At 45.1% G+C, this 115343-nt stretch carries 109 protein-coding genes, 1 tRNA gene and 2 pseudogenes (1 of these 112 running past the window's edge); 87 read left to right on the forward strand and 25 right to left on the reverse strand.

Annotated elements, in window-relative coordinates:
* The first annotated feature begins 285 nt into the window (after nucleotides 1-285).
* Nucleotides 286-687: a hypothetical protein gene (locus MUG84_RS00005; RefSeq protein WP_244717210.1), complete on the forward strand. Its 402-nt coding sequence runs from the start codon at nucleotides 286-288 to the stop codon at nucleotides 685-687.
* Between the two features lie 179 nt (nucleotides 688-866).
* On the opposite strand, the gene MUG84_RS00010 is transcribed toward MUG84_RS00005, so the two are convergent.
* From MUG84_RS00010 to MUG84_RS00020, 3 genes are all read right to left on the reverse strand, one after another.
* On the reverse strand, nucleotides 867-1472 hold the full coding sequence (locus tag MUG84_RS00010; RefSeq protein WP_244717231.1) for a hypothetical protein: 606 nt from the start codon (nucleotides 1470-1472) through the stop codon (nucleotides 867-869).
* Nucleotides 1473-1656: 184 nt separating this feature from the next.
* Nucleotides 1657-2115, reverse strand: a complete 459-nt coding sequence (locus tag MUG84_RS00015) for a hypothetical protein (RefSeq protein WP_244717234.1) — start codon at nucleotides 2113-2115, stop codon at nucleotides 1657-1659.
* Between the two features lie 140 nt (nucleotides 2116-2255).
* Nucleotides 2256-2735 (reverse strand): hypothetical protein, encoded by a 480-nt coding sequence (locus tag MUG84_RS00020; protein ID WP_244717237.1) that lies wholly within the window; start codon nucleotides 2733-2735, stop codon nucleotides 2256-2258.
* A gap of 587 nt (nucleotides 2736-3322) precedes the next feature.
* Here MUG84_RS00020 and MUG84_RS00025 point away from each other — a divergent pair.
* The 26 genes and pseudogenes from MUG84_RS00025 to MUG84_RS00145 all read left to right on the forward strand — a co-directional run.
* Nucleotides 3323-3448 (forward strand): annotated as a pseudogene (locus MUG84_RS00025) (class I SAM-dependent methyltransferase); the annotation flags it as partial.
* Nucleotides 3449-3704: 256 nt separating this feature from the next.
* A complete protein-coding gene (locus tag MUG84_RS00030) occupies nucleotides 3705-4163 on the forward strand; it encodes a YoqH family protein (RefSeq protein WP_244717240.1) in 459 nt (152 codons plus the stop codon).
* A 563-nt stretch (nucleotides 4164-4726) separates the two neighbouring features.
* Nucleotides 4727-5557: a copper amine oxidase N-terminal domain-containing protein gene (locus MUG84_RS00035; protein WP_244717258.1), complete on the forward strand. Its 831-nt coding sequence runs from the start codon at nucleotides 4727-4729 to the stop codon at nucleotides 5555-5557.
* Between the two features lie 753 nt (nucleotides 5558-6310).
* The gene (locus tag MUG84_RS00040) at nucleotides 6311-6877 is read left to right on the forward strand and encodes a hypothetical protein (RefSeq protein ID WP_244717261.1); all 567 of its coding nucleotides are present in this window, start codon (nucleotides 6311-6313) and stop codon (nucleotides 6875-6877) included.
* A 370-nt stretch (nucleotides 6878-7247) separates the two neighbouring features.
* Nucleotides 7248-7436 carry a hypothetical protein gene (locus MUG84_RS00045; RefSeq protein ID WP_244717264.1) on the forward strand — a complete coding sequence of 63 codons (189 nt, stop codon included), beginning with the start codon at nucleotides 7248-7250 and terminating at the stop codon, nucleotides 7434-7436.
* 287 nt (nucleotides 7437-7723) lie between these two features.
* Nucleotides 7724-7972, forward strand: coding sequence for a UDP-N-acetylglucosamine 2-epimerase (locus MUG84_RS27575; protein ID WP_425313133.1), 249 nt, complete (start codon nucleotides 7724-7726; stop codon nucleotides 7970-7972).
* Between the two features lie 160 nt (nucleotides 7973-8132).
* Nucleotides 8133-8495, forward strand: coding sequence for a DinB family protein (locus MUG84_RS00050; RefSeq protein ID WP_244717267.1), 363 nt, complete (start codon nucleotides 8133-8135; stop codon nucleotides 8493-8495).
* 241 nt (nucleotides 8496-8736) lie between these two features.
* Nucleotides 8737-9540 carry a ParM/StbA family protein gene (locus tag MUG84_RS00055; protein ID WP_244717270.1) on the forward strand — a complete coding sequence of 268 codons (804 nt, stop codon included), beginning with the start codon at nucleotides 8737-8739 and terminating at the stop codon, nucleotides 9538-9540.
* 4 nt (nucleotides 9541-9544) lie between these two features.
* Nucleotides 9545-9751: a hypothetical protein gene (locus MUG84_RS00060; protein ID WP_244717274.1), complete on the forward strand. Its 207-nt coding sequence runs from the start codon at nucleotides 9545-9547 to the stop codon at nucleotides 9749-9751.
* A 130-nt stretch (nucleotides 9752-9881) separates the two neighbouring features.
* Nucleotides 9882-10280 carry a hypothetical protein gene (locus tag MUG84_RS00065; RefSeq protein ID WP_244717277.1) on the forward strand — a complete coding sequence of 133 codons (399 nt, stop codon included), beginning with the start codon at nucleotides 9882-9884 and terminating at the stop codon, nucleotides 10278-10280.
* Nucleotides 10281-10285: 5 nt separating this feature from the next.
* Nucleotides 10286-10525 (forward strand): hypothetical protein, encoded by a 240-nt coding sequence (locus MUG84_RS00070; RefSeq protein WP_244717280.1) that lies wholly within the window; start codon nucleotides 10286-10288, stop codon nucleotides 10523-10525.
* A gap of 15 nt (nucleotides 10526-10540) precedes the next feature.
* Complete coding sequence (locus tag MUG84_RS00075; RefSeq protein WP_244717283.1) at nucleotides 10541-12880, forward strand: type IV secretory system conjugative DNA transfer family protein; 2340 nt, start codon at nucleotides 10541-10543, stop codon at nucleotides 12878-12880.
* Between the two features lie 170 nt (nucleotides 12881-13050).
* Nucleotides 13051-14070, forward strand: a complete 1020-nt coding sequence (locus MUG84_RS00080) for a ParM/StbA family protein (RefSeq protein WP_244717286.1) — start codon at nucleotides 13051-13053, stop codon at nucleotides 14068-14070.
* Between the two features lie 6 nt (nucleotides 14071-14076).
* Nucleotides 14077-14334: a hypothetical protein gene (locus tag MUG84_RS00085; protein WP_244717289.1), complete on the forward strand. Its 258-nt coding sequence runs from the start codon at nucleotides 14077-14079 to the stop codon at nucleotides 14332-14334.
* Between the two features lie 69 nt (nucleotides 14335-14403).
* Nucleotides 14404-14643 (forward strand): hypothetical protein, encoded by a 240-nt coding sequence (locus tag MUG84_RS00090; RefSeq protein WP_244717292.1) that lies wholly within the window; start codon nucleotides 14404-14406, stop codon nucleotides 14641-14643.
* 200 nt (nucleotides 14644-14843) lie between these two features.
* Nucleotides 14844-15170, forward strand: a complete 327-nt coding sequence (locus MUG84_RS00095) for a plasmid mobilization protein (RefSeq protein ID WP_244717295.1) — start codon at nucleotides 14844-14846, stop codon at nucleotides 15168-15170.
* Between the two features lie 4 nt (nucleotides 15171-15174).
* The gene (locus tag MUG84_RS00100) at nucleotides 15175-16632 is read left to right on the forward strand and encodes a relaxase/mobilization nuclease domain-containing protein (protein ID WP_244717300.1); all 1458 of its coding nucleotides are present in this window, start codon (nucleotides 15175-15177) and stop codon (nucleotides 16630-16632) included.
* Nucleotides 16633-16696: 64 nt separating this feature from the next.
* On the forward strand, nucleotides 16697-17560 hold the full coding sequence (locus MUG84_RS00105; RefSeq protein WP_244717303.1) for a PcfB family protein: 864 nt from the start codon (nucleotides 16697-16699) through the stop codon (nucleotides 17558-17560).
* Between the two features lie 8 nt (nucleotides 17561-17568).
* Nucleotides 17569-19419 (forward strand): VirD4-like conjugal transfer protein, CD1115 family, encoded by a 1851-nt coding sequence (locus tag MUG84_RS00110; RefSeq protein ID WP_244720837.1) that lies wholly within the window; start codon nucleotides 17569-17571, stop codon nucleotides 19417-19419.
* 29 nt (nucleotides 19420-19448) lie between these two features.
* The gene (locus MUG84_RS00115; RefSeq protein WP_244717306.1) at nucleotides 19449-19763 is read left to right on the forward strand and encodes a hypothetical protein; all 315 of its coding nucleotides are present in this window, start codon (nucleotides 19449-19451) and stop codon (nucleotides 19761-19763) included.
* 66 nt (nucleotides 19764-19829) lie between these two features.
* Nucleotides 19830-20636: a VirB6/TrbL-like conjugal transfer protein, CD1112 family gene (locus MUG84_RS00120; RefSeq protein WP_244717309.1), complete on the forward strand. Its 807-nt coding sequence runs from the start codon at nucleotides 19830-19832 to the stop codon at nucleotides 20634-20636.
* A gap of 15 nt (nucleotides 20637-20651) precedes the next feature.
* On the forward strand, nucleotides 20652-21053 hold the full coding sequence (locus MUG84_RS00125) for a PrgI family protein (protein WP_244717312.1): 402 nt from the start codon (nucleotides 20652-20654) through the stop codon (nucleotides 21051-21053).
* Nucleotides 20998-23358, forward strand: a complete 2361-nt coding sequence (locus MUG84_RS00130) for a VirB4-like conjugal transfer ATPase, CD1110 family (protein WP_244717315.1) — start codon at nucleotides 20998-21000, stop codon at nucleotides 23356-23358. Before MUG84_RS00125 ends, MUG84_RS00130 begins: the two co-directional genes overlap by 56 nt.
* Nucleotides 23355-25031, forward strand: a complete 1677-nt coding sequence (locus MUG84_RS00135; protein WP_244717318.1) for a C40 family peptidase — start codon at nucleotides 23355-23357, stop codon at nucleotides 25029-25031. Before MUG84_RS00130 ends, MUG84_RS00135 begins: the two co-directional genes overlap by 4 nt.
* A 16-nt stretch (nucleotides 25032-25047) precedes the next feature.
* Nucleotides 25048-25710 carry a hypothetical protein gene (locus MUG84_RS00140; RefSeq protein ID WP_244717321.1) on the forward strand — a complete coding sequence of 221 codons (663 nt, stop codon included), beginning with the start codon at nucleotides 25048-25050 and terminating at the stop codon, nucleotides 25708-25710.
* Nucleotides 25711-25730: 20 nt separating this feature from the next.
* Complete coding sequence (locus tag MUG84_RS00145) at nucleotides 25731-26021, forward strand: hypothetical protein (RefSeq protein WP_244717341.1); 291 nt, start codon at nucleotides 25731-25733, stop codon at nucleotides 26019-26021.
* Between the two features lie 1174 nt (nucleotides 26022-27195).
* Here the strand turns inward: MUG84_RS00145 and MUG84_RS27740 are convergent.
* On the reverse strand, nucleotides 27196-27414 hold the full coding sequence (locus MUG84_RS27740) for a YhjD family protein (protein WP_483310664.1): 219 nt from the start codon (nucleotides 27412-27414) through the stop codon (nucleotides 27196-27198).
* Between the two features lie 913 nt (nucleotides 27415-28327).
* On the opposite strand from MUG84_RS27740, the gene MUG84_RS00150 reads away from it, so the two are divergent.
* The 7 genes from MUG84_RS00150 to MUG84_RS00180 all read left to right on the forward strand — a co-directional run bounded on the left by MUG84_RS00150 (nucleotide 28328) and on the right by MUG84_RS00180 (nucleotide 32851).
* Nucleotides 28328-28726 carry a hypothetical protein gene (locus tag MUG84_RS00150; RefSeq protein WP_244717344.1) on the forward strand — a complete coding sequence of 133 codons (399 nt, stop codon included), beginning with the start codon at nucleotides 28328-28330 and terminating at the stop codon, nucleotides 28724-28726.
* Between the two features lie 134 nt (nucleotides 28727-28860).
* The gene (locus MUG84_RS00155; RefSeq protein ID WP_244717347.1) at nucleotides 28861-29772 is read left to right on the forward strand and encodes a DUF2971 domain-containing protein; all 912 of its coding nucleotides are present in this window, start codon (nucleotides 28861-28863) and stop codon (nucleotides 29770-29772) included.
* Nucleotides 29773-30032: 260 nt separating this feature from the next.
* Complete coding sequence (locus tag MUG84_RS00160) at nucleotides 30033-30314, forward strand: hypothetical protein (RefSeq protein WP_244717350.1); 282 nt, start codon at nucleotides 30033-30035, stop codon at nucleotides 30312-30314.
* A 264-nt stretch (nucleotides 30315-30578) separates the two neighbouring features.
* On the forward strand, nucleotides 30579-30824 hold the full coding sequence (locus MUG84_RS00165) for a hypothetical protein (RefSeq protein WP_244717353.1): 246 nt from the start codon (nucleotides 30579-30581) through the stop codon (nucleotides 30822-30824).
* 263 nt (nucleotides 30825-31087) lie between these two features.
* Complete coding sequence (locus MUG84_RS00170; RefSeq protein WP_244717356.1) at nucleotides 31088-31345, forward strand: hypothetical protein; 258 nt, start codon at nucleotides 31088-31090, stop codon at nucleotides 31343-31345.
* A gap of 408 nt (nucleotides 31346-31753) precedes the next feature.
* The gene (locus MUG84_RS00175) at nucleotides 31754-32110 is read left to right on the forward strand and encodes a hypothetical protein (RefSeq protein WP_244717359.1); all 357 of its coding nucleotides are present in this window, start codon (nucleotides 31754-31756) and stop codon (nucleotides 32108-32110) included.
* A 204-nt stretch (nucleotides 32111-32314) separates the two neighbouring features.
* The gene (locus tag MUG84_RS00180; protein WP_244717362.1) at nucleotides 32315-32851 is read left to right on the forward strand and encodes a GNAT family N-acetyltransferase; all 537 of its coding nucleotides are present in this window, start codon (nucleotides 32315-32317) and stop codon (nucleotides 32849-32851) included.
* 247 nt (nucleotides 32852-33098) lie between these two features.
* On the opposite strand, the gene MUG84_RS00185 is transcribed toward MUG84_RS00180, so the two are convergent.
* The gene (locus tag MUG84_RS00185; protein WP_244717367.1) at nucleotides 33099-34130 is read right to left on the reverse strand and encodes a hypothetical protein; all 1032 of its coding nucleotides are present in this window, start codon (nucleotides 34128-34130) and stop codon (nucleotides 33099-33101) included.
* A gap of 281 nt (nucleotides 34131-34411) precedes the next feature.
* On the opposite strand from MUG84_RS00185, the gene MUG84_RS00190 reads away from it, so the two are divergent.
* Entirely contained in the window at nucleotides 34412-34903 is a 492-nt protein-coding gene (locus MUG84_RS00190; RefSeq protein ID WP_244717370.1) for a hypothetical protein, read from the forward strand.
* Between the two features lie 359 nt (nucleotides 34904-35262).
* Nucleotides 35263-35634, forward strand: coding sequence for an NIPSNAP family protein (locus tag MUG84_RS00195; protein ID WP_244717373.1), 372 nt, complete (start codon nucleotides 35263-35265; stop codon nucleotides 35632-35634).
* Nucleotides 35635-35757: 123 nt separating this feature from the next.
* On the opposite strand, the gene MUG84_RS00200 is transcribed toward MUG84_RS00195, so the two are convergent.
* Nucleotides 35758-35952 (reverse strand): hypothetical protein, encoded by a 195-nt coding sequence (locus MUG84_RS00200; RefSeq protein WP_244717376.1) that lies wholly within the window; start codon nucleotides 35950-35952, stop codon nucleotides 35758-35760.
* A 431-nt stretch (nucleotides 35953-36383) separates the two neighbouring features.
* On the opposite strand from MUG84_RS00200, the gene MUG84_RS00205 reads away from it, so the two are divergent.
* Both MUG84_RS00205 and MUG84_RS00210 read left to right on the forward strand, forming a co-directional pair.
* Entirely contained in the window at nucleotides 36384-36560 is a 177-nt protein-coding gene (locus tag MUG84_RS00205; protein WP_244717379.1) for a hypothetical protein, read from the forward strand.
* A 759-nt stretch (nucleotides 36561-37319) separates the two neighbouring features.
* Nucleotides 37320-38150, forward strand: a complete 831-nt coding sequence (locus tag MUG84_RS00210; protein ID WP_244717383.1) for an ArdC family protein — start codon at nucleotides 37320-37322, stop codon at nucleotides 38148-38150.
* Between the two features lie 177 nt (nucleotides 38151-38327).
* On the opposite strand, the gene MUG84_RS00215 is transcribed toward MUG84_RS00210, so the two are convergent.
* A complete protein-coding gene (locus MUG84_RS00215) occupies nucleotides 38328-39848 on the reverse strand; it encodes a recombinase family protein (RefSeq protein WP_425313092.1) in 1521 nt (506 codons plus the stop codon).
* A 51-nt stretch (nucleotides 39849-39899) separates the two neighbouring features.
* Here MUG84_RS00215 and MUG84_RS00220 point away from each other — a divergent pair.
* Together MUG84_RS00220 and MUG84_RS00225 are read left to right on the forward strand one after the other, a co-directional pair.
* Nucleotides 39900-40250 (forward strand): annotated as a pseudogene (locus MUG84_RS00220) (manganese catalase family protein); the annotation flags it as partial.
* A 153-nt stretch (nucleotides 40251-40403) separates the two neighbouring features.
* On the forward strand, nucleotides 40404-41099 hold the full coding sequence (locus tag MUG84_RS00225) for an HAD family hydrolase (protein WP_244717389.1): 696 nt from the start codon (nucleotides 40404-40406) through the stop codon (nucleotides 41097-41099).
* Nucleotides 41100-41139: 40 nt separating this feature from the next.
* On the opposite strand, the gene MUG84_RS00230 is transcribed toward MUG84_RS00225, so the two are convergent.
* The 5 genes from MUG84_RS00230 to MUG84_RS00250 all read right to left on the reverse strand — a co-directional run bounded on the left by MUG84_RS00230 (nucleotide 41140) and on the right by MUG84_RS00250 (nucleotide 47365).
* On the reverse strand, nucleotides 41140-42261 hold the full coding sequence (locus MUG84_RS00230) for a YheC/YheD family endospore coat-associated protein (RefSeq protein ID WP_244717392.1): 1122 nt from the start codon (nucleotides 42259-42261) through the stop codon (nucleotides 41140-41142).
* 112 nt (nucleotides 42262-42373) lie between these two features.
* Nucleotides 42374-43435 carry a YheC/YheD family endospore coat-associated protein gene (locus tag MUG84_RS00235; RefSeq protein ID WP_280521138.1) on the reverse strand — a complete coding sequence of 354 codons (1062 nt, stop codon included), beginning with the start codon at nucleotides 43433-43435 and terminating at the stop codon, nucleotides 42374-42376.
* Between the two features lie 47 nt (nucleotides 43436-43482).
* Nucleotides 43483-44862 (reverse strand): YheC/YheD family endospore coat-associated protein, encoded by a 1380-nt coding sequence (locus MUG84_RS00240; protein ID WP_244717398.1) that lies wholly within the window; start codon nucleotides 44860-44862, stop codon nucleotides 43483-43485.
* The gene (locus MUG84_RS00245; protein ID WP_244717401.1) at nucleotides 44862-45986 is read right to left on the reverse strand and encodes a YheC/YheD family endospore coat-associated protein; all 1125 of its coding nucleotides are present in this window, start codon (nucleotides 45984-45986) and stop codon (nucleotides 44862-44864) included. The genes MUG84_RS00240 and MUG84_RS00245 overlap by 1 nt, the downstream gene beginning before the upstream one ends.
* 11 nt (nucleotides 45987-45997) lie before the next feature.
* Nucleotides 45998-47365: a YheC/YheD family endospore coat-associated protein gene (locus tag MUG84_RS00250; RefSeq protein WP_244717405.1), complete on the reverse strand. Its 1368-nt coding sequence runs from the start codon at nucleotides 47363-47365 to the stop codon at nucleotides 45998-46000.
* A gap of 164 nt (nucleotides 47366-47529) precedes the next feature.
* Between MUG84_RS00250 and MUG84_RS00255 the strand changes: the two genes are divergently transcribed.
* From MUG84_RS00255 to MUG84_RS00265, 3 genes are all read left to right on the forward strand, one after another.
* Entirely contained in the window at nucleotides 47530-47877 is a 348-nt protein-coding gene (locus MUG84_RS00255; RefSeq protein WP_244717408.1) for a YlbF/YmcA family competence regulator, read from the forward strand.
* A 90-nt stretch (nucleotides 47878-47967) separates the two neighbouring features.
* A complete protein-coding gene (locus MUG84_RS00260; protein ID WP_244717411.1) occupies nucleotides 47968-48255 on the forward strand; it encodes a hypothetical protein in 288 nt (95 codons plus the stop codon).
* Between the two features lie 159 nt (nucleotides 48256-48414).
* Nucleotides 48415-49749, forward strand: a complete 1335-nt coding sequence (locus MUG84_RS00265; protein ID WP_244717415.1) for a DRTGG domain-containing protein — start codon at nucleotides 48415-48417, stop codon at nucleotides 49747-49749.
* Between the two features lie 165 nt (nucleotides 49750-49914).
* On the opposite strand, the gene MUG84_RS00270 is transcribed toward MUG84_RS00265, so the two are convergent.
* The 3 genes from MUG84_RS00270 to MUG84_RS00280 form a co-directional block, all read right to left on the reverse strand.
* Nucleotides 49915-50220 carry a YtpI family protein gene (locus MUG84_RS00270; RefSeq protein ID WP_244717419.1) on the reverse strand — a complete coding sequence of 102 codons (306 nt, stop codon included), beginning with the start codon at nucleotides 50218-50220 and terminating at the stop codon, nucleotides 49915-49917.
* An 80-nt stretch (nucleotides 50221-50300) separates the two neighbouring features.
* The gene (locus tag MUG84_RS00275; RefSeq protein WP_244717422.1) at nucleotides 50301-50795 is read right to left on the reverse strand and encodes a sporulation membrane protein YtrI; all 495 of its coding nucleotides are present in this window, start codon (nucleotides 50793-50795) and stop codon (nucleotides 50301-50303) included.
* A 2-nt stretch (nucleotides 50796-50797) separates the two neighbouring features.
* Nucleotides 50798-51124, reverse strand: coding sequence for a YtrH family sporulation protein (locus MUG84_RS00280; RefSeq protein WP_244717425.1), 327 nt, complete (start codon nucleotides 51122-51124; stop codon nucleotides 50798-50800).
* A gap of 154 nt (nucleotides 51125-51278) precedes the next feature.
* On the opposite strand from MUG84_RS00280, the gene MUG84_RS00285 reads away from it, so the two are divergent.
* The 23 genes from MUG84_RS00285 (at nucleotide 51279) to MUG84_RS00395 (ending at nucleotide 77627) form a co-directional block, all read left to right on the forward strand.
* Nucleotides 51279-54935, forward strand: coding sequence for a DNA polymerase III subunit alpha (locus MUG84_RS00285; protein WP_244717428.1), 3657 nt, complete (start codon nucleotides 51279-51281; stop codon nucleotides 54933-54935).
* 201 nt (nucleotides 54936-55136) lie between these two features.
* Nucleotides 55137-55628 carry a phosphatidylglycerophosphatase A family protein gene (locus MUG84_RS00290; protein ID WP_244717431.1) on the forward strand — a complete coding sequence of 164 codons (492 nt, stop codon included), beginning with the start codon at nucleotides 55137-55139 and terminating at the stop codon, nucleotides 55626-55628.
* A 154-nt stretch (nucleotides 55629-55782) separates the two neighbouring features.
* Nucleotides 55783-55971, forward strand: a complete 189-nt coding sequence (locus MUG84_RS00295; protein WP_244720840.1) for a glutamate decarboxylase — start codon at nucleotides 55783-55785, stop codon at nucleotides 55969-55971.
* Between the two features lie 85 nt (nucleotides 55972-56056).
* Nucleotides 56057-56950, forward strand: coding sequence for an acetyl-CoA carboxylase, carboxyltransferase subunit beta (accD, locus tag MUG84_RS00300; RefSeq protein WP_244717434.1), 894 nt, complete (start codon nucleotides 56057-56059; stop codon nucleotides 56948-56950).
* On the forward strand, nucleotides 56951-57934 hold the full coding sequence (locus MUG84_RS00305) for an acetyl-CoA carboxylase carboxyltransferase subunit alpha (RefSeq protein WP_244717452.1): 984 nt from the start codon (nucleotides 56951-56953) through the stop codon (nucleotides 57932-57934).
* 123 nt (nucleotides 57935-58057) lie between these two features.
* On the forward strand, nucleotides 58058-59482 hold the full coding sequence (gene pyk, locus MUG84_RS00310; RefSeq protein WP_244717456.1) for a pyruvate kinase: 1425 nt from the start codon (nucleotides 58058-58060) through the stop codon (nucleotides 59480-59482).
* A 256-nt stretch (nucleotides 59483-59738) separates the two neighbouring features.
* Nucleotides 59739-60251, forward strand: coding sequence for an acyl-CoA thioesterase (locus tag MUG84_RS00315; RefSeq protein ID WP_244717475.1), 513 nt, complete (start codon nucleotides 59739-59741; stop codon nucleotides 60249-60251).
* Entirely contained in the window at nucleotides 60251-60643 is a 393-nt protein-coding gene (locus MUG84_RS00320; RefSeq protein ID WP_244717478.1) for an FxsA family protein, read from the forward strand. The genes MUG84_RS00315 and MUG84_RS00320 overlap by 1 nt, the downstream gene beginning before the upstream one ends.
* A gap of 248 nt (nucleotides 60644-60891) precedes the next feature.
* Complete coding sequence (gene citZ / locus MUG84_RS00325) at nucleotides 60892-62007, forward strand: citrate synthase (protein ID WP_244717481.1); 1116 nt, start codon at nucleotides 60892-60894, stop codon at nucleotides 62005-62007.
* Nucleotides 62008-62129: 122 nt separating this feature from the next.
* The gene (gene icd / locus MUG84_RS00330) at nucleotides 62130-63422 is read left to right on the forward strand and encodes an NADP-dependent isocitrate dehydrogenase (RefSeq protein ID WP_244717500.1); all 1293 of its coding nucleotides are present in this window, start codon (nucleotides 62130-62132) and stop codon (nucleotides 63420-63422) included.
* 15 nt (nucleotides 63423-63437) lie between these two features.
* The gene (mdh, locus tag MUG84_RS00335; RefSeq protein WP_244717503.1) at nucleotides 63438-64379 is read left to right on the forward strand and encodes a malate dehydrogenase; all 942 of its coding nucleotides are present in this window, start codon (nucleotides 63438-63440) and stop codon (nucleotides 64377-64379) included.
* A gap of 148 nt (nucleotides 64380-64527) precedes the next feature.
* Complete coding sequence (locus tag MUG84_RS00340) at nucleotides 64528-64953, forward strand: hypothetical protein (RefSeq protein WP_244717506.1); 426 nt, start codon at nucleotides 64528-64530, stop codon at nucleotides 64951-64953.
* Nucleotides 64954-65113: 160 nt separating this feature from the next.
* Nucleotides 65114-65983, forward strand: coding sequence for an SDR family oxidoreductase (locus MUG84_RS00345; protein WP_244717509.1), 870 nt, complete (start codon nucleotides 65114-65116; stop codon nucleotides 65981-65983).
* Nucleotides 65984-66199: 216 nt separating this feature from the next.
* Complete coding sequence (gene pnpS / locus MUG84_RS00350; protein ID WP_244717513.1) at nucleotides 66200-67987, forward strand: two-component system histidine kinase PnpS; 1788 nt, start codon at nucleotides 66200-66202, stop codon at nucleotides 67985-67987.
* A 159-nt stretch (nucleotides 67988-68146) separates the two neighbouring features.
* Nucleotides 68147-68878 carry a response regulator transcription factor gene (locus MUG84_RS00355; RefSeq protein ID WP_244717516.1) on the forward strand — a complete coding sequence of 244 codons (732 nt, stop codon included), beginning with the start codon at nucleotides 68147-68149 and terminating at the stop codon, nucleotides 68876-68878.
* A 162-nt stretch (nucleotides 68879-69040) separates the two neighbouring features.
* A complete protein-coding gene (locus MUG84_RS00360; protein WP_244717519.1) occupies nucleotides 69041-70228 on the forward strand; it encodes a methyl-accepting chemotaxis protein in 1188 nt (395 codons plus the stop codon).
* 164 nt (nucleotides 70229-70392) lie between these two features.
* Nucleotides 70393-71148, forward strand: coding sequence for a phosphate ABC transporter ATP-binding protein PstB (gene pstB / locus MUG84_RS00365; protein ID WP_244717522.1), 756 nt, complete (start codon nucleotides 70393-70395; stop codon nucleotides 71146-71148).
* A gap of 40 nt (nucleotides 71149-71188) precedes the next feature.
* Nucleotides 71189-71848 (forward strand): phosphate signaling complex protein PhoU, encoded by a 660-nt coding sequence (gene phoU / locus MUG84_RS00370; protein WP_244717525.1) that lies wholly within the window; start codon nucleotides 71189-71191, stop codon nucleotides 71846-71848.
* Between the two features lie 186 nt (nucleotides 71849-72034).
* A complete protein-coding gene (polA, locus tag MUG84_RS00375; protein WP_244717528.1) occupies nucleotides 72035-74701 on the forward strand; it encodes a DNA polymerase I in 2667 nt (888 codons plus the stop codon).
* A gap of 51 nt (nucleotides 74702-74752) precedes the next feature.
* Nucleotides 74753-75583, forward strand: coding sequence for a DNA-formamidopyrimidine glycosylase (gene mutM / locus MUG84_RS00380; RefSeq protein WP_244717531.1), 831 nt, complete (start codon nucleotides 74753-74755; stop codon nucleotides 75581-75583).
* A 147-nt stretch (nucleotides 75584-75730) separates the two neighbouring features.
* Nucleotides 75731-76447: a manganese efflux pump gene (locus MUG84_RS00385; RefSeq protein WP_244717534.1), complete on the forward strand. Its 717-nt coding sequence runs from the start codon at nucleotides 75731-75733 to the stop codon at nucleotides 76445-76447.
* A gap of 14 nt (nucleotides 76448-76461) precedes the next feature.
* Nucleotides 76462-77058 carry a dephospho-CoA kinase gene (gene coaE / locus MUG84_RS00390; protein WP_244717537.1) on the forward strand — a complete coding sequence of 199 codons (597 nt, stop codon included), beginning with the start codon at nucleotides 76462-76464 and terminating at the stop codon, nucleotides 77056-77058.
* A gap of 2 nt (nucleotides 77059-77060) precedes the next feature.
* Nucleotides 77061-77627, forward strand: a complete 567-nt coding sequence (locus MUG84_RS00395; RefSeq protein ID WP_425313093.1) for a lytic transglycosylase domain-containing protein — start codon at nucleotides 77061-77063, stop codon at nucleotides 77625-77627.
* 74 nt (nucleotides 77628-77701) lie between these two features.
* Here the strand turns inward: MUG84_RS00395 and MUG84_RS00400 are convergent, their stop codons facing one another.
* Nucleotides 77702-77917, reverse strand: a complete 216-nt coding sequence (locus MUG84_RS00400; RefSeq protein ID WP_244717543.1) for an alpha/beta-type small acid-soluble spore protein — start codon at nucleotides 77915-77917, stop codon at nucleotides 77702-77704.
* A 195-nt stretch (nucleotides 77918-78112) separates the two neighbouring features.
* Between MUG84_RS00400 and nrdR the strand changes: the two genes are divergently transcribed.
* Both nrdR and MUG84_RS00410 read left to right on the forward strand, forming a co-directional pair.
* Complete coding sequence (gene nrdR, locus MUG84_RS00405; RefSeq protein WP_244717546.1) at nucleotides 78113-78589, forward strand: transcriptional regulator NrdR; 477 nt, start codon at nucleotides 78113-78115, stop codon at nucleotides 78587-78589.
* 279 nt (nucleotides 78590-78868) lie between these two features.
* Nucleotides 78869-78941, forward strand: a tRNA-Ala gene (locus tag MUG84_RS00410).
* A gap of 511 nt (nucleotides 78942-79452) precedes the next feature.
* Here the strand turns inward: MUG84_RS00410 and MUG84_RS00415 are convergent.
* From MUG84_RS00415 to MUG84_RS00435, 5 genes are all read right to left on the reverse strand, one after another.
* Nucleotides 79453-80304 carry a DUF4097 family beta strand repeat-containing protein gene (locus tag MUG84_RS00415; RefSeq protein WP_244717549.1) on the reverse strand — a complete coding sequence of 284 codons (852 nt, stop codon included), beginning with the start codon at nucleotides 80302-80304 and terminating at the stop codon, nucleotides 79453-79455.
* Nucleotides 80305-80341: 37 nt separating this feature from the next.
* Nucleotides 80342-82762, reverse strand: a complete 2421-nt coding sequence (locus MUG84_RS00420) for an ABC transporter permease (protein WP_244717552.1) — start codon at nucleotides 82760-82762, stop codon at nucleotides 80342-80344.
* A 4-nt stretch (nucleotides 82763-82766) separates the two neighbouring features.
* A complete protein-coding gene (locus tag MUG84_RS00425; RefSeq protein WP_244717556.1) occupies nucleotides 82767-83525 on the reverse strand; it encodes an ABC transporter ATP-binding protein in 759 nt (252 codons plus the stop codon).
* Between the two features lie 90 nt (nucleotides 83526-83615).
* Nucleotides 83616-85040, reverse strand: coding sequence for a HAMP domain-containing sensor histidine kinase (locus tag MUG84_RS00430; RefSeq protein WP_244717559.1), 1425 nt, complete (start codon nucleotides 85038-85040; stop codon nucleotides 83616-83618).
* A 20-nt stretch (nucleotides 85041-85060) separates the two neighbouring features.
* Entirely contained in the window at nucleotides 85061-85759 is a 699-nt protein-coding gene (locus MUG84_RS00435) for a response regulator transcription factor (protein ID WP_244717562.1), read from the reverse strand.
* Between the two features lie 539 nt (nucleotides 85760-86298).
* Here MUG84_RS00435 and MUG84_RS00440 point away from each other — a divergent pair.
* The 9 genes from MUG84_RS00440 (at nucleotide 86299) to MUG84_RS00480 (ending at nucleotide 96745) form a co-directional block, all read left to right on the forward strand.
* Complete coding sequence (locus MUG84_RS00440; RefSeq protein ID WP_244717565.1) at nucleotides 86299-87279, forward strand: acetylxylan esterase; 981 nt, start codon at nucleotides 86299-86301, stop codon at nucleotides 87277-87279.
* 300 nt (nucleotides 87280-87579) lie between these two features.
* The gene (locus MUG84_RS00445; protein WP_244717568.1) at nucleotides 87580-87867 is read left to right on the forward strand and encodes a hypothetical protein; all 288 of its coding nucleotides are present in this window, start codon (nucleotides 87580-87582) and stop codon (nucleotides 87865-87867) included.
* Nucleotides 87868-87944: 77 nt separating this feature from the next.
* Nucleotides 87945-88139 carry a hypothetical protein gene (locus MUG84_RS00450; RefSeq protein ID WP_244717571.1) on the forward strand — a complete coding sequence of 65 codons (195 nt, stop codon included), beginning with the start codon at nucleotides 87945-87947 and terminating at the stop codon, nucleotides 88137-88139.
* Nucleotides 88140-88448: 309 nt separating this feature from the next.
* Nucleotides 88449-90239: a sensor histidine kinase gene (locus tag MUG84_RS00455; protein WP_244717574.1), complete on the forward strand. Its 1791-nt coding sequence runs from the start codon at nucleotides 88449-88451 to the stop codon at nucleotides 90237-90239.
* A 25-nt stretch (nucleotides 90240-90264) separates the two neighbouring features.
* Nucleotides 90265-91017, forward strand: coding sequence for a response regulator (locus tag MUG84_RS00460; RefSeq protein ID WP_244717579.1), 753 nt, complete (start codon nucleotides 90265-90267; stop codon nucleotides 91015-91017).
* A gap of 149 nt (nucleotides 91018-91166) precedes the next feature.
* On the forward strand, nucleotides 91167-92495 hold the full coding sequence (locus MUG84_RS00465) for an ABC transporter substrate-binding protein (RefSeq protein WP_244717582.1): 1329 nt from the start codon (nucleotides 91167-91169) through the stop codon (nucleotides 92493-92495).
* Between the two features lie 247 nt (nucleotides 92496-92742).
* Nucleotides 92743-93624 (forward strand): carbohydrate ABC transporter permease, encoded by an 882-nt coding sequence (locus MUG84_RS00470; RefSeq protein WP_244717586.1) that lies wholly within the window; start codon nucleotides 92743-92745, stop codon nucleotides 93622-93624.
* Between the two features lie 24 nt (nucleotides 93625-93648).
* Nucleotides 93649-94494, forward strand: a complete 846-nt coding sequence (locus tag MUG84_RS00475; RefSeq protein ID WP_244717589.1) for a carbohydrate ABC transporter permease — start codon at nucleotides 93649-93651, stop codon at nucleotides 94492-94494.
* 4 nt (nucleotides 94495-94498) lie between these two features.
* A complete protein-coding gene (locus tag MUG84_RS00480) occupies nucleotides 94499-96745 on the forward strand; it encodes an FAD-dependent oxidoreductase (RefSeq protein ID WP_244717593.1) in 2247 nt (748 codons plus the stop codon).
* Nucleotides 96746-97002: 257 nt separating this feature from the next.
* Here MUG84_RS00480 and MUG84_RS00485 read toward each other — a convergent pair whose 3' ends face one another.
* Together MUG84_RS00485 and MUG84_RS00490 are read right to left on the reverse strand one after the other, a co-directional pair.
* Entirely contained in the window at nucleotides 97003-98319 is a 1317-nt protein-coding gene (locus tag MUG84_RS00485; protein WP_244720843.1) for a catalase, read from the reverse strand.
* Nucleotides 98320-98626: 307 nt separating this feature from the next.
* Complete coding sequence (locus MUG84_RS00490; protein ID WP_244717596.1) at nucleotides 98627-99022, reverse strand: DUF2871 domain-containing protein; 396 nt, start codon at nucleotides 99020-99022, stop codon at nucleotides 98627-98629.
* A 423-nt stretch (nucleotides 99023-99445) separates the two neighbouring features.
* Here MUG84_RS00490 and MUG84_RS00495 point away from each other — a divergent pair, with 423 nt between their 5' ends.
* From MUG84_RS00495 to MUG84_RS00530, 8 genes are all read left to right on the forward strand, one after another.
* Complete coding sequence (locus tag MUG84_RS00495) at nucleotides 99446-100252, forward strand: tyrosine-protein phosphatase (RefSeq protein WP_244717599.1); 807 nt, start codon at nucleotides 99446-99448, stop codon at nucleotides 100250-100252.
* A 39-nt stretch (nucleotides 100253-100291) separates the two neighbouring features.
* Nucleotides 100292-101989, forward strand: a complete 1698-nt coding sequence (locus tag MUG84_RS00500; RefSeq protein WP_244717602.1) for a glycoside hydrolase family 3 protein — start codon at nucleotides 100292-100294, stop codon at nucleotides 101987-101989.
* Nucleotides 101990-102142: 153 nt separating this feature from the next.
* The gene (locus tag MUG84_RS00505) at nucleotides 102143-102781 is read left to right on the forward strand and encodes a TetR/AcrR family transcriptional regulator (RefSeq protein WP_244717606.1); all 639 of its coding nucleotides are present in this window, start codon (nucleotides 102143-102145) and stop codon (nucleotides 102779-102781) included.
* Between the two features lie 278 nt (nucleotides 102782-103059).
* Complete coding sequence (locus MUG84_RS00510; protein ID WP_244717609.1) at nucleotides 103060-103992, forward strand: ABC transporter permease; 933 nt, start codon at nucleotides 103060-103062, stop codon at nucleotides 103990-103992.
* Nucleotides 103993-104010: 18 nt separating this feature from the next.
* Nucleotides 104011-104898 (forward strand): carbohydrate ABC transporter permease, encoded by an 888-nt coding sequence (locus MUG84_RS00515; protein WP_244717612.1) that lies wholly within the window; start codon nucleotides 104011-104013, stop codon nucleotides 104896-104898.
* A gap of 60 nt (nucleotides 104899-104958) precedes the next feature.
* Nucleotides 104959-106476 (forward strand): ABC transporter substrate-binding protein, encoded by a 1518-nt coding sequence (locus MUG84_RS00520; protein WP_244717615.1) that lies wholly within the window; start codon nucleotides 104959-104961, stop codon nucleotides 106474-106476.
* Between the two features lie 28 nt (nucleotides 106477-106504).
* A complete protein-coding gene (galA, locus tag MUG84_RS00525) occupies nucleotides 106505-108985 on the forward strand; it encodes a beta-galactosidase GalA (RefSeq protein WP_244717618.1) in 2481 nt (826 codons plus the stop codon).
* Nucleotides 108986-109481: 496 nt separating this feature from the next.
* Nucleotides 109482-111839 carry a glycoside hydrolase family 38 N-terminal domain-containing protein gene (locus MUG84_RS00530; protein WP_244717621.1) on the forward strand — a complete coding sequence of 786 codons (2358 nt, stop codon included), beginning with the start codon at nucleotides 109482-109484 and terminating at the stop codon, nucleotides 111837-111839.
* A gap of 147 nt (nucleotides 111840-111986) precedes the next feature.
* Here MUG84_RS00530 and MUG84_RS00535 read toward each other — a convergent pair whose 3' ends face one another.
* A complete protein-coding gene (locus tag MUG84_RS00535; protein ID WP_244717624.1) occupies nucleotides 111987-112415 on the reverse strand; it encodes an exosporium protein C in 429 nt (142 codons plus the stop codon).
* Between the two features lie 251 nt (nucleotides 112416-112666).
* Here MUG84_RS00535 and MUG84_RS00540 point away from each other — a divergent pair, with 251 nt between their 5' ends.
* The gene (locus tag MUG84_RS00540; RefSeq protein ID WP_244717627.1) at nucleotides 112667-113812 is read left to right on the forward strand and encodes a DUF2264 domain-containing protein; all 1146 of its coding nucleotides are present in this window, start codon (nucleotides 112667-112669) and stop codon (nucleotides 113810-113812) included.
* A gap of 114 nt (nucleotides 113813-113926) precedes the next feature.
* Here MUG84_RS00540 and MUG84_RS00545 read toward each other — a convergent pair whose 3' ends face one another.
* Entirely contained in the window at nucleotides 113927-114814 is an 888-nt protein-coding gene (locus MUG84_RS00545) for a fructose bisphosphate aldolase (RefSeq protein ID WP_244717631.1), read from the reverse strand.
* Nucleotides 114815-115071: 257 nt separating this feature from the next.
* On the opposite strand from MUG84_RS00545, the gene MUG84_RS00550 reads away from it, so the two are divergent.
* On the forward strand, nucleotides 115072-115343 hold the 5' end (the start) of the coding sequence (locus tag MUG84_RS00550; RefSeq protein ID WP_244717634.1) for an NAD(P)-dependent alcohol dehydrogenase. It continues 646 nt past the right edge of the window; only the first 272 of its 918 coding nucleotides appear in the window; it begins with the start codon at nucleotides 115072-115074; its stop codon lies beyond the right edge, outside the window.

Below are 115343 nucleotides of genomic sequence, written 5' to 3' on the forward strand. Positions count from 1 at the left end.
TTACATCAACGGTAATAGTGAGCAATTAGGTAGTAATAAATTAGCTCAATCCGATCTAATAGACTTAATTAATCAGGTTCAACAGTAAAGTTGGTTACCCACAATTAAGCTAACGGGACACGATAGTTGAATCATGATATAGAGGCAGCTGGTCAAACGATCAGCTGCCTTTTCATTGAAGTAAAGGGCAGGTTAGTTTTAAAAGTAGGTCAGGTACCAACTGAGGATGGAGTTGTAAAATGCTGAGCACAATAAACGAAAAGCCCAGAGGTGATACATCTGAAAATGAAACAAAGCTTATGCATTTTAGTCTTAATCGGTATAGTGTTAACAAACTCAACTTTAACTTTAGCATCAAATACAGGGGTTAGAGAAAAACAGCTTGAGGAAGCCTTATTACAACAGCTGCACGCTTCTATAGTGTCAGCACTCAAGAGTATTTACAAAACAGAATATGTTATGATTGGATGCAAACAAATTTCTTCCATCAATACACTTGTCACACTTAAAAATAAGGATAAAGAAAGCATACGTGCAGATGCAACGCACGGAGGAACATACTTTGAACTAACCATAAGCTTATGTAATGTGGGACCAAAAGGGGACTATGTTGAACTGTACTTCAAGAATGATACTGCAGGTGCTAGTTACTATTTGGTCGACTATAAAATCACACCTAAAGATTAAGATCAACTTAACCGAAGCAGAAAAGACCACACAGGAATAACTGAACTGCACCCCAATAGTTAGACACCATCTAACTATTGGAGGTGCAGTTCAGAGTGGTTTGTTTCTTTGGGGAAGACTTCTCTTTTATTGCACATCGAACTCGTTAGTTGAATTATGAACATATTCTAAGCTGGAATTTATTCCAACCTGAAGACTATTTTAGTTCCTGTCTCATTCTTCTTGAATGGTTTGCTATATTCCTTGAACGTTAATATTATTCCTGAAGGATTGTCAGGTAACGGTGGGAATATTACGTAGTTGTAAGATGCATGTCCAGATGTACTCCCACCATTAGTCATTCGACAATCATATTGTTCTCCAATGTGCAATTCAAAGTGGCTGTGTTTGTGAGGGGATTTTGACGTTACATCCGTAGTTACGTCCCAATCAATACTGAAAGTTACTACACTAGCATTACTGTATTGTCTTATCGAGTTTAGAGTGTAAAAAACCTCGTCATTTTCAAATGATTTCAACACTGCAATATGTTTCCTAAACCCTGATGGTTCAACCGTTGGTTTGAAATGTTCTTCACTTATAAAAGTTCCAAAAACGGCTTTCAGAAAATCCTCGTAGAGTTCAAATGTCTTTGCCCATTTAGAGATATACTCTAATGGTGGAAAACCAGGATTATTTTCTGAAAGTTCCTTGCGGTGTTTCAACAACGCACAAATCTGCTCATCAATTGTAATAATTCGTTCATCATAATACTCAGTTGGACGTTCAAATGGCATCCGTTTCACTCTATCCCTCCTCATAAACGAATTATACAGTAATTACAATAAATTGAAAAATTCATTTCTTTACCCCAATTTGCATTTGTCGTAACGCTTCAAAAAATTTGCTCATAGTCGGGCGACGGATGTGCATCCCTGTTCCCAACCCTGTGAATGGGCAAGAGCGATGTAAACTACCCCACACCTTACCTCAACCGACCGACTGCCTAGAATCCATTCTGACGCCCCCTAGCCTTGCATCAGACCTTATAGAATAATTTACACGGTGAACCGTACCATAAGTAAGCACAAACTCATCGTTAAGGGAAGCGTCAAAGAACAATACAATGTCCTTGACGCTTCTTTTTGCTGAATGGTTGCCAGTATTCACAGTTATTTTACTGATGATCGAATGTAGTAAGTCTTTCTGTTTCTCTGGTTCAATCTTCGTTATGATCTTAGAGAAGCCATTCAGAACATAATATACTCGCTCGAAAGACACCTCTTTTATTGTCGGTATGTTTAGTTCTTGCTCAATCTCTGATCTACGAGTGAGTAACTGTTTTTTTTCTGCTTCTAGCGACGAAATTCTTTCCATCATTGATGCAGGAGGGGATTCAGACTTCTCAATCATTGAAATGAACTTAGCAATGTTTATTTGTTTCTCCACAATATCTTAACACCCCCTCAAACTGCCTAGAATCCAATTTGACGCATCCTAGCCTTACAAATGTTAGTGGTTATGAATCTGTCAATGAAGAAGGAGCCATTGTCGAAAAACAATGGCTCCTTCTTTATGAAGTGAAATTACTATTTTGATGAACTTGATGGAACATCAGTATCAGTCGCGGTTTCATCATTTAAGGTTTTATTTAAGAGCAACGAATTGGGATAATTTTTAGAAAATTCTGCTTCATCTACTTTTAAAAAAAACTCGCCTTCAAAAATTAGTTGATTCGTATTAGGCCCGATTTCATCTATTTTTCTTGCTATCTCCGATTCCTTAAATATACTTTGTTCATCTGCTCGCACGAACATGCCATGAGGTGTATAGAATTGACTATAATACCCTTTTGCGATTTTTGATTCTACGGATTCTACGTTTTTTACTGATTCTTCGGATTTTACGGATTTTACGTTATTTGTTGAAAAATTAGTGTTAACAGGATTTTTAACTGTCTTATTTACGGTTTCCATTTCTGGATAGGAGTCTTCTTTTGAATTGGATATTAATGCCACTCCTGAAATAATAGTCACTGCAAAGGCTATTAAGTATATTTTTTTAAACATATTATCCCCACCCTTCCTATACCAAGAATTATTTCCTACTTTAAAACATTATATTCACTAAAATGTTGAACGAATCGATAAGGTCCGTAAAGGAAAAAATCCCACTATAAAATGTATTATTTTCCTATTTTATCATACTACCTTTTAAAGTGCATGTGAACATCAGTTTATAATATTAATTTCCTTACGTATTAAATCTCCAATTCTCCTCTATGTAATATTATGTTCCAATAGCCCTTTAATATGTAGTCTTCATGAACACGGATTAATTAACTTACGAAGAGTAGCCGAAGTATGGTGAACAGTAATGATGGTTTTATTCCCAAAAAACCGTCACCAGACCGCCCAGAATCCGTTCTAACGGCTTGTTGCCTTGTACTCCATTACCCGATACATTCCCGCTCCCACCGCCTTGCAATGTCAAAAACTATACCTTTTGAATAGTGGGGGGGTTACATCGCTCATGCAATTCATGGGGGCAGGAAGAGGGTATGCACATCCATCGCCCGACGCTGAGCAAAATTTGAAGCGATACGACAACTGCAAAGTCATGGTACGATATGGGTGTTAATGGGCAGATTTGCTAGGGATTTGTCATTAAGCAATTGATTGAGGAATCTGATGATGAAATTATGCATTTTAGTAACGGCGATTTTGCAAAAAAAGCAAAGATGCTTCCTGTAACCTTTATTATCAAGGCACGAAAACTGTAGAATACGATATTGAAAAAAGAGAAGTTCTATCAAAGAGAAGCCACTCCATTTTCCGAGTGGCTTCTTCTCTATATGTTGATGTATATATTATGGTCAAACTGTACTTTGTGCTTAGATACTTTACGGTGAACCGTATCATAGGTAGAAGTACGGATCATAGGTAGAAGTACGGATCATTAAGCCAACGGGAACCGATAGCTTAATAAAATTAATCAGAAAAGGGAAGGATAACCAGAATGAAATTGTGGAGGATAAAATGAAGAAAATAATTCCTTTTTTAATTATTCTGGCAATTATCTTTGTATCTCCTGCGGACGCAAAAGGTAATGTAGAACCTGTCATGCCATGCAGTTTAGTCTTGGAACCAGTAAATAATAGTGAACTAAATGAAAAAGGTGTAGCTCTGGTATATAAAGTGAAGCTAACATCGAGTTTTCCACGTACCAGTATAAGCATTCACGCTATTCATCTTCCAAGACCCTCTAATTATGGAGATTATGATGGTTATGAGGGTTATTCATTTATAGAAAACGAGATTAGCTGGAGATTCAAACTATATCCTACAACCGAAGAAGATGGTCCAACTTGGGCAGGTAGGATTGACGATATTACTGCGAATTTAGAGAATAGCAAAATAGAAGTTCGTCTTTCAAACTCAAAGTCAGGAAAATTGGGTCCTGTTGTTATAAGCAATAGTATCAATTTGTGTCATTGAGCTAACGGGACACGATAGTTTAATAAAATAACTCTAAAACGAGGCTGCCGGCATGGATCGGCAGCCTCGTTGCGCTAACGGGCAGGATAGTTTAAACAAGGAAATTTTAGTAAATCGGAGGTGATCACGTAACAAAATCTAGTTATAGAACGTTAAACATTTAGAAAAGAATATCTTTTGAAGGGATTCACAGTTTCAGGATCTCAAATGCAGGTAAAACGAATTACTTCAATCGCTCAAAAAGAAAATTATGAAGACCTGACAACGGGAAGTTATCTATACAATGCACAATGGAGCAATGTTCAAGTAGGAACAACCTCCGGAAGTGAAGTACTTATGAGTGTGCTTCGACAGTTGATAGTAGTTGCGAATATAAAACATCAAATATCCTAGTTGATTGGGTATCTTGGGCGCAAGAAACTGTTAAGGTAAAGACGGGTACGTTACCGTAAGTTCCAAGAAAAATGTTGCACCTAGGTATCTTCAGGGTGAACATTTTTCCTCAAAAACCGTTTAAAGGATAGCCCGAAATTGAGGGTTGAATTTTAAGGGAGGAGTAAATTATGAAAAAAATATTGTGCTCTTTGCTCGTTATAAGCTCAGTTCTTTTGTCGGTAACATCTGCTACAGCTGGATCTTTAAATGAAGATCATATTAAACTCAAAGTTAACGGAGCGTATCTTATTTATTCGAAGGGTGAAATGCCTTTTGTAGATAAGAACAGTAGAATATTGCTCCCTTTACGCGTGATCGCCGATTTAATAAACGGAAAAATTACATGGGATTCAAAAGCGAAGTCTGTTCAAATTGAAGCGAAAGATTTCGAGCTTACAGCAGTTCTCAACGAAAAGGGAGCGACTATAAACGGAAAGAAGATCGCTTCAGACACCTCGCTAACACTTAAAAATGGGACGACATTAGTACCCGCAAAATGGATTGCCGATGGGCTCGGTGTTTCCCTCAAATGGGATGCAAAAAACAAGATTATATCCTTGGATGACAACCGTTTTTTCCAAGCAGGCCCATTAGAGAGAATGAACAATGAATGGAACAAAGAGTCATCCATTGACCCGCAAATCGCTCCTCAGTCAATTGGCTATCAAACGGTTGAGGGAGTAGAACAGCTGAAGATTACAATGAAGAACCTTTCCACCAGCACATATACTTCCCAGCAAATTCAAGATCATCTCTTGGTTTACATTGATCCAAATCATTTTATCGAAGAGGGTATTAATGGAATGACGAATAGCGACCGCTCAGGCCTAAGATTAATTGATGAAATTAAACCTAATAAAACTTACACCTACACGCTTCCTGTGGGGAGACTGGATCAGAAACAACTGAAAACGGATGTTCCTCAATACGCTTTTGTTCGTTATTTTATTTATAAGTAACGTTAAAACTCATTATAGGAAACTCCTTTAAGGAGGATCGCCTTAGGGTAAATGCTTGTCGAACGTAAATCTGATGGTCCCGATATGATTTTGCGAGAATCTAAAATGCCTTTTCAGGATTCAGGTTCTAGTGGTGTAACAGTCGTGGAGGTTCGAGTCCTCTCGTCCGCACGCGACACAAACCCAAGAGACCTTGATATTCAAGGCTTATTGGGCTTGTGTCGCGTGCCCAGATAAGCACGCATCTTCTAGCCGGTGAAAGTCCAGTCGCGAGAGGGCCAAGCTACGATGCGTACTCACGCTATGGGGGGCTCAACGCGAATCAAGTATTCATGCAAGGGTAACGGCTAACGCTGATTCCGCTATCGATTCATCAGCGTTAGCCTTTTCTGAATCGAGTAGGAGGAATTGCCGGCATTAAGATTACTGTTATAATTTTTTCTACATCGGTTAAAGAGTCTATATTCTGGATGGCTTCAAAGAAAAGCAAATAATGAGATAAGATTGTTTCGCTTAACTAGCATGGTAACACAACTTCACGACGAATTTCACATGAAGGGAACATTAGTCTAACAGAGACAAGGAGGCAGCTGGTCAGAAACGATCAGTTGCCTTTGTTCAACTAACGGGCAGTTTTATGGAAAGCATTCTTGGGAAGGTGGAGAGCTTTTTGATAATTATATATAAAAAGGATTTAGACATGAAAGTAGAAGGTAATGCGTACTAAATTTCATAAAGAGGAGCATGGCATATATGTCAAATGAAAAAGAAAAAATGGTCGAACTAGATGTTGAAAAAATCAATATTGTTGACAAAGAAGGAAATTTGAGAATGTCTTTATTCAACAGCGATCGTATCCCGGATCCTATAATAGATGGTAAAACGGTAAAAAGATCGGGTATTATACCAGCATCCGGAATGTTATTTTATAACAATGACGGTGACGAGTGCGGCGGGTTAACATTTGGCAGTAGAACATATACATCTGAAGATTTTGATGGGAAATATGCGGGGAAAACAGAGTCTTTTGCCACATTTACTTTCGATGCCTATAAGGGCGATCAAGTAACACAGATGTATTTCCACGAAAATATGGTTGAAGAACGTATGTATGGCTACACTCTTTATGATCGTCCAAGTGGAGTGGAAAGAGCTCGGATGGATCGGTCTCAAGACGGTTCTGTAGGAGTTAAATTATCTGATAGCAAAGGACAAGAACGTATTCGCATAGTTATAGATGCCAACGATGTTCCAATACTAGAATTTCTCAATGAAACGGGAGAAGTGGTTTACAGTCTTCCGCCTAAACAACAAGATTAAATCTACTCACCCTAGTGGGGTTAGGTTACTTTTATTAAGGTCTAAATGTTGGGGCAGTTAAAAATTTGATAGTTCTTACTTGTTGAAGTAACGGGCAGATTACTTAAAGACACTTGATGATAAAATAGGAAATAAATCAGCAAATTGAGGTTGAAAGATGATTAATTCTGCTGAAGAATTTGTTAGGCTAAGAATTAATGAGAAACTAGGTGAGTACCTGAAAGCGGCATGGGATGAACCTCTTGAGGTTTGGTTAGAAGAATTAAAAAGTACCCTGATATGCGTGAATGGGTAGCACAGAACCAAACTAATTCCTGGATGTAACGTTTTATATAAGTATTAGTTCGCAAGAGAAAGGGGGGACCGATTTATGAATGGAGGTCATACCGTGGTTGGAATTGATGGACTTATTCAGTTTATAGTTTTTCTTGTTGTTAATTACTATATAATATATCTTATCGTTAGTCATAGTGTGAAAAAAGGCTTGCAAAAGGAAATAAATGATCTAAAGAGTGAACTTAATGAATTGATGGAACATTTGGAGAAAAACAAACAATAAAGGATCGCGTAACAAAATTGGAGTAGAGTATACGTAAAAGGGCGACATTAATGTCGCCCATATTAGCATATTGGATTCTTGATGGATGCCTTTTCTTAACTAACGGGCAGGATAGTGTAACAATGCATTATATTTATGATACAGCTCACCGTAATGTATCCAAGTACAAAGTACAGTTTGACCACAAAATATACATCATTAAATAAGACAAAGCCACTCCAAACAATGGAGTGGCTTCTTTAGCGTTGGCATGTTACTTAACTATGATCTTGTAGCTTCATAAACGAATTGTTGATTTCCATCGACCTGAGGCCATTGCTGTAAACGCAGTCTATCTTGCTGGAACCGAGGAGTCTTCGATTTACGAAATTACAACAAGATTACTTATAGATACAGAATTTCACAAAAAGATGACAACTGCCAGTTGCCCTTTTGGCGACGGACAAGCTTCCAGACGTATTGTGAGCATCCTATCTCACTTCTTCGGGTTTGTTTCCGTCCTTCCAGTGAAATTCAAGGGGAGTCTACAGGAATAATACTGTTCTTATTCATAAGCTATCGGATAGCTTAATAAATAACTAAAACGCGGCTGCCGGCATAGATCGGCAGCCGCGTTGCGCTAACTGGCAGTTCAACGCAACTTCCTAACCGTTGGGTATATGTGCGTTACAATGAAGAAAATGAGGAGGGGTGAACATGGATTCATTGCGTTATCCGATAGGACAATTCGCTGCGGTGGAGAACCCTACCGAAGAACAGCGCGAACAATTTATTGAATCAATAGCTAAAATTCCCGATAAACTTCAGCAAGCTGTTGACGGTTTAGGTGCTGAACAATTAAACACTTCTTACCACGTTTACGAGGCTTGCGGTCTTTGCTCTTTTCAGAGAACAAGACTCTTGCGTTTCTGCGTTACCAAAAATCCCCTACCCTTACATCAAACCCATGTTTCCTTAAAGCACCCACGATCTTTGTTTGTGTTGCCTCCCAAGGCTGTACATTCTTTTCTCCATTACATAATTCAGATATTTCATTTCGGGCTACATTGGCATTGCTAGCTAACCACTTTTGAGACAATCTATGATGATCTAAAAACTTCCCTAATGCTGTTCTTTTCTTTCCCAACCCCATTTAAAACCCCATCCTTTCTATTAGAAGGATGGACAAACTATGAAAATATTATTCAAAAGGTGTGCATTTTAACCAAGCCATGCTCCATAGGTATATAACGAGATACGGAACATCAGAGCATAATAGCCGCTAAGTTCCATAACTGGTTATGGAGGAGTGATTTGCAAAATGATATCGGCGATTGATGCAGGTAATTATGAAACGAAGTTTTTTGCAGGGCGTGAGCTGAAGAAGTTTCCGTCAGTACTTGGATTTGATTATCGGGATCGAAACATTCGTGATCATTATGGCGAGTATGATTTCGAATGGGAATACAGAGGACAGCGAGGATTCGCTGGGACACTTGCATTGTATGAAAGTGAATGTGCAGAGAGCCAGAAGGGTGAGACTAAAGCACACCCGGATGCAAGGTTGCGGATCCTAATTGCATTACATCAATTCGCTGATGGCATTGAGCATAACATTGTCGTTGGCCAACCAATCAGCAAGCACAACGAGATCGAGAAGAAAGCAATCAAGGATATGCTCTTGGGTCGACACGATCTAACCGTGAATGGGAAAGGTAAAACAATTGTGGTGAGGAGATGCGAGGTAGCAGCGGAGGGAGTAACGGCGGGATTGCTCGTTACATCATCGGGAGTTGTCCGGGTCATTGATGTAGGCAGCGGGACGGTAAATCTAGGGACATTGATTAATCGTCGATTGAATGACTTGAGTAGCTATACACTTCCATCAGGGATGGAGACAATGCGTAACATGCAAGCAGATGCTTTCGCACGGCAAATAGCTCTGAAGGCAATCGGTTTGAAATGGGGTAAAGATGATGCGGTTTATATTTGTGGGGGGGGCTCTACTCAGTTATTTGAACCATTACGGGCTTACTTTCCACTTATCGGGCTATTAGATACCGATTCGCAGTTTTGCAACGTGAGGGCATTTTACATGATTGCGAGGAAGATTTATGAAGGGTAAAAATATGAAGATCGAACAAGTAGTCTTTAATCTGGATGATCCAGATCAAATACGATTACACAAGCATTTGTCGGAGCGAAGGAATAAATCAGGGTACCTCAAGCGTCTGATCCAGCGTGATATTGATGGAGCATTTGGGATTCCAACAGATTTTATCTCTAGAAGTTCACCGTCAACAGAATTGGATTTTGTGGCTGAGGCTTTTATTTAACGCGAAGTTTCGAGGCACAGAGTGGGGCCAATGCGTTGAGAATGTTCTTTCTCAACTTATGCGAAGAATATTGAGATTATGTCTGTACACCTCGGTTTTAATCAAATTCTCCATTGGAGGGGTTCGTTCGATGAGCAGAGTGCAAAGTTTAACTATTCGTGAGTTTATGAGCGGAGATTATCCCAAATTAGATCCTTTGATGAAAAGGATTGTTGAACATTTAGAACGGAATAAGGTCAGATATAAGATTGTCGGCATGACGATTATCGTATTTCTTACAGCAACAGATATTGCACTGGCGTCAGGTACGGGAATTGACGTTGGAGCACGGAAGATTTATACCAAGTTACTTGTTGTAGCCAAATGGGTCATTATCATTAAAGGCGGTTGGGATACGATCAATAATACCGTTAAGGGGGATTTAGAAACGGCTAAAAAATCATTTCTTTCATATTTACTTGTTTATGTAATTTTATTGGCATTGCCTTGGGCACTTAGTGAAGTTGATTCTGTTTTTGCAGGGATGTGATTCGCATGATGATGATCAGAATCCCAACGGCATTTATGGAAGAATGGGCAAAAGAGCATGTTAAAGCGCTGGTTGTAGGTGCGTTAGAGGCTGCACGTGAATTGCTCGTGGAATTTACTTATTCAATTGCATTAGTTGGCGGTGGTGCTTGTATTTTGTTATGGCTTGGTGGATGGGATAAAGGGAAAAAGTGGGCGGGGATCTTGCTCATGGTCAATGTTTTGATCAAATTCCTTTTGGGGTGAGAAGGTATGCATTCGATGAAGTTAAATGATTATGTGCAGGTTGTTAGACCACAATATGTTTATCTGCGACTTAAACCAAGCAACTCCATTCGTAATAACAATACTCATAAAATCGTTCGTGCTATTGGATCTTTGTATAAAAATATGTTGGAGAGTATCAAGCGGGAGCGGGAAAAAGTTATTAGAGCATTTGGCAAACAATTTGTTATACCGACGAAGATAAGTCTGCAGCTGGCTGCTAAGGTTGGATATTATATCTACATTGAAAATAAGAAAGTGGAGTTTTATTTCGTGATTCCGAAACAACATCTGACTTTCATGCGCGAAAAACTTGGCAGCACATGGAATGATGTAACGATTGAGGAAGTAGAGAACATCCCGGCTTTTCATGAACAGGCAACGAAGTATCAGCTTGTGTATAAAAAAGAAGATGGATTAAGTTTAGCTGTAGATCGACGCAGTAATGATTTGCTATGTAGCAATTTGAATATTGTTGAGGTTTTGGAAGGGATCGATAAGGTCGGTATTTTTTATAATTTTATTCCTACTTCACAATATGGTTGGAAATTTAAGCATCAAAGCACGATAGAAAAGGTGAAGAATTGTGAACCTGTTGATCGGGATAAAGTCGGATTTCTATATTTATTAAAAATCGTCATGGTCATGATTGATGATCTGATGAACAGTGTTGCAGGTGTGATGGGCAAACAGCAGAGTACAGAGCAAGGCACGAACATTTTAGCATCCGTCTTAGATCGATTGAATGGTGGGAGAGCAATTAGCGAGAGCACAGTCAAAAAAGGAAATTCAATTGTGATTTCGACTCAAATCATTGTTTTAAGTGAGAGCTCCGACAAAGTTAGGGAACGGAGTAATGCACGAAGCTTAGCATCGTCTTTCGATATGATTAGCCAGGATAACGAGTTGATTTATAAACCGTTACGAAGCAGGGTGCGGTTCACCGATTATTCCTTAGGGGCAGAGAGAAACAAGGTTGGGGACGAAGAAGCACAGAATTTCATTACACTTGCAGGGCGTGATGTGCTGGAACGTTACAATTTTATTGAAAAGATTGAAACGCATGAAACCGAGGTACCTGAAGATTTACAAACTGGTGTGATGTGTATTGGAACCAACCGATACCGTGGAAAAGATCAATTGGCTTACCTTAGCAATGATCGAGAATTTCGCAATTTGTTGACATTATTAATCGGTCCAACGAGAGCAGGGAAAAGTAATCTGATTTGTAATTTGGCTATCGATGCCATTAAGGCAGGGGAATGCGTCATTGTTTTTGATTTTATTGAAAATTGTGAACTTAGTGATGAGGTCGCAAAACAGTTCCCGAATGATAAAGTGTTTCAAATTCGATGTGATAACGGAATTGAAGGGTTAGGATATAACGAAGTTGGAATAAGCACGGATTGTTTTAAACAGTATGAGAATGCGAAGCGCCAGACATCAAACATGATGACATTAGTCAACTCGATTAACACCGATGAAAGTCGTTTGAGTCCAAAGATGGAACGTTATTTGGAAAGTGCCAGTTTGGTGGTTTTTATCTCCGGTGGAAGTATTCGAGATGTGTTTAGTGTGCTCCAAAACCATGTTGCTCGAATGAAGTTTTTAAACAATGTCCCACGAACACAACACGATAATTTAGCTGAATATATGGATTCGTTACGTGAACTTGATGATCTTAGTAAGGACGGCCAAATTAGCGGTACGAAAACATCATCGATAATCGGAATCATCGATCGATTACACATGCTTAAAAGAAACACGTATATGGAATTGATGCTGAAAAAGGATTGCACGCAGAATGTTAATTTAGTCGAAGAGATGCAAAAAAATCAATTAATTACAATCAAGATGCCACAGAATATGTTCACGACTGACAGTGAGCGTGACATTTATACAACATACTGGATTACGAAAATATGGTTGGCATTGCAGGTGAGGGCTGACCAGATCCGCGACAAATCTAAAAGACTGAAGGTTAATTTGATCATTGATGAGCTTTACCAAGTTGACTATACAGAACAGTTCATAACGAGTAAGTTATCACAAATGGCAAAATTCATTTGTAAGCCGATAATCAGCTGCCATTATATTAATCAACTGCGTCATATGCGAGATGAACTCAGAAGTGCGAACACCTCTTATATGTTGTTAGCGGGGTGCGATAAGAAGAATTACGATGAATTGAAAAATGAATTGTATCCATTTACAGATGAGGATCTGCGGAACTTACCGCGATATTGCAGCATGAATTACATCAAGAGCAAAGAAGGATACGCACGGTTCATAACAAAGTTGCCAGGTGAAGTAAATAAACGATCGGTTCGTTCTTAAATCGTTGATGAACAGGGATATGTGATGACTCCAGCATGGGTCCAATCATATATCCCTTATATAATGATATGGGACAATTTTTATCGCTCTGGTTGTTATATATGGATAATAATCATATATATTTGTATAGCTGGACAATTATCTTTATATACACTTGGAGGGAATGGATTATGGCCATTGCAATTGGGGTTGATGTAGCGAATTCTTTCGTGAAAATAGCGTCATTTAGTCACAACGAGGATTTACTTGATTCATATCCCAATACGCGCAGGGTAGTAAATCCTTTTGAGGAGAAGACAGATGTATTGGCTCCACAGACTAAAGAAACGATATACGAAATTGACGGACGTGCCTATACCGTAGGAGAACGTGGTTCTAATCTAATAACATCAAGCATGGGTGATATAGAACGTTACACATCACAAGGTTACATAGATGAAACATTAATCGCCTTAGCCAAACATACTAAGAATGGGGAAGACGTAATCTTTTGCGGTGGTGTACCGGCACTCCATAATTATAATAAGGAAATGAAAACGAAGCTAAAGGAACTTCTCACGAAGCGTCATACGGTTATCATCAATGGTTATCCCGTGACGTTCATAATTCGTAAGTCGTATATATTGTTGCAACCACTAGGAGTATATATGGCAGTCGTATATGATTCCAAAGGGAACATGGTCCAACCAGACTTAGCGCAGGAAGATACCCTTATTATTGATATCGGTTGGGGAACAACTGACGTTGCAATCATGCGTGGATCCACGTTAATTAGGGCTTTAGATGGCGGGAAAGCGATGAATTTCGCTTATAAACAAATTCTAGATGGTTTACGTAAACTATACCCAGAACTGCACGCTGAAAAAATAACGACACTTCATATGGAGGAACAGTTAAGGCATGGGGATAAATTTAGCTGGGGGAATACCGAATATGATTGTTCTGAGATTAAGAAGATTGCATTCGATATCACTGCAGGGGCGATCATTGAGGAAGTCAAACGAGGGGTCGCGGATGAAGGCATGACGCTACGAAGCTTTAAATCGGTCATTTTTGCAGGCGGAGGATTGTTATCATTATCTAAATACTTCAAACCATACACGGAGAGCTTTAATAATGTTAAAGTACCGAACAATTCTCAAATGGCATCAGCTATAGGCTTCGGCATTTACGCTAAAATGAAAGGGTGAATGCACGTGTCAGTAAAGCCGTACTTATTAAAGTTAGACATTTGCAAGCCGCGCGAAAAAGCAATTTACGATTATCTCAATAGCGTACCGAAAAAGCATACCATAATAAAAGCGTTAGAGTTATTGATGAAATTAGAGGGCCGTGTAATGGACAATATGATTCAAAATGCGGTTGATACACCACCAGTAAAACCAGCTTCTTCTTATCAGGAACCATCTAAAAATACAACGGTAATGGATGGATTCCCAGATTTCGATTCTTAATGAATATTCCATTTTATTACATCACTTGTTATGATAGGGGTATTATGAATTGGACGAGGGGGAGACGGCATGTTACTGAATTTCTTGATCATTGTAGGTGTGGCTAGTGTATTATATCCCATGCGTAATTTGTTGGGATTGATCACAAGATTTTGTATCTACGGAATGATCATATGGACATTATTCTTTAATCCGCCTATGCCATGGGATTCCAAAATATTGTTCGTAGCAATATTGTTTATTCCGATTGTTGTAAACTGGATCTATAAATTCCTGAAAAGAAAACTAAACAACAAACTTGAAATGTAATCCGCTCTGAATGAGACCTTAATATAAATATTGCTCAGGTAAAGGAAGTCCTTCTAGGTCTTTCTTTTTTTGTGTTTCAATATGATGAAAATAAAACATGATGATGGATTAGGGATAGCAAGCATTGGAAGTGTAGCCACACTCCCGGAAATTTTAGGGGGTTCCCCTAGCCCCAACAATCCATGTTCGGAGGAGGTACCATGTCAAAGAAGAGATATAGGAATAAAGAAATTAAGTTCTTTGTGACAGAAGAAGAGCTTGAATTTATTGATAACAAGGCAAAAGCAGCTGAATTAAATCGAAGCTTATATATTCGGAAAATGGCGATTGAAGGATACATCATTAAACAGGATTTTACTTACGTCGAAGAACTTGTGTACGAAGTAAATAAGATCGGTAACAACATTAATCAGATTGCGTTTAGAGCGAATTCAATGGATTATCTCAGTGTTGAAGACTTAATTTACTTGCGAAAAAAATTGGATGAAATATATAGCCGTATCGAACAGTTCTACGGGAGTGGGTGATGATGTGCCTTATGTTAAACAGATCACAATTCGTCAGACGCTAAACCGATCGTTAAGATACATTGTGAACGAGAAAAAAACGGAATACGGTTGTTTTGTCTCCGGTGTGAATTGTGCGACAAATGATAAACTTGCCTATAAGCAAATGGTGAATAACAAAAATCGTTACGGTAAAGAAGACGGGACACAGGGATTCCATTTTATTCAATCGTTTAAGCCGAATGAGATTAGTGATCCTTATAAAGCACATGAAATTGGATTGAAGTGGGCAGCCAAAATGTTCGGGAATAAGTATCAATATATAATCAGCACCCATTTAGATAAGGGCCATCTGCATAACCACATCATTATAAATTCCGTATCGCTCGGTGGTAAGAAATTCAATGCATGTAAGAGCAGTCTGCAAGAAGCAAGGCGTTTATCAGATGAAGTTGCCAAAGAATATGATTTGGGTATTATTCCAGTGAATAAAGATACGGAATCGAAGTCATATAAAGAATGGAAAGAGGAGAAGAACGGATTATCATGGAAGGCGACAATTAAAAATGATATTGACAGTACGTTACACTCAGCTTCTTCTTTTGAGGATTTTGTAGCAAAGATGCAAGCTAATGGCTACGTAATGAAACAAGGAAATGTTAAGTATATGACGTTTAAACATCCAAACATGGAAAGGTCAGTGAGAGGGAAAACATTAGGAGTTGAATATACGGAGGAGAGAATAAGGGAACGAATTAAATTCAAGGATTTCAACTTAAACCAGTCGAAGCGACTTTATAATAATCGATTTACTCGAAAAACATATAAGGAGCAGCGGGCACAGACAGCACGTCGATATTATTTTAAAAGGGGAGGGTTAGCAGTTAATTTCATGCTGACGATAACCCTTGTTCGAACAATGATGAATCGTGAGAAAGAACTAAACGGGAATACTAGAAAACGGAATTTTGGATATGACCTTCAAATTAATACCCTAACGGACCAATTGAAATTTATTACCGATAAACAATTGAATAGTCGTGACGATTTAAAGAGAGGGAAGAGCGAGATAGAAAATAAACTCAATGAAATTGATTCAGTCCAAAAGGAAGCAGTCAAGATTAATGAAAATTTGAATTTTGCGATAACAAGTATAGAAACATATCTTAAATACAAAAAGATTCATGAAGAATATGAGGGTACCACATTCAGAAAATCAGGGATAAAACGTAAATTCAATGTCGAGCTTGAAACGTTCGATAAAGCAAAAAAGCAACTGCTGAAAATGGGGGTTCAAGTTGATCAATATGAGTCATTATTAGTAAAGCAAAAGTCATATGAAAATCAAATTGAGAAGCTGTATGCCAGGGCAGAATCGTTGGGTTCTGAATTAAAGATGTTCAACGAAATTGAGAAAACATTGAGCGATAGATCTGTGAATTATAGAAAAGCCAAATCAAAAGATCGAAATATGGATCGATAAACTGTAATAAATTTACTTTAAAGACTATATATACCCAATAAGAACAAATTACTTGATCGGAAGGATGGTGATTTTTATTCCTGAAATGGGTGGAGATGTAGCGAATATTGCGGCGATGATTGGAACAGATTTAACCAAGGAATCCATGAGAATGACAAATGAAGCTATCAAGCAGTTGCTGATTTTTCTGATCCAGAAGGCCAAAGAAAATGGCGATAAAGCTGGAGAAACCTCTTTAAAGAATCTAGCCAAGAGTAATGACGAAATAAAAATCTTCGACTTAGAATTTCATCAATTGAACAGTTTTGCCAAGCAAGCAAAGGATTATCATGTTACTTATGCTGTTGTAGAAGAACAGAACCGATATTCTGTTTTTTACAAAGCAAGTGATGAAATGCGGATCAAAAGAATATTAGAGAATTTGGTTAGGGAAGAACTGAATTCTTCTTTTGAAATGCATAAGGAGAGAGATCAGGAGAAGCAAGAATCACTGGAGGGAAAACTGGACTCTTTAAAAGAAAATTATCAAAACGCAAAGAGCAATGAATTAAAGGCAGATGATGTCTTGTCGAGTGAAGTTTCAGTGCGACAAAGAGAATTGAATTTAATTATTCTACAAAATGGAAAATATGAACGGATTTCTAATCAAATAAGCGTTGAATTTAGAAAAACGCTTGAAGATATGATGGATCGCGAGGAGCGCTTATTAGATGTTGGAAATGGGACTGATCGATTAAAGGTTCAACGTGTAGGGGATATGTACATTTTTAATTTGGTGAAAGATGATGCTCGAAATAACAAGGACCTAATACCAATAAGTAGAGGAACACTTAGAGAAAAAAGGACTGAGATATTGCCGTTGATTACAGTTCAAAGGGAGAGATTTTCATCAGGAAAAAATAAACATCGAGAACGAGGGGGGCGGTAATATAGGTGATGGATCATCAAGAAAAACGAAGAATGCAAACACGAAACTTCATTCTGTTTTACATGATCCTATATATCGCAGTATCCTATTTTACAATTCATTTGCTTTATGTAATTAAACTAAGCGGTGAAAAAGTTAGAATTGAAAATATTGAAAAATTTGTTGAGTCAGCCATTGTTAGTATCCAAAAGCGTATTTTTGTTCAGCCAAGTCAAGAAATGTTGAAGATCTTATTTGTGGAGTTCATTGCACTATCCATATTTGTGCTTTATAAGATTACGACTCAGAAAAATCTGATGAGGGGAAAGGAACACGGTACAGCTCGGTGGGGAAATCATGCAGAACGAAGCAGAATCCGTCATAAAGATAAGAGTCAAAATGTGATATTAACAGCTACGGAAGTATTAAGTTTGGATACAAGGAAAACGAATAAAAATCTAAATATTTTAGCTATCGGGGGTTCCGGAACAGGGAAGAGCCGTTCCTTTGTGAAGCCCAATCTTTTGCAAGCAAACACCAGCTATGTTGTCACAGACCCCAAAGGTGAACTTTTAAGAGATACAGGATATTTCCTACAAAGCCAAGGGTACCGGATCAAGGTTCTGAATTTAATCGATTTGTCAAATAGCTATCGATACAATCCCTTCGCTTATATAAAAAAGGAAAGCGACATATTGAAGGTGATCAATAATCTAATACAAAATACGAATCCGAACAAAACCAACAACGGGGATCCTTTTTGGGAGAAGGCAGAAATAGCTCTTTTTCAGGCCATTTTCTTTTATATTTTCTATGAGCTGCATAGTTCAGAACATCAGTTCAAAACGGTGTTTTCTATCCTGAGATTAGCGGAAGTCAAAGAAGATGACGAGGATTTCATAAGTGAATTTGATATGTTATTCGAAATGCTGCGGAAGAAGAAACCGGATCACATTGCTGTGAAGCAATATGACGTATACAAAATGGCATCTGGAAAAACCGCTAAAGGTATTCTTATTTCAGCAGGCGTTCGGTTATCTCCTTTTGGCATCGATGAGGTAGAACAGTTATTTTCAACGGATGAGCTTGAGTTACACAAATTGGGGGATGAGAAGACAGCTCTATTTGTGATTATTTCAGATAGTGACACGACTTTCAATTTTATTGCCTCCATGATGTATGCTCAGTTATTTGACTCCTTGTATTATCATGCTGATTTCGTTAGTAAAGGAACTTTGAAGTATCACGTTAAATTCTGGCTTGATGAGTTTGCGAATATTGGGCGAATTCCAGATTTCGATAAGTTGATTGCTACCATGCGTAGCCGGAATATCTCTGTCTCCGTTATTCTACAAAACCTGTCTCAATTAAAGAATCTGTATAAAGATAACTGGGAGACCATTGTCGGGAATTGTGATACGATTCTTTTCCTTGGGGGGCAGGAGCGTTCTACGCTGGAATGGGTTAATAAAGGGCTAGGTAAGATGACAATCGATACGCAAAATTCAGGCCGCTCTAAAGGAAGAAGTGGTTCATCAAGCATCAATTACAGCACACAAGGTCGGGAACTTATGACATTAGATGAAATCGCAGAAATGCCCGACAGAAAATGCATCGTCTTTGTTCGTGGGATACGTCCTTTTTACAGTGATAAGTTTAAATTACAATCGCATAAGCATTATAAGTTTTCCTATGATGCTAACGAGTTTCAATGTTTTGTTCCAGAACACGGTGCAAGGATAACTCAAACCGATCTTCAATTGGCTCGTTTTAATATCCGAGTTCCTGATAGCGATATGGACGAACGGAAGAGTGAGATTGAGGTGGTGGACATGAGCAAGATTGAGGAAATCTCAAAAAAGATGGATGAGCTTATGTGAAAAAAATTTCAATGTGAGGGGATACAAGGATGAAGACTCTATATATTAACAAGAAAACTGTGTTGAAAACTTGCTCCTTAATTATTGGATTACTCTTGGTTTTTAATACCGTGTATGCAGCTCCAGGAGATCCTGTAGGGATGGATAAGTTGGACGCATTAATTCAAGTAATTGCGACGTGGTTGGGACGTATTGGCTTGATTGTCGCTTTTTTTGGAGCTGTTCAGCTTGCCTTAGGTTTCAAAAGTGACGATGCCGATGGGAAGATCAGGGGAATGAAAACATTAGCGGCGGGGTTTCTAGTCTGGGGGATTACGCAATCACTTTCTTTGTTTGGCCTATAAAGTTGAATGGTATGAAGAGGGCTGAGCTTTACGGCAGTCCTTTTTTGAAAGGCAGGTGATGAATACTTGGCTACTCCGATTGATGAACTAAAGGAAGCATTCAGTGGTTTTACGGAATTAATTGGGGAAGTGACTCTTCTAGTGAATGAAGGACCCTCGTCTTATCCCGCACTTTATCAAACGATAAAGTCAATTCATCAGGCAATACTTCCAATCGCGTATAGTCTTTTGACGTTATATTTTTTACTTGATTTTCTAGGAAAAACAATGAACTTTCAATTCATTAGATGGGAAACGGTTGTTTCTTGTTGTGTGAAGCTAATCTTTGCGAAATTTGTTATGGAGCATGTATTTGATTTGTTAGAAGCGATCTTTCAAATGTCCTCTTACGTCACGAGTAAGGTGGGGGCAACAGGTTCTGATGCATCGTTCTTTGTCGACCTTACCGCTGTGGAAGCTGATTACGATAGTAAAGGTTGGTTTGAAAAGAAAATGTATTACTTTACCCTGATGCCTTTTATATGGGTATTGCAGTGCATCAAAATTGTGATAACGTTAGTGGTCTTTGGAAGGCTTTTTCAATTATTGATTTATACTGCTGTATCTCCTATTCCGATTGCAACAATAATTAGTGATTCTCTCTCGAGTACGGGGAAACGCTTCTTAATGGACTATGCTGCTGTTTGCTTACAAGGAATTATTATCATTGTTGGGTGTGTTGTTTATGGTGCGATTATGTCCAGTGTTACGTTCGGGGCATTCACTGGGAATGGTGGAAATATCGCCATTTGGAAAGGAATACTCTCTGTCTTAGCTTTATTACTTGTCGTAGTCAAATCGGGCTCATGGGCGAAAAAATTAACAGGTGCGTAAAAGGAGTTTGTTTTTATGATTGAGATCCGGATTCCTAAAGAAATTAGAACCTACAAGGAAAAATTGTTTTTTGGATTGAATTTACGTCAACTAATCTGTACAGCTATCGCAATTCTTATTAATGTACCATTGTATTGGTTCGGAAAAGATATTATAGGGCCTGATGCTGCTAGTTGGGTTGTTATTTTAATTGCGATTCCACTATTTATGATTGGTTTTTTTAGTTATAACGGTATGACTTTTGAGCAGTTTATAAAATCCGTCATCCAATTTGAAGTGATCTATCCCCAGAAGCGCAAATACAAGACACTAAATATGTTTGAAATGCTGAGCAGTTATAATGAGCGGGAGGGGAAGAAGCGTGTTCTCTCTAAAAAGACAAAAATCCATCGTGAAGAAAAAGACGCGAATACCTAAAACGACACAACAGACGATACCGTATTCCCTATCATTTGAAGATGGTATTTTGCAGCATGGAACGAATCGTTATTCCAAGTCATTTCAGTTCAAGGATATTAATTACCAGGTAGGTAAGCAAGAAGACCAAGAAGAAATATTCGCCAAGTATTGCGAGTTCCTGAATTTCTTCGATAATACCATTGACTTACAGATTACGATTGTAAATAAGAACTTTAACAAAGAGGACTTTGAGGAGAAGCTGCTCATTAAACCTAAGGCAGATCACCTTGAACCACACCGATTAGAATACAATAGCATGCTCAAAAAGCAAATTGTAGGCGGTAAAAATGAAATAAAAAAAGAGAAGTTCATTACAGTATCTATTGAAGCAAGTACGATTCAAGAAGCGCGTAATACATTTTTACGTATGGAGAATGAATTTCAAAGCATGTTTAAGCGTATGGGAAGCTCAGTAACAGGACTTGAACTCAATCAGCGGCTTGAATTACTGCATGATATTTATCGTATGGGCCAAGAGGGGGATTTTCGCTACGATCCAATAGAGCATAAGCGTAAAGGATTAATTACGAAGGATTTGATCTCTCCAGATGCTTTTACATTCAAACGAGACTATATGATCATTGGCGACAAGTATGCGAAGGCCATTTATATTAAGGATTTACCGACATTTATTAATGATAAGTTATTGAGTGAGATCACTGATTTCGGGTTTAACATCATGCTAACGATGAATATTAAATCAGTGGATTCATATAAAGCGTTGAGAATCGTTAAGAAACAGATCACCGGTATGGAAGCGAATAAGATTGAGTATCAAAAACGAAGCTTGAAGAACGGATATTTGGAAGCCTTTATCCCTCATGAATTAAGGCATAGCCTAGACGAGGCGAAGGAACTACTGGACGATTTAATCAACAAAAATCAGAAGATGTTTTTGGTAAATATCATCCTTATTCATTTTGCAGATAACCTTGAAACGTTGAATAAGGATGGAAAAGAAATTGCGGCGATTGCAAATAAGTTTTTATGTCAACTGGGAACGCTTCATTATCAAATGGAAGATGCACTGAATTCATGCCTGCCATATGGATTGAATCTTATTAAGGCTTCTAGAACATTAACTACAGAGAGCACGGCCATCTTCATACCGTTTACTAACCAAGAGCTTTTCCAAGAAGGGGGTATGTATTATGGGGTCAATGCTGTTTCCCGAAATATTATCATGTTTAACCGTCTTTCTTTGAAAAATCCGAATGGTTTTATCTTAGGTACTCCAGGTTCAGGGAAGTCATTCGCAGCGAAACGTGAAATGATGAACGTGTTGTTGAATACGGATGATGATGTGATCATCATTGACCCTGAGCGAGAGTACACAAGGCTAGTTAGTAACTTTAACGGCGAAGTGATTCATATATCTGCAGGCTCTAAAAATTACATCAATCCATTAGATATGAGCATGGACTATGCGGATGAAGATGACCCATTACTCCTTAAATCTGATTTTATCTTATCCTTATGTGAGGTTATACTGGGTGGGAAATATGGTCTCTCGCCAAGGGAGAAATCGATCATCGATCGATGTTTGAAGATAACCTATAAAGAATACTTGAAAACATTTGATCCTAAAGATATTCCAACCCTAGTTGATTTCTATGTGGAATTAATGGATCAGAAGGAAGATGAAGCGCATCAAATTGCAACGGCGCTTGAATTATATGTCGAAGGAAATCTTTCGGTATTCTCCAATAAGACCAATATCAATATTAATAATCGGTTTGTCTGTTTTGATATTAAGGATTTAGGTAAGCAGTTGAAGACGATGGGGATGCTTATCGTGCTGGATCAAGTATGGAACCGGGTGACGATTAATCGGAATCGAGGGAAACGGACATGGATTTACCTTGACGAAATCTACTTGCTTTTTGCCAATGAATATTCCGCTAACTTCCTCTTTGAATTATATAAACGCGCAAGAAAATGGGGGGGAGTTCCAACCGGTATAACGCAAAACGTAGAGGATTTATTAAAGTCTGAGCTTGCAAGACGAATGTTGTCTAACTCTGATTTTCTCATGATGTTAAATCAAGCCCCGTCAGATCGGAATGAATTAGCGGAACTATTAAATATTTCTGATACACAAATCAGCTATGTAACGAATTCCGACTGCGGGCAGGGTTTACTGTTCGTAGGAAATGCAATCATCCCATTCAAGGATAGCTTCCCGAAAAAAACAAATCTATATCGATGCATGACGACAAAAGTGGATGAAGTCGCGGAGGTGGATAAAGGAGGGCTCGTATGATCAAGGTTTATATTGCGACTCGGTTGAAGACACGACAATATAAACTAAAACGAAATCCTCCAATGAATATTATCGTTAGAGACCATATAAAATCCAACCAAAAATTAAAGCGGAAAATCAAAAAACTCCCCCTTCAAATCACACACTCCTTAGGTAGATCCATAGATCCTTATCAAGATGAAGAAGTGCACGAAACAGTCCAATCATTCTTACAAACTAAGGATGGTGCTCTAAAAGGTATCAGAAGCTACAAAAAGATATCTAAAGTAATAGCAAAACGTAAAAATAAAGGGGTTAACGCTAAGGTTGTCAGGCGTTCTTGGCAATCAAAAAATATGAAAAGCGCTACAATAACACGGAAAATGAATACATCCAGTAATGCTATACAGTTGAGAACGATGAATAGCAAGTATGTTCGCAAAGACAATGCTGTATCGAAAGTAATAAACAAGGGTGCTAAGAAAGCTTTGGTATCCTCAACCAACTATTTAAAGATGACCTCAAAACGGTTGGCGAAAAAAGTTGTCATTATGGTAAAGACCAATCCCAAGTTTTGGCTAATTGGTGTAGGGATTGCAGGTGCTTTTCTATTCATGATGTTGATTACGAATAGCTTAGGTAGTTCTACGAGCGCGGCGGGTTCGATGTTTATGGTGGACGATAATGTCGCTGTGAATTATAAAACAAAAGTAGATGAACTGAACACATCATTTCAGCAACGAATAGACAATTATAGAAAAAGTGGGTATGACGATGTACGAATTGATTATATGAATGAAGAAGGAACGTTGCTGGTTAGTTGGGCTGAGATCCTAAGTATTGTCGCGGTGAAGTATGAGCAGGACCTTGAATTTTCCATCGAACAACAAAACTATATGACTGAACTTTTCAATTATTTTAATGAAATAAAGACGAGCGAAGAAACGTATACAGAACAAATATGTTCCACAAACAAAGAAGGGAAAACTAAATGTCATGGTGAGACAAGAACAAGACTGATAGTTAAAGTATATACCTATGATATGGAACAGGTGTTTGATAAGATCGGTTTTAATGAAGAGCAGAGAGAGTGGGCAAGGAGACTTGTTAGTGAAGGGACGATTCAAGATCAATTTCCAAATTTAGCAGGAGGCTATACTGGCGGCAGTAGTAGCTTAACACCAGAGGAATTACAAGCTTTGTTACAAAATCTAGGTGGGGATATTGAAAAGGCAAGATTGGCCGTTATCGAAACGGCACTAACACTCGAAGGTAAAGTCGGATATTTTTGGGGCGGTAAGAGCCCTCCGGGTTGGAACAGTAATTGGGGAATGATGTTTCTTGTTACTGCCCCTGGAAGTGACAAAACCGGGACAAATCAACCTTATGGATTGGATTGTAGTGGTTTTATTGATTGGGTGTTCAAGACTGCAGGGCTCGGAAATGTTTTTTCAGCTGGAGGAACTAGCTATCAATGGACTAGAACCTCACAAATTAGTAAAGATGAAATGAAGCCTGGAGATTTGATCTTTAAAGATATGCCAGGGCAAGGAGGAATAAATCACATCGGCATCTTCATTGGCAAAGATCAAAATAATAATAACCTATATATACATTGTCAGAGCGGTACTGGTGTAGTCATTAATAGTTACAAAGGGTTTAAATATCCAAGACGACCGTTATTATTTCAATAAGTAGTGGGGTGATGTCTTGCGAAGGGTTCCGCTGCTACTGTTGCAATTATTTGTTGTGTTTTCCTTTCAAGCATTTACAGCTTATGCCGAAGAGGGATCTACAGAGCTTAAAACTCAATTAAAGGTAACGGCGACGATACCTGATGGGTTTAATAAAACAATCCTTATTAGCTTTACATCTAAAGATCAAACGAATGTGATGAGTCGGTTAGATCAGGGAAATGGGTATCAGGTTGTTCAAGAGATCATCCCACCAGGAACATACCAGATCGGTTTTATCAATATCGTCGGTGGGAATGTAACGGACTATAACATTGACGTTATGGATACATTTGAAGTCATTGAAGGTAAGGAAACTCAATTACCATTGAAGTTAGCTATGAAGAATAACTCTGAGAGTCAAGGAAGTTCAAAGGACATTGAATTGCCTGTATCGGATACCAAAGCTACAGTAAACCTCGAACGGTCTGGGAACACCAATCAAAGCATCGCAACAGTTGATTCTATAGCTCTTCCAGAAAACCCGACAATGATCAATAAGCCAACGGCTACAGCGAAAGTTCCACTATCGGAAACACAAGTTAGAGTAATCATTAGCTTCGCTATCCTAGTACTAATTGCTTTGTTGTGGTATCTGTACAGACAAATTTCCTATAAACATGATTATTATGACTGTTGAATATGGGAGGGCTTGACAACATGGAAGATGTCAAACTACAAAAGCTATTGGCACGTCAAGAATTTCTATTAAAAAAGAAGGAAAAGATCGATGAGGAGCTAAAAATCGTTAGTAAAAAAATTAAGGATCTGGAGCAAGAGCAGAAAGCAAAAAGTATAGAAGATACAATCATTGTTATTAAAGATCGGGGACTTGATATTAAAGATGTAATAAAAGAGATCCGTTTAGGGAATTTGGATTATTTGAAGAAGTCGATGACTGGCGAAGTAGGGGATAATGATGTGAATAACAGGGATGAAGAGGGGAAGTAAGTGAGGATCCAATCCTAATCCAAAATCGTGTAGGTTGTTCGAAGCTGGCGTGAAGCATCAAGACTGATTCGTAACGCGACTCGTCTTCATGTTTCACGCGAAGAGTAGTACCGTGAACACGGTTGGCGCTGGAGCGTTTACGAAGTTCGTAAACACCTCTAGAGATAATATTTTTAAGAAGTTCGTTAAAGTGAGTGACCCCCCTAAAGAGATATGACTCTGGTGCAAGTGAGACATTCGAGGTTAAATGCGAACTGTGGTGCCATTAGTCACTTGTGAAACGAAAATGAAAACAGCATTTAGCATCCCTCATAGCACAGTAGATTAAGGCGCCTAGCATATAAATAGGAGGCGCCTTGTTCATGTGAAAAAACAGCATATTGATGTTCTTTCAGGCTACACATGATTCGTACGAGGTGAGACCTATGACGAAAACGAGAAACCAGTATTCTGTAATTTGATTTACCCTTATTTCGGATTGAACTAACATTACTATCCATTACTGAAGTTGATAATTTCAATTTACTTTAATTGATAACAACGACAATACCTAATGCAAAGAATAAAACAGCGATTACTATCAATATAAATTTATTAAACCACCACGGTAGATATTTTAGAAAAAGACCTACAATAAAACTAATAATAATTTCAAAAATTGAGCCAATGAGTGAACTTGCAAAACTAGGAAAAACAGTAGCTGTATCGAAACTACTCTTATTATTGTGTCTCTCTTTATTTATTCGCAGACTAGATCTAAAGAGAAGAAATGCTACAATCCAACAACCCACTAGTATTAAGGTACTCCACCACATACAAATACTCCTTTTAATCTAATATCTTATGTAAAGTCATACAAAAAAATATAAGTTAATTAATTCTTCTAGTCTACATCCTATTATATCCAGAAACTTTATTCATTCTAATTCATAGGAATAAAATGTCATAGGGAGAAAATGTCACTAGAATATAAATTTGTTTATATGGTACTATCAAAATTGCAACGAAACGGAGTTCTCATCACCGGAACTCCGTTTATATTAATTTTTGGAAATCTGTTATTGGTATGTATAATGGCCGCATATCATTCATTAACAACCCATGTGACTTAGCTCCCTCAACTACAGGGTTATGATTTTTTTTGAGGAACCTAAGATACAGTTCTAAACCATATTTAGCTGTAACTGCTCCTCGCATTAGCAGAAAGATATCCTCGACACAAGTATTTTGCTCGTATGCCTTCGTTAAAGCGCATTTCTTCGTATACCTTTATTCCAAGATTTTTAAATGCAGTTTTAATGCTGTGTATTTCTTCCGTGACCACTTTCTTCCCAGTCTCGATAATTTCCGCGTATATATCTGGGGTTTTAAACAATCCCGATCCATCAATGATTTGTAAATCCTCTCATAAGCAGATAAGATCAGCGGGAAAATGATGTATCGCTTTACAAGTATCTCGTCCGTGATGACTTTGGAGAAATAGCCTCCAGGTGGGTGTTCCATATAAGTCGTGGCCGTATGTCACAAATATGGTCGAACATCACTTCAAAATGCACTGAAATTGCACTGAAATTGCTATATAGGACAAGGCCCAAGGTACAAGGTACCCTGGGGTCAAGCTCCCACTTAGTGGACACTGAAAAAAACACCTAGGCCGCAAACTGTCGTCACTCTACCGGGCGTCAGTTTCCTTAATTTTCTTTGTAAACGGCTTTGTTGTAAAAAAAAGGATATATTGCACGATTCGCCTTTGTGCCTTGGTGGTTTTTTCATTATTTAGTATTAGGCATAATTCATCGCTATTTTTTTTTAAGTATATTCTTCCAGCACAAAATAATAACAGATATAAGAGCAACAAATACTAATAATATAAAGACAGAATAGATTATCAATGGTAATGGTAACATATCAATACTTGCATACAAACGATTCATAAAGCACCCTCCTTATAGTTATCTTCAAAAACAAGTTTAGTATATTAATCTTAAATTGTAAAAACGCGAAGAATAGCACCAAGATTTCACTTACGCTGTATCTTCGTGGTGCTTGAGCACGGTGAAAAATGACTGAAGGCAATCTAACTTCTTCATAGAGTGTGGTTGGTCAAAATGGGGGTGTATAATAGTTGAGATTTAGTCTAGGAGGAGTTAAAATAAAAATTACTACTGACTTACCTAAATATGTTTTTGCAGTATGCGGATAGATAGCACCGAAAGTATCGGGAGCTTACAATGTCGATTGCGACAATTGTGAGCTCTTTTTGTTTTCCAATAATTAGGCTGATGATATAATGAGAGGGTGGGAACGTGAGTATATGGGTGTCTCGGAATGATGAAGGTTCCTTGTATGTTCGTTTTAAATATGATGAACAAATGGTTATGAAGATTCGAGAAATTCCAGGAAGGAAATGGATTCATGATAAAAAAGTCTGGATGATTCCATTTACACCCGAATCAATTCAACAGTTGCAAACACTTTTTGAAGGAACGAAGATTCATGTTGATACTGTGTTGATGAAAGAATGCAGTTTGTTTAACCATGAAGTTCACACGAAGGATCACATTCCAACATATCCATGGGATACTTCAATAAAAAGGTCCTTGATCCATGCACTGCAGCTTCGAGGTTATAGTACAAAAACGATAAAAGCTTATTGTAGTCAAGTTCATAGATTTCATACTTTTGTTCAGCAGCAAAGTGACTGAACGAACCGTTCAAAAAGTATTCGAACAAGCACGTGTCGCTTCTGGAATCCAGAAAAAGGTCAGTATTCACGCCTTACGCCAATACAATAACGTTAGCTGAAATTCGTATAAATACTGTTTTAGGAGAGATATTTATGTACAAACCTTTATTTAATCAGTTTGATTTTGCATGGAAGTTTGAATTTACACATCAATCTAATCTATTTCATTATACAAATGCCGTAGCATTAAAAAGTATTATAGAGAAACAAGAACTGTGGGCCACAAAGAGTAATTTTCTGAATGATTACACAGAAACGATATATATTCTTGAAGTGCTTAACCACGTTTATAACTTTATAAAGGAAAGATACAACTCTGATACGGTTGAGTTTTTTGACTTAATTATGGAAGATGTAAAATATGATTTTATTAGTAAACAAAATGGTAATGATAGTAACTCAATGTTTGTAATTTCTCTTTCTGAGAACCCTGATTCTTTATCGCTATGGTCTCAGTACTCTTCAGTTGATGGTTACAATATAGGATTGGATTTAAATAAGATTATTAATTCTATTAAGCAAATACAAGAAGAAAATAATATGTTCGATTTTTGTTACCTATCCAAAATTATTTATGATTATACACAGCAACGAAGTATTCTATTCAATGAACTTATAAGAATATATGATTTTTATAAGACAAATGATGATGGAGAACCAGATAGAAAGAGAGAAGCACTCTTTATATGTAGAAGCGCCATAGAAACATATTCTTTATTTTTCAAGAAGCAACAATTCAGTCAAGAAGAGGAATATCGAATCGCATTTACTATATTTAATAGGGATAAACTTAAAAATAATGTTGACTATAGAATTGGTAATGGTTCATTTGTTCCGTATATCAAGTTTCCGATTTCTGGAGACGTTCCATTTCAAAACATAACAATAGGCCCAAAAAATAATATTGATACGTCTAAATACGGATTAATGCACTATTTGGAACATAAAGGGTATCAAGACTTAAAGAATAATATTCTCAAGTCTGAAATAACACTTCGTTTTTGAGAGTTTATCAGGAAGCTACGAACTTCAGCTAACAAAATATTCACGCTGCGTATCGGCTGACACCGATCCTTGGTCCGCCAGGGGTAATGTCAGGGGAGTGGATTCAGGCTGACAACCCTGCGAGGCTAACTGCGCAAGCGCAGCCCCGGTGGCTTCGCCACCTTAAGCCTCTCGTGCTCGTGAATACTGGAACGTTATCTGAAAGATCGGCAAAACACTATAAATAAACAAAATCTATAAGAACAAAGTGATGTGAATTTATGAATAATCAGATATTTATACAAGTTAAGCCAATAATAAATGAATGGGATCCAGCAGGACTGCTGGCAATTCACTGTCCGGATGACGAATACCACTCAGAGATCAGGGAAATATGCCATTACATCGAATCTTTAGATACTAAAGACTACAAATTATTGGGATTACATATTTACAAGACTTTTAAAGATTACTTAGGAAATGAGTTTCAAGAAACCGAAGAAAAGTGCTTTGAGATAAGTCTTAAAATATATAAGGGTTTAAATAAACAGAGATTTTTATAAATATAAGAATTCTTAGGTTTTATTCGAAGAAGGCAGATCCATCAGATAACACCGTATCTAACGCTGCGTCGCTAACGCTCCTTGGTCTGCCAGAGGATTTTCGGAGAAGTTGAGTCAGGCAGACAACCCTACACCACCTAACCGCGTCGCGGCCAGTCGCTAACGCTCCTTTAAGGTGGTGAGGGTTCGTAGATACAAGAACGTTATCAGACATTGGCGTAATGACACATAAAATTCTAAAGTTCAATTTGAGAGGAGATATTTATGGGAAATAACTATTATAAGATCTTAGGAGCTATATTCATGATCATCAGTGGGTTAATTTATACAGCTGAAAGAATAATTGAAAACCTATCAGCTGCATTAGTAGCCGCAGGATATGCATCACATGGAACAGGGACCGATAGAGCTCCTAATTATGCTGGATTCTTTGATAATTTTTTTGTTTGGTTTTTTTTCTTGTTAGGTTTTTTGTTACTAGCCTACGGATTCCCGAAGGGAAATAAATAGTTAAGAAAGCTTCGGGGTTATTCAAAGTTGCCGCCAACATCCGATAACATCGTATTCACGCTTCGGGGCATTCGTCCCTCGGTCCGCCCGAGGCATTTCAAGGCAGCAGATTCAGTCGGACAACCCTGCGAACCTAACCGCATCGCGGCCGCCCCGTTGGGGCTTAAGGTTCTCGGGTTCGTGAATACGAAGAACGTTATCGGAAATCAATGCAATGGATAAGTATCAAAGAAGTTAATCATAGACGCAAAGGAGCGAATGATATGGAAATCAAAAACAAAAGCGGAAATGTGATTGGAAAGATTCAAATTCAATCCCTTCAAGATGAGAATATTCTCGACAATATAATACATGAATTAAGACCAGGCGATGGAAAAGGGATCTACATTGCTGACGCAGTAGATAACAAGTTTACTCAACAGACAAATTACGCCGCAATTGAATGGGATAAAGGCTATGAAATGTTAAGAGATAAAAATTCCGTGGAAACCAAGATTTCCAATTCATTCTGTAGTGAATGATATTCATGTATATTATGGATTTGATAATTTAAACAAGCTTGAAATAAATGAAATGATCGAAGATGAGAATGGGAAGGCCTTGCAATATGAACTTATAGGAAGGAATATTTCTCAAGACTTTCTGATAATGATAGCAGAATCAATGAGTTAAAACACTATATGTTATTTCAAAGAAGGCATTGACATCCGATAACAACATATTCACGCGACTAGTCGGCTGAAGCCGCCCCTTGGTCCGCCCGAGGCATTTTCAAGGAAGTTGAGTCAGGCGGACAACCCTGCGAACCTAACCGCATCGCGGACGCCCCGTTGGGGCTTAAGGTTCTCGGGTTCGTGAATACAAAACGTTATAGGAAATCAACGGATATAAAAACGTTATAAAAACATGATCTGATTGAAGGAGAACATATGAAAATCACTATGGAAATGAGCGAAGTGGCTTATGAAATAGCAAAGAAGGTACATTTAGGGCATATTACAAGAACTGAAGGAAAGATAGAAATTAATAAGATTACAGGAATGAATGAAGGATCAGCACAAGCATTTATTACCATATTTCTGGCGATGATGAGTGGAGAAGTATACAAGAGGGCATTTAATAATGAAACCAATAGATTCTTGTTTGAAAGTATAAAAAGAGATTTTGGAAAAGAGTATTTTTTAAAAGCTTTAGAAGCATCTCAAAAGCATGTAAATTATTATTCAACATTAGGTAAAGGAAATCTATCAGGTCTCCAAAGTATAATAAATGAAATAAGATCTTAAAGAGTTAGCAATTTCGAAGAAGTCGTTGACATCCTATAACATAATATTCATGCAGCGGCTCCTTTGGAGCCTTGGTCTGCGGATGGAATTCGAGGAAGCATCCCAGCAGACAACCCCGTTAGGGATCATGAATACAGGAACGTTATAAGAAATCCCCGCAAAACCTAAAAATATATATTAAAGATAGTTTCTGGTGGTGAAGAGATGATCAGAAAAGCAGGAATTACAGATCTTGATTTTATGATTCAAATTGATTTGAAAGATGAAGGCGTTACCACTTCTGATTCTCTAAAGACAGAAGAAGAGTTGAAAGAGCATTCAAGTAAGATAATGAGATATGTTGTTGAAGAAGATAGAGGGGCTTTTATTTTTGAAGATGAGGAGAGCAAAAAGAGAATAGGCTTAATCATGTACTCGATAGTTAACCGAGATGGTAAATATCCTTGGAAAACCATTTTTCAAGAATTGGATCGGAGTTTGTTTCAGGAAGACGGACGATTCTTAGAAATATTTCAATTATGGGTTGCCCCGGAATATAGGCGAAGCGGTATTGCAACGAAGCTTAAATTAAAACTTGAAGAACTGGCAAAAACAAATAATGTGAACTTAATATACACACATACAGAAGAGAAGAATAAACACGTTATAGAACTTAATGAGAAACTTGGATATAGGAAAGTAAGAAGAGGGCCGATTTGGGATGAAGTTGTACGAGTAAGCCTAATAAAGCAATTACAATAAACCTCTTGCAACGTATTTCAAAGAAGGCGGGGACATCTTATAACACCATATCTACACTGCGTCGCTGATGCTCCTTGGTCTGCCCGAGGATTTTCGAAGAAGTGGGATCAGGCAGACAACCCTGCATTGACTAAGTCCGTCGGACCCGGTCGCTAACGCTCCCTTAAGTCAATGAGGGTTCGTAGATACCAAACGTTAACTGAAATCTCCGAAAATTAAGTTAATCGCAAACAATTAGTATTTAATGTTATATAAATTTTGATTCGTATTGTTCAATACCTTTAGTGGATGGCCTGAATTTTATCCTATTATTTAGGTTATTTTCTTTTATCGCCATTCCTTGCTCAACTAAATACTCAAGTGCTAATTTCTTTTCTCTAGGAAGTTTGTAGAAGTCGGTTTTTCTAAAGGAGTATTTGTATTTTTGTTCGTAAAAGTAAGAATGGGTCATTTCTTCTAAAATCAAGTCTCGCAAAAGAGTTCTGTTTAAAATCGTAAGATAACCAACATCATTTCCATTCATTATTTCGTGAACAAGACTTTGTTCCGAGATAGATTGACTGTCTTCCCATATATCTACTCCTTCAAAGAACTTGGAAATAACGTAATTTTGATCCTCCTCATCTGTTATTTGAGTTAAGAGGGTTTTTAAGAAAAACTTTTGACGTTCATGCTCCCCATTTAGATTAATAATTTCATCTAACTCATCAATCTCATACATGTGAGCTAGTTTGTCCAAATTAAAGTGATATTTAACAGATAATGCGTCATCAGGACTAGGGAGGTCTAATTTAAAACATAATTGCCATATTTGAAAGAGTAATATATCTTTCTTTAGTTCAAATCTCTTTTTTTTACTAGAGATTAAATAATATGACTTTAATATGTTGCAAAACAAATCATTGTCAAGTGTGATTTCTCTAAAACCCCAATTATCATCATAAATATTACTATACTTTTTTTTGTAAAACGCTTCAGCTACTTCTGTATTAGTATATTGGAGATTATTTTCAATAAATTCAACAATTTTTTCCCTTTGTATACTTGGTGTTTTTCCTACATGAGTCAAATCACCTCTACGAAATGCAGTATGACTTTCAAAATAGGTTTTTATAGCACCATATAATGGAATATAGAATCTACTTTTAAATTCCTTTTCTGATTTTATTTTTTCCTTTCTTGAAATAATTAAATGATTAAGTAGTTGTCCTCCAATGGCCCCAGTTATTAAAGTTGTAATTGTTCCCCAAATTCCGTTATTTAATATATTTTGTAACATTCTTTACCTCCTAATTTTAGCAATGCTGGTATAGCAGAAAAAGTTCATTTAACAAGTTGTGATAGGAGTATTTTACCATAAAGCGCAAGTGTTCGATATTTATAACAGGAGGTAAAACAAGTTGAGGTGGAATAAGAATTATTAATAAAGATGAATTCTATTATTTATTATCTAACGAGTTCCAAAGTGATGATCCCAATATAGTGTATAGTCAGGCGCAACATTATATTGAACAAATCAATGGAGCGGCTTCCATACTATTTGGTCATAATGAGTTCAACATGATAGGCTTTGATAATATTACCTTGTTAAGGGAAGATGGAAAAAAGGATTCATATATCTACATGTCTTGTTCTATGAATGTCAGGACAAGAATGTCTGTTGAAATTACAGTATATGATTCAGAAGGAAACGAAATAAAGGAGGAAGAAACAAAAAATAACTTGTCACGATGGATAATTGAAGGTTTGGATAATGAAGATGTGGCTAGTATACTTCGCTATTTTAGAAAGCCTAATTGGATGAACTTATATAAAATCTATGAGGTTATTAGAGATGATTTAAATGGAGAAGCTGCATTGATAAGTAAAAACTATATTCCTAGAAAAGATATCAAGAGATTTACTCAATCAGCCCAAAGTAAAGAACTGCTTGGTGATGAAGCAAGACATGCTAGTCTAAAGTATAAACCGCCTGAAATTCCAATGAATATTGATGAAGCAAGACAATTGATTAAACAGCTATTTGAACATTGGGTTATTTCAAAGAAGTAAGGCCTTTGCATAACAATGTATTCAAGCTGCGGCTCCGTTGGAGCCTTGGTCTGGGAGATGGAATTCGGGGAGGGATTTCAGCAGACAACCCCTAACGGGGTTCATGAATACAGAAACGTTAGGCGAAACCGATGAACTCCGTAAACACAGTATCTACGCTGTGGGGGACACGCCCCCTTGATCTGCCCGAGGCGTTTCGAAGAAGTAGTGTCAGGGGATAACCCTGAGAGGCTAAGCCCGTCGACCCGGTCGCGACGCTCCCTTAAGCCTCTCAGGTTCGTAGATACAAGAACGTTATCGGAAACATCCGAAGTGCGAGAGGCCAAGAATAATACATTTAAATTACAGGAGGCTGTGCCATGTTTTATCGCAGAAAGTTTTATATCGTCAACAATGAATTTGTTGACATCTTTAATAAACATTTCATTGAAACCAATTTACCAAACCAGTTGAAGAATGGAGCTCGTCTAGTAGGAAGATGGATGGCTCCACATTCAGATAAAACAACTGAAATATTTGCTATCTGGGAATATGATAGTTATGAAAAATATGAAGAAATTGAACGGTTTGTAAGAAGTGATAAAGAACATAATAAAAAGATCGTTGATTGGTATGAAAGATATGGGGGCAAAGATCATGTATACAGAGAATATCTTATTGAAGTAAAAAACGAAGAATTAATCTCTACATTGTCAGACGAAAAAGGGCAGTTCAGGACAATAAAATATTAATGAAATACATCGAAAATACTTATTTTAAGACTATGAAGGGCTACAATAAAAGTGTTGACATCACCTTGTATCAGTTGTGATTTTCTCTTCTCGACTGCCCTTTTTTAGGGTGGTCTTTTTTGGTTAATGTAATTTTACCAACCGTTCCACATGCTCGATTTCCTCAATTGGAATCCACACTGGCCCCTCTGATGTTCGGATCTTAACAAGGAACTGATCCCCCGATATTTCCGCCTTCCCTGTTATTACTTCATTGTTATTTAATTTCACGGTTACTTTCTGTCCATATTTTGCAGCTATCTGCAGTTCCTCTATCATTAAAACATCCACCTCCACTATTTACCTGACATTCGACAGTACTATGTTCATTCCTGCTCTTTCTTTTTTAATTATAGAGGCGGAATGCATGTCAAAGAAATTAGAAGGTAATGGGTTGTTTGAATCATCTCGGTTGATGCTGCTAGAGCATCGCGAGGCGTATAATAGGCAGATTTTAACAAAATACCCCCGCGGCTAAGACCGCTAATTGATGATCAGGAGTGTCGTCCCGTGCTGCCGCCAGTCGCAGTCGAGCAGGTGGAGGTTCAATCACTCGGGCATACACGTCCTAAGTAGTGCACTGATAATACTTAAAGGCCAAGCGAATCTCAGGTATTCAATCCTGAATTTGTTTGGCTATTTTTATGTGGAATTTGTATTTTATGCTCGGAGTTAGTTCGGTGGAGTGGAAGCGGTAAGGACTTGGCCCAATGGCTGGATACCGTAGGGTGCGAGGCTCGTTGTACCCGGAGGGCCGGAACGAAGTGGAGGAAGGCGAAGCCTTTACAATGAGAAACCCTGTGGTAGCCTGCTGGGCAGCCATGACCGAGAGCGCCCAAGCAACCGAACTAACGGTGTTACTCAGGCGCTTTCCCTTTTATGATTAGCCAGATGTGAAATGGTATAGCGAATAAAGAAAATATTATAAAGACAAGATTATATAACACTTTACTCTGGAATGATTGTGATTGAATAAGGTTACAGATAAAGTACAACAGAACTGCTGAACTAAAGATATATTTGTTATATTTCGAATCATTTTTCAGTAGTCGAGCAATTACATTATAGAGCCATACTGTAAAGGTTATTAAGCCTAAAAAGAACACCCATGACATCTAAAATCACACCCCTTTAAGCTATTCTACCCCATTGATTTCTTGTCTTAGAACATGATCATAGTTTGAATTCGCAGATCCTCTTGTCAATCCTCGATGTAAAACTTTAGAGAGCTAATCAGTGACGTATAAACTTGTTACGCAGTCTTCTTCGATGTCCCCTTTCCTTTTCCATTTTACAAAGAAGAACATTCGTATACCCTAGCCATCAAGTCGCATTTGATCATACAGAACCTCACAGCGCAAGGCGAAAAAACCTTTTTGAGAAATTCGCTCAAAAAGGTTTTTGTCGACCCTTCGGGCAGCCTTGCACTGCGAGAACCTGTATGATCCTAGATCTGCGACGGCTACGGTATACGAATGTTTTTTTGTTCTTTGAAAACTTCATAAGGAAAAGACAAGGCTCGTCAGAGAGTGCTACTTACAAACCTTTGAACCACCCGCTCATCGCCGCTCGGGCTAGACCAGCAAACGGTTCCGAATATGGGGTGAACAAGGAAATAGAACCAATAACATAAGGGAGAGATGGATATGAGTATGAAAATTTATGATATGGTTACGGAACGAATTATCAATCAACTGGAGAAAGGTATTGTCCCATGGCGTAGACCGTGGAAGATCGGTACGGCGGTGAATTGGAAGACACAAAAATCATACAGGGGAATTAATACGCTTCTATTGGAACCGGGAGAATATGCAAGTTTTAAACAAGTGACTGAAGCGGGTGGAAAGGTGAAAAAAGGTGAGAAAGGCCATATCGTAGTATTTTGGACATGGTTGGAGAAGGAAGATGAGAATGGTGAAATGACAAAAATCCCATATTTACGGTACTATACGGTGTTCGAGGTCAGTAAACAATGTGAGGGTTTACAAAGCAAACGAAATGAGCAGAGCTTTAAACATGATCTGATAGAGGAAGCAGAGCGGATCTGTGAAGGCTATAAGAATGCACCGTTAGTACGATTTTCATCGGGTCGTGCATTTTATGTGCCTGCACAGGATTACATTAGTGTTCCACCAATATGTGATTATGAGAAGCCTGAAGAATATTATTCAACCTTATTTCATGAGCATATGCATAGCACAGGACATAGCAATCGATTAAACCGCCAAGGGATCACCGAAATTGCTGCATTTGGCAGTGAAACCTACAGTAAAGAGGAGTTAGTTGCCGAGATCGGCGCGGCGATGTTGTGTAGTTTTGCGGGAATTGATAACAGCACGATTGATAATAGTGTAGCTTATATTGGCGGTTGGTTACGTAAACTGAGATCGGATAATAAAATGATTATTCAAGCAGCGGGGCAAGCACAAAAAGGGGTTGATCATATTCTAGGTGTTAAGTTTGATGAAGGGGGCTGAGTGAAGAAAAAACGAGTCCCTCGGCCGGGGCCCCCTCCCCGGCCGAGGGACGATCATGAAGAAAATGACTTGTCAGACTCATCTGTAGAACTAAAACCTTAAAAATCCGCACGAAGTAAATCCACTCTACAACAGAAGGACGATCATTATTCACAGTCGTCGTCCTCCTTGTTTATGTTACCCTTTATAATGAATTTTGATCTCTATTCCTGCCTTATGATCTCCGATTCTTTTATACTCAATATGGTCAATAAGAGAAGTCAATAGGTGGTTAACTTCCTTCGTTTCCATTTTTGTCGTACCAGTTAATATTTCTTTTAATCTGTTCAATGTGTTTTGTAACTTATCTATCTGATCATCCTTTGACACAGTGTCTAATCGCTCCAGTTGTGTCTCCGACTGCTGTCTGTGAGCCTTTAACTGTTTAATCTCTTTTTGTGCTTCTTCTTCAGTGTATACTTCTGCAAGAAAGCCTTGTTGGACCTTTTTGATCTGTTGATCAATCTTCTTGATCGCAGATGTCAAGATAGCTTTCTCATCAGCAGGATTGGAATCGTCCATCTTCATATTGGCCTTTACATCCTCAAGATATTGTTCCAACTTATCAACGTATTGAGAGAAGCTCGCGTAGAATACCTTTTCGAATAGCTCCAACTTGACACCTTTGTTTGCACAGACTGTATATGTTCCGTCATCAGCGTATATTCTTGTTTGACAAGATGTTATTCTTAACTCCTTACCTTTTCGTCTTTGGAAGCTGTGAGTTCTATTGCAGAGAGCACATCTGATTAAACCTGTGAAATTGACCTTTCCAATACGCGATGATGGAGCCTTGGTTAATCGACTTTCTCTAATATCCCTTGCTGTTTCCCAATCCTCTATGGACACGATAGGCTCATGTGCGTTCTCGATGACGATTTGTTCAGTGGCCTCGGTCTTAAACTGTCTTGGAGCGCCTGATGGCTTTTTGCTCGTCTTTGAAACTTTGGTTTTTCCAAAGATGACGGTTCCTTTATAAACAGGATTAGCCAATACGACCGATATTCTCGCCTTATTCCAACTTGAACCGCTCGGGGTCAATACACCCTCTAATTCAAATATTCTTTCAATATCTGTAGAAGTTTTTCCTGATAGGTAAAGAGCGAATATCCTTTGAATAATGGGTGCGTATTCGTTAAGCTGTAGCTTCTTGGATTTGTGATCGTAGTTGTACCCTACAGGAGTTTTGCCACCGACCCAGTTTCCATCCTTGGCTGATTGTCGCTTACCTCGTACGAGCCTCTTCTTGATGTTCAAATATTCCTGCTTTGCTACAACTGACATCATATCGGACATCATATCATCTTCTTGAGTGCTGTAGTCATATACTTTGGATGTGGTGACTACTTGTACGCCATAGTTGGTAAGGATTTCTTTAATCTGACCAAAACCACCCGTATTTCTGCTCAACCTGTCTTGGTCTGTAATGACAATAGCGTCATATTCGTATGTCTGCACCTTGGCAAGCATTTTATTAAGTTCGGGTCTATTGATGTCTTGAGAAGAACCCACCTCAGAGAACACTTCAAATGTCCAATCGTTCTTTACGCACATTTCTATAAGCATGCTAAGCTGTCTTTGTAACATTTCATCCGTTTCATCAGGTCTACTTTTCCGACTGTATACTGCCACTTTCTTAATCCTGCTCAAGCGAATCACCCTTTAGAAAATAAACTTATTATGTAAGCTTATCATAGTTGCATTATGGTGTCGATCTATAAATTGACCAAGGACGCGACCGTCGAACAGCTGGAATGCGCAGGTCTCGGTGCCCATTATGTTGCGCATGACAAGGCTCTTTTCTATGAAAATGCTGGCGGAGTACCATTTACAGCCGCATATATCCAGGCTAAAGGTGATCCGCTTGCGGATCTGTATGAGGATATTGCCGCCGAGGAGAAGGCCCGTGCTACATATCAGTGGTTGATCGATATGACGGATGATGTGGATCTGCAGGACAGCCTGAAATTTTTGCGGGAGCGTGAAATTGTGCATGCCACCCGTTTCAGGGAAGCCGTGGAGATCATTAAGGATGACCGGACTCAGAAGAGAATATTCTAACCTGATGAATCAACGTGAAGAAGCAAGGCGTTCCAACCTCGGGGCGCCTGTTTTGTCTGGTTTACAACCTTGTAAGCTTCCCTTATGATAGGCTATAAGCATAGCGCCAAATAGCGGCGTATACATCGAGACACAGAAGGGATGTTGCTAGCGATGAATACCAGAAGCAAGTTGAAGAGGCCCGAGGCAATGATTTTTGATATGGACGGCACGCTTTTCCAAACGGAATCCGTATTGTTGCCTGCGTATCATAAGCTGTTCGACACGCTTCGCAGCGAAGGCTTATACACAGCGCCGACACCTCCGGAAGAGCGGATGCTGGGCAGTCTTGGTATGCTGCTGGAAGATATATGGAAGGTTGTTATGCCGGATGGCAGCGAAGAAGCCCATAATCGTGCTAATGAACTGCTGCTCCAGCTTGAGCTGGAAGGTCTGGCCGGTGGTGAGACGCTGCTGTATCCGGAAGTCAAGGAGACGCTAGAAGCACTGCACGAGCAGGGCGTAAAGCTGTATGTGGCGAGCAACGGACTAGAGCATTATATCAGCGGAATCGTGGATACGCATGAATTGGCCAAGCTTTTTGATGGGCTGTACAGCGCAGGTAAGCATGGCACGCTCTCCAAAGTGGATTTGGTTAAACTGCTGCTGGAGGAGAATCATGTTAAGTCTGCGTGGATGGTTGGAGACCGATCTTCGGATGTGGAAGCAGGAAAGAAAAACGAACTTGGCGTGATCGGCTGCGCATATGCCGGTTTCGGCAACCATGAAGAACTGAAAGGCTCGGATGTACTCATCTCCTCTTTCTCAGAGCTTCTGAAGCTGTATGAGGAAGCGGCATCGAATACATAAAAAGTAGAATTACGTATTAAAAAGCCGGCAGGCCGCAGATTCACTGCGGTTTGCCGGCTTTTTTAAGTTCTTTTTGATCGTACAGCCAAACGGCGTATTCGAGCGGTCTGGCGATGGCCTGCCGGTATAATTCGGGATCTCCGATTTGCGAAAATACTTCTCTCGCAGGCTTGGGATTGACCTCCAGGAGATAAATGTCTCCCTTCTTGTTAATAGCAAGATCAAGCGCGAGCTCGCATAAGGCGCCATATTTTTCTTCCAGAAAAGAAGCCACGCCGATTCCGAGTTTCTCTGCCTGTATCTGAATCCTGAGCCGGGTTTCTTCATCCTCAATCCATTGATCGAGCATGGAATTCATGGATACCGCATGCCCTCCGCCGTGCAGGTTGGAGGTGATGCTGCGCGGTGCCCCGACTCTTCCTGCAATGCCGGTGAGCTGCCAGTTGCCTTCTTCGTTCTTCTGTACCAGCATGCGGTAATCATGAACGCGTCCGTTTGGAAGGTCAACCTGAATCCCCTCTTGCACCAGGTAGCCGTCCTTCATATTCCAGCTGTTAAGCACGGCACCAAGGCGGGAGCTATGGATTTTCTGCGGGGTGATGATTTTCCGCTCCTGGTTCCGGCCTTGGATATAAAAATGAGCCGGCTCCTTTAGCCGTTCGACGCGCAAGATCCCGCGCCCACCGGTTCCGTTAATTGGCTTTAAATAGATGACGGGGTTTTTCTTCAGCATGCGCTGCACGTCAGATAAGCTATGATAAAGATGTGTCTCAGGAAGATATTTCTTGAATTCAGATTTCTCCGATAGCACCTCGTATATAATCCATTTGTTTCGAAGAGGCCGGTTCAGAAACAGAAGGTGGCTGTAGCGCTTGCGGAACTGGAGAAGCTGCGTGAAACGGTAGCCTCTCTGGATGCGGCAGCGGTCATAGATCATATCGGGAAATTGGCGCCATCTGCGCCCCCATACGCCTTTTTGGGTATCATACTCGAGCGCGTAAATTCGTTGTTTGCTATCGCTGACATCCATGGGTGTAAAAACAAAAACATCCAAACCCAGTTTGCGGCCTTCAATGATCATTTTCTGGTAAACGGGCTTCTCCTCAAGATGCTTTCGTTCATTCATGTAGAGCGTCAAAATACCTAAGACGGGAATCGGCACAACGTTTCACCTTCTTTTATGGAGGCCGCCTGAAGGCGAACCGTATTCTTGGAATTCGCGGGGAAAGGAGAGAATGGATGTACCTTGCATCTTGAACTCACTTCCTTTTACGTTACAACGTCGGATGGTCTGCAAGATATTGGCTGTAATGGAAAATGCGTTCGAGCGATCTTTGACGGATATGGGGCTCATCGAATTTCATTGGCTTCGCATTCGCCTCGAAAAACCAGATGCTGCCTGCAGCATCTACTCCAAGATCCATAGACATTTCACCATGGATATAACCGGAAGCCTTCTCGATTTGTCTGGCGATCACAATGGCGGTTGTTTTCACGCAGTTCATGATTCTCGGAGCCATCTCGGAGCCGAAGACAGCCGTAAGCATTTTGTTAGGATCCTCGATGCTGCCCCCACGCGGGACGTGTGTTGTTATACTTTTGGATCCTGCCATACGTGCGCCGACACCTGTGACGCCCCATTGTCCTCTTTTCGTTTTCTGCAGCAGTATTCTTAAATCAAACGGACGATTGTCAACGGACGCAAGCTCGATGCCCTGCTGCACAATATAGGGGCTAGCGCCGGTTTCGCTTTTGATGCGGGCCCAAAGACGCTGTATATTCGCTCCTTTATAGGTGGTGCTGTTCTTGTGATGTTGTACCTTAAGACGGTATGGAAGCAGTTTGTCCTCCTGGTATTTCAGCATCATGATGCCTTTGCCGGCTTTTCCGCTTTCCGGCTTTAGATAAAGGCAGGGATAACGTTCGAGCATCTTTTGAAGGCTGGCCTCCCCCCGCAGACGTCTCGTTTTGGGAACAAGGTGCACGGTCGATTTGGATTGTTTAAGCCATTCAAACAGATGCCATTTGTTAAAAAAGTAAGGGTTGTAAAACCTGATGTCCGGGTTCACCAGGCATTCATTGATTTTACGCCGAACGGCAGGCCTGAGCTCATCCTCGCGCGAAGGAATGCGGTTATAAATGACTTGCGGGGGCGGAAAATGCTGCTGTTCCCACTCTTCATCCGCATTCAGCGTGTATCCTTTGACTTTTTCGCCGCTGAGTTTGAGATCCTTGATCGTCACGACATAGACAGGAAACCCCATTTCCTGTCCAGTCCTGACGATATCCCCAAAATTGGACTCATTTCCCCGAAAAAAACCAGGTCCGTTCGACATGGTCAGTATGGCGACGACGGGCTTGAATTCATCAGGATTTACAATCGTCACTCGGAATCCCTCCTGCGGAATTTACTCAAATACAGGCAATGTTCGAGGATATGCTCCACAGAGGCTTTCCCTTCTGACCGCAGGGAAGGATGGCTGAATATGGAGCGGCCGGGTTTGGCATTGGCTTCAAACATCCATACCTTTTCATCCTGGTCAATTCCAAGGTCAAATCCGATTTCGCCTAACAAATGTTGGTGATGGAACTCAATTGCCTCGGCAAGCTTAATGGCGATATTTTTGGTGTTTTGCAGTACCTCATCTGATCTCGATCCAAAGGTGCGGCTCAGTGCCTGCTCGGGCGTCAGCAGGGAACCTCCATTTTTTAGATGCGTGGTAACGCTGCCTCTACCGGATTTTTTGGCTCCAATGCCGACGACGTCCCATTTGTTGTTGCCGTTCTTATGCATGTGGAACCGGAAGTCAATTGGACAATTATCGATTTCGATCAGTCTGATTCCTTGCTGAATGACATAGGACTCAAGCGAGCGTCCGTGCCTGGATTGAAGCATACGCATCATGCTGCTGAAGTTGCTGAACCGAAGCAATACATTGCCGTTTCCTTTGCGGTAGCGTACGAAGTAACCTTTTTTGGGTAAATAGATCAGCCGGTAAATTCCTTTTCCCAGACTGCCGCCGGAAGGCTTGTAGTAAAGAAATTGGTGCCTTTCCAGCATATCCTTGATTCTCTCGGGTACCGGATTCATATAGGATTCCGGAACATACTGGTTGACCGTGTTGTCATTTTCGAGCAAACGGTAAATATCCGACTTATTAAAGAAACCCCAGTTGAAATAAGGGATTTTCCTGCGTGCAAAGCGTTCCCTCAATTGATATATGGAAGCTGAGGTTTCGGCTTTGCGGCTTGGCAGGCGGTTATAGACAACATCGGGGAGCGGAACCGTTCTTCGATAAAAAGAGCCGCTCTCGTTCAGAAAATAACCGTTGACCGTTTCCTGATGCCAGTTGATATCTCGCGGAGTAAAGGCAAAAATATAACATTTCTTTTTTCCTTCCCGCAGCAGCTGTTTGATGAATCCTGTTCGTGATGCAAACGGCTGCGAGGAATTCGTCGGTCCATCCGAAAGTACCCCGATCAGCGGTCCAAGCTGGAATTCATTGGATTCATCGTCCTGATTGAGTATATAAATGCTGCCTGAAGAAGGGACATGAATGCCGCTTCGGACTGCTGAGCCGAGAATTAGATGCTTACCCGACTTCTTGACGGGCTTTACGGCAGCAAGCATCGTATCGTTGCCAAGCCGGAGCTGGATGTTTTTCTTGCCGGACAGCTTTAAACTTTTCATCAGAGTATTCGATATATAGACGACTTTCTCGGGCTGCTGCGAAAAATGAATATTACAAAAAGTCAAACTCATCAATTTACCCTCCTAAGTTGTCGAAGCAATAGATAGCGGGCATAGCGGAGCGGATTTTCCGATGCGAGAATCGCGCTGCCCGGGTCATTTCCGGCTTGCCTGATGGAACTTCGCCCTGGCTTGGAGTTCACCTCGAGCAGCCATATATCCCCTTTCGTATCGATCCCGAAATCGATGCCCAGTTCGCCGAGCCTGCCATAATGACCCTCTAGAATCGGCGGAATGTTTTCGGACAACTGCCCGAGAGTATCCGTCATGCGTTCTGCCTGTGCAGCTCCGAATTTTTCGCTTAGATACGGCAGAACAGGAAGGGCCTTTCCGCCGCCGTGAAGGTTGGAGGTCATGCTTCCTGCGGCGCCTTCCCGGACCGCCATTCCGGTTCGCATCCACAACCCTTTTTCATTTTTCTGCATTAACACCCTGATATCAAAAGGCTGGTCATTTCTGCCGTACAATTGGAGAAACGGCTGGAGGATATAATCGCGATTCCCGGTAAACTGCCGGATCCACAGGAAAGCCTTGGATGATTCGTCAAAGCTCATTTCCAATTGCCGGTTGGCAGAGTCCCTTGCTTTCACAAGAAAGGCTCGAAGGTCCGGATTCATCCGGATGTAGAGCGTGTTTTTGCCTTGGGAGCCGCTTTTGGGCTTTAAAAATATTTCTCCGTCATACTTTTTCAGAGCGATCAATAGATCTTCTGTGCCCCGATATATCGAAGTGGGAGGCAGATGGGGAAGTAAGCTGGCTTCTCTTTTCAGAGTCTGATATACCTGCCATTTGCCTGGAAGTCCCCGGGACCATAGCAACCAACGCCCAGCGAACCGGGCTTCGGACAGCAGACTGGCCGCTGCGGTGAATTCTTTCCCGCTATGGAACAGGCACCGATCATATACGATATCGGGGAAGGGAAGCCTGCACTTATGCCATTCGCCTTGCTTGTAAGTGAAGCCATTAACGAAGCTGCGGTCTGGTGCTGCATCCGCCGGGCAAAAGACGATCACGCGAATGCCGTATTTTTTTCCGAGTATGGACAGCCTTCTACAGTAGTTTTCATCCGAAAACGGCGGACTGCCGAGACGGCTACAGCACATGATGCCGAGTGTTCCAATGCTAAAGCTGTTCATGGCATTCCTCCTTAGAAGCCTGACAAATAGCAGCAGTATTCCAGCAGCCTTTTGACTGAGGGCCTGATTTTGGTTTCATTTAGCGGTGTATTGTCATTTTTGGATGGCTTGGAGTTGACCTCTAGCATCCATATTTTCCCTGTAACATCCATAGCCAGATCAATGCCGAGCTCTCCGAAATGTGCGGGGATCAGATTGTCAATCCCACTGGCAATATCCAGAGATGCGCGGTGCAGCTTAATATAAGCTGTATTCTTAACTTCTTCGGGAAGCATGCATTTGTTTACCGCGTCCTTGACGGTACTGAGCGTACCTCCGCGGGCGAGGTTGGAAACAAAATGATTTCCTCCGGCGATACGTGCCACGATGGAGGTCACATGCCATTTGCCGTGACCGTTTTTCTGTACCAACGCCCGGAAATCGATCGGCCGCTTGCCGTGATCGATCAGCGTGAGTCCTTGCTGGACTTGAAAACGGGTCGTTTTCATCTTCCCGGATATGCCTGCAAACAGTTTGGTTAAGCTTGGGTATACCTGCTTGCGGGCACCGCCTGTAGAAGTGGCCAGCGTCTCGAAGGTGCCGTCGGGCTGTCTTGCGATCCGGATGATCCCCTTGCCGAGACTGCCGCGCACCGGCTTCAGAAAAACGACGGGGTACTGGGAACACATTTTTTTGAGGATGGTATAACCATTCAGCAGATGGGACTCAGGCATAAATCTAGCGAAGGATGCGTCGGCCTTAAGTGTGACGAAAACCTCGTTTTTGTCCAGAAATCTTTCATTAAAGACATGCGTGCCATACTGGGATTTTACTTCTTTCATAAAATGCTGTACGCTAGGTTTATTCTCCATTTTGCGGGTTGTGAGACGGTTGTTGACGACATTAGCGATGGGCATAGCTATTTGGCGCCATCCGTTGTCATATACCCAGCCATGTATACTGTCTGAGCCTTCTTGGATGTGATCTGGTGTAAAGAAGTATACATATGCGCCCTGCTTCCGGCAGGCGTTAACAAGCTCCCGGCAAAACATGGTTATGGAGCCGAACGGTTTATCGGGCTGATCTGGATGATCCCGGCTGACGAGTACACTGATCAAAGGCCCGATCCTGAGTGTACGGCTCGTTGTGTTGTAGGTCGCCCTCAGAACCGGACGAGAAAAAAGACCCATTCGGCGGGCCAGAGGCTCACTGATTCGCAGACCGCTGTATTTGGCTGCGGCAACAACGGTGATCTCTTGTCTGAAGGAACCAAATGCCAACTGCAGAGGACGGTCGGTAGGAATCTTCCACTGTTTGACCAGCTTCTCTCCGAGTACAATAGCGTTTTCCTTTAAAGCGCCCGGAGTGAACATTTGGACCGGTAGCATTTTTTTGGACATCGTGGATCTCCTTCCAACAGCAACTTGATGTCTAATGGGCAGATAAGGAGCATCTGCATTTTGCATGTAATGCATCATATGAGGACATAAATCCCTTGGTGATTGACTCATCTTTTAAAAAAAAGGGGTTTGAAGCTTACATTTTTAAAGGAGGAAGGACACACATGAATATTTACGACAAAGCAAATGAATTGGCGAGAGCTCTGAAAGAGTGCCAGGAGGTTAAGGATATCACTTCGGCGATGAGCCTGATTGAAAAGGATCAAGAAAGCAAACAAATGCTTGATGATTTCAGAAACCGTCAAATGGAGATTCAGCAGCGGATGATGTCCGGTGATATGCCTTCCCAGGAAGAGATGGAGAAGATGGAAAAGCTCTTTGACGTGCTCAATCTGAACCTGAATATCCGCCGCCTGTTTGATGCCGAGCGCCGCCTTAGCACCATTATTGAGGATATTAATAAAATGATCTCGGACAGCCTGCAGGACCTCTACGGAGGACAAAGTCTGTAGACCGCAGGATTTTTCTATATCTTGTCTCATATTTTGCGGCAGACCTTCATAGAGTAGAAATATAGATTCACTTGTGAAGGAGCTGCCGTGATGAAAAAAAGAAACAAATTCAAGCATTTTCTGTATCTGATTCTAGCTTTGGCCATGCTGGTGTACGCCTTGCCGTTGATTTCATTCAGTGGAGGCTGGTCGTGGGCATCTGCCTTTGGTACAGCGTGGGCGCTGTTTGCTTTTCTGGTGATTGGAGCGCATTTGCATTATCTGCTGGGTGTGGATGAAGAGAAGCAAAAGGCGCTTGACCGCATTAAAGCGGCCAAGCTGCGCCAATGGCAGATGAAATGGCCTGAAGATACGCAGCGCGGACAGGAAAATATATAAGAATGTATGACTTAATAAGCCGAGCAGCTATATAAATTGAACTAAAGAATAGGTAAACTTTAGTCCAATTTATATAGCTGCTCCGGCTTTTTTTGTGTGGGATAGAATGCTATGATATAGATACAGAGTAGTACAGTTGGATATGTGGGGGTGTAACAGGTGGAAGGCCGCGATGATGCAATTACAAAGCATGAACAGCTTTTGCTGCATATTGAAGCACTGAAGGTGGGGACGAAAATATCGGTCCGCAAGCTGGCACGTGAAATGTCCGTCAGTGAAGGTACGGCCTACCGAGCACTCAAGGATGCGGAAAACCTGGGCATTGTGATTACGAAGGAAAGGATTGGAACTGTCAGGGTCGAAAAGAAACCGCGCAACATATCCGAGCAGCTTACCTTTGCAGATGTGGTGGACATCGTGGAGGGCCATGTGTTGGGGGGAGCGGACGGGCTTCATAAAAATTTGCATAAATATGTGATCGGAGCCATGAAAGTGGATGCCATGGTCCGGTATATTGATGCTGGCAGCCTGCTGATTGTCGGCAACCGTGACAATGCGCATAAGCTGGCTCTGGAGCAGGGCGCAGGTGTGCTGATCACCGGTGGCTTCGGAACCAGCAAAGAAGTCAAGGCGCTGGCGGATCAGCTGAACCTGCCGATTTTTTCTTCGCGACATGATACCTTTACCGTAGCGTCGCTGATTAACCGGGCGATCTTTGACCGGCTGATCAAGAAGAAAATTATGATCGTGGAAGATATCGTCGGTAGCAAGCCGAAGATTCATGCGCTTAAGATGTCAAGTACCGTGGGGGAAAGTTTGGCGTTGTCCGAGCAAAAAGGTGATCCTCGGCTTCCAGTCGTGGATGAGTGGAACCGGGTACTCGGGATCGTAAACCGCAGCGATTTGAGAAATTTGCCGGAAGAGCAGAGTATTGAGAAGGTGCTGATACGTAACCCGGTAACGGCCACGCTTCAGACCACTCTGGCTTCTGCCGCGCAGCTGATGATGTGGGAAGGCATCGACTTTTTGCCGATCGTAGACCGCAACCGTAAGCTGGTGGCGACCGTTTCCCGCAAGGAAGTGCTGCAGGCGATGCGCGATGCGCGCAAACAGCCTCAGCTTGGCGAAACGTTCGATCATCTGATCTGGAACGGCTTTGCGGATGAGCGGGATGAGGAGGGGCGCCTTTTCTTCCACGGATTCATCACGCCGCAGATGGCAACAGATCTTGGAACGATATCTGAGGGGATTCTGACGACGGTCATGACACAGGCCGCGCTACGCGCCGCTAAAGATATGACAGGCAACGATTTTGTACTGGACAATATGACGACCTATTTTGTACGTCCGGTCCAGATCGAGGATCCTGTTGCTGTTATACCACGCCTACTGGAAGCAAGCCGGCGTACATGCAAACTGGAAATTGAGATCACGCATATGGACAGCTTGGTCGCGAAAGCCGTGCTCACGCTGCAATCGATTGAACACGGATAAGAAAAACGTCTATCGACGTACTCTCACAGAAGTTAGGGCCGCATTTAGAGGTAGTTTTTCTTACGATTATAGAATGGTTCAGCTTCGCTGAACCATTCTATAATCTAAAAAAAGCCGGACACTCCGCAATTGGAGCGTCCGGCTTTTGTGCTTAGGCCATTCGAGTTACATATTGCTCGATTTCATACGGCTGTAGTAGCCGCGATTGCGGATGCCGGCAAAAATATTGAAGGCGCCGATGACGAGGAATACCCCTTCAACAATGACGGCAACCGTCGAACCTCTAAAGATAAACATGAAAATCAGTGCAAGCGCAACAAGCATGATTCCCATAAAAATATTCGTAACAGCCCCGTACAAGCCTCTTTCGCGGGCATCCCTCGATCTCCGGGAACGGCTGCTGTATAGAGCGGCGCAGATGCAGGCAATGACCAGCAGCGCAAAAAGTATATAGCGGATGACAGAAACCATGAGATGCTGCAGCTCCTTTTTCGAATTCCATATTAACAGTTGTTTGAACATACACTTATTGGCAACATTGTAACATGAAATTATGGATTCCGCACTTGAACGGTATGGATATCCACCCAGATCTGGAGCATGCCCTCCATCAGCAGCATCGTCTTGATTTCAACTGTATATTCCTTGTCGCGCACCTTATAGATTTTCTGATCCAGCAGCTTTCGCACGAATTTGCTGTCGGTATCGATTTCAAATACGCTCCTTCCGCGCAGCCCGCTTAAATCCTCTCCCAGCTGGACAATGATGGCTTTAACGACAACCGGATCGAGCGGAGGGTCCTGCTGCTCATTGCGGATTTTTATTTCCCGGATGACGGTTTGCTGATTCTTGTATTTCTTTAATGTCTTGATATCTTCCTCATATTGCTTGATCTGCCCCTCCAAGTCATAATTGGACAGCCATAATAGATTGTAGCTTGAGTGGAAGATAACATTGTAGACAACGCTACCCACGATGACACCCAGTATGAATACAGCGACGATTTGTGATAAATGGCGATAGCGTGTGAACGGAGGTATTCTCATGGCTACTCCTTACCGCCACAGACCCACTTCACCAGCTCACTGCCCATATGCGCTCCGAGAAAAGCCGAAACCAGGAATAAAATCTGCTTGATCGCCGGAGACATATTTCCTCCCAAAAAATTGCTTTCGATTACCCGCATCGGATCGATCGTACCGCCAACTGCGGCAGCCAGAGCCCAAATCTTGATCCGGTCCGCAACGTCAAGCATGGTCTGGGTCGGTGGCTGCAGGGAAACGACGGCACCAATGCCACCAACCATAGCACCTCCGATTACGATACCGAAGGCAATGAAGAAATCCAGAATTGCTTTGGATAAAAAAGTGCTCATGAAATCCAGTCCTTTCGCAAGGGGTAGTGACATACCGCCTGTCCGGTGATCTCCTACTTCATTCTATGGGCGGTGCCTTGCGCAATATGATAAAATAATATAAAGAGATGAAGACTGCTCTACGACATGAAAGCGGACAAAAAGGAGAAGAGATATGAGTTCATTTGTGCATCTTCATGTGCATAGCGAATACAGCCTCCTGGATGGAGCGGCACGGATCTCGGACCTTGTCCGCCAAGCCGCTGAAAACGGGATGAAGGCGCTGGCACTGACGGACCATGGGGTCATGTACGGTGCTGTGCCTTTTTATAAAGCGTGCAAATCTGCTGGTATCAAGCCGATTATCGGCTGTGAGGCTTATCTGACGGCCGGTTCGCGCAAGGAACGGGGAAGCCGCAAGGATCAGCCGATCTACCATTTAATCCTTCTGGCCAAAAATGAGACCGGATACCGGAATTTGATGAAGCTGTGCTCCATCGGCCATTTGGAAGGTTATCATTATAAACCCCGAATCGACATGGAAGCTTTGAAAGCCTACCATGAGGGGATTATCTGCCTTAGCGCCTGCCTGGGCGGCGAAGTGCCTCAGCATCTCCTGCATGGCAGAATGGAGGAAGCCCGCATGGCGGCGATCCGGTACCGTGATATTTTTGGGGAAGATTTTTACCTTGAGCTGCAGGACCACGGACTGCCTGAGCAAAAACGCGTGAATCCGCAGCTGATTCAGCTGGCGGAGGAGCTGGGCGTTCAGCTGACGGTTACGAACGATGTGCATTATTTGAAACGCGAGGATGCCGCCATGCAGGATGTCCTGATCTGCATCGGCACGGGCAAGACCATCGAGGACGAAAGCAGGCTGCAAATCCCTACGGATCAGCTGTATTTCAAGAGCGGGGAAGAGATGGAACGCTTGTTTCCGCATGTGAAGCAGGCGCTTGAGAACACGGCCGCGATTGCGGACAAATGTAATCTGGAGCTGGAATTTGGCAGATCCATTCTTCCGGAATTCCGTCCGCTGCCCGAAGGCATGGATTCGGTGCAATATTTGCGTTCCCTCTGCGAGAAGGGCCTTGCCAAGCGCTATGAGAACACAGAACTGTGGTCTTCGCCGGAAGGCCGGGAAGAGCTGAACAAACGCCTGGATTATGAGCTTGGTGTCATTGGCAGCATGGGCTTCAGCGATTATTTTCTGATCGTGTGGGATTTCATCGCCCATGCCCACAGCCAAGGAATCGCCACAGGTCCCGGAAGGGGGTCGTCGGCGGGCAGCTTGGTGGCTTATGTGCTTGCGATTACCAATGTCGATCCGATCAAATATCATCTTTTGTTTGAACGGTTTCTTAACCCGGAACGGGTAACCATGCCGGATATCGATATCGATTTCAGCGATGAACGACGGGATGAGGTCATTCGTTATGTCGTTGAGAAGTACGGTAATGAGCATGTGGCCCAAATCATCACTTTTGGTACGATGGCGGCGAGGGCCGCGGTCCGTGATGTGGGACGGGCTCTGAACGTGCCTTACGGGGACGTGGACAAAGCGGCCAAGCTGATCCCTAGCGCGCATGGCATCAGCATTCAGCGGGCGCTCGAGCTTAGCGAGGAGCTGCAAAAATATTATCAGCAAAACGCGAAAATCCGCGAATTACTCGACATGGCCATGAAGGTGGAGGGCATGCCGCGCCATGCTTCGACACATGCCGCAGGCGTCGTCATTTCGCGCGACCCTCTTACCGATGCCGTGCCGCTCCAAGAGGGCAGCGAGCAGACCGCATTAACCCAGTATTCGATGGAAAATGTGGAAAGCATCGGCCTTTTGAAGATGGATTTTCTGGGTCTGCGGACGTTGTCTATCATCGAGCGCTGCATGAACTGGATTGAGGAAGCAACCGGGAACCCGCCGGATTTCAATCGTGTTGCCGATAACGATAAGAAGACTTACAACATGCTGGGAAACGGGGATACCACCGGCGTTTTCCAGCTGGAGTCCGCGGGCATGCGGAGAGTGCTCAAGGATCTGAAACCTTCCGTATTCGAGGATATTATTTCGGTCCTAGCTTTGTACCGCCCGGGTCCAATGGAGTTCATACCGAAGTTTATTCAGGCCAAGCACGGTCTGATTGAGATTGATTATCCGCAGGAAGACCTGAAGCCGATTCTGGGCGATACTTACGGAATTATCGTATATCAGGAACAAATTATGAAAATCGCTTCGCTGATGGCCGGTTTCTCGCTTGGGGAAGCGGATTTGCTCCGCCGCGCCGTGTCGAAGAAAAAACGCGAGGTGCTGGATCAGGAGCGCAGCCATTTCGTCGCAGGAAGCTTGAAGCAAGGATACACCGAGGACGATGCCAACCGGGTCTATGATATGATCGTCCGGTTTGCCGATTACGGCTTTCCGCGGGCGCATGCTGCGGCTTACGGGGTTCTTGCGTTCCAGACGGCCTATCTGAAGGCGCATTATCCAGTGCAGTTCATGGCTTCCATGTTGACCGCGGTCATGGGCAGCCATCGCAAGGTTGCGGAGTATGTGGTGGAATGCCGGCGGATGAACATCCACGTCCTGCCACCGGATATCAACGAGAGCGGTGTGCTTTTTACTCCGGTCGCCGCAGATAGAACGGAAACGAGCGGGGAGGAAGCAGCCCCCGGACATATTAGGTTTGGGCTTGGAGCCATCAAAAACGTAGGCACGCAGGCTGTGGAGAATATCATGCTGGTCAGAGAGGAGAAGCCCTTCGAGAGCCTGCTTGATTTCTGTCGCCGGATCGATTTAAGAGTCGTCAACAAGCGGGTGATTGAGTCGCTGATTCAGGCAGGAGCATTTGACTCACTCCCGGGTCACCGGGCGCAGCTGCTGGCCATGCTCGACGAAACCGTGGAAGCAGCCGTGAAATGGCGCAAGGAACGCGAAGATTTGCAGATTCAGCTGTTTGATTTTGTCGAGACGCCGAACTGGGATATCGAGTATCCCGAAATTCCGGCTTTCTCTGCCGGGCAGCAGCTGGAGCTTGAACGCGAACTGCTGGGGCTGTACCTGTCCGGACATCCACTTGACGATTTCGATGAAGCGCTGGACGGACCCGGTATGGACCGGCTGATGAATCTTACAGAGGCAGCTGACGAGTCATATACCGTTGTAGCTGCCATGGTCATCTCCGTCAAGACGATTACGACCAAACAGGGTAAAGCTATGGCATTCATGGAAGTGGAAGACCAGATCGAACGGTGTGAAGTAGTACTCTTCCCTGAAGTGTGGAAGCGAAGCTCTCCGTATATTGAAAAAGGCGTGCTGCTCGCACTCCGTGCCAAGGTCCAGCAGCAGGATGAGGGATTCAAGCTGCTGGCGGAAGACGTGCTGCGGCTGGATGAAGCGTCGCTTGAGCAGCTTGTGAAGCGTTCAAGGGCCAGATCTGTCTCGGGGAGCAAAAGCTTTGCCAAGCAGCCAGCTCAGAAGCCGGTGCAAAAGCCGTCTCCGGTAACGACGGGCACAGAGGCGCAGCTATCCGGCACGGCAGCTGCATCAGCAGAGGCCGACTCTTCAAGTGCCCTACCTGCTCCGAAGCGGAATAAGGCCGCAGAGCAGCGCGTGTTTGTCAAGATTACGCCGCAGTCAGAGCGCAATCCGGATCTGTTGACCCGCTTGAAAGTGCTGCTGCAGGAGCATCCGGGGCCGGTACAGACGGTGTTGTTCTACGAAGAAGGCCAGAAGCTGCTTGCACTTAGTGACAGCTACCGCATCAAGCCTTCCCCGCAGCTGTTCAATCAGATGGAAGGGATTCTTGGAAAAGAGACTGTGCGAATCAAATAAATGGATTCACTGCCCGGCGGTCTTCAATGCTGCCGGGTACCCGTCTATTCGGCTGATCTGGCAAGTTTAACCGAGAATTTACGAACGTTTCAGCTTGCACCCGCATACACTTAGGAACACCTATTCAAGGGACAACATTTTAGGCGTCTGCCAGATTTGGAGCAACAAACTTTTCTGGCGCGTATGCAGGGGGAATTTCGGATGTCGTATGAAGCAGCGGTGGCCATGTTAAACCGCCGGGGAGTCAAGGTTGAGGATATTGCCGATATCGTACACCAGCTGCAGCTGGTGTATCACCCTCTTTTGACAAGGCAAGACTGTATCGATAGCGTTAACGCGGTACTTGGCAAGCGTGAGGTGCAGTATACCCTTTTTACGGGAATTGCTCTCGATGAGCTTGCAGAGCGTAAGCTGCTGCCTCAGCCACTTCAGGCGATTATGGAGGCGGATGAGCCTTTGTATGGCGTGGACGAGACATTGGCACTTGGTATCACCAACGTATATGGTATGATCGGATTGACCAGCTTTGGTTATCTCGATAAGGAAAAAACCGGTATTATCGCGGAGCTTAACGATAAAGAAAATGAAATTCATGTTTTTTTAGATGATCTTGTGGCAGGGCTTGCCGCAGCCGCTTCAGCCCGCATAGCGCACAGGCATAAAGGGGCCAAGATGTATCCGGACGTTCTGTGAGTGTTCCGAGTCATAAACCTTCTTCCAACCCTTTTGAAGCCCCTGATCTCACGAATGGTTTCCAAGCCCTTTGTTGCGGGAAAAAACAGAGTTATGTTATCATTGTTTCATTATACGGGCTCAAGAACATGAGATTAGGGGGCTTATGAAAGGCATGTGGACGGTCATCTATATCGCACCTACCGCTAAGGTAGCGGAAATGATCCAGGCCAAATTAACGGAAGAAGGGTTTATGGTGAAAAGCCGTCCGATCAACTTATCCAAACAGCAATTCGAAATTCTGGTGCCCTCTGGAGAGCTGGAGGAAGTCCAAGAAGTGCTGAATTCCATCTTGCATCCTTAATCGTTCGAGAAACGAGGGCCATGGCGTTTATATGGACCTGAGCGAAGATGCGGCTGAGTAAATTAACGGCTGGAGAGGTGTAGTTGTGTTTAAAGACTTATTTCAGAAAAAAAGAAAGTACGCGACCATTCCTTCAGATCGAGTAGGAAGAGGCAGCGAGCCTGGCGAAACCGAGAGACCCAAGCGGGAAGTTCCTGAAGGGCTCATGAATAAATGCGCCAAATGCGGTGCTATTCAATACAGGAAAGAGCTAGAAAAGAATTTGAAGGTCTGCTCGAACTGTGGTTACCATATGCGTCTGAACGCCGTGGAACGGATTCAGATGCTGCTGGATGAAGAAGGGTTTGAGGAATTTGATAGCGGCATGGTTTCGGTCGATCCGTTGCAGTTCCCGGGATACGGAACCAAGCTGGAGCAGCAGAAGATGAAATCCGGCCTGCGCGAGGCTGTTATTACCGGACAAGGCACAATCGATGGATTGTCGGTGGTCATCGCCGTCATGAGCTTCGATTTCTTCACAGGCAGCATGGGATCGGTTGTAGGTGAAAAGATTACGCGTGCGATTGAAGTGGCGACGGAAAAAGATCTGCCGCTTATCATTTTCTCCACCTCAGGCGGAGCTCGTATGCAGGAAAGCATTCTTAGCCTGATGCAAATGGCGAAGACAAGCGCTGCCCTGGCCCGCTTCAACGAAAAGGGCGGTTTATATATTTCCGTAATCACGGATCCTACGACTGGCGGTGTTTCTGCCAGTTTTGCCACGCTTGGTGATATTAATATTGCCGAGCCCGGAGCCGTATTTGGTTTTGCCGGCAGAATCGTCATCGAGCAGACCATCCGCCAGAAGCTGCCCGATGATTTCCAGACTGCGGAATTCAACCTGGCCCATGGCCAGCTGGACCTGGTGGTCCACCGCAAAGAGCTGCGTCCGATGCTGTACAAGCTCCTTGAGCTTCACAGTGTGAAAGGGGGATATTAAGTGGCGGGAGAATTGCCTTTTGAAAAACCCCTTGTTGAAATGCGGCAAAAAATCAACGAACTGAAACAATTCGGACAGGACAAGGGTATCGATTTTACCGACGAAATTTCCAGATTGGAAGAGCGGTATGCAGAGCTTGAAAACGAGATTTATTCAAACATCTCTCCTCACCAGAAGATGCACGTGGCCAGACACCAGCAGCGCCCGACTTCGCTTGATCTGATTCAGCTGATTTTCAGCGATTTCATCGAACTGCACGGCGACCGTTTATTTGGCGACGACCTTGCTGTGGTTGGTGGACTTGCCAAACTGGATGGACAAGCGGTGACGGTCATTGGCCAGCAGAGAGGTAAGGATACGAAGGACAATATCGCCCGTTTCTTCGGCAGCGCGCATCCGGAAGGCTTCCGTAAGGCGCTGCGCTTGATGCAGCAGGCGGATAAATTTAAACGCCCGATTATTACTTTTGTCGATACAAAAGGTGCATATCCGGGTAATACAGCAGAAGAGAGGGGACAATCCGAAGCCATCGCCCGTAATTTGCGGGAAATGTCGGCGCTCGGCGTTCCTGTTATTTGTGTAATCATCGGCGAAGGTGGAAGCGGCGGTGCTCTTGCGATGGCCGTAGGTAACCGTGTGCTAATGCTGGAGCATGCCATTTACTCGGCGATTTCGCCAAACGGGGCGGCATCGATTCTATGGAAGGATGCGTCCAAGGCCGATCAGGCTGCCGAGGCCATGAAAATTACAGCCAAGGATCTGCTTGGCTTTGAAGTCATCGAGGAAATCATTCCGGAACCGGTGGGCGGCGCCCACAGAGACTATGAATTGACGGCATCCGCGATAAAAGACGCCCTCGTCAGTCACCTTAAGGAGCTCTCCGCCATGGATAGCGCGGCTTTAAAAGAAGACAGATATCAGAAATTCCGTAAAATCGGAAAGTTCGCGTATGAGCAATCTTCGTCGCCTGGAGTCATAGAATAGTGTAATTTTGTCAATGCTAGATATGACAAAGTTCCTATACAAAATCTTAAATTTGTAGTAGATTAGATCATTGGATAAACATGTAGGATAGAGAGATTTAAGAAAAACGGAGGAAACCCAAAAATGCGTAAAACAAAAATCGTATGTACTATCGGACCTTCCAGTGAATCGTTGGAAAACACCAAAAAATTGATTCTTGCCGGCATGAACGTAGCCCGTCTGAACTTTTCTCACGGCGACTTCGAGGAGCACGGCAACCGGATTAAAAACATCCGCCAGGCTTCCAAAGAATTGAACAAAACAGTAGCCATTCTGCTTGATACCAAAGGACCTGAAATCCGTACGGGCAAGCTGGCTGTTGAGCCGATTGAACTCGTTCAAGATGAATACATCACTTTGACAACCGAAGAAATTTTAGGAGACAAAGACCGCATCTCCGTCACTTATCAGGATCTTCCTGGTGATGTGCAAGAGGGCTCCACCATTCTGATCGACGACGGTCTGATCGGTTTGACGGTTGAAAGTGTTGAAGGCACCGAGATTAAATGCCGCATTGTCAACGGAGGTACCATCAAGAGCAAGAAAGGCGTTAACGTACCGGGTGTTGCGATTTCTCTGCCAGGTATTACAGAGAAAGACGCGAGCGATATCGTGTTTGGTATCGAGCAAGGCATCGATTTTATTGCAGCTTCCTTCGTCCGCAAAGCAAGTGACGTTAAAGAAATCCGTGAACTGCTCAAGAAGCATAACGCAGAACACATTCAAATTATTTCCAAAATCGAAAATCAGCAGGGCGTAGACAACCTGGATGAAATCCTGGAAGCTTCCGACGGTCTGATGGTAGCCCGTGGCGACCTTGGCGTGGAAATTCCTGCTGAAGAAGTACCGCTTGTACAAAAACGCATGATCGAAAAATGTAATGTTGCGGGTAAACCGGTAATCACCGCTACCCAAATGCTCGATTCCATGCAGCGCAACCCGCGTCCGACACGCGCAGAAGCAAGTGACGTTGCGAACGCCATTTTCGACGGTACCGATGCTATCATGCTCTCCGGCGAAACAGCTGCTGGTAAATATCCGGTGGAATCCGTTCAGACTATGTCCCGTATTGCTGAAAAAGCGGAATCCGCACTGGACTACCGCGAGATTTTCTTGAAGCAAAGAATCGCTCAAGAAACGACAGTTACCGAAGCGATCAGCCAATCCGTAGCGATCTCCGCACTGGATCTGAATGCGAAGGCGATCATTTCCTCCACGGAATCTGGTCATACGGCACGTATGGTATCCAAATACCGTCCACAGGCACCGATCATTGCTGTAACGACACAGGAGCGTACGCTGCGCCGTCTGGCTCTTACTTGGGGTGTAACTCCGGTTCAGGGCAAAGTCGCAACTTCTACTGACGAAATGTTCGAGAACTCCTTGAAGGGCGGTCTGGAAACCGGCATCGTAAAGGCAGGAGATCTGGTAGTGATCACAGCTGGTGTTCCGCTTGGACAATCCGGTTCGACTAACCTTGTGAAAGTCAGCCAGGTTCCTAACTTGTAGGAGACCCTTGGTCTGAAGAACGATAATGTTATAGATTCTTATATAAAAGACTGTGCAGGATCATTCCTGCGCAGTTTTTTTATGACTGAGGAAGTTAAGAGGACATCGTTTTTTCCTGAATGAATAGAGCATGTCTGGTACAAAATACCTGTGTTGTTGTTTTTCGGCTGCCTATGACCCGAATTCGAGAGTTGTGAAGCCCTATGTTATACTTGAATTAACTCTTTATATTTTCAAAGAAGGGATTATGGCAGACATGGGAAAAGACATAGGAGACAAGTTCTGCCGCTGGTATACGGCTTCTGTTCGTGTCCGTTATCAGGAGAGCGACCAAATGGGAGTGGTCTACCACGCAAACTACCTGAATTGGTTTGAAATCGGCCGGACTGAAATGATTCGGGAGCTTGGCATTAGTTACCGAAGCATGGAAGATCAGGGCGTTCTACTTCCCGTTACGGACCTGGATATGAAGTTCAGCCAGCCGGCGCGATATGACGATGAAATAACGATTTTTACTCGAATGACTGCTTTTTCTAAATTAAGAATCGGGTATGCGTATGAAGTCAGAAGACTTTCGGATGAAGAGAGAGGACTTCTGTTCCAGAAGCAGTATTCAGAGGAGCATGAGCTGCCTGGAGAATTGCTCGTGTCCGGTTCGACAAGTCATGTATGGGTAAATCGTGAATGGCAGCCTGTAAGGCTGGACAAGGGCGCTCCTGGGCTCTATATCGCACTGGAGCAATCGCTAAGCGGGGGAGGAGATCGCTAATGTGGAAATGGCTGCTTGCCGTGATGATCATCGTGCCCGCAGTAGAAATTTACGGCTTTAGCCTAGTTGCGAGCTGGATAGGCGGAGGGAATACGTTTCTGCTTACCATCGTTACCTCCGCGATCGGGATGGTTATGATGCGCTTTGAGGGGCGCAAGGTGCTGGAAGATTCCCGGGCACGGATGAACTCAGGAGAAATTCCGGGAAGAAGCATGGTGGATGGGTTGTGTGTTTTTATAGGCGGCATGCTGCTGGTTATTCCCGGATTTGTAACGGATATCATTGGGTTTACGATGGTCTTTCCTCTTACGCGTCCGCTCTACCGCTATCTCATACTAAAGTGGCTGGAGAAAAAAATGAAAGATGGAAATTTCACGATTTATCGCCGTTAACAGAAGGATTTTGCCGGATGATAAAAAAATCTTTATCTGTCTGATAAAACAATTTGATGTTTTTACAAGGGACACATATGTTCACATATCCGACAAAATCCTTTATGATAATAGTGATTCCATTCCTTGGCGACTTCAAGTCAGATGGAAATGGCGGGCGGCCGACTTTTTATTTTTGAGTAAAATGTAAATGTTTTCACGGCTCGTTTATCCAGTTGAAAATCCGTTGTATAAAGGAGAGATGTACGATGACAGCTACGAAAGGCCTTGAGGGAATTGTTGCCGCAGCTTCTTCCATCAGTTCCATCGTGGACGGTGTGCTCACATACCGTGGTTATGACATCGATGATCTTGCAGTCAATGCAAGTTTTGAAGAAGTAGCCTATCTGCTGTGGTTCGGAAAGCTGCCAAGTCAAGCAGAGCTGAAACAACTCCATGAGGATTTGAGTAACGAAGCGAAGGTTCCGGATCAAGTTATTGAGCAAATGAAATTATACCCTAAAGATACAAATACTATGGCTGCTCTCCGTTCGGCGGTATCGGCGCTTGCCCTCTATGACAAGGAAGCCGATGATATGAGTCGTGAAGCGAACGAGCGTAAGGCAATCCGCCTTCAGGCCAAGCTGCCCACCGTAATCGCTGCCCTGGCACGCATCCGCGAAGGCCAAGAGCCGGTGGCTCCGCTAGCGGGACTCTTCATTGCAGAGAACTTCCTATATATGCTAAGAGGCGAAAAACCGGATGAGGTATCGGTTAAAGCCTTGGATCAGGCGCTTGTACTCCATGCGGACCATGAGCTGAACGCTTCCACATTTGCCGCCCGCGTAACAGTGGCTACGCTTTCAGATATCTACTCCGGTGTGACTTCTGCGATCGGCGCTTTGAAGGGTCCACTGCACGGTGGAGCCAATGAAGCGGTCATGAGAATGCTGAGCGAGATCGGAAGCATGGAAAATGTCGAGCCTTACATCCAGCAAAAATTGGATAACCGTGACAAGATCATGGGCTTTGGACACCGCGTTTATAAAAACGGCGATCCGCGTGCGAAGCATTTGCAAAAAATGTCACGCGAGCTTGGTGAAATGAAGGGGGACACGACGCTGTACGAAATGTCCGTCAAAATTGATGAGCTCGTAAACACTCAAAAAGGTCTGAGACCTAATGTGGATTTCTATTCCGCTTCTGTGTATACTCAGCTAGGAATCAATCACGAGTTGTTTACCCCGATTTTCGCCATCAGCCGTGTATCCGGATGGACCGCACACATTCTCGAGCAGTATGAAAACAACCGGATTATCCGTCCGCGTGCCGAGTATGTTGGTCTTACCGATCAGAAATACGTATCGGTTGAACAGCGCTCTTAATGGACAAAAAAGAATAGGGGAACCGGTAACACTGCGTTTTACATGCGGGGTTCCGGATCCCTTATATGACTGTCCATCTTTGAAATTGAAAGCATATTTATGAAAACGAGGAGGACGTAATAATGAAATTAGAGAAATTCGCACTTCCTACCGAGGGTGACAAAATTGAAATCACAAACGGCAAGCTTCAGGTGCCTAACAACCCGATCATTCCTTTTATCGAAGGTGACGGTACGGGCCGTGATATTTGGAAAGCTTCCAAACGCGTTCTGGATGCTGCAGTGGAAAAAGCTTACGGCGGCTCCAAAAAAATCGCTTGGTATGAAGTGTTTGCCGGCGAGAAAGCCTTCAATACATACGGAGAGTGGCTGCCTAATGACACGCTTGAAGCCATCCGTGAGTATATCGTAGCGATCAAAGGACCTTTGACTACGCCAATCGGCGGCGGTATTCGTTCCCTGAACGTGGCTCTTCGCCAAGAGCTGGATCTGTATGTGTGCCTGCGTCCTGTGCGCTACTTCGACGGCGTTCCTTCTCCGGTTAAGCATCCTGAGCTAGTGGATATGGTTATTTTCCGTGAAAATACCGAGGACATCTATGCAGGTATCGAATACAAAGAAGGCTCCGAGGAAGTGAAGAAGGTTATCAAATTCCTTCAGGATGAAATGGGCGTTAACAAAATCCGTTTCCCTGAAACTTCCGGTATCGGTATTAAGCCAGTATCCTCTGAGGGCTCCAAGCGTCTGGTTCGCGCTGCTGTTGAGTACGCAATCAAACATGGCCGTAAGAGCGTAACGCTGGTTCACAAAGGCAACATCATGAAATTCACCGAAGGTGCCTTCAAAAACTGGGGCTACGAAGTGGCTGAGCAGGAGTTCGGCGATAAAGTATTCACTTGGGCACAATATGATGCCATCAAAGAAAAAGACGGTACAGATGCAGCAAACGCCGCTCAAAGCGCTGCTGAAGCTGAAGGTAAAATCATCGTGAAGGACGCGATTGCGGACATCGCTCTACAGCAGGTATTGACTCGTCCAACCGACTTTGACGTCATTGCTACACTTAACCTGAATGGTGACTATCTGTCCGATGCTCTGGCTGCACAAATCGGCGGTATCGGTATCGCTCCGGGAGCCAACATCAACTACGTAACCGGACATGCTATTTTCGAAGCTACCCATGGTACAGCTCCTAAATATGCCGACAAAGACGTAGTGAACCCTGGTTCCGTTATCTTGTCTGGCGTTATGCTGCTTGAGCACCTGGGATGGCAGGAAGCGGCTGACCTGATCTACAAGGGCATGGAAACTTCCATTAACAATAAAACCGTTACCTATGACTTTGCCCGCCTGATGGACGGCGCAACACAAGTGAAATGCTCTGAGTTTGCAGACGAAGTCATTAATAACATGTAGAGAAGAGGAATAACAATGACTCTGACTCGTAAAAAAATTACTGTCGTAGGTGCCGGTTTCACAGGTGCGACAACAGCTTTGATGCTGGCACAAAAAGAACTTGGCAACGTTGTACTGCTTGATATTCCACAGCTTGAGAACCCAACCAAGGGTAAAGCATTGGACATGCTTGAAGCAAGTCCGGTACAAGGCTTTGACAGCCAAATTACCGGTACTTCGAGCTATGATGATGCTGCCGATTCTGACATCGTCATCATCACAGCCGGTGTAGCACGCAAACCAGGCATGAGCCGTGACGATCTTGTGAACACCAATGCAGGAATCGTAAGATCTGTCTGCGAGAATGTAAAAAGAGTCGCTCCGGAGTCCATCGTTATCGTTCTAAGCAACCCTGCAGATGCTATGACTTATGTAGCTTATAAAACGCTCGGATTTCCTAAAAACCGCGTTATCGGCCAATCCGGCGTTCTCGATACTGCGCGTTACTGCACATTCATCGCACAAGAACTGAATGTGTCCATTGAAGACGTTCGCGGCTTTGTGCTCGGCGGACATGGTGATGACATGGTTCCCCTCGTTCGTTATTCGAATGTTGGCGGTATCCCAATCGACACCCTCATCCCAGCTGAGCGCATTCAGGAGATCGTTCAGCGTACCCGCGTAGGCGGCGGTGAAATCGTCAACCTCCTGGGCAACGGCAGCGCCTACTACGCGCCCGCGGCTTCCCTGGTACAAATGACTGAAGCGATCATCAAAGACAAGAAACGGATCATTCCGGTTATCGCTCTTCTTGAAGGCGAATATGGATACAGCGATCTATTCCTGGGCGTACCTACAATTCTAGGCGGAGACGGTATCGAGAAAATATTCGAGCTTGAGCTTACCGCTGACGAAAAAGTGGCTCTGGATCAATCCGCTGACTCCGTGCGCAAAGTCATTTCCGTTGTAAACGGGTAAGAACGTCAAGCCATACAAGCCATATCATAGTAAAAAGGGAAAACCTCTAAGATTGTTCATATTTAGAGGTTTTCTTTTCTTTTAATTGGTGTAAAATAATATTTATACATGTAACATAAATCATAGAATTCGTGGAGGGATTGTGTTTATGGCAATGGTAATGTTTTTCATACATATTGTGGGCGCTGCGGCCCTGGGCTTCTATCTGATCCTGCCATTCGTAGTCGGCAAAGTGTCCAAACTCTCTCTGCCAGCCCAAGAAGGTAGTGCGGCAACCATACGCAGTCTTAATATGTACGCTCAGATCGCACTCGTGATTCAATTGCTAACTGGTGGATATTTGATGAGCCAAGGAAGTTATTCAGTACCTTGGATGATCGTCATCGTCATCTTGTTCCTAGCTATTGGAGCCATCAGCGGCATGATGGGCAAACCGCTCCGTCTTGCGATGGAAGGCATTAAAAACAAGCGCGACATCTCGGTAGAAACGGGTAAAATCCGTACCCTGAGCGCTCTAACTGCCATTTGTGTGCTTGTGATGCTGTTCTTCATGGTATACAACCACATTATCTAACTCGAACTTAATTGAACGGATTATAAAGCGCCTTTCCCTGTCTTAAGGGAAGGGCGTTTTTTTAATTACCCCAATTTCGGTAGTAACAGTTGACAGAAGAATAAAGGATTTATTTTACGCCATCCTAATATGGGAATGTAACCCTAAAGGAGAATGAACCATGTCAGGAAATTCACAGAGCAAGCAAACGTTGCCACCGCAGCATCAAAATCGTCAGCCGGGAATTGAGTCGGAGATGAACCCACTACCGAAATATGAGCGAAGCGACTATGTGGCTGCAGGCAAACTGAAAGGCAAGAAAGTCATTATCACGGGTGGTGACAGCGGCATAGGGCGTGCCGTCGCAGTGGCTTTTGCCAAAGAAGGCGCCGATCTTTCGATCATTTACTTGAACGAACATGAAGATGCGAAGGAAACGAAGCGTCAGGTGGAACAGGAAGGCTGTAAATGTCTGCTGATTGCCGGGGATATCGGCGATGAGAATTTTTGCAAAAATGCCGTGAACCAGTCTGTACAGGAGCTTGGCGGTCTGGATATTCTGATCAACAATGCGGCCGAGCAGCATCCGCAGCAGAAAATCGAGGATATCACTGCAGACCAATTGGAACGCACTTTCCGGACGAATATCTTCGGTATGTTCCATATGACCAAAATGGCGATGCCGCATCTGAGGAGCGGAAGCTCGATTGTGAACACGGCTTCAATTACAGCTTATAAAGGCAATCCAACATTAATTGATTATTCGGCCACCAAAGGAGCAATCGTCAGCTTTACGCGTTCCCTGTCGATGAATGTCGTTGAAAAGGGCATCCGCGTAAATGCCGTGGCGCCGGGGCCAATTTGGACACCACTGATCCCATCGAGTTTTGATGCGAAGAAGGTAAGCGAGTTTGGTTCGACACAACCGATGAAGCGTCCAGGACAGCCGGAAGAGCTGGCTCCAGCCTTTGTATATCTAGCCTCCAATGACTCTTCTTACGTGAGCGGCCAGGTCATCCATGTCAATGGCGGGGAGATCGTAAACGGCTGATCAGTGATTAGAGGTACCCTGGTTTCATAAAAGGTTGGGCAGATGCGGTTCTGTTCAACCTTTTGCTGTTGGTTACATATTTTAATCCAGCCTTAACAATTCGCTATTATACTCTTATCTAACCCTTTGAAAGAAATTAATCTTTTCATCTGTGTCTTTTCAAGATAGGATAAGAGAAGAAAAATGAAATGAAAACACGTGAAAAGGAAGACGGCAATGAGACCCTTTCGTATCAGACTCACTCTGATTTTAATGATCATGATCGGGATTTCTATGTTGGGTGCAGGCATTACGATGGCCCAAGTATTTAAAAAATCCCATATCTCCGCACTAGAAGACAATATGATCCGGGAAATCAAGATCCTGAGCCAGACCTTTTATTTTCCTCCAGAGAACGGAGAAGACGCGGTAGCTTATTATACCCGTGAATCCAAAGAGCTGGCTGCGCTTACCGACTCACGGGTTACTTTTATAAAAAAAGACGGAACGGTCATCGGGGATTCGGAGAGCGATCCGATGCATATGGATAACCACAGCAAACGCGAAGAAATTGTGGAAGCGGCTAACAAAGGATACGGTCAAGCGATCCGCCACAGTTCAACCTTAGGGGAGGACATGCTGTATGTTGCGGTACCTTTCATTTCCGCCGGTAACTTTGACGGTTATATCCGATTGTCAGTAAGCCTGGCTTCCGTCGATGAGGGCGTACGTAGAGGCTGGACGCTGATGGTAGGAGGCTTAGCGGTGCTGTTCGTCGTGGCTGCGTTCGTCAGTTACCGAGTAGCGGCTGGGCTGACCTCTCCACTTGAGAAAATAACGCGGGTAGCTGGAAGAATCTCCAAGCTGGACTATGATGCCAGAGTCAATATGCACCGGAACGATGAAATCGGGGAACTGGGGAAGGCGATCAACGGCATGGCGGACAGTCTGCAAAATCAGCTGCAGACAATCCGGGATAAGGAAGATTTACTCCAAAGCGTACTCGACAATATGACAAGCGGAATTCTCCTAGTAGATGCAGAGGGCAGCATTGCCTTGATTAACCCTGCGGCAGAGAGGATGTTTCATGTCAGCAGCGGCCAGATGTACGGACGTTCCATTAGCGAACTTAAACAGTATTATGAGCTGACTCGGCTGATAAAGGACGGCATTACGGAGCGGCAGGTCATCCATGAGGAAAGAAGCGTGTACACGCCCGAGGAAACGATCCTTCGTTTGGACGGAGTGCCTATGTTCGGAGAGGACGATGCGTTTAGAGGCATGTTGTTCCTGCTTCAGGATATCACCGCCATCCGGCGTTTGGAAAATATGCGGAGTGAATTTGTGGCGAATGTATCTCATGAGCTTAAAACGCCAGTAGCCGCAGTCAAAGGATTTGCAGAGACGCTGCTTGGCGGCGGAGTGAAAGACGAAGAGCTCGCGAGATCCTTCCTGCAAATCATATACGATGAGAGCGAGCGGTTGAATCGTTTGATCAGTGATATACTGGATTTATCCAAAATTGAATCCAAACGTTCACCGATGGATTACGCTCCGATTCATTTGGCTTCGTTTTGCTCATCCATTATGGATACCATCGAAACAGTGGCCAAGAAAAAACGCATCATGCTTCATTCCAATATTCCAGAAGAGCTGTTTGTGGAAGCAGATGAGGACAAGCTTCGTCAAATTCTGATCAATCTTCTGTCCAATGCCGTAAGCTATACGCAGGATGGCGGCAAAGTGGAGCTAATCATTCAGGATTGCCAGGATGCCGAGGGGACGGAGAAGGTTCTTATCAAGGTGTCCGATACAGGCATCGGGATACCGAAAAAAGATCAGCCGCGAATTTTTGAACGTTTCTACAGGGTCGATAAAGGGCGATCCCGAAGCTCCGGGGGTACCGGTCTTGGACTGTCTATCGTGAAGCATTTGGTAGATCAGCATCACGGAGAAATCTCTGTAGAAAGTGAACTGGGCATCGGAACCACATTTACGGTTGAACTGCCGATGCTACAGGACTAAGATGAACATGAGGATCACAATTATGCTTGAATTGATAATATAATTTTAAAAAAGGTGCGATGATGCTGTTCATATTTACACAGAGTTAACATTTGGGTGTTACGATGGGCTTGACAGCATTCGAAACCATTGGTTTTTATGAACGGGGGTATTTAACAAATGAGACAGCGTTTGCTGGTTATTGAAGATGAACCGACATTGGCCAGGTTGCTTTCTTATAATCTGACACAGGAAGGTTATGAAGTCACCATTGAAGATCACGGAACATCCGGATTCGAGCGTGCGGTACATGAACCTTTCGACTTGATCATACTGGATTTGATGCTGCCAGGAATGAATGGATTCGATATTCTTGGCAAACTGAGAGCAAAGGCCATTGCGACACCGGTTATTATTCTGACCGCCAAAAACGCGGAAGAAGAAGTGGTGCAGGGACTTAAGCTAGGCGCGGATGATTACATCACCAAGCCATTTGGCGTCTCTGAGCTGCTAGCACGCGTTGGTACGGTATTGCGCCGCGTTTCGGGAACGAAGGAGGAGGTTGTTGCGGAATCCTCGGATTCGGCGATCCGGCTTGGACAGCTGGAGATTTATCCGGATAAATATGAGGTGCTGCTGGGCAGTACAAGCATCAACCTCAGACCCAAGGAATTCGAAGTGCTGCTGTATCTTGCCCGCAAGCCGGGAGTGGTACTGACCAGGGATGATTTGATGAATGCCGTATGGGGCTTTGATTATATCGGAGGTCAGCGGACAGTGGATGTTCATGTCAGCTCTCTCCGTAAAAAGCTCGAGCTTGATCCTGAGTCCGTGCATATCGACTCCATTCGCGGCGTTGGTTATAAACTCGTTATTAACAAAAAAAGAAGCGTTCATCATCAGGAATCATGATGATGAGCGCTTCTTTTCTTTAGATATAAGTACTACCGCAAACGAGAACTGGCTTTTATGAACATTTTCCGACTTTACAATCGGTTTACCTTGGTTTAATCTTCCGTTAATCATTTGGTGATATCCTGCGGCTAAAGAGAAGTTCTGAGGGGGAGTTTGGTCTTGAGTACACTGCAAATGGAGAAAAGCACGAATAACAATCTTCAAGAGCCTATATCTGAAAAGAACCAGAACACTGACCCTATGTTAAAGAATACAGCAGTATCAAATGTTCCCTCACCACACGCCAAGAAAATATCTGCCGCTGAGTACAGCCGTAGGGTACCCGCACTAAATCCAAACGTCACCTGCAGAGAAGCGTTTGGAACGATGAAGGAACAGCCGCATATTCCGTGCATCGTCATTTGTGGTGAGGACTTACGCCCGGAAGGACTTCTGATGAGGGATGCCCTCTACCGGAAACTGACTGGACGGTTTGCTACGGAATTGTATTTTAACCGTTCCGTCAAGAAGTTTGCCCAAGAGGAAATTCTGGTTATGGAGATAAGCGAGGATCCGGCTCATATGATCCAGCGTGCTCTGGAAAGGCCGGAGGTTCATTATTACGACTGCGTCATTCTGACCGAGCAAGGCAGGCTGGCTGGAGTCTTGACTGTCCAGGATTTGATGAAGATGTCCGGGCTGCTGCAAACCGAGGCAGAGGATCAGAGAAAACATACCATTTCAGAAAACTACGGCCATGTGAGAGGGATGGAGCATTCGCTCGGAGAAGTTGCGGAAGCGGCAAGCCTTACGCTTGAGGAGTGCCTTCGCATGAAAGAATGGACGACGGTGGGAAGGCTGAAACTGGACGAAGCGGGGCATTCGTATGCCGAAGCCGTAGAGCATATGAACCGGAATCAAAAGCAGGTTGCCCGGCTCATCGAGGATGCGGGCAGAATCTCTTCGCTCACCCAGGGTATTGCCGAAATGGCGGATCAAAGCGGCCTGCTTGCAATCAACGCCTCGATCGAAGCCGCGCACGCGGGGAGCCATGGTAGAGGGTTCCAGGTTGTAGCGGCTGAAGTGAGATCATTGGCCTCACAGACCAGACGTCTTGCAGCGGATATTTCAGCTCTGCTGGAGCGGATCAGTCAATTAGCAGCGGAGACAGGTACGATAACGGCTGCGGGGGTACGTCAAATTCAAGCGGGAGCCGAGCAGCTGACCGAAGGAAACCGCATGTTTGGCGAGCTGGAGCAGGCTGTAGGATCTGTGGAAAAGACCGGACAATCCGTTCACCAGCTGGCGAGAAATACGGCTAAACAGGCACTCGGCGTAAAAAAAGAACTGGAACGGACGTTAACCTGAAGCTTGCTTTAGGAATACACCAGCTTCACATTTTACACAGAGTTTACAATTGTGGTACACAGCTTTTACATAAAAGTTATACAATTAATAGAGTCGCAGGTCCAGTAATACTATGACGAGACAATACAGGATGTCCCATTGATCAAAAGGAGACCTGATTATAAATGGAAAATATTATCGAAATCGAAGATTTGAACTTATACTATGACCAGTTCCATGCCTTGAAAAATATAAATCTGGATATTCCGGAAAAGACCGTTACCGCTTTTATTGGTCCGTCTGGTTGCGGGAAATCCACACTGCTCCGCACGTTGAACCGGATGAACGATATGATTACCGGCACACGCATCGAGGGCTCCGTTAAAATCAGCGGCAGCGGGATCTACGGTAAGGATGTGTTTGTCGAGGAGCTCCGCAAACGTGTCGGTATGGTGTTTCAGCAGCCTAATCCGTTCCCGAAATCTATCTATGACAATATTGCCTATGGTCCACGTCTTCATGGAGTCAAGAATAAAAAGAAGCTGGATGAGATTGTAGAGGAAAGCTTGCGTCAGGCTGCTCTTTGGGAAGAAGTGAAGGACTATCAGAAGCGTTCAGCGCTCAGCTTGTCCGGTGGACAGCAGCAGCGTCTTTGCATCGCCCGCGCGCTTGCGGTGGAGCCGGATATTCTGCTGATGGATGAAGCCACATCTGCACTTGATCCGATTTCTACGCTGAAAATCGAAGAGCTGGTGCAGGAGCTGAAGGAAAAATATACGATCGTTATGGTTACGCATAACATGCATCAGGCAGCGCGCGTTTCCGGACGTACGGTGTTCTTCTTGAACGGAGAGGTCGTCGAAGCGGACGAGACCAATACGCTGTTCAGTAATCCGCGCGATGCCAGAACAGAGGATTATATCTCCGGTCGTTTCGGCTGATATGGAGAAAGAAAACATTGAATAGGGGGAAACATCGGCCATGATTCGGAGAAAAGAATTGGATAACGATCTGGAGCAGCTTCGTTCGCTGCTGGTTAAGATGGGAGAGCATGTGGTAGAAGCGCTTGATGGAGCGGTGACCAGCCTCAAATCGCTGGACTGCGTCAAAGCACAGGAAATCATTCATGCGGATGCCAAGCTCAATTTGATGGAAGAAGAAATTATGGACATCGGCTCGCGGCTTATTGTCACCCAGCAGCCTGTAGCCAAGGATCTCCGTAGAATACTCGTCGCATTTAAAATCTCCAGTGACCTCGAACGTATGGGGGATCTGGCATTGGACGTGGCTAAAGCGACCTTGCGCTTGCAAGGGGAAAAGCTGATCAAGCCGTTGATTGATATCCCGCAAATGTCGAGCATAGTGAAAGTGATGATCGAAGAAGCCATCACCTCTTACCTGGACGAAAATACGGATCTTGCTTATAAAATGGCCCAGGATGACGATCAGGTCGATCAGCTGTACAGCCAAATCTTAACGGAATTATACGGTCATATGAGAAACAATCCTGACTCACTGCCGCAGGCTCTCCTGCTGACACTAGTCGGAAGGTATATTGAACGGATCGGAGATCATGCGACTAATATTGGGGAAAGCGCTGTTTACCTGGTTACGGGAAAGCGCCCCGACTTAAACCAGTAATGTCGATAATCCCATAGAACTTGAAATAAAGTGAAAACATCGGAGTCAATTCCGGTGTTTTTGTGTTTTCCGGTTTCGTTTTTTTCTCGAAGTGTCATGTGTTAAGATATGAACAGGTATAAATTCGATCGATGATTTTCTTTTCATGAATATAAGGAAAGAAGTTTAAAAAAGGGAAGGTGCTATATGAGCAAACTGATTCTTATTGATGGGAACAGTATCATTTACCGGGCATTTTTCGCGATGCCTCCACTGACGAACACCAAGGGACTGCACACGAACGCCGTGTACGGATTTACGAATATGCTTTTGCGTCTTATCGAAGATCATAAACCTACACATATGATGGTAGCTTTTGATGCAGGGAAAATTACGTTCCGCCACGAGGGCTATCAGGAATACAAGGGCGGCAGGGAAAAGACACCGCCGGAGCTGTCCGAGCAGTTTCCGCTGCTGAAAGAGCTGCTACAGGGCTTTGGCATCTCGCAGTTTGAGCTTAGCGGCTATGAAGCGGATGATATTATCGGCACCGTCTCCCGGATCGCTGAGGGAGCGGGGCATGAGATTCTCGTCGTGACTGGGGATAAGGATATGCTTCAACTGGCTTCGAATCACGTACAGGTGGGCCTCACGCGCAAGGGCGTAACGGAGATCGAGACCTACGCACCTGAGCAGATCCAGGAAAGATATGGCCTTGAGCCGCTGCAGATCATCGATCTTAAAGGCCTGATGGGCGATGCTTCCGACAATATCCCGGGCATTCCGGGCGTCGGTGAGAAAACCGCGCTCAAGCTCCTTCACCAGTTCGGTTCGGTCGAGGAAGTGCTGGCGAATACAAGCGAGCTGAAAGGCAAAATGAAAGAAAAAATTGAGACCCATGCCGATGACGCCGTACTGAGCAAAAAGCTGGCTACCATTTTCCGTGAAGTGCCGCTGGACAAGTCCTTCGATGAAATGGCCTTTGATGGCTTAAAGGAGGATACGGCAGGACCGGCGCTGGCGAAGCTGGAGTTCAAATCGCTGCTGGAGCGCTTGTCCTTCAAAGCCGATGGCACCGCGTCTGACGATCCTAAACAAGAGAAGGCTCCCGCCAAGGAGATCAAAGTGGAAGTCATGGACGCTGACCATATCGGCGAACTGATCGAAGCGCTGGGAACGATCGAAGCGCTGCATGTGGAAACGAACGGGGAGAATCCTCATCATGCCGATGTGATTGGAGTCGTATTTTCATCCTCTGAACAGCATTATTACGTGCCGTATGAGCTGCTGAAGGCCGAAGAGGCGGAGCCGCTGCGGAAATGGCTGGCGGATCAGGATATTCCAAAACGCGGTTATGATCTGCACCGTACGGATTTGGCGCTCCATTGGAAAGGCATCGCATTTGCCGGTGCTTCATTTGACGTTCAATTGGCTGCGTACCTCCTGGATCCAACGGATTCGAACCAGAGTGTACATGCACTTGCGGGCAAGTATGGGCTCCAATCGCTCACTGCCGATGAAGATGTGTTCGGCAAGGGAGCAAAGTACAAGGTGCCGGAAGACGAGGTGCTCAGCAAGCATCTAGCTGCCAAGAGTGCGGCGATTCTGAATCTGATTCCGCTGCAGGAAAGAGAGCTTGAAGGCAATGAAATGGCATCGCTTTTCCATGACCTTGAAATGCCTCTCTCCCGGATTCTTGCTGATATGGAGAAGCAGGGGATCTCCGCCAACAAGGATGATCTGACAGAGCTCGGCAAAGAATTCGAGGCCCAGATCAATGAACTCGTCAAAGAAATTTACGAGATCGCCGGCACAGAATTTAATCTCAATTCGCCGAAGCAGTTAGGTGAGATTCTGTTCGTGAATCTGGGGCTGCCGGTCATTAAGAAGACGAAAACCGGCTATTCCACAGATGCAGAAGTGCTGGAGAAACTGGCTCCTTATCATGATATTGTGCGTCTGATCCTGCAGTACCGAACGATCGCGAAGCTGCAGTCGACTTATGTGGAGGGTCTGCTGAAGGAGATTTCCCCTAAAACCGGGAAAGTTCACACATTCTACCGTCAGACTATTGCGGCAACAGGACGTCTGAGCAGCCAGTATCCAAACCTGCAGAATATTCCGATTCGCCTAGAGGAAGGGCGCAAAATTCGTAAAGTGTTTGTGCCATCTGAACCAGATTGGTATATTCTCGCGGCCGACTACTCACAGATCGAGCTGCGCGTGCTTGCGCATATTTCGGATGACACCGGCCTGAAGGAAGCTTTCCTGCATGACATGGATATTCATACGAAAACTGCGATGGATGTGTTCGGTGTAACCGCAGAGGAAGTAGATTCGAACATGCGCCGCTCGGCCAAGGCGGTTAATTTCGGTATCGTCTATGGCATCAGCGATTACGGCCTGTCGCAGAACCTGAATATTACCCGGAAGGAAGCCGCGCGTTTTATTGACCAATATTTCGATGCGTTCAGCGGTGTCCGCCGGTATATGGACGACATCGTAAAGGATGCGAAGCGGGACGGGTACGTAACGACGCTGCTGGAAAGAAGACGTTATCTGCCGGAGATCAATGCAAGCAACTTCAACCTTCGTTCCTTCGCGGAACGTACCGCTATGAATACGCCGATTCAGGGAACCGCGGCGGATATTATCAAGCTTGCCATGGTCCACATGGATGCGACACTCGCGGAGCAAAAACTGAAGAGCCGCATGCTGCTTCAGGTGCATGACGAACTTGTATTTGAGGTGCCGGAAGACGAGCTGGAGCTGATGAAGAAGCTGGTTCCTGAGACGATGGAAAAGGCGCTGGCCCTGTCTGTGCCGCTGAAAGCGGAGGTCAGCTATGGTATGAATTGGTACGAAGCGAAATAATGCTCCATTGAGGGCATACTTCCGTTATAATGTTGATGAGGTGAAGACATCATGCCGGAATTGCCGGAAGTCGAGACAGTCAAAAGAACTTTGAATCTTCTGGTCAAAGGGAAAGTGATTGACCATGTAACCGTAAACTTGGCGCGGATTATCCAGCGCCCTGACGATATAAATCAGTTTGCTTTTATACTGGCAGGACATACTATTCAAGGTGTGGAGCGCCGAGGGAAATTTTTGCGTATACTTCTGGACGATCTGATCCTTGTATCCCATCTGCGGATGGAAGGACGATACGGGGTATATGATAGCTCCGATCCGGTGGAGAAGCATACGCATGTTATTTTCCATTTTACCGATGGAACCGAGCTGCGTTACAAGGATGTGCGCCAATTCGGAACGATGCATCTTTTTAAGCCTGGAGAAGAATTTACCGTTCCTCCGCTGTCCAAACTGGGACTTGAGCCGCTCGATCCCGGTTTTACCTTCGAGAAGTTTAAAGAAGCTTTGGCGGGCAAAAAAACAAAGATCAAAGCCGTATTGCTAAACCAGGCATATGTAGTCGGCATCGGGAATATCTATGTGGATGAGTCTCTCTTTAGAGCGGGCATTCATCCCGAACAGCTGGCGAATACATTGACGGACGAGCAGCTCCACGCTCTGCATGAGGCGGTTGTGGCCACATTGTCGGAATCAGTTGAAGTCGGGGGATCCTCCATCAAATCCTATGTGAATGGACAAGGCGAGATGGGCAGGTTCCAGCATCAGCTCAAGATTTACGGACGCCAAAATCAGCCCTGCCTAAACTGCGGAACATTGATTGAAAAATCCGTTGTCGGCGGCCGCGGCACGCATTTCTGTCCGGTATGCCAGTCGTTAAAGTAATAATAAAAAGCATGGGCGTGCACCCCATGTTCGTCCCCCCCATATACTAGTCATGAATTGAACTTCAGGGGAAGCGGAACGTCAAGGGCCTCTCTTTTTCAGGCAGGCTCCGGATTGACCGTTTCATCAAGGGGAGGGAAACCAGGGGTGCTCAGTCATGTCTTTTCACTACTCCTGCTCGCATTTGCGTTAAGTTTGGACAGTTTTGGAGTCGGGATTACATATGGACTCAGGCAGATGAAAATCTCACCGGTGTCCGTAGTAATCATTTCATTATGCTCTGGTATCATTATCTATATATCGATGCAGGTAGGTGTGCTTCTGGCCAGAGTAGTGTCGCCTGAAGCAGCATCCATCGTCGGAGCTGTTATATTGATTATTATGGGTACCTGGTCTCTGATCCAGCTCCTGATTCAGAAAGAAAAAAACCGTGATGAAAAAGAAATCGCAACGATTAGATCTGCTGAAGCAGCGTACACTTCGAAATCGGCAGGTGTTCCGGCTGCAATAGCGAAGTCCGAGCAAACGGTATTTTCACTCGAAATTCGTAAGCTTGGGCTTGTGATACGTATTTTGCGTACCCCATCTTCCGCTGATATAGACAAATCCGGAAGTATTTCGGGCTTTGAAGCGATGTGGCTTGGGATTGCGCTATCGCTGGATGCGTTTGGAGCAGGACTTGGCGCTGCACTGCTAGGATTTTCACCGATCTGGACGGCCCTTGTGATTGCACTGTTTAGCGGTACTTTTCTAGTGATGGGCATGAGGACCGGCTTCCGGTTTGCTTCAAGATCGTGGATGCGGCATTTTACCGCACTTCCGGCGTTATTATTAATAGCCATGGGAATAATAAAGCTGTTATGAGGTGAGTTAGGCACATGAATATTGGGTTAACCGGAGGTATAGCAACTGGAAAAAGCACCGTGTCCGCGCTCTTAGTGGGCAAAGGAGCCCTGCTTGTCGATGCCGATGTGATTGCCCGGGAAGTAATGCTCCCGGGTCATCCCGTTTTGGAGGCCGTTGTCGGCCATTTTGGACAAGCTGTGCTGCTTGCGGACGGCACTTTGGACAGAAAAAAACTGGGAGACATTGTCTTCCGGGATCCTTCTCAGCGTCAGGCCTTGAATGATATTACGCATCCGGCAATCCGCAGGGAAATTCGTGAACAAATGGAGTCTCTGGAGCGAAAGAATCCTGACAAACTCGTTGTCGTGGATATCCCCCTGTTATTTGAATCCGGACTTGAACATATGTTTGAACGTGTTATGGTGGTGTATACTCCGAGGGTCATTCAGCTTGAGCGCTTGATGGACCGTAACCAAATGACCAAAAACGAAGCGTCAGCCCGGATTGGATCGCAAATGGATATTGAAGAAAAGAAGCTGAAGGCGGATATTGTCATTGACAACAGCGGTAATGCTGAGCAGACGAAACGCCAAATCGATGAGTTCTGGCTTCGGTCAGGGTATATATGAAGTTGCTCGGATTTTTACGCAAAAAGAGAGTCCTGCTGCTACTGTTCATCGGTTTTGTCGTCGTGCTTTTCTTCAGCACCAACTGGATGGCATTGTTCTATCCCATTTATTATAAAGACAATATTAGAGAGCAGTCGGAACGGTATGACGTGGATCCCTTCTTAATCACTTCGATCATTCGTGTGGAATCCAACTTTAAACTGGGCAAGGAATCCAAGAAGGGGGCGATTGGTCTGATGCAGCTGATGCCGGATACGGCGCAGTGGGCAATGGAACAGGCTAATCTTCCGGAGGTTACGATGGATCACATTAAGCATCAACCTGAAGCCAGCATCGAAATTGGTACCTGGTATCTCAACTATCTGGACAATCAGTTTAAGGGAAACCGGATTGCCGTCATAGCTGCTTATAATGCGGGGCCCGGCAAGGTGGATGGTTGGCTTAAAAAAGGAGTCTGGGACGGTACACTGGAATCAGTAAAGGATATTCCGTTTGGCGAGACGCGGCATTATGTACAGCGGGTGGTCTATTATTATAATCAATATACACGCATTTACGACGAATTTTGAATATCAATCAGCAAAAGAAGTATCAAAGCAGCTTTTACGAGCTGCCTCAATACTTCTTCGGTATAAAGCATGTATTATTTGAATTGACCAGCCAGTTGTTGTTCAGCCAGAGTTACAAGACGTTTTGTGATGTATCCTCCGAGCGAACCGTTCTCATAGGAAGTCATGTTACCTTGGTATCCGTCCTGTGGAATGGAGATACCCAGCTCTTGAGCAACTTCATATTTCATTTGGTTGAGGGCTGCAGTAGCTTTTGTTACAACCAGGTTGTTTGAACTGTTTTGAGCCATCGATGTTCACCTCCTTGCTGTTTGTAAATGTATTATGTCTCAAAGATTGAATCTCCATAACTTTTTTTATATATTTTTATTTGGAAATATTATCTATTTCCCACAGGACTTACAGGGAGCGGCTTTGCCGCTTTTGAACAAGGGATATTCTAAGTATTTAAAGCCCATTTTGAAGGATAAAGGAAGTGAGTTTGCATGAAATGCCCGTACTGTGATTACGGAGGCACCAAGGTGCTGGATTCCCGTCCGGCCAATGACAATAAATCAATCCGCCGCAGACGTGAATGTGAGAAATGCAGCCGGCGCTTTACGACATTTGAAATGGTCGAGGAGACGCCGCTGATCGTCATTAAAAAGGGCGGCAGCCGCGAGGAATTCAGCCGGGACAAAATTTTGCGCGGTCTAATCCGTGCCTGCGAGAAGCGCCCTGTTTCCGTAGAACAGCTGGAAGCCATCGTCTCCGAGGTAGAGAAGTCACTGCGCAACACGGCAGTAGCTGAAGTGGAAAGCCGCCAGATCGGCGAGCTGGTGATGGAGCAGCTGTACCCTGTGGATGAGGTAGCCTACGTGCGCTTCGCATCCGTGTACAGGCAGTTCAAGGATATCAACATGTTTATGAAGGAGCTTAACGGACTATTGTCCAAAAATACGATGCCTGGATCCAGCGACTAATGATTCCGTTTCCGGCGTTCGGATCAGGCTGATTTCTTTAGTTAGACAAAGGGGAGATTCTCTTTTGTTTCGTATTGGGGTTTTGCAGTACCCAGGGTGGGCGAAGAAGAGGCGAAGACTGGTTGTCAGAGGTGACAATTTCAGCCGCCTTTTTTTGCTGGTGGAAGCGGATTTTACGACAACAAGCTGTTGGGCATGACTCTAAAAAAGTGTTGCATGAGTTGGTCTGCTATGCTATATTATAAGAGTGCTCTTTTTAAAGGAGTAACTACATATTAAGGGGCCTTAGCTCAGCTGGGAGAGCGCATCGCTGGCAGCGATGAGGTCAGGGGTTCGATCCCCCTAGGCTCCATATTAGAAAAACCCTTGCATAGCAAGGGTTTTTCTGCTTCTCTTATAGTTATTAGACTCCGACTAAAACACAAGTTGGGGACGGATTTAGTGGTCCTTATCGGTTTGAGATTGTTTTAGCATGGACCCCTTAATTAATTAGCAATGTTGCGGAAGTATGTCGTAAATCATGGAATCGAATTGGCTTTAGCTTTTTTCGTTTAAGGAAACGACGAAGCCATGTTCCTGGAGCTGTTTGATAGTAAGGTTTCCCATTCCATGTCGAGAAAACAAAAAATAGTCAGTACTCCCTTCCCATTTATCACCCGCCTGCTCCTTTAATGATTTAATCGACAGAGTAAAAATCTTAGAGCTTAATTTTTGAAGACAGGTTTTTCAAAATAGATTAGAACCTAATCAAGGATACCTTTCGATGTTCCATCCTGCCACCTCATAAGTTCAATTTAATAGAGTTGTGAATAAGAAGCCGCTCCGATTGAAGGAGCGGCTTCTTATTCACATGCAATATAGCATTATTGTTCTACCGTAATAGAACCAACGGAGGAGGTCAGGGTAATCAGCGGACCACCGCCATTCATATCGCTTTTTCCTTTATTCGCTCCGCTGACGCGTCCCAGTTCAGTTGCAATGTTTAAGCTGTATGGAGAATCAGAGGGAAGCTTGGCTGTGATAGTGCCGACATCGGTGGTGGCTTTCAGGACGCTTCCACTCGCGATCCCATCGAGTTGAAGTCGAAGGCTGCCAAGCTCGGATTGTAAACTGGATTTGCCCTGAATGTTGGCTTCATCGATGTGGATAACACCTACGCTGTTGAACACCTTGTACTCGCCATCCAATCCGCTCAATCCGATCTCGCCGACATTTGTCGATACATCAAAGCGAGTGACTTTGGCGGGTAACTGCACTTCATAGTTGATACTGAATTTGGAGTCGCCATATTTTCTCTTGGCCCAAGTCCATAAATCCATTTCCGGATCTTCTTGGGGATGGGCGAGGACGACCATCAGATCGCCGTCTACTCGCACAGAGACACTAGCTTCCTTCACGATTTCTTCCATAATCGATTTATGACTGTCGTTGTTTAAGGTTTGGAGTGAAGCCTTCAAACTCAACTTGTCATCCGGACTCGCAGATACCTCAATATTGCCTACGGTATTACCGATCTTCACGGCTTCCGTGATGTTTTGCTCCACGGTGACGCTCAGATCTTCTTTCACGCTGTTGCTGAGCATCTGATCATACCACTTGGAAGCTGAGCTTGGGGATTCGTCGCTTGTGTTATTGCCAGGCGAGCCGCCGCAGCCAGGAAGAACAAGCATGGAACCCAGAACGATCAACAGAAACTTCTGAATATTCTTATTCATTATCATCAGCTCCTTGTTATTTACGGTCAGGGAGCCGTTATTCTACTACAAGAATGCGCGGCGAGGCATTTTGAATCACTTTGGAAGCTCCCCAGGCTCCAAGCGCCGCCGCGATGACACTCACGCTTGCAATCACAACAGCTCCTCCCCAATGGAGGATAATAGGCAATTTCATTATCCCGTAACCGCCCAGAATACTCTCAAGCAGGTTAGGCAATACATAGATGCCGATCACGATACCGATCAGCGCTCCCAGTACTGAAAGAGCGGCAATGCCAAGCGTAATAGACACTCGGATCTGCTGAGAGCTCATTCCGATTGACTTGTAGATGCCGTAATTTCTGCTCTCCTTGCGGATATTGATACGGCATGTGCTGTAGATAATGATGAAGGTCACGATGGTAAACAACAGTCCAATGAAGCTCAGCGGGTAGATCATAATGTTGGCTGCTTCTGTAAAGACAGAATCCAGTAGTGTTTTTTGTGTCACAATAGACGCCGAGTCTTTGAATTCTGAATTAAGTTCGGTGACGACGGTATCTGCATCAGCAAGATCATGGACATTAATAAACGCAACATCCATGACTTTAAAGGACGGGTTGACGGCTCTTACGGCATCCAGGGGAACGCGCGCAGAATAGGAAGAATTAGAAATTGCCTGGTAAATTCCTGTGATGAGCAGCGTCTGCTTTTTTCCTTCAATATAGACATTCACCGTATCACCCAGAGTCTTGTTTAATGTTTTTGCTACATTGACGCCGAGTGCGATTTCATTCTTGTAACGGGGATTATATCCGGATACGTTATCAAAGCCCATCTGATCGTAGCTACCGTCTAACACACTTAAATTTATGCTTAATGAATGGCCGCCGTTAGTTGTATTTCCAAGTGACCCGGATGCTGAATCATCGGTTATAATCGCCGTTGTATTTCCCTGCCACCCCGAGTCCTTGATTCTTGAATCGTTAGCGACGGCTTGCTCAAACTGCTCACGAGGGAAGGTCGTTTTATTAATGACTAAGGCTGAGATGTTTGCCGAATCATAACCCCACTGGGCGGCAGTTTGCTGAATGCCGAAAATGCTGCTGAGCACGATGAATCCAAGCACAAGCACAGAGGAAGCCAGCATCGTCAAGATCAACATCAGAACAGAGCCCTTTCTGTTCTTGATCAGATTTCTGATGCCGATGACAGCCATCACGGGCAGGTTGCCAAATCCAATTTTGCTGGTGCCGGCGGAATTCATTCTCTTGGCAATCTTGCTGCTTTTCGTCTCGGACATGCCAAAGCGTATGGCTTGCACAGGTTGTACAAAGCGGGCTCTTCTCGCATACAGCACGACAAACAGAATTACCAGCGCGAATAGAAACACGCCGACAAGTACCGCGGCATCCAATCCCCGTATAGCAATCTCCGAGTTCTTGGTACTCAGAGAGGAAACCGTCATGCCAATAATGATCTTGGACAGCATACGGCTAAGTGCAAGTCCAGGAATGACCGCGATCAGAGCCAGTAAGCCGTATTGAGTGACATAGGTTCCAATGGTGTTGCTTGAGGTTAGTCCTAGCGACTTGAGAATACCGATCGTTTTGTAATTGGCTAGAACGGCGTCCGAAATGGTAAAACCAATTGTAATCAGGGCAATCAGCATCATGACCATACCTAGGAAGATCATAATAAAACCGACAATCTGGTTGATGATCAAGTAGAAGGAGGAGATTGCCTCAAATTCCATCTTTGTTTCAAGAAACGGGCCGCCGAGTGCAGCTTCAAATTTAGTCCAATATGCAGCATTCTTGCTATAGACGTCAAATCGTAGTCCCATCATATAAGAATCCTGGCCAGGCAGCGAGGTGATTCGCTCCTGATAGTCGTCCGGGTTCATCCAGATTCGGTACGTATTGGTGAACGGTGCGCCGAACGAAATGTCGACAACCACAGCTGAGACGCTGAGCGGCAGCAGCTCGGAGCCAATATGATAGCTGACGATATCCCCAACAGACATCCCGTAAGCATTTGCTAGGGATGTGGGAACCCAGACGGTGCCTTTCGCTGGCGAAGGACTTTCTGTTCCCTCGGAAAAAACAAGCTTATCCACCACAAACGGACTTTCTGGCGTCTGGATCATATGCAGATATGCGTTCGGAATGTCCTGGTTGTCGTAAGTAATGCCCGATAATGTCCGATACGGTAGCAAGTTGGAGACGGATACGCCATCCTGGCCTTCCCACCATTGATGCACGAATTGCGGATCATGAAGTCCTTTCTCTAGCATGAGGATTTGGTGTGATCCGTTCGTTTTCTTGTGCATATCGAAGAACATATTGCTTGTATTGGCAATGATAATAGTGGCAGTTGTGACCAGCAGCGTAGACAGAAGGATTAGCAGGATGATAAATAAATTTTGGGTTTTGTTCTTCCGGATATTTGACAAGCAAAGCGACCATATTGCAGCCATGCGATCACTCCTTTCCGGTTACAAACGCAAAAATCATCGATTCCCGATCCTGCGTATGATGGGTATCATATTTATCAAATTCAAGGAATCCGCCAATTTTGCCGTCGCGGATATAAATCAGGCGATCTGCTCTGCAAGCTGCCTTCATGTCATGAGTCACCATGACGACTGATTGGCCATTTCGATTGATGTCGGTCAGGATATCAAGAACCGCATGGCCATGTTCAAAATTGAGGCTTCCTGTCGGTTCATCCGCGAACACAATGTCCGGTGAGTTGATCAAGGCTCTGGCGATCGCTGCACGCTGCTGCTGACCGCCTGAGGTCTGAGCGGGCAGGCGGCCCCCTTGCCCGGCGATGCCCATCGACTTCATGAGGTTGTCAGCTTTCTTCTTGATATTAGATTTCCGCTGTCCGGCGATATATCCGGGTAAGGTAATGTTATCCATAATGGAAAGGTCCGGTACAAGGTTAATGCTCTGGTAGATGTAGCCTATTTTTTTTGAGCGAAATTCGGACAACTCTTTCTCGGTATAATGATCAATACGCTGATCCTGGAAATAAACTTCGCCGGCGGTTACGTTATCCAGTCCGCTAAGCATGTACAGCAGGGTAGATTTTCCTGAGCCGGAATTCCCCATAATGACAGTAAAATCTCCTTCATATATGTCCAGATCCAGATTCCGGATTGCATGAAATTGCTCACTGCCGCTGTTGTAACTTTTACTGAGATTCTTAGCTCTAATGATCGGTTTCTTTTCCATACCCTCACCCCTGAAATGAATTTACTTCAATTTACCTCTTGAATGTTGCAAAAGGCTTATTAAGTTATTAATAAAGTATTACATATGGTATTAACATAAGGGCAGGGTGAAATTGAAGGTAGTTCCTTCGCCGTGCTTGCTTGTAAAAGAGATCGTCCCGCCGTGCGCTTCGATAATTGTCTTGCATATAGAGAGGCCAAGCCCAGTGCCTCTATGCGCGTCAGAGCCAGGGTTTCTCCTGAAATAACGCTCAAAAATAAAAGGCATGTCCTGCGGACGTATCCCGCTGCCTGTGTCGGCTATGATTACTTTCAGCATGCCGGCTTCAAGATGAACGTCAATCCGGATGGAGTCGCCGGGGGAGGTATGCTTCAGCGAGTTGGACACCAGATTGGATATGACCTGTTCAATCCGGTTAGCATCCATATTAATCAATACATTCGGAATTTCTTCGGGCTCGATGTAGTTTAGTTCGTTTGTGCGCACATAGTGGCCAATAGGCTTTAGAATCTTATAGAGAATATCCCGGCTGTATTGCTCGCGGGGTTCCACGGTAATTTGGCCCAGATCCTGCAGGGTCTGAAGTAGGAGATCTTCTACGAGCCTGGCCATTTTATCGGTATGAGTTCGCATAATTTCGATATATTCCAACATCGTATCCGTATCGGAGCAGACCCCTTCTAGGATGGAGTCAATGTAGGCTTTGATGGTAGTGATCGGTGTTTTGATTTCATGTGAGATGTTGGTGATCAGCTCTTTCTGCGCCTTTTCCTGCTGGATTCTTTGCATGCTTAAATACATAATTTCTGTCCTCATCTGATCAAACATCGAATACAATTCTCCCATTTCATTCAAGCTGGCATAGGTCGGTTGTTGTTCATAATTTCCCTTCAAGATGGCTTCGGCATGAAGCCTCAACTGCAGGATAGGCGATATCAAATGAAATTGGATTGTCCGTTTCATAAAGATGAGCAGCAAAGCGAGGCAGAGGACAATTAGAGCGATTATCACGAAGGAAAGAACAGGACGGTAATTCGATTGAGCGGGAAAGACCTTGGCTTCTGGAAGGAAATACACCGCATTTCCCACCTGACTTTGAGAGTTTTTGTCGATGACGGGAAAAGCGATCTGGAACAGCCCGCTGCTTTGCTGACCTGAATACATGTCGTAGCGCAGAAATCGGTTGACATTATCTTGAGCGATGGGCGAAAGGGCTGCCGAACTAAAGGTAACAGTACCATCCAATTGGACATAGGCTAGACCAATCTCGTGCTGGGTCGCTAAACGGTTTAATTCGGTCTGTACTTCTGTCGTCCCGATGTTGTCATGATGTTGTTCCAAATAGAGCATCAGCGGATTAATGGCCAGGCGCACCTGATGAATCACGCTTTGGGGAGGAGCCTCCTTGTTACCCGAAAGGCTGTATGAAAGCAAATATAAACTGCCTCCTAGCAAACCAGCAAGCAGCAGCAGCGTTATGGTCAGCGATTTATTGGTCCAGCTCCTTAAAGACATATCTCCTTGCCTCCTGTCGGTTAGTTTGCGCTGAATTTATAGCCTACGCCCCATACTGTCTTAAGATAGGCAGGATTCGACGGGTCAGCTTCAAGCTTCTCCCGCAGCCGCCTAATATACACAGTCACGGTGTTCTCGTCCCCATAGTTGGCATAGCCCCAGACCGCATCCAGCAATTGGGATTTGGAGAATACCTGGTTTTTGTGAGCGGCTAAATGATAGAGTAGTTCAAATTCCTTTGCTGACAAGGATACTTCGTTACCGTTTACCGTGACGATGTAAGCTTTTTTATTTATTTCAAGATTCCCAAAACGCAGCACATCCGGATCCTGATGTATCGTATTGACGCTTTCATATCTGCGGAAATGAGCGTTAATACGCGCCAGCAGCTCGGTGATGGAAAAGGGCTTGGTCATATAGTCATCCGCCCCGAAGCCGAAACCCAGCACTTTATCAGTATCGCTTCCTCTTGCGCTCAGGATCATGATCGGGACATTATTCTTCTCTCTAATCTTTCGACAGAGCTCAACGCCATCGATATCCGGGAGCATGATATCCAGAATGATATAATCCGGTTCCAGCATTTCTAGGATGGTGAGTCCATCCAGACCGTTTCCGGCAACAGCTGCTTCATAGTTATTCTTTATCAGGTAATCTGCTAGAATTCGAGAAATATCCTTTTCGTCTTCGATGATGAGAATCTTTTTTGGTTGAGACATTGCCATTCTCCCATGTATGTATGTATTTTTGATTCTAAATTGCGCCACTTGATATATGAAAATTATGTCAAAGGAAGAAAAATACTTCAAGCATAAACTAATTTTATATTCTTTTTACATAAAACGATTGATAAACAAAACCTAAAAATGTGAAAATAATCGTATATTGACGAGTGGTATTTTATGGAATAGTATAAATATCATGGTTTAAAAGTATTATAGTTTCATATATTCATAGTTTTGGAGAACTGGTGATTCTGCGGAGAGGTGAGCGAGTTTGAAGAAAACAGCTTTTGTTTTTCCGGGACAGTCATCTCAGAGAATTGGTATGCTGACAGATCTGTATAGTGAAAGCGAAAATAGAAAATCCGGTTCTCTTTTAAAGTGTCCGGCCGCAAGCTGATACTCAGTAAATATAAGAGACCCTACCGGACCGTGGTGACGGTGATGAGTATAACCATCCACGTCTTTCCTACCAAAAATCGGTACAAATGTAAGACATATACGCTATACTGCTAGTTATGAAGGAGGATGAAACGATGGGTTACATAGACGAGGTGTCGAAGGAACTGTACAGCTATCTTCCCCCTCTCACCAAGCAGGATGATTTTGACGAGTTCTGGGAGACCACCATCCAGCAGGCCAAGGAGGTCCCACTTGATCCGCACAGGGATCGGGTCGATTACCCGGCTCGCCATGCGAAGGTATACGAAATTTCTTATTATGGGATGGATGAGACTCGAATTCACGGCTGGCTGATCGTTCCGGCATTTGTGAAAAAGGAGAAGTACCCCTGCCTGATCCATTATCACGGTTTTAACGGAAGTAGGGGCAAGCCCTCCGAGCTGATGCACTGGGTCATGATGGGGATGGCCGTATTGTCCGTAGACTGCCGCGACCAGGGAGGACGGACAGGCAACAGCGCTTCCTATTCCCACGGGTATGCAGCGAATGTGGCAAGCAAGGGCGTACATAACAAATGGGAGTATTATTACCGATATGCTTATATGGATGCGCTGAAGGCGATCGACTTCGCCTGTGCCCAGGAGGATATCGACGCTTCGAAAATCGTGATCGAAGGCGGCAGCCAGGGCGGGGCGCTCGGTACGGCGGTATCAGCTCTGGACGACCGGCCGGTGCTCTCGATGGTGGATGTGCCGAGCAACAGCAATCTCGTCTGCCGAATTGAAGGCAATCACGGCGCCTTCGCAGCGGTAGCCGAATACCTGAACAAGCACCCAGAGCAAACGGACCTCGTGATGGAGAACCTGAGTTATTTTGACACGATGAACCTTGCGGATCGCATCACGTGCCGGGTGTTAGCCAGTGTCGGATTAAAGGATGAAACATGTCCGCCGCAGATGTATTTCGCCACCTATAACCGAATTACAAGCAGCAAAGTAATCAGCATCTATCCTTTTAACGGGCATGAAGGCGGAGGTTCCGGTCACACGGAGATCAAGCTGGACTATTTACGGAAGCATTTTCCCGACTGGTTCAATGACCAGACTGAATCATGATTATTGATAGATAATGTCTTGCCCGTCACTGCTGGGGGGCAGGAGGAGAACTAAACAACAAAGGTCCAAAAAGCGACGCCGCGTATGGCGTCGTTTTTTTTTGGAAGTCCCGTTTCTTTCTTGGCACTGGACGTGCTATCGTTCTATTCAATCATCGCCAAGGGAATGAAGTGATTTTGTTCTATGGGAAGCATCATTTTGTGTATGACACTTCGGCGGGACGTCATGCTACGATAACCGTGGCACAGTCATGTTCTCATAAAATGAAAACATTTCACTCTACCGGCCGGATAGAGTCCCATGCTATTGGCATATGAGGGGGTTAACATTCCAAAGGAGGCAGATGAAATGAAAGAAGGCAAACCGTGGAAAATGGGGGCAGCCGCACTGATGCTGGCATCTCTCCTGCCCGCAGGAATGGGTAGCGCTGCCGCGGCCTTGACCGAGGTGCCGTATGCCATGGATTCAAGCAATCAGGCGGGATGGTGGACCCCGCTCGAAACGTATGGAACGGGATTGCAACGCGGCTTCCACATGGTCCCGAGTAGCCGTGATCGGCGCATTGGTGAACAAATCGTTCTACCCTGACGATCTTGTATTTGACGCCAATGGGGATCTGCACATTCTGTTCGAATGGTCTGCTTTTGCGGCGAGCCCGCTGAGGCATGAATTGTCTTACATCAAATACAAACCGTCGACTCGTCGGCAATCCCATCGTTGCATATCGCTACCGGGAGGAAGGAAGCACCACCTTCTCCGTGAAATACGGATCATACGGAAACGGCGGATGGAACTTGCAAACGGTGTTTAACGCGGCGGAGACCAAGGCGGCCATCGATCAGCGTGGAGCGAAACGATAACGGCGTCGATATTCTATATCTCGTGGATATCACGAACCGCAAGCTGTACTACGGCAGGAACTAATTCATGATCACAAGAAAGCTGCAACCCCCGCGGTTTTCTTTTTTTTGTACGGGTGGCCAGAAACGCTTTCGCTGGGGAATAGAAGTGATTCTGATGGGAAACAGGCCCATCCTTGTCAATAGAACGATTTGATGCTTTTGGCAGGCTCAGCACCCTACATTTTTACACTTTTGCATAAATATTCTTATCTACGGACAACGGGTGAGATATAATGGGAGCACCAAGAGTGAAAAGGAGTTCTCCTGATGCAGAAATGGCTCGGCCACCTCGTTCCCCACAAGCTGAAATACCGGTTGTTTGCCGTGTTTGCGCTGGTTATATTGCTTCCGTTCAGCGTTTTGAATTTATACAACTACCATAAGATCGAAGCGCTCGTCCAAAACAAAATCAGCGAGCAAAGCCACGAACAATTGGACAATCTGCACCGTTCGCTCGAGGATCAGCTTAGTATCGCGTTTAAGACGCTGATCTTCCTGGAGCAGGATTCCGAGGTCAGGCACATCCTGCAGAAACCGGAAGAACGTTCGGTCCTGGACAATAAGGAGATCATGGAGGACAAATTCAAAGGGCTCAACAACAGCTTTTTTCTGTACAATCCATCCGTCTATTTCACGCTTCTCGACAATAGCGGCCATGTATATACTTCTTACCCGCCGAATACGTCCCTGAATTACGAACAGATTGCTTCGAACCCATCGTTCAAGGCGCTTCAGAAAGCCAAGACCTCCTATCTTTGGGTGTCTGACGACGCTAACTACGTGTCCCGAGATATCAGCAAAAGCCCCACGCTGCTGTCCCTGTACGCCGAGTTGCGGGATCGAAGTAACCGGGTTTACGGACTGGCGCGCATCAGCATCGATTTTTCGTTCTGGTTTCAATCCATGCTGCAAAAATCCGAAAGCGATCAGGCGTACTTCATCATAACCCGGTCCGGTGATTTGATTGCCAGATCCATCCCCGATTCGTCGCTATCCGGCGAAGCCGTCAGAGAGGTATCGCACCTGCCGCAGAACGGCTATTGGACGGATCAAGCGAGCGATTCGCTGGTGAATTATAGCTATCTGTCTTCCCTGGATTGGTACCTCGTGGACCGGATTCCGCTCCATCTGCTGTTCCGGGAGATCGAAACGCTGAAGAAGCAGTATTTTGTAACCTTCTATGTCATTACCGCCGCATTTATTGCAGTTGCGTTCATGATTGCCCATGCGTTTACCAGACCGCTATCCCATATGCAGATGAAGATGAAGGAAGCGGTCCGCAAGGATCTTCGGATCCGGCTGCCAGAGAAGCGATACAAGGGTGAAATTTTGGAATTGACCCGGACGTTCAATACAATGATGGTCGATATGAACGGATTGGTCCAGCGGCTGCGGGCCGAGGAACGGCAGAAGGATGCGGTGCATTTTCAAATGCTACTGGCCCAGATGAACCCCCATTTTCTGCTGAATACGCTGAATACGATCAAGTGGATCGGGTTGCGGGGAGAAGACGAGGAGATCGTGGAAATTTGCCTGTCTCTCGGGAAACTGCTGGAAACGAGCCTCAACTCCGACGTGGACCTGATTCATCTCCGCGACGAAATCGAGCTAACGCACGCATTCCTCTATATTCAGCAGGTGAGATATGGGAACCGTTTTCAAGTGGAATTCAGCTATGATGAGGAGCTGATCTACGCGCTGGTGCCGAAGCTGAGCCTGCAACCGCTGGTGGACAACGCGATTCAGCATGGCATCGGCAATATGGCGGAAGGTGGACGGATTCTGATCCGGATGGGACGCAGTCCGCTGCTGCCGGACCGGCTCACGCTGGAAGTCGAGGACAATGGCGCCGGGATCGAGCAGCCCAGCAGGAATCACGACGAAGGACGCAAGCGTCCGAGCATCGGGTTGCAAAATGTGAGGGAGCGGCTGCGCCTTTTGTTTAAGGACAAAGGGGAACTTGAGATCATTCCGCTCGAGCAGGGCACGCTGTGCCGCATGCATTTGCCGATATTGCTGTCCGAGCCTTATGAAAATGTACAGCAAACGATATCATGATCTAGCTGTTAAGGAGTGAACACGCATGTGGAAGGTACTGCTGGTGGAAGACGAAACATTCGTGCGGGAATCAGTCAAGGAGATCATCCGGTGGGAGGAGATGGGCTTTACGCTGGCCGGAGAGGCAAGCAACGGCATGGAAGCGCTGCCGATGATCAAGAATGACCCGCCGGATCTGGTGCTTTGCGATATCGTCATGCCGCAGATGGACGGCCTTGAACTCCTGCAGGAGACGCGGAAAGCCGGCATCGGGTCCAAATTCGTGATGCTGACCTGCATCGGCGACTTTGAATCGATGCGCAGGGCGATGGAATACGGTGCATCCAACTATATTTTGAAGCTGTCTATGAGCGTTAAAGATCTTAGGGAGACGCTGGTCAAAGTGAGCAGGGAGCTGTCGGCCCGGCATTCGCCAGCCGAACGGCCGGTTCGGCCGGCTGCGGCTTCCCGGGAGAAGATCACGCATCCCGAAGTGAATAAAATCATGGAGTATATCGAACAAAATTACGACCAGGATATTACGCTTAAATCGCTCGCCCGCTATGTCATGATGGGGGAGAACTACGTCAGCGCCCTGTTTAAAAAGAAAACCGGGGAGACGCTGATCCACTACCTGCACCGAACGAGGATCGAGAAGGCCATCGAATACCTAATGACGACGGACCTGCCGGTCAATCGGATTTGCCAGAACGTGGGGTTTATGAACGACAACTATTTTATTAAAATTTTCAAACGGATGACAGGGATGACTCCAAGTCAATACCGAATGAAGCAATAGAACAAAATGCATATCCGATGACCGGTTATAGCTCTTGAACTGCGTATATCTGTTCCATGGGAATCATGATTCTGTTACTTACGGCGGGGCCGCCGCTTTGCTATCCTTGAGCTGCAACAAACAATCCTATTTGATGCGGGGGGCTTCAATTGAGAAAAAAAGGTTGGCTTGCGGGATTTGTATCGTTAGTACTAATCGCGGGCGTGGTATCGGGCTGCTCCGGCGGTGGAAGCAAAGGAGAAGCCGAAGGGGTGGCGGGCAATGCGAAGGCCGCTTCAGGCGGCGTCGTCAAACTGAAAATGTGGGGCGGGGTTCCGCCAGAAGCCGGACCGCAAGAGGTCGTGGACGCCTGGAATAAGGATCACCCGGACGTTCAAGTGGAGTACGTGCGTTATGTGAATGACGATGAAGGCAACTTGAAGCTGGATACGGCCATCATGACCGGCCAGGATGTGGATCTGTTCGTCAACTATTCCGCTTCGCAGGCGGCAAAACGGGTAGCCTCGGGGGCCACGGCTGACCTGAGCTCGTTCACGGACTATAATATCGATGAGAAAATGGGACCCGAAGCGGCCGATTGGAAGATCGACGGGAAGTACTACGGCTTGCCGACGACCAAAAGCTCATTCTTCGTTGCGCTGAACAAGGACGCCCTGGATGCGGCCAATCTCCCTGTACCGAAGGATTGGACCTGGGATGAGATGAGGGAATACGCCAAGAAGCTGAAGAAAGGCGACGGGTACGGGTTCATCCAAAATACCGAGCCGTTTGTCGATCCGATCGACTCGGTCCTCTCCAAAGAGGGATACACCAAGGCGGACGGGGCTTCCAACCTGGATCATCCGCTTGTGCGCAAATGGCTGGAATCCTTATACGGCATGATGAAGGATGACAAGACGACTCCGCCGCTCGGCGAGCAACTGACATCCAAAATGCCGGTTGAGCAAATGTTCCTCAGCGGCGAAGTGCCGATGCTGAACATCGGAGCGTGGCTGCTCCGCAGCTCCAACAACTTCACCGATTATCCGCGCGATTTCAAAATCGCGTTTGCACCGGTACCGAGACTGGAGGAGGATGCCGCAAACTATGTGACTCGCGGTGGATTGGGCGATTATATCTCGATCAACGCCAAGTCCAAGTATCAAAAGGAAGCGTGGGAGTTTCTGAAATGGTATGCGGACGGTGGCATGGCGCCGATGGCGGCGGGCGGGCGTTTGCCTGCATCCATGGATGCCGATCAGGACGCCGCGCTGAAGAGCATGCTGGGCGACAAAGGGGACACCTACGATCAGGAATCCTTGATGTACGTCATGTTCGACAACAAGACGCCGACCTTTGTCCGTACCGTTCCGCAGGAAGTCATGGATCTGCGCTCGCAGGAATACGAAAAGTACTTCCTGGGATCCCAGGACCTGAATGCGACGGTTGCGGCGATGGTCAGCCGGCATAACGAATATTTGAAATCCAATCCGAAGTAGTGATCATTTGAAATGGATGCGCATCACAAACCAGAAGACAAGGGATGGCCAAGCTTGACGGCTGTCCCTTGTCTCAATTTATGCCCATAGGGGAGATAGAACGATTTGATGACCGAGTCCCATTCGGTAAGCCGTACGGCGTTTTTTTGCATGATTTTGTGATATAAAGACGATGGATTTGTTCCTTCTGCGAAACGTCCTGGCTTGCTAGACTGAGGACATCAAATCAAGAAATGAGGCGAAACGCATGAACAACCATTGGATGAGAAGGCAGCGCAGGCTGGGTTACGTCTTTATCGGGCCCAGCATGATCGGCGTGCTGCTGTTCTTTCTCATTCCGGCCGCATTCTCTCTCGGCTTGGTCTTCACGGATTACAAATTCATGAATCCCAAGGCCGGGTTCGTCGGCCTCGATAATATCACCCGGATGCTGCACGACAAGCTGTTTTACCAGTCGCTGAAGAATACCGTCCTCTTCCTCGCGGCGGTTCCGGTGTCGATTGCGCTCGGCTTTGTGGTCGCGGTCATCCTGAACCAGCGGATCTATTTGAAAAAACTGCTGCGCGCCCTGTACTTTATGCCGTACATCACGAGCGGGGTAGCCGTCGCGTTCGTCTGGATGCTGCTGTTCCAGCCGAAGCAGGGGCCGATCAACGGATTCCTCCGCAGCATCGGCATCGAGCATCCGCCGGGCTGGCTGTCGACCACCACGTCTTCGATGTTCGCCATCGATATCATCTGGATATGGTTCCTTATGGGCTATAACATGATCATTTATTTGGCCGCGCTGCAGGAAGTTTCACCGGAGCTAATGGAAGCCGCGAAAATCGACGGCGCGCGACCAGGCCAACTGCTCCGGAAAATCATTTGGCCGCTCGTCAGTCCCACCACGTTCCTGCTGCTAGTGACCGGGATGATCATGACGATCAAGACGTTTGGCATCATTCAGGCGACGACGCAGGGCGGACCTGGGAACAGCACGACCATCCTGTCCCTGTATGTCTATCAGAACGCCTTTCGGTATTACGACATGGGCTATGCCGCCACGATATCGTGGGCGCTGTTCATCATCATCTTGATCATCACCGCGATCCAATGGATCGGCCAAAAACGTTGGGTCCATTATTAAAGAGAAAGAGAGGCCTTAAGCATCATGGAACTCAAAAAACGACTTCTGACCGGCACGCCGGGCAGACTGCTGGTGACGATTATCATGCTGGCGCTGGCAATTGTCATGATAATGCCTTTTTTATGGATGATCAGCACGTCCCTGAAAACCCCGACAGAGGTGTTCAAATACCCGATCGAGTGGATTCCCGCGCATCCGACTTGGGAACATCACCTCAAGGTGTGGACCGGACCGAAGAGCTTCGGCACCTATTACCTGAACTCGCTGAAGATCGCCCTCATCGGCATGGTTGGAGCCACGTTCCTGTCCGCCTTTGCGGCATACGGCTTTGCCCGGATCGAGTTCAAGGGGCGCAATGCGCTGTTTATGCTTTATTTATCCATGATGATGGTTCCCCCGCAGGTGCTGTTCGTGCCCAAGTTCATCATGTTCGAATGGGTCGGCATTTACAATACGCATTTGGCGCTGATTCTGCCCGGCCTGTTCACGATTTTCGGCGTTTTTATGCTTCGCCAGTTTTTTTTGTCCATTCCCCATGAGATTTCCGAGTCGGCCTTCATCGATGGGGCGGGACATTTCCGGATTTTCTTCCGGCTCATACTGCCTCTCGCCAAACCGGCGTTGGCCACCTTGGCCATCATCGATTTCTCTTGGCAGTGGAACGATTACGAGAACGCACTGGTCTTTCTGATCGACGAGCGGCTGTACACCATTCCTCTCGGGCTGCAGAACTTTATTCTGGAAAATACGGTGGACTATAACGGCATGATGGCCGCGGCGTCTGCGGGCATTATCCCGATGATCATCGTGTTTGCGATTGGCCAGCGCTACATTATTCAAGGTTTAACCAACTCTGCGGTGAAAGGGTGAGAAGATGAAAACAGAGACGATACGAAGCGACGTTACCGTGATCGGCGGCGGGTTGGCGGGCGTCTGTGCCGCCATAGCGGCGGCAAGACTGGGCAGCAAGGTTGTGGTCGTGAACAACCGCCCGGTCCTGGGCGGCAATTCCAGCAGTGAAGTGCGGGTATGGGTGTGTGGGGCGACTGCGCACGGCATCAACCGGTACGCACGGGAAACCGGCATCATGGGCGAACTGTTCGTGGAGAACCAGTACCGCAACCCAGACGGCAATCCGTACTTGTGGGATTTGGTCATCCTGGAGGCGGTCCGGGCGGAGCCAAACATTACGCTGCTACTTAATACCGACGTGAATGAGGTCGAGGCTGACGGTCCGGAGGAGAACCGAATCATCCGGTCGGTCACCGGCTGGATGATGGGCTCCGAGCGGCGCATCCGCTTGGAAAGCCTGGTCTTCTTGGATTGTACCGGCGACGGTCTAGTCGGCTTTTTGGCCGGCGCCCGGTACCGCATCGGCCGGGAAGCCGCCTATGAATACGGGGAAGCTTGGGCGCCGGAGGAAGAGGACAGCATCACATTGGGCAGCACGCTGCTGTTTTATACGAAGGATGCAGGGCATCCCGTCCGGTTCGTGCCGCCGTCCTTCGCCAAGGACATCACGCAGACTACGATACCGATCAAGCGAGTTATTCGCAGCGGCGACTCGGGCTGCCATTATTGGTGGATCGAGTGGGGCGGCGAACTGGATACGGTCCATGACAATGAAGTGATCCGGGATGAGCTGTGGTCGGTCATTTACGGCATCTGGGACTATATCAAAAATTCGGGGCAGTTTGAGGCCGACACCATGACCCTGGAATGGGTCGGCTCCATTCCGGGAAAAAGGGAATATCGCCGCTTTGTCGGCGACTATGTTTTGAATCAGAACGACATCATTGCACAGGAGCCGTTCCATGACCGCATCGCCTTCGGCGGCTGGTCCATTGATCTGCATCCACCACAGGGGATGTATGCCGAGGCCAGCGGTTCCAAGCATATGCACGCGGACGGCAACTATCATATTCCGTACCGGTGCTTATATTCGGCGAACGTACGAAATCTGCTGTTCGCCGGTCGGAATATCAGCGCTTCCCATGTGGCGTTCGGCACGACGCGCGTCATGGCGACCTGCGCGGTCATGGGGGAAGCGGCCGGTACCGCAGCTTCGCTGTGCGCTGCAAAGGGCGTGACGCCGCGCAACATTTACCACTCGCATCTGCAAGAGCTGCAGCAGACGATGTTGCGGCAGGACGCCTCCGTTATCGGCCTGCGGCATGAAGATGACCGGGACCTGGCACGCCTGGCGAAGGTTTCGGCATCATCGGTCCGCAGCGCCATCGGCATCGATAAGCCGCTTACCGCCGTTCAACTGAATCGGGCTGCCGCGATTTTGTTTCCGGTGGAGCCGGCGGTGGAAGGGTTGGAACTGCTCGTAGACGCGACCGAAGATACCCAGCTTATCGTGGAAGTATGGGACACCGGCCGCCCGGAAAATTACGTGCCGTACTCGAAGGTGGCTGAAGCCGAAGCGGCTGTCCCCAAGGGCGAAGCGCAGTGGATATCCCTGCCGCTCACTTGGGTGCCGAATACGCCGCAGAATGCCTTTGTCATCATTCGCGAGAATTCGAGCGTCAGCCTGTACCGGGCGGCCGAACCGCTCACCGGCGTCCTCGCTTTTGAGAAGGGAGCGGTCCCTAACGCGGCGGCCGAACTGGAGGACCATGACGAGAATCAACTCGTCGTGGCCTGGAGCATGAAGGCGCTGGTTCGGCAGCTGTTCTGCTTCAAGGTCAAGGGCGCGACCGATGCCTATTCACCGGAGAAGGCGGTCGGCGGATACAAACGTCCTTTCGGAGGGCCGAATCTGTGGGTATCGGATGCCATCGGACCTGAGGATGAGGCTTGGCTGCAATTGACATGGGAGTATGAAATATCAATGAAGGAAATCATTCTGACGTGGAACGACGATGTGAACGAGGACCTGATCAATCTTCATCATCATCGCACGTCATTCGATATCATTCCTGAACTGGTTAAGTCGTACCGGATCGAGGCCCGCATTCAAGGGGAGTGGAGCACGATCGCTTCCGCTGAGGATAACCGGCGAAGAAGCAACCGCGTTGAATTGAAAGACCCGATCTTTGCCGATGCGCTGCGCGTCGTCATCGAAGAGACGAACGGCGCTCCCTGTGCGGAATTGGTGGAGATTCGGGTGTATTAACTTGAGGCAGCTGATCCCACATAATCGCCTATAGTGATACCTATATTTGCAACGTCATCGCCATCATTCCGGAGAATACAACTCGTGAAACAGATGATTTTGAAATAACGAATGCAGAATTATGAAAACAGTAAAAAAGAGCCCTGATCTTTGGGAATTGTGTTCATCTCGAACGCATCATCCAGAGAGAGGGCTTTTTATAAATGGAATCTACCATGAATTCCATAGTTAAGACGGTCTTCCGAGAATTTTCGTAATTACTCTAATGATTTCGTTCCAATATGTTTAGCAACCCTTTCTCCCAGCTCCGGCGATGCATTGTATAGATAGCTTAAGACAATGCGCTGCGTTTCAGGGGATATACCTGTAAGATCGGCAGCAAGGTTATCCGCCAAGTGTTCTTGCTGCGGAGCAGAAAGGGAGCGGTAAAACTGGCCAGCTTGCGTAAAATCATCCGCTTTGGACAGGCTGGACCGTACAAGTCGACCCTCCACATAACGGCCGCTGCCGCTGGTCACAAGGGAAGCGGGCGACCAGTTTTCCTGATGATTGACCGGGATTTTGCGAAAATCGGGTCCCAGCCGACGGCGCTGCGAATCCCAGTATATATTGGCCCGTCCTTGCAGTATTTTATCGTCCGACAACTCGGCTCCTTCCAGAAGATTGGATGGTGAAAAGGCTAGTTTTTCCACCTGCTCCATATAGTTATCCGGATTGCGATCGAGTACCAGGCGGCCAACCGGCTGCAAAGGATATTGCCGTTCATCCCAGAGTTTGGTGTCATCGAGCGGATCGTATGGGAGATTAGCCGCGTCATCGGGATTCATCAGCTGCACGTAAAGCCCGTAATCGACGTTTTTTCCAGTCGCGATTGATTCATATAGTTCCTTGCCTGCAAAATCGGGATCTTTGCCGGCCAGCCGGGCGGCTTCGTGACGATCGATGTACTTCTCGCCGGCAAAAGGGATCCAGTGGTATTTCACATAGGTGCGAGCGCCTTGCGCGTTTTTCCAGACATAGGTATTCACGCTATGACTTTTCATGTGACGGAAGTTTTTTAACGTGCCTACGTCGGAATAGAGCCAGACGAGAAAATGAGTGGATTCTGGCGTCCTGGCTATGAAGCTCCAAAGCCGTTCAGGGTCGATCAGGTTGTTTTTTGGCGAAGGCAGAAAGGCTTCGATGAACTCCGGAAAGCGGATCGAATCCCGGACGGAAAAAACGGGGATATGATTGCAGAGCAGATCGAAAATACCTTGTTCCGTATAAAATTTAGTCGAAAATCCTCGTACATTGCGGGAAGTATCCGGAGTGCCTTTTGTGCTTACGGCAAAGGAAAGCCTTACTGTAACAGGAACCTGCTGACCAGGGGTTTGCAGAAAGCAAAGCTTGGTGTATGCCGCCATGGAATGCACGGTCTGAAAGTATCCGAAAGCGCCATAGCCTTTTACGTGTACGGGCCTTTCCAGAATTTTGGTATGTATAAAAGTTTCCAGCGTCTCGTGTAAAATATTGTCCTGTTCCAGTACGGGACCCCGTTCCCCAACCGTCTGTGAATGTAAAGCTGCCTGCATATCATCTGCCCGCTGCGTGGGGAAATCAGCTTCGGGAAGCGATTCTTTAGCCTTTATGTTTGATTGTGGTCCTTCCATGTTTCGACCTCCCATCTTAGTACTCTAAGGTACAATATGGTTTGTGATAATTGAATGCGATTACCGCTATATTATATTGCGGACGGCTGCGATAAAGTCCGTTTAAAAATCATTCCTGTAGTAATTTACACGCACAAATATTCCTTTTACAGGAATATTCCTTGAAAGGTGCATCCGGAAAATATAAAAAGAGCCGCCTGAGTATTTCTCAAGCCGCTCTTATTTGATTCTATTTAATACGTTTACCAAGCATAATGACAAACCAGATTAAGGCTCCGGCCAGGATGGTATGGCCTAGACCTGCAATGTGCGGCAGGAAGCTAATCTCAGTTCCATTGATTTGCAGCATACCACGGGTACCCATCGCACCAATCGTCATAAGTAAGCCAATATTATATACAATGTACCAAGCGTTAAAGGATTTGACTTCATGTACATCAAACAGCTTGCTGATGATGAGTGCAATGAGGAAGAAGAGAAATCCAAGCACCAGAATGTGGGTGTGAACTCCTACCAGGACAGTATGTCCTGTAAAATCACTGTTTTTGGTAATTTCGCGATAAAAGAGACCGGATAGCAATCCCAAAACCGCATAGAAAAAAGATGCATAATATAGCTTTTTCATTTAGTCTAACTCCTTTATATTATGTAATTACCTAGAGTCTAACATGGGAATATGAACCACATATGAACTAGATGTTACAAAGTGAAAAAGTTCACTAATTTGTTAAAAGAATTGTATTTACTCGTCTTACTTTGTCAACGAAGACCTATCTGAAACCGCAAGAAAATCATGGGAACTAATAATCGGATGCTCCTTTCTTACAAAGAGGGCATCTTTTTTTATGGCCAACTTAATCATTTCTTTACATGAATTTGATGATGCGCTAACATATCGCAAGTAAACTGAGGGTGTTAACCGATAGTAAACCCCTACTTCTGATGTATATGTCATCGGGGCTTGGTTACAGCTCACAAGTGGCAAAAGGGCAGCTGATGCCACTTTTCAAGTCGGTTATACACAACTAAACATAATGAGGTGGCTTATATGCAACGAGTAATTCCATTGGAAGGCACGCATAACTTTCGAGACATGGGCGGTTATCAAGCAACGGATGGCCGTAGAGTAAAATATGGCCTTTTTTTTCGTTCTGATGAACTGACAGGTTTGTCCGAACAAGATATAGAGACTCTGCGAACCTTGAATATCAAAACGATTTTCGATTACCGCAGCGATCATGAAGCGCGAATAAAGCCTGATCCGGTTCTCGCTCATGTGACTAATGTACGGATTTCAGCAAACCCAGAAAACCAGCATGAACGAATGAATATGCCGGTCGAGCCTAAAAGCAAGGATCAACAAGGTCATTTTCTGAAGGATTTGGCCCAAAGCGATTTCTTTAAAAACTTTCGTGCGGAAACCTACATGTTGGAATTGTATAGCAAGCTTCCGATTAACAATCCTTCGTATAAGCGATTAATGGAGATGATCCAGAAGCCAGATCATTTGGGGCTAGTGCACCATTGTACGGCGGGTAAGGACCGAACGGGAGTCGGGTCCGCTCTCATATTGCTGGCGCTTGGTGTTTCGGAACAAACGGTCATGGAAGACTATCTTTTAACGAATGAAACGATGAAAGTGTTCAACCGGAACATTCTTGAGCGGATAGCTGAACATGCGGATGATACGGTTTTAAGCAATTTAAATCATATGCTCGCGGTTAAAGAAGAGCTTATGAAAGCCGCTTTCGAATCGATCAAGAAGACGTATGGAAACTATGACGCCTATTTTGCCGAGGAGTTCGGCTTAACCGAGTCCAAACGGGAGGCGCTGCAAATCTCTAGCTTTGAATAACGGGGAGAAGCATTTGATGCGTTAGGGGAGGAAAATGCTTTGGTAAACATAGCGGCGAAGCCGTTTTATTTACAAGATGAGGACATTCTGTGGGTTCAAGAGACGTTGGCAGCGATGGATGTAAGGGAAAAAATCGGACAGTTGTTTTGCACGATCGGAATGACAGAGGACCGACAACATTTGCAAGCGTTAATCCAGAACATGAAGCCGGGCGGCATTATGTTTCGGCCTGGCCCAGGAGGGCATATACAGGAAGTTCATCATTTTTTGCAGGCAAGCTCCAAAGTTCCGATGCTAATCGCCGCGAATTTGGAGGCAGGCGGCAACGGGAGTGCTTCCGACGGCACCTATTTTGGCAAGCAGATGCAGGTTGCCGCAACGGATAATGATGATATGGCATACAAGTTGGGGTTCGTAGCTGGCAGAGAGGGACGAGCCGTCGGCTGTAATTGGTCGTTTGCGCCGGTCGTTGACATTGATCTCAATTTCCGCAATCCGATCACGAATGTGAGAACGTTCGGATCCGACGCGAAACGAGTAGCGAGAATGGCCAAGGAGTATACAAGGGGCGTTCGGGAGAGCGGATTAGCCGTATCGGTAAAGCATTTTCCGGGTGACGGTGTGGATGAACGGGATCAACATCTTGTAACCTCAGTCAATTCACTCTCTGTAGACGAATGGGACAATACGTTCGGCATGGTTTTTCAGGAACTCATTGAAGCGGGAGCCCAGACCATGATGGTCGGTCATATCATGCTCCCTGCCTATTCGCGTTTACTTGTTCCGGGTATCGAAGAGAACGAGTTAATGCCGGCTACTTTAGCTCCCGAACTGCTCCAAATACTACTCCGCCAGCAACTGGGCTTTAACGGTTTAATTGTCACTGACGCTTCGCTGATGGCCGGCTTTATGATGGCAGAGAAGCGGGAGATCGCGGTACCGAGATCGATCGCGTCCGGTTGCGACATGTTCTTGTTTAACAAGAATATAAACGAAGATTTTGCATTCATGATGAAAGGCCTTGAAAACGGCATACTGACGATGGAAAGGGTAGACGAAGCGGTGACGCGCATTTTGGCGCTGAAAGCTTCTCTTGGCCTACATAAGCAGCAGCAGGAAGGAACGCTTGTTCCCGGACCTGAGCAATTGGCGAACCTTCAATCGGAAGAACATGTGTCGTGGTCCAAGGAGTGCGCCGATCAATCGGTGACGCTTGTCAAGGATACGCAAAAGCTGCTACCTATTGCCAGCGACACCCACAAACGAATACTGCTCTATGTGCTTGGTGATAGCGAAGGCCACCGCAGCAAACCGATTGGTCATTATTTTGCAGCGAGATTGGAAGCAGAAAGCTTCGTTGTTACCATTTTTGACCATAAAAATGTAGACTTCAGCGCTGTGTTCAAGGGAGTAAATGAGCTTCGGGAACATTACGACTTAGTCATCTATCTGGCCAACATCGAAACGGCAAGCAACCAAACGACAGTGCGTATCAACTGGGAGCCGATGATGGCTGCAAACGTGCCTTGGTTTATTCAAGAACTGCCAACCGTGTTCATCTCTGTCGCCAATCCGTACCACTTGCTTGATGTCCCACGCGTTCGAACGTTTATTAACGCTTATACAGGGAGCGAGGTGGTCATTGACGCCGTTGTCGACAAGCTGCTGGGAAGATCAGATTTCAAAGGCGTAAGTCCCGTAGACCCTTACTGCGGCTGCTGGGAAGCAAAGCTGTAATATGCATAGAAGCGGTTATTTTCGTCTTTTCTTTTGCTTGGACGAATTGATTGCTATGTCGGCGGATAACGTGATAAACTTGGAGGCAAAACACAAGATTTCATAATTTTAATGCAATAATCGAAAACTATAAATGGATAAAAGGTGAGTTAGGTGCAACCGAAATGGAAGGAGCAACTGGAACAGCATAGGAACCAGCGGCGAGAAGACATTATTCAAGCTGCGAAGGAGTTGTTTATCACACATGGCCTGACCAAGGTTACGCTCAAGGACATTGTGGAGGCCTGCGGGATAAGCAAAGTGACGTTATATAAATATTTCCGCTCTCTGGACGAGATTATTTTTGAAGTGGAAATTGAGATACTGAGCGCCTGGCTGGAGCGGACCAACCAAACCGTCCACCAGGGCAAAAGCGGGTATGAGAAGCTGCAGTCCCTTTTGAAGCAGGGTGTGGATTCGAAGGATAATGCGGACGCTATTAGATTTATCGCGATGTTCGATACGCTGTATCAGGAAGAGTACCCGACTCCTGAACTGGAAAGTCGGTTCCGATCGTTTTTACGGAGTGGTCCGCACCCGTTTTTGGCGCTCCTTCAAGAAGGCGTGGCCGATGGGTCGATTCGTCAGGATATTGATGTCAAAGCGATAGGCTACACCATAAGCAATATCGTGATCGCGACCAGGCAACGGATGATACTGCGAGGGAAGCTGCTGCACCAGGACCAGGATGTTGACCCGGCCATCGTGCTGAAGCATATGGCGGATATGATTCTGGCTTATGTGAAATCATAGGACAGTATCCTCAAATAAAAAATCGTCGTAAGACTATACAGCAAAGGTGCTTATCTCCAATGGAGAAAGCGCCTTTTTTTGTTCTAGCAAGACCTAACTCCTGCGCCTGAGACGACATATTTATCCAGCTAGAATTTTAACAATTGGTTTACATATCGTTGACACAACTATGATAATTAGATTTTATACTAAGGGTGTTTACTAGTGGTTAACCAATACGTACTACCAGTAAATGGAGAGTGGGCGACAAGAATTTGAATTGGGGAAGGGTATGTTACATGACACAACGAACTGCAGTCAAAAGGAAAAGCAAAGTCAGGAAATCCGGCGTGCTGCTTCTTATGATGCTTCCAGGAATTATTTACCTCGTAATCAACAATTATTTACCCATGTTTGGAGTCGTCATCGCGTTTAAGGACTTCAACTATACCAAGGGCATTTTCGGCAGTGATTGGATCGGCTTCAAAAACTTCGAATATCTCTTCAAGACATCCGATGCTTTCGTTATCACAAGAAATACGATCCTTTACAATTGCGTCTTTATTATTCTCAATCTGATCATCGCGGTAGGCCTGGCCATCCTGCTTAATGAAGTGAAGAAGCGCTTCTTATCGCGTTTTTACCAAAGTGTCATTCTGCTTCCGTATCTGATCTCCATGGTCATCGTCGGTTATCTGGTGTTTGCAGTCTTCAGTATGGATAACGGACTCCTGAACAAGACGATCCTGCCGATGCTCGGCATCTCCGAGATTCCCTGGTACAGTGAGGCGAAATATTGGCCCTACATCTTGACGATCGTACACATCTGGAAGAGTGCAGGTTATCTGTGCGTGATCTATCTGGCAGCAATTATCGGGATCGACAAAGAGTACTATGAGGCCGCAACCATTGATGGGGCGGGAAAATGGATGCAGATTAAGCGCATAACCTTACCACTTCTGATGCCGGTGGTTACGGTGATGACGCTGATGCAGATCGGGCGCATTTTCTATTCCGATTTCGGCTTGTTCTATCAAGTGCCGCTTAATTCGGGGGCGCTGCAATCGACGACCAATGTCATCGACACTTATGTTTACCGTGCACTTATGAATCTTGGGGATATCGGAATGTCATCTGCAGCTGGGCTGTACCAGTCTTTCGTCGGCTTTCTGCTTGTATTCATCTCTAACTATGTGGTTAAGAAAATAAACCGGGATAATGCCTTGTTCTAGACTAAAGGAGCGAATGAGTTGAAAACGAAAAATTTGATCTGGCAATGGGTCGTTAACATCATTCTGACCCTGATCGCTTGCTGCTGCATCCTGCCCTTTGTCCTGCTGTTCACTTCTTCCATCACGGATGAGCAGGAAATGTATCGGCATGGGTATTCATTGTTCCCGGAGAAGATCAGTTTTGATGCATACACGTATTTACTGCAGGATGCTGGAAAAATCACGCATGCTCTTAGCATCACCATCATTGTTACGGTAGTCGGAACGGTTACCGGCCTGATTTTGACCGCTTTGCTGGCATATCCGTTATCGCGAAGTCAACTGCCGTGGCGTAATTTCTGGTCATTCTTTGTGTTCTTCACGATGCTGTTCCATGGTGGGCTGGTCCCCACGTATCTGGTGTATACGCAAGTTTTTGATATGAAAAACACCATCTGGGCGCTTATTGTGCCAGGACTGCTAATGAATGCCTTCTATGTCATGCTGATGCGCACTTTTTTTGCCACCTCTATTCCTGAGCCTGTGATCGAATCGGCCAAAATCGACGGAGCAGGTGAATTTGGAACCTTTATCAAGATTGTGCTGCCGTTGTCTCTCCCGATTCTGGCGACAGTCGGTTTATTTCAAACCATCAATTATTGGAATGATTGGTTTAACGGCATGATCTATATCACGGACAGCAAGCTTTTCAGTTTGCAGAACTTGTTAAACAGGATCCTGCTTGATATTCAGTATTTGGCTAGCAGCAACTTTGGCAATAGCCAGGCTGATCTTGCGGCAAGCGCACCGATGGAAACCGTACGCATGGCGATGGCGGTGATCGGCGTCGTTCCTATACTGGTGGCGTATCCCTTTTTCCAAAAATATTTTGTTAAAGGACTCACCGTTGGTGCAGTCAAAGGATAAGGCTACATTCAGTCTTGCACTGGTTAGCATAAAAAAGACAAGCTATGGGAGGCTTCAAGGATGAGAAGGAACAAACAAGGAAGAAAAGCGGGGCTAGCGGTACTATCGACCGTAATTGCTTTATCCATGGTGCTGGCAGGCTGCAGTTCCAAGAAAGAATCAGAAGCGGACAAGCCGTCCAGCGGAAACGGGCTCGCTCCTTACGAAGTGACGGTGGCCTTCTTTGGAAATGAGCAGAAGGATATGCTGGAAGTACAGGATGCGATGAACAAGATTACGAAGGAGAAGATCAATGCAACAGTCAAGCTCATGCCGATAGCTATGAGTGCTTACCAGCAGCAGACGAATCTGATGCTAACAGGTAATGAGAAGATCGATCTGATGATTACTTCCTCTGGCTTAAACTATAGTACGCAGGTGGCCAAGGGGCAATTGAACCCGATGAATGATCTGCTCGATAAGTACGGCGAGGGTATTAAGAATGCACTCGACCCAGACCAGATTGCCGCCTCCCAAATTAACGGAGAGAATTACGCAGTTACAGCGGTAAGGGACTTGGCTTCGGACTACGGGATTCTGATGCGCAAGGATTTGCTAGATAAATATCATATTGATCCCGGCAAGATCAAAACCATCGATGATCTGGATGCCGTGTTCCAAGTGATTAAGGACAACGAGGCCGATATGGTGCCGCTTGTGGCGAAAAATCCAGGAACCGCTCCGTTCAATGCCGGATATATCACATATGACCCGCTAGGCGGAGGAGTTGGCGTGCTGCCGAATTATGATAACAACTTGAAAGTTGTAGATTTCTATGAAACCAAGGAATACGCTGATCAATTGAACACAATGCATCGCTGGTATCAGAAAGGATTTATGCTGAAGGATGCCGCAACAAGCAAACAGGATGGCCGAGAAATGGTTAAAGCGGGGAAAGCATTCGCTTACTTCTCCAATCTCAAGCCGGGAACAGAAATCGAGGCGTCACGAAAAAGCGGCAAAGAAATGACGGTCGTGCGGCTGACAGATGCTTATACCACGACAGATTCCATACAGGGCATTATGTGGGCCATTCCTAAAAATTCTCAGGATCCAGCGAGAGCAATGATGCTGCTCAATCTGCTGTATTCCGACAAGGAGTTGTACAATCTGTTCACTTGGGGCATTGAGGGTAAGCATTATGTGAAGAAATCCGATAATGTCATCGATTATCCGCCAGGCGTAGACATCCAGAATCTTGGCTACAACTTTGGCACTCCATATATGTTTGGAAACCAGTTCCTGTCTTATACCTGGACAACGGAAGATCCGGATATTTGGAAGAAGATGGACGAGTTCAACAAGAGCGCCAAGAAATCCAAGGCACTGGGCTTTAGCTTCGATGTCGACAAAGTCAAAACAGAAATGGCTGCCGTTAACAATGTACTGACGGAATACCGTGTAGGTCTGGAGACAGGAACACTCGATCCGGCAGAAAATCTGCCTAAATTTATTGACAAGCTGAAGGCCGCAGGCAGTGACGTTATTATTAGCGAGAAGCAAAAGCAGCTTGATGAATGGGCGAAGAGCCGGAAATAGGATTCAGACGCAGAAGGAGCCGTTGTTTATGAGAACCAGAGAAAATTTTGATCGAAACTGGATGTTTCACTTCGGTGAGGTAGGGAAAATTACCAAGACGGTGAAAAAAGCCGGCATGATCGCCGGGCTGACGAATGCGCTGGGGGAGGAAAGACATGAGCCCTTTGCGATCGGCGAAGCTGCACGTATGACCCAGAACGCCATTCGAGAATTAACGGGCGATCCAAACTTCGAGATTTCCCAAATTTACGGCTCGGATACGCCAAAGGATAAGATCACAGGCTGGGTGGGCGTTGACCTGCCGCATGATTGGCGGTTGGAACAGCCGTACAATTCGGAAACCGGAGGCGCGTTTCAAGGTTATCTGCCCAATGGAGTGGGCTATTACCGCAAAGTATTTCAAATTCCGCAAGAGGATGAAGGCAAGAAGATCATAATCGAATTTGACGGTGTGATGCGAAGCAGCTCGGTATGGGTAAACGGGTGCTTCGTCGGCGACCATCTCAGCGGTTATACCAGCTTTCATTATGACATCACGGACCTGCTGAAATATGGGGATGACGAAGGGGATAACATTATCCTGGTCCGAACGGATACAACCGGCGGCGATGAAGGCTGGTGGTACGAAGGCGGAGGTATCTACCGCCATGTCTGGTTAACCAAATATGATTACCTGCATGTGGACCGATGGGGAACCTTCGTCAGAACCGAGCGAATTGACAATGAATTGGCGGCGATTACGGTTGAAACGACGGTAAGCAACGAATATCCACAGAAGATGAAGTACGGCATCCGAACGAGTATTCTGAATCCGGATGGGGAACTCGTCGCCATCACGGAAACCGACTGCGAAACACCGGGAATCGACAAGCAAACGGTTCTTCAATCCGTTCAGGTGGCGAATCCGCTGCTCTGGTCGCAGGACACGCCGCATCTGTATGAGGCCGTGACTGAACTGCTGCACGAAGGGCAAATTGTCGACACGTATCGGACCATCTTCGGCATCCGCACGGTGGAATACCGTAGGGACGGATTATACCTTAACGGCAAGTACGTACTAGTGAAAGGCACTTGCAATCACCAGGATTTCGCTGGCGTGGGCATCGCGCTGCCGGACCGTGTGCATGAATATAAAATCAAACGCTTGCTGGAAATGGGATGTAACGCTTACCGCTGTGCCCATCATCCGCCGGCCCCGGAGCTGCTCGATGTATGCGACAGACTCGGGATGCTGGTTATGAACGAGAACCGGATCACGGAGAGTACGGAGACCAAGCTCAATGATCTGAAATCCATGCTGTACCGTGACCGCAACCATCCAAGTATCTTTATGTGGAGTCTCGGTAATGAAGAGAAGATCAGCGGGAGTTATCAAGCCAAGCGGATGCTGAAGCGCACTCAGGATTTGACGAAGCGAATCGATCCGACCCGTCCTGTTACGGCGGCCAATCTAAGTCAGGAAGGAATGGACATCGAGGTCAATGGCGCTAATTATGCCGAGTCCATAAAAGGAAGCCAATCGCTCGGTGAATGGTTCCAGTCCCATCCTGAAGCCAAAGTGCTGAATACGGAGAATGTCTCCTTCTTCTCTGCAAGAGGCGTCTATGAGGATGACCGAGAAGGCGGGCGCTGCTCCAGCTACGGCTCGAAATATACGATGTTCGGCAAGGAGATGGATGTAGGCAATCTTGGCGGAGCGGGTGGTACGTCAACGCCTGAACGAAGCTGGCACTATTTCTTAAATCATCGTTTTTCGGGCGGCTTGTTCGTGTGGACGGGTTTTGATTATCGCGGGGAGACGACGCCATTCCAGTGGCCGTCTGTGCTATCGCATTTCGGAATCCTAGATTATTGCGGATTTGCCAAGGACTCTTACTATTTCTATCAATCGATCTGGAAGGACGATCCTATCGTTCATCTCATGCCGCATTGGAACTGGCCAGATCGGCCGGGACAGCAGGTGGAGGTCCGCGTGTATACCAACTGCAGTGAAGTGGAGCTGGTACTGAACGGCCGAAGCTTGGGCAAGAAGAAAGTGAATGCGGAAATGGGCGAGCACACATTATCGTGGCAGGTAGCCTATGAACCCGGTCTTCTCGAAGCCATCGCTTATCGGGATGGTATGGTGGTAGCTACAGAGCGGAAAGAGACCACGACGGAAGCATATTCTGTTCACTTGGAGGCTAACCGGTCGGAACTGAATGCTGACGGCCAGGACGTATCCATGGTCACAGTTTCGGTGAGGGATCAATCGGGAAGGATAGTCCCAGCTGCTAATAATCTGATCCAATTCCATGTGGCGGGTGAAGGCAAGCTGCTTGGTCTGGGGAACGGAGACCCGGGATGTCACGAGCCGGATAAAGGAGATACGAGAAGCTTATTCAATGGCTACGCTCTGGCCTTGATTCAGTCGCTGGATGGGGAAGGGGAGATACGTATTGAAGCGTCTTCGGAAGGGTTGGTGCCGGCTGTATTGACCCTTCAGTCCCGGAAAGAGCTAGCGAATTGAACGATTGCCTTCTTATCTGAAACGCCACTTCGTTATCGAAGTGGCGTTTCTCATTTATATGGGTCTGTGAATCTGAAGTGGATGGGTTCATCCGCAAGGTGATGCTGATGTCCTGATTATACAAAAAAATGACTTTAAGCTTCAAAGACAGCGTCTTTTCCAAAAAAGTACAATGTTTATGGGTGATTGCTGCTAACTTCGGTCTGAGAAGCTCGACATCGTTGATTTTAAGGGACCTGTTACCCTGAAATTAAAGAAGTACATAATGGAAAATTGAAATCAGGGAGTGATAAGATTTCCGTTACCGGCTGCAGTGGGGAGGGGAATGGAATAACCCTGAGACTGCGCTGAGGAAGTGCCTCATCTTAAATACGGAGCTTCCAGCATTCCGCACGAAAGAGTCCAGCCCGCAACTGAAACCTTAGATATTTGATGTGAAATTTTCTTTACTCTGCATTGAATATGATTTCCATAATAAACAAAGGAGAGAGCAGCAATGCAAAGCAGAAATCCCTTTACATTATTTGTCATTCAGCACGCGCATATTGACATCGGATATACGGAACGTCAGGAAGTTATTACAGAGTACCAAAAACAGTTTATTGAGCAGGCCGTCGACATGGCACTTTCCCCTGCGCAGCAAACCCGTGACGCCAACACCCAATTCAAATTCATGTGCGAAGGCTTTTGGGCGGTGGAACAGTACTTGTCCAAAACGGGTTCGGTCGGAAAAGCGCGGTTGGTCGAGGCGATAAAAAACGGTTCAATTGAATTGAGCGCGTTTTATTTGCATCTTACCGAGCTTCTGGATGAGGGACACTTGAGAGATACCTTGAAGCCGGCGACGGAGTTTGCACGCCGGGAAGACGTGCCTCTGGTTAGCGCCATGGCTTGCGATATCAACGGATTCTCATGGGGGATTGTCGACGCGCTTTATGAAGCGGGCATCAAGTATTTATCGACCAACATCAACACGCACCACGGCGGCTGCCCTTTCGGTAAACCAAATGTGCCGTTTTATTGGGAGTCCCCTAAAGGGAACCGCATTTTGGTGTGGAACGGCTTGACTTATCACAAGGCCAATTTGTTGGGAATCATGCCCGGTTTCAATTATGTTGGCCACTACGGGATTCCAGGCATGGAAGTGCCGGAAGGTGGTGAGTATATCGACATTCAAGATGTGTCAGTCCCGGAAAAGACATTATTCTCACTCGTTGATGGGCTGAGAAAAAATGGATATGAATATAGTTTCATACCCTTGATGGGTTCAGGGCTGTATACCGATAACAGTCCGCCGACAGATAGCTATTGTGAGTTAATTAGGCAATGGAACGACAAACATGGCGATCAGATTTTCATTCGCACCGTTACGCTCTCCGAGTTTTTCGCGCACCTTGAGAAAGAGGTTTCGAACATTCCGGTGTTTCGCGGCGATTGGAATGACTGGTGGACGGACGGTGTCATCTCCACGGCGCTTGAGACATCCCTGTTTCGCAATGCGCAGCGAATGAAGCGCATAGCGGAACGTTTAGACCCGGAACGTCGATTCGTTTCGGAAGACCAATTGAAAAGCGTGACGAAGGAACTCGTTTTATATGCGGAGCACACTTGGGGACATTCCGCGTCTTTAGGAAGACCAGCCGACTTTCGAGTGCAGCAGCTGCTGATGCGCAAAATCAAGTATGCGATAGAAGCGGACCGATTGGCATGCACGGCTCTGGATACCGTTCTTGCCGGCAAAGGCCAGGGAGCGTTTACTTCACGTCGTCCATTTGCCTTCAAGGTCATCAACCCTTCGATTGAACCAAAAACGTCTCTTGCTTATTTACCATTGGATTATTGGGAGAATCCGATCTTTAAGAAACAACTAAGAGTAGTCGATGCGCAGGGAAGACAATATGAGTTTGAACGGGTATGGCATTCGCTGCGCGGACAAGAGCTTTGTATCCAACTTGCATTAGAGCCACTAGAGGAGCGGGAACTGACGATCGACGTTCTCGATTTGCCCAATGGATCTTCCGACTCAGTTGCTCAAAAGGTTGTTTCGCAAAAATTCGAGAACGACTTGCTGCGGGTGGAATGGGACGATGATCGAGGCATCTATTCGGTGCTGCATAAACCGAGCGGAGCTGATTTGCTCCAGGAAGGCGGACCGGGGCTATGTACGCCGCTATATCAAGTGTTCAATGGCGCAAATCGCTGCGATCCAGCCGGATTCGGTTACAGTGCCCGGAAAATTCCCGAGGATAAAATTAGCCGCGGCGAACTAAAACTTGTCACGTGTACCGGCAGCAACCGTATGTTTGAAACTTGGGAATTTGAATATGAAGTTCCCGGAGCGCATTCGTATACGGTGGAATTTAAGTTTTACCGTTCACTCTCCCGGTTCGACATTTCCATTAAGTTGAACAAGGTAAATATTTTGGATCCGGAAGGCATGTATGCGGTGTTCCCTTTCCAAGTCGATCAAGGCATTTGGCACTTGGATAAAGCGGGTGCGGCCATACGTCCCGGTATCGATCAGCTTCCGGGTACTTGCTGCGATTATTATAGCGTGCAAGAAGGGGCGGCATTGGTCGGAAGCGGTCTAGGCATATCGCTCAGTACCCAGGATGCGCCGATGGTTCACATCGGCAAATTGCGCTTATGGAATTATTCGGAACATATTGAGCCTACAGGCACTTTATACTCCTGGCTTACCAATAACAAATGGGATACGAACTTCAAAGCCGCATGCGGAGGCTTCTATGAGTTTCGTTACACGGTCGATGTCCATCAAGATTATGCCGATTCCTATTCGGCGATTCGTGCTTGCCAGGAAAACAATTATGATTTTCTCGCAATTAGGAAATAACGATAATTTTAAGCACGTATCTATCGCTGGCAGCGATGAAATCAGCGGTCAGCTCCATATCAAAAAAACGCAACCTAATACAGGTTGCGTTTTTTGGTGGAGCTACGCTAACAATACATGAGAGAGTGTGAGAGTAAGGAGAATAAATTAGGTTCTCGTTTGAACAGCCAGACCACTGAAAGAAATTGGACCAACAACATCAGCTCTGGTATTCGCAGTCCGGTTCTCGGCTGTTACTGTGTAAACATGAGTACCTGCTTTTACATTTCGATCGACCGCTTGAAAAGTAACTGCATAGTTTTGTTCGGATCCGGCAGATTCAATACCCTGTTGTGTATTGAAAATTTCTACTCCGTCACGGAAGATTCTAAAGAGAATTTGAACAATACCTGTAACACCTTTAACACCAACTGTTGCAACTAATTCAACCCGGTTGGGTTGCGCATTTACAGCAGGTATTTTTATTTGAATTGTTGCTATGCGCGATCTGCCAGGCGAACGTCTGATAATAAATGATGTTGATGGGTTGAAAGTGCGTCGTGGCTGAACGGCAGCTTTATCAAGTACACGTACCAAAAGAATCATCTCCTCCTGTTTAGATATTTCCAAAATATGATGGACAAACGGAGAATGATTGGATGATTCCATATTATTTCTAGAAAAAAGGCAAGTATAAGAGTGGTAATAATGGCAGGAAGGAATTTTATGTTCATTATTTCTTTTATTGAAGCAGGTTTAAGATTGCTAGATAAAGAAGTTCACTTATGATAATAAATTTCAAATCATAAAAAGCTACTCATTTTCCAAAAAAGGAGAATAGATTAGAAATGGACGGTAGAGAACAGCGTAAATATTGGCTTAATACAATGCTGTTAATCGGTGATCCAGTGTTAACTGCTTTGACTCAAAGGAAACTACACCAGAAATTGCCCCGGGATTTTAACAGTGGACGGAATAAATTTGCTTACCTCGAAGCTTTCGGAAGATTGGCCTGTGGAATGGCTCCTTGGCTTGAGCTAGAGGATTTGGAAGGCGAAGAAGAAGCTAAAAGAGTCCATTATACGGAAATGATGCTGGAAGCAATCGATGCAGCTACCGATCCATCTTCTCCGGATTATATGGATTTTGAAACGATGGGCCAACCGCTAGTTGATGCGGCATTTCTTGCCCATGCGCTTCTACGTGCTCCTAATCGAATTACTGCCCAGCTTAATGACCGGGTTAAGTGTAATTTGGCTTCTGCGCTAAAGAAGACTCGCCGGACAGCACCACACAGGAATAATTGGCTGCTTTTCAGCGCTATGGTGGAAGCGGGCTTATATATATTGGGTGATCCAGAGTATGATCGAATGCGTGTGAGTTATGCAATACATATGTTCATGGATTGGTATAAAGGCGATGGGGTGTACGGTGATGGGGAGGATTTTCACTGGGATTACTATAACAGCTTTGTTATACAGCCAATGTTAGTTGATATTATTTCAATTTTTGAACGTGAGTCGAAATCATATGCCGAATTAAAACCGATAATACTGGATCGCGCAAGGAGGTATGCCACTGTTCTTGAACGTTTGATTGCGCCAGACGGGACCTATCCTATCACTGGTCGTTCTGTCACTTATCGCTTCGGGGCTTTTCAGCTTCTCTCTCAAGCAGCGCTTCAACATTTTTTGGATGAGAATCTTCCGCCTGCACAAGTGCGGTGTGCACTATCTGCAGTTATCCGACGGATTATGGAGGCGCCAGGAAATTTTGATGATCATGGTTGGCTGCGTCCTGGTGTATATGGGTATCAACCTGGGCTTGCTGAAGAATATATTAATACAGGCAGCCTCTACCTGTGTGCGGCAGTGTTCCTTCCTCTTGGGCTTTTACCCTCAGAACATTTTTGGGCAGAACCTAATGAGAAATGGACCTCTCAAAAAATTGCATCTGGTGAGGATATGCTAAAAGACCATGCATTAAAAATCTAATGAAGTTGTAATCGGCGCATAAGTCTCTAAGAATTCAAAAACGACCCCGAGCTTTGATAAAGTTCGGGGTCGTTATATCATATGCTGGATTCACTTTGATGGACAAGTTCCCTTTTATTTAATAGAAGCCTCATAGATGGCTTGAACGGATTGTGACAGCATCACGTTGAATTCATCGTTTGATTGATCTGCGTTCAGTCCCTGCGATAAGGCACGCGAGAAACTGGCGATGAGTCCGTGATTATGTGCCAGCTTTTCGTTGGCTTCCGCTTGGGAGTAACCGCCTGACAAGGCAACAATCCTTACGACATGTGGATCCTCCATTAAATCGCTATAGAAGTTGTCTTCCGTCGGTATGGATAGTTTGAGCATAACTTTGACGTCTTCATCAAGAGTAGATAATTGAGACGAAATTTCATCCTTCAATAGTTTTTCAGATGTAGCCTTATCTGCGCTGTAGATATCCACTTCCGGCTCGATAATTGGAACCAGGCCCATCTCTGCGATCTGTTTACCGATGGCGAACTGCTGCTCTACGACTTTTTTGATTCCGGAAGGATTGGCTTCCTTAATCACCGAGCGCATTTTCGTTCCGAAGATGCCCCGTTCAGCCGCCCGCTTCAAAAGGTCATTTAAGCCGGAGATTGGTTTCATGACCTGAACCCCGTCTTCAAGATCGGCGAGTCCTTGATCGACTTTTAGAAAAGGCACAATGCCTTTCTTCTCCCACAGATAATCGGCAGTATATTGCCCGTCAATGAAACGATCCATCGTGTTCTCAAAAAGAATCGCACCCAAAATGTACTGGGAATCAAACGCGGGACTCTTGATGATGCGCGTTCTCATCTCGTGAACCAATGCATACATCTCTTCTTCACTAGAATAGAGGTCTTCTTTAACGCCATATTGCAGTAGAGCTTTAGGAGTACTTCCACCGCTTTGGTCCAAGGCCGCAATAAAGCCCTCCCCCGTATGGATTCGATCTAATTGTTTAGTATTCATGAATGCTTCTCCTTCCTTTTGGTGGACTGAATGACATCTTGAATTGTTTAATTATAGCACTTTTATTTGCAGATATATAATCTAGGTACGCGTGGCATCACAACTAGCAACATAGTCAAAAAAATGCAAAAGGGATATACCCGCAAACCGTCGAACATACACATACATATCAAATCGCTGCAGCATCAGCGCAGAATGGTGGTCATCAATACCTTGCTGCGTATATACTCATTGAAAAGTGAGTTTGGAGGAAACCCATGAAAGCAATGGTATGTACAAAATACGGCTCACCAGATGTTCTGGAGCTGCAAGAGATAGATAAACCTGTTCCCAAAGACAATGAAGTTCTAGTGAAAATTGTTACAACGACGGTCAATTCGGGAGACTGCAGAGTCCGCGGATTACGTGGTCCCCTTTTGTTGAGGATCGCCATGCAGTTGATCATGGGTCTTCGGAAGCCAAGACAGCCTATACTCGGAGTGGAGTTGGCGGGAGAGATCGAATCCACGGGAAAAGATGTCACGAAATT

Source organism: Paenibacillus mangrovi (genome assembly GCF_022898935.1).
In the GTDB taxonomy this organism is placed as follows: Bacteria; Bacillota; Bacilli; order Paenibacillales; family Paenibacillaceae; genus Paenibacillus_AQ; species Paenibacillus_AQ mangrovi.

Bases quoted from the DNA above. Each gene is read 5' to 3' on its own strand.
- MUG84_RS00005 (WP_244717210.1), top strand. From the start codon at position 286: ATGAAACAAAGCTTATGCATTTTAGTCTTAATCGGTATAGTGTTAACA.
- MUG84_RS00020 (WP_244717237.1), bottom strand. From the start codon at position 2,735: ATGTTTAAAAAAATATACTTAATAGCCTTTGCAGTGACTATTATTTCA.
- MUG84_RS00030 (WP_244717240.1), top strand. From the start codon at position 3,705: ATGAAGAAAATAATTCCTTTTTTAATTATTCTGGCAATTATCTTTGTA.
- MUG84_RS00035 (WP_244717258.1), top strand. From the start codon at position 4,727: ATGAAAAAAATATTGTGCTCTTTGCTCGTTATAAGCTCAGTTCTTTTG.
- MUG84_RS00040 (WP_244717261.1), top strand. From the start codon at position 6,311: ATGTCAAATGAAAAAGAAAAAATGGTCGAACTAGATGTTGAAAAAATC.
- MUG84_RS00045 (WP_244717264.1), top strand. From the start codon at position 7,248: ATGAATGGAGGTCATACCGTGGTTGGAATTGATGGACTTATTCAGTTT.
- MUG84_RS00050 (WP_244717267.1), top strand. From the start codon at position 8,133: ATGGATTCATTGCGTTATCCGATAGGACAATTCGCTGCGGTGGAGAAC.
- MUG84_RS00055 (WP_244717270.1), top strand. From the start codon at position 8,737: ATGATATCGGCGATTGATGCAGGTAATTATGAAACGAAGTTTTTTGCA.
- MUG84_RS00060 (WP_244717274.1), top strand. From the start codon at position 9,545: ATGAAGATCGAACAAGTAGTCTTTAATCTGGATGATCCAGATCAAATA.
- MUG84_RS00065 (WP_244717277.1), top strand. From the start codon at position 9,882: ATGAGCAGAGTGCAAAGTTTAACTATTCGTGAGTTTATGAGCGGAGAT.
- MUG84_RS00070 (WP_244717280.1), top strand. From the start codon at position 10,286: ATGATGATGATCAGAATCCCAACGGCATTTATGGAAGAATGGGCAAAA.
- MUG84_RS00075 (WP_244717283.1), top strand. From the start codon at position 10,541: ATGAAGTTAAATGATTATGTGCAGGTTGTTAGACCACAATATGTTTAT.
- MUG84_RS00080 (WP_244717286.1), top strand. From the start codon at position 13,051: ATGGCCATTGCAATTGGGGTTGATGTAGCGAATTCTTTCGTGAAAATA.
- MUG84_RS00090 (WP_244717292.1), top strand. From the start codon at position 14,404: ATGTTACTGAATTTCTTGATCATTGTAGGTGTGGCTAGTGTATTATAT.
- MUG84_RS00095 (WP_244717295.1), top strand. From the start codon at position 14,844: ATGTCAAAGAAGAGATATAGGAATAAAGAAATTAAGTTCTTTGTGACA.
- MUG84_RS00105 (WP_244717303.1), top strand. From the start codon at position 16,697: ATGGTGATTTTTATTCCTGAAATGGGTGGAGATGTAGCGAATATTGCG.
- MUG84_RS00110 (WP_244720837.1), top strand. From the start codon at position 17,569: ATGGATCATCAAGAAAAACGAAGAATGCAAACACGAAACTTCATTCTG.
- MUG84_RS00115 (WP_244717306.1), top strand. From the start codon at position 19,449: ATGAAGACTCTATATATTAACAAGAAAACTGTGTTGAAAACTTGCTCC.
- MUG84_RS00125 (WP_244717312.1), top strand. From the start codon at position 20,652: ATGATTGAGATCCGGATTCCTAAAGAAATTAGAACCTACAAGGAAAAA.
- MUG84_RS00135 (WP_244717318.1), top strand. From the start codon at position 23,355: ATGATCAAGGTTTATATTGCGACTCGGTTGAAGACACGACAATATAAA.
- MUG84_RS00145 (WP_244717341.1), top strand. From the start codon at position 25,731: ATGGAAGATGTCAAACTACAAAAGCTATTGGCACGTCAAGAATTTCTA.
- MUG84_RS00155 (WP_244717347.1), top strand. From the start codon at position 28,861: ATGTACAAACCTTTATTTAATCAGTTTGATTTTGCATGGAAGTTTGAA.
- MUG84_RS00160 (WP_244717350.1), top strand. From the start codon at position 30,033: ATGAATAATCAGATATTTATACAAGTTAAGCCAATAATAAATGAATGG.
- MUG84_RS00165 (WP_244717353.1), top strand. From the start codon at position 30,579: ATGGGAAATAACTATTATAAGATCTTAGGAGCTATATTCATGATCATC.
- MUG84_RS00170 (WP_244717356.1), top strand. From the start codon at position 31,088: ATGGAAATCAAAAACAAAAGCGGAAATGTGATTGGAAAGATTCAAATT.
- MUG84_RS00175 (WP_244717359.1), top strand. From the start codon at position 31,754: ATGAAAATCACTATGGAAATGAGCGAAGTGGCTTATGAAATAGCAAAG.
- MUG84_RS00180 (WP_244717362.1), top strand. From the start codon at position 32,315: ATGATCAGAAAAGCAGGAATTACAGATCTTGATTTTATGATTCAAATT.
- MUG84_RS00185 (WP_244717367.1), bottom strand. From the start codon at position 34,130: ATGTTACAAAATATATTAAATAACGGAATTTGGGGAACAATTACAACT.
- MUG84_RS00190 (WP_244717370.1), top strand. From the start codon at position 34,412: ATGATAGGCTTTGATAATATTACCTTGTTAAGGGAAGATGGAAAAAAG.
- MUG84_RS00195 (WP_244717373.1), top strand. From the start codon at position 35,263: ATGTTTTATCGCAGAAAGTTTTATATCGTCAACAATGAATTTGTTGAC.
- MUG84_RS00200 (WP_244717376.1), bottom strand. From the start codon at position 35,952: ATGATAGAGGAACTGCAGATAGCTGCAAAATATGGACAGAAAGTAACC.
- MUG84_RS00205 (WP_244717379.1), top strand. From the start codon at position 36,384: ATGGCTGGATACCGTAGGGTGCGAGGCTCGTTGTACCCGGAGGGCCGG.
- MUG84_RS00210 (WP_244717383.1), top strand. From the start codon at position 37,320: ATGAGTATGAAAATTTATGATATGGTTACGGAACGAATTATCAATCAA.
- MUG84_RS00225 (WP_244717389.1), top strand. From the start codon at position 40,404: ATGAATACCAGAAGCAAGTTGAAGAGGCCCGAGGCAATGATTTTTGAT.
- MUG84_RS00235 (WP_280521138.1), bottom strand. From the start codon at position 43,435: ATGTCGAACGGACCTGGTTTTTTTCGGGGAAATGAGTCCAATTTTGGG.
- MUG84_RS00240 (WP_244717398.1), bottom strand. From the start codon at position 44,862: ATGAGTTTGACTTTTTGTAATATTCATTTTTCGCAGCAGCCCGAGAAA.
- MUG84_RS00245 (WP_244717401.1), bottom strand. From the start codon at position 45,986: ATGAACAGCTTTAGCATTGGAACACTCGGCATCATGTGCTGTAGCCGT.
- MUG84_RS00250 (WP_244717405.1), bottom strand. From the start codon at position 47,365: ATGTCCAAAAAAATGCTACCGGTCCAAATGTTCACTCCGGGCGCTTTA.
- MUG84_RS00255 (WP_244717408.1), top strand. From the start codon at position 47,530: ATGAATATTTACGACAAAGCAAATGAATTGGCGAGAGCTCTGAAAGAG.
- MUG84_RS00260 (WP_244717411.1), top strand. From the start codon at position 47,968: ATGAAAAAAAGAAACAAATTCAAGCATTTTCTGTATCTGATTCTAGCT.
- MUG84_RS00270 (WP_244717419.1), bottom strand. From the start codon at position 50,220: ATGGTTTCTGTCATCCGCTATATACTTTTTGCGCTGCTGGTCATTGCC.
- MUG84_RS00275 (WP_244717422.1), bottom strand. From the start codon at position 50,795: ATGAGAATACCTCCGTTCACACGCTATCGCCATTTATCACAAATCGTC.
- MUG84_RS00280 (WP_244717425.1), bottom strand. From the start codon at position 51,124: ATGAGCACTTTTTTATCCAAAGCAATTCTGGATTTCTTCATTGCCTTC.
- MUG84_RS00285 (WP_244717428.1), top strand. From the start codon at position 51,279: ATGAGTTCATTTGTGCATCTTCATGTGCATAGCGAATACAGCCTCCTG.
- MUG84_RS00290 (WP_244717431.1), top strand. From the start codon at position 55,137: ATGTCGTATGAAGCAGCGGTGGCCATGTTAAACCGCCGGGGAGTCAAG.
- MUG84_RS00295 (WP_244720840.1), top strand. From the start codon at position 55,783: ATGTGGACGGTCATCTATATCGCACCTACCGCTAAGGTAGCGGAAATG.
- pyk (WP_244717456.1), top strand. From the start codon at position 58,058: ATGCGTAAAACAAAAATCGTATGTACTATCGGACCTTCCAGTGAATCG.
- MUG84_RS00315 (WP_244717475.1), top strand. From the start codon at position 59,739: ATGGGAAAAGACATAGGAGACAAGTTCTGCCGCTGGTATACGGCTTCT.
- MUG84_RS00320 (WP_244717478.1), top strand. From the start codon at position 60,251: ATGTGGAAATGGCTGCTTGCCGTGATGATCATCGTGCCCGCAGTAGAA.
- citZ (WP_244717481.1), top strand. From the start codon at position 60,892: ATGACAGCTACGAAAGGCCTTGAGGGAATTGTTGCCGCAGCTTCTTCC.
- icd (WP_244717500.1), top strand. From the start codon at position 62,130: ATGAAATTAGAGAAATTCGCACTTCCTACCGAGGGTGACAAAATTGAA.
- mdh (WP_244717503.1), top strand. From the start codon at position 63,438: ATGACTCTGACTCGTAAAAAAATTACTGTCGTAGGTGCCGGTTTCACA.
- MUG84_RS00340 (WP_244717506.1), top strand. From the start codon at position 64,528: ATGGCAATGGTAATGTTTTTCATACATATTGTGGGCGCTGCGGCCCTG.
- MUG84_RS00345 (WP_244717509.1), top strand. From the start codon at position 65,114: ATGTCAGGAAATTCACAGAGCAAGCAAACGTTGCCACCGCAGCATCAA.
- pnpS (WP_244717513.1), top strand. From the start codon at position 66,200: ATGAGACCCTTTCGTATCAGACTCACTCTGATTTTAATGATCATGATC.
- MUG84_RS00355 (WP_244717516.1), top strand. From the start codon at position 68,147: ATGAGACAGCGTTTGCTGGTTATTGAAGATGAACCGACATTGGCCAGG.
- pstB (WP_244717522.1), top strand. From the start codon at position 70,393: ATGGAAAATATTATCGAAATCGAAGATTTGAACTTATACTATGACCAG.
- phoU (WP_244717525.1), top strand. From the start codon at position 71,189: ATGATTCGGAGAAAAGAATTGGATAACGATCTGGAGCAGCTTCGTTCG.
- polA (WP_244717528.1), top strand. From the start codon at position 72,035: ATGAGCAAACTGATTCTTATTGATGGGAACAGTATCATTTACCGGGCA.
- mutM (WP_244717531.1), top strand. From the start codon at position 74,753: ATGCCGGAATTGCCGGAAGTCGAGACAGTCAAAAGAACTTTGAATCTT.
- coaE (WP_244717537.1), top strand. From the start codon at position 76,462: ATGAATATTGGGTTAACCGGAGGTATAGCAACTGGAAAAAGCACCGTG.
- MUG84_RS00400 (WP_244717543.1), bottom strand. From the start codon at position 77,917: ATGGCTCAAAACAGTTCAAACAACCTGGTTGTAACAAAAGCTACTGCA.
- nrdR (WP_244717546.1), top strand. From the start codon at position 78,113: ATGAAATGCCCGTACTGTGATTACGGAGGCACCAAGGTGCTGGATTCC.
- MUG84_RS00415 (WP_244717549.1), bottom strand. From the start codon at position 80,304: ATGAATAAGAATATTCAGAAGTTTCTGTTGATCGTTCTGGGTTCCATG.
- MUG84_RS00420 (WP_244717552.1), bottom strand. From the start codon at position 82,762: ATGGCTGCAATATGGTCGCTTTGCTTGTCAAATATCCGGAAGAACAAA.
- MUG84_RS00425 (WP_244717556.1), bottom strand. From the start codon at position 83,525: ATGGAAAAGAAACCGATCATTAGAGCTAAGAATCTCAGTAAAAGTTAC.
- MUG84_RS00430 (WP_244717559.1), bottom strand. From the start codon at position 85,040: ATGTCTTTAAGGAGCTGGACCAATAAATCGCTGACCATAACGCTGCTG.
- MUG84_RS00435 (WP_244717562.1), bottom strand. From the start codon at position 85,759: ATGTCTCAACCAAAAAAGATTCTCATCATCGAAGACGAAAAGGATATT.
- MUG84_RS00440 (WP_244717565.1), top strand. From the start codon at position 86,299: ATGGGTTACATAGACGAGGTGTCGAAGGAACTGTACAGCTATCTTCCC.
- MUG84_RS00445 (WP_244717568.1), top strand. From the start codon at position 87,580: ATGCTATTGGCATATGAGGGGGTTAACATTCCAAAGGAGGCAGATGAA.
- MUG84_RS00450 (WP_244717571.1), top strand. From the start codon at position 87,945: ATGAATTGTCTTACATCAAATACAAACCGTCGACTCGTCGGCAATCCC.
- MUG84_RS00455 (WP_244717574.1), top strand. From the start codon at position 88,449: ATGCAGAAATGGCTCGGCCACCTCGTTCCCCACAAGCTGAAATACCGG.
- MUG84_RS00460 (WP_244717579.1), top strand. From the start codon at position 90,265: ATGTGGAAGGTACTGCTGGTGGAAGACGAAACATTCGTGCGGGAATCA.
- MUG84_RS00470 (WP_244717586.1), top strand. From the start codon at position 92,743: ATGAACAACCATTGGATGAGAAGGCAGCGCAGGCTGGGTTACGTCTTT.
- MUG84_RS00475 (WP_244717589.1), top strand. From the start codon at position 93,649: ATGGAACTCAAAAAACGACTTCTGACCGGCACGCCGGGCAGACTGCTG.
- MUG84_RS00480 (WP_244717593.1), top strand. From the start codon at position 94,499: ATGAAAACAGAGACGATACGAAGCGACGTTACCGTGATCGGCGGCGGG.
- MUG84_RS00485 (WP_244720843.1), bottom strand. From the start codon at position 98,319: ATGCAGGCAGCTTTACATTCACAGACGGTTGGGGAACGGGGTCCCGTA.
- MUG84_RS00490 (WP_244717596.1), bottom strand. From the start codon at position 99,022: ATGAAAAAGCTATATTATGCATCTTTTTTCTATGCGGTTTTGGGATTG.
- MUG84_RS00495 (WP_244717599.1), top strand. From the start codon at position 99,446: ATGCAACGAGTAATTCCATTGGAAGGCACGCATAACTTTCGAGACATG.
- MUG84_RS00510 (WP_244717609.1), top strand. From the start codon at position 103,060: ATGACACAACGAACTGCAGTCAAAAGGAAAAGCAAAGTCAGGAAATCC.
- MUG84_RS00520 (WP_244717615.1), top strand. From the start codon at position 104,959: ATGAGAAGGAACAAACAAGGAAGAAAAGCGGGGCTAGCGGTACTATCG.
- galA (WP_244717618.1), top strand. From the start codon at position 106,505: ATGAGAACCAGAGAAAATTTTGATCGAAACTGGATGTTTCACTTCGGT.
- MUG84_RS00530 (WP_244717621.1), top strand. From the start codon at position 109,482: ATGCAAAGCAGAAATCCCTTTACATTATTTGTCATTCAGCACGCGCAT.
- MUG84_RS00540 (WP_244717627.1), top strand. From the start codon at position 112,667: ATGGACGGTAGAGAACAGCGTAAATATTGGCTTAATACAATGCTGTTA.
- MUG84_RS00545 (WP_244717631.1), bottom strand. From the start codon at position 114,814: ATGAATACTAAACAATTAGATCGAATCCATACGGGGGAGGGCTTTATT.